This window comes from Nocardia beijingensis NBRC 16342 (genome assembly GCF_001612785.1).
Classification (GTDB): domain Bacteria; phylum Actinomycetota; class Actinomycetes; order Mycobacteriales; family Mycobacteriaceae; genus Nocardia; species Nocardia beijingensis.
The window spans coordinates 172,636-284,724 of record NZ_BDBC01000017.1; the positions used below are offsets into that span (position 1 = coordinate 172,636).

At 67.5% G+C, this 112,089-nt stretch carries 113 protein-coding genes, 2 tRNA genes and 1 pseudogene (1 of these 116 only partly in view); 45 read left to right on the top strand and 71 right to left on the bottom strand.

Translation table 11 applies throughout. From position 1 onward, the window contains the following. From NB3_RS11910 to NB3_RS11925, 4 genes are all read left to right on the top strand, one after another. Window positions 1–340 carry the final stretch of a hypothetical protein gene (locus NB3_RS11910; protein WP_157111734.1) on the top strand. 485 nt of this gene lie to the left of the window's left edge, so the window shows 340 of its 825 coding nt (coding positions 486–825); the start codon falls outside the window, past its left edge; its stop codon occupies window positions 338–340. A 197-nt stretch (window positions 341–537) separates the two neighbouring features. Then, window positions 538–711 (top strand): CsbD family protein, encoded by a 174-nt coding sequence (locus NB3_RS11915; RefSeq protein WP_067801030.1) that lies wholly within the window; start codon window positions 538–540, stop codon window positions 709–711. Between the two features lie 156 nt (window positions 712–867). Further along, on the top strand, window positions 868–1,581 hold the full coding sequence (locus NB3_RS11920) for a FadR/GntR family transcriptional regulator (protein WP_067801031.1): 714 nt from the start codon (window positions 868–870) through the stop codon (window positions 1,579–1,581). Window positions 1,582–1,585: 4 nt separating this feature from the next. Next, the gene (locus NB3_RS11925; RefSeq protein ID WP_067801035.1) at window positions 1,586–2,413 is read left to right on the top strand and encodes a sterol desaturase family protein; all 828 of its coding nucleotides are present in this window, start codon (window positions 1,586–1,588) and stop codon (window positions 2,411–2,413) included. On the opposite strand, the gene NB3_RS11930 is transcribed toward NB3_RS11925, so the two are convergent. Beyond that, complete coding sequence (locus tag NB3_RS11930) at window positions 2,374–4,491, bottom strand: MMPL family transporter (protein WP_244891868.1); 2,118 nt, start codon at window positions 4,489–4,491, stop codon at window positions 2,374–2,376. The two genes, NB3_RS11925 and NB3_RS11930, sit on opposite strands and share 40 nt — an antisense overlap. 87 nt (window positions 4,492–4,578) lie before the next feature. Here NB3_RS11930 and NB3_RS11935 point away from each other — a divergent pair, with 87 nt between their 5' ends. Beyond that, complete coding sequence (locus tag NB3_RS11935) at window positions 4,579–5,073, top strand: MarR family winged helix-turn-helix transcriptional regulator (protein ID WP_067801361.1); 495 nt, start codon at window positions 4,579–4,581, stop codon at window positions 5,071–5,073. An 18-nt stretch (window positions 5,074–5,091) separates the two neighbouring features. On the opposite strand, the gene NB3_RS11940 is transcribed toward NB3_RS11935, so the two are convergent. The 4 genes from NB3_RS11940 to NB3_RS11955 form a co-directional block, all read right to left on the bottom strand. Beyond that, a complete protein-coding gene (locus NB3_RS11940; protein WP_067801038.1) occupies window positions 5,092–5,901 on the bottom strand; it encodes an RNA polymerase sigma factor SigF in 810 nt (269 codons plus the stop codon). Further along, window positions 5,894–6,331 carry an ATP-binding protein gene (locus NB3_RS11945; protein ID WP_067801041.1) on the bottom strand — a complete coding sequence of 146 codons (438 nt, stop codon included), beginning with the start codon at window positions 6,329–6,331 and terminating at the stop codon, window positions 5,894–5,896. Before NB3_RS11945 ends, NB3_RS11940 begins: the two co-directional genes overlap by 8 nt. A gap of 170 nt (window positions 6,332–6,501) precedes the next feature. Further along, window positions 6,502–7,035 carry a DUF4254 domain-containing protein gene (locus tag NB3_RS11950; RefSeq protein WP_067801044.1) on the bottom strand — a complete coding sequence of 178 codons (534 nt, stop codon included), beginning with the start codon at window positions 7,033–7,035 and terminating at the stop codon, window positions 6,502–6,504. A 109-nt stretch (window positions 7,036–7,144) separates the two neighbouring features. Continuing rightward, on the bottom strand, window positions 7,145–7,570 hold the full coding sequence (locus tag NB3_RS11955; protein ID WP_067801363.1) for a VOC family protein: 426 nt from the start codon (window positions 7,568–7,570) through the stop codon (window positions 7,145–7,147). A 140-nt stretch (window positions 7,571–7,710) separates the two neighbouring features. On the opposite strand from NB3_RS11955, the gene NB3_RS11960 reads away from it, so the two are divergent. Both NB3_RS11960 and NB3_RS11965 read left to right on the top strand, forming a co-directional pair. After that, window positions 7,711–8,685 (top strand): GlxA family transcriptional regulator, encoded by a 975-nt coding sequence (locus NB3_RS11960; RefSeq protein ID WP_067801047.1) that lies wholly within the window; start codon window positions 7,711–7,713, stop codon window positions 8,683–8,685. Between the two features lie 292 nt (window positions 8,686–8,977). Continuing rightward, complete coding sequence (locus NB3_RS11965) at window positions 8,978–10,831, top strand: DNA/RNA non-specific endonuclease (protein ID WP_067801049.1); 1,854 nt, start codon at window positions 8,978–8,980, stop codon at window positions 10,829–10,831. Between the two features lie 11 nt (window positions 10,832–10,842). Here NB3_RS11965 and NB3_RS11970 read toward each other — a convergent pair whose 3' ends face one another. Together NB3_RS11970 and NB3_RS11975 are read right to left on the bottom strand one after the other, a co-directional pair. After that, window positions 10,843–11,301: an SRPBCC family protein gene (locus NB3_RS11970; RefSeq protein ID WP_067801051.1), complete on the bottom strand. Its 459-nt coding sequence runs from the start codon at window positions 11,299–11,301 to the stop codon at window positions 10,843–10,845. A 384-nt stretch (window positions 11,302–11,685) separates the two neighbouring features. Beyond that, window positions 11,686–12,123, bottom strand: coding sequence for a GlcG/HbpS family heme-binding protein (locus NB3_RS11975; RefSeq protein WP_174553192.1), 438 nt, complete (start codon window positions 12,121–12,123; stop codon window positions 11,686–11,688). 267 nt (window positions 12,124–12,390) lie between these two features. Here NB3_RS11975 and NB3_RS11980 point away from each other — a divergent pair, with 267 nt between their 5' ends. Beyond that, window positions 12,391–15,546, top strand: coding sequence for an AfsR/SARP family transcriptional regulator (locus NB3_RS11980; RefSeq protein ID WP_067801053.1), 3,156 nt, complete (start codon window positions 12,391–12,393; stop codon window positions 15,544–15,546). A 5-nt stretch (window positions 15,547–15,551) separates the two neighbouring features. On the opposite strand, the gene NB3_RS11985 is transcribed toward NB3_RS11980, so the two are convergent. From NB3_RS11985 to NB3_RS12000, 4 genes are all read right to left on the bottom strand, one after another. Beyond that, complete coding sequence (locus tag NB3_RS11985; RefSeq protein ID WP_067801056.1) at window positions 15,552–16,196, bottom strand: DUF4097 family beta strand repeat-containing protein; 645 nt, start codon at window positions 16,194–16,196, stop codon at window positions 15,552–15,554. A gap of 50 nt (window positions 16,197–16,246) precedes the next feature. After that, window positions 16,247–17,008, bottom strand: a complete 762-nt coding sequence (locus NB3_RS11990; RefSeq protein WP_067801060.1) for an ABC transporter permease — start codon at window positions 17,006–17,008, stop codon at window positions 16,247–16,249. Then, window positions 17,005–17,949 carry an ATP-binding cassette domain-containing protein gene (locus NB3_RS11995; protein ID WP_067801063.1) on the bottom strand — a complete coding sequence of 315 codons (945 nt, stop codon included), beginning with the start codon at window positions 17,947–17,949 and terminating at the stop codon, window positions 17,005–17,007. The genes NB3_RS11990 and NB3_RS11995 overlap by 4 nt, the downstream gene beginning before the upstream one ends. Window positions 17,950–18,152: 203 nt before the next feature. Then, complete coding sequence (locus tag NB3_RS12000; protein WP_067801067.1) at window positions 18,153–18,650, bottom strand: pyridoxamine 5'-phosphate oxidase family protein; 498 nt, start codon at window positions 18,648–18,650, stop codon at window positions 18,153–18,155. Between the two features lie 235 nt (window positions 18,651–18,885). Between NB3_RS12000 and NB3_RS12005 the strand changes: the two genes are divergently transcribed. Continuing rightward, window positions 18,886–19,122, top strand: coding sequence for a DUF6374 family protein (locus NB3_RS12005; RefSeq protein WP_067801070.1), 237 nt, complete (start codon window positions 18,886–18,888; stop codon window positions 19,120–19,122). Between the two features lie 64 nt (window positions 19,123–19,186). Here the strand turns inward: NB3_RS12005 and NB3_RS12010 are convergent, their stop codons facing one another. From NB3_RS12010 to NB3_RS34980, 3 genes are all read right to left on the bottom strand, one after another. Next, window positions 19,187–19,849, bottom strand: coding sequence for a chymotrypsin family serine protease (locus NB3_RS12010; protein ID WP_067801074.1), 663 nt, complete (start codon window positions 19,847–19,849; stop codon window positions 19,187–19,189). A gap of 222 nt (window positions 19,850–20,071) precedes the next feature. Then, a complete protein-coding gene (locus NB3_RS12015; RefSeq protein ID WP_157111736.1) occupies window positions 20,072–20,317 on the bottom strand; it encodes a hypothetical protein in 246 nt (81 codons plus the stop codon). A 774-nt stretch (window positions 20,318–21,091) separates the two neighbouring features. Then, window positions 21,092–21,256 carry a hypothetical protein gene (locus NB3_RS34980; RefSeq protein ID WP_157111738.1) on the bottom strand — a complete coding sequence of 55 codons (165 nt, stop codon included), beginning with the start codon at window positions 21,254–21,256 and terminating at the stop codon, window positions 21,092–21,094. A gap of 126 nt (window positions 21,257–21,382) precedes the next feature. On the opposite strand from NB3_RS34980, the gene NB3_RS36560 reads away from it, so the two are divergent. Next, window positions 21,383–21,694: a hypothetical protein gene (locus NB3_RS36560; protein WP_067801080.1), complete on the top strand. Its 312-nt coding sequence runs from the start codon at window positions 21,383–21,385 to the stop codon at window positions 21,692–21,694. 54 nt (window positions 21,695–21,748) lie between these two features. Here the strand turns inward: NB3_RS36560 and NB3_RS12025 are convergent, their stop codons facing one another. The 3 genes from NB3_RS12025 to NB3_RS12040 form a co-directional block, all read right to left on the bottom strand. Then, window positions 21,749–22,021 (bottom strand): hypothetical protein, encoded by a 273-nt coding sequence (locus NB3_RS12025; RefSeq protein WP_218020567.1) that lies wholly within the window; start codon window positions 22,019–22,021, stop codon window positions 21,749–21,751. A 672-nt stretch (window positions 22,022–22,693) separates the two neighbouring features. Next, window positions 22,694–22,963: a hypothetical protein gene (locus NB3_RS12035; RefSeq protein WP_067801086.1), complete on the bottom strand. Its 270-nt coding sequence runs from the start codon at window positions 22,961–22,963 to the stop codon at window positions 22,694–22,696. Beyond that, window positions 22,956–23,354 carry a DNA-directed RNA polymerase subunit beta gene (locus tag NB3_RS12040; RefSeq protein ID WP_244891869.1) on the bottom strand — a complete coding sequence of 133 codons (399 nt, stop codon included), beginning with the start codon at window positions 23,352–23,354 and terminating at the stop codon, window positions 22,956–22,958. Before NB3_RS12040 ends, NB3_RS12035 begins: the two co-directional genes overlap by 8 nt. Window positions 23,355–23,659: 305 nt before the next feature. Between NB3_RS12040 and NB3_RS12045 the strand changes: the two genes are divergently transcribed. Beyond that, window positions 23,660–24,400 (top strand): helix-turn-helix domain-containing protein, encoded by a 741-nt coding sequence (locus NB3_RS12045; RefSeq protein WP_067801092.1) that lies wholly within the window; start codon window positions 23,660–23,662, stop codon window positions 24,398–24,400. A gap of 5 nt (window positions 24,401–24,405) precedes the next feature. Then, window positions 24,406–24,876, top strand: a complete 471-nt coding sequence (locus tag NB3_RS12050; protein ID WP_067801095.1) for an NUDIX hydrolase — start codon at window positions 24,406–24,408, stop codon at window positions 24,874–24,876. Here NB3_RS12050 and NB3_RS34065 read toward each other — a convergent pair. From NB3_RS34065 to NB3_RS12060, 3 genes are all read right to left on the bottom strand, one after another. Beyond that, window positions 24,869–25,405 (bottom strand): HD domain-containing protein, encoded by a 537-nt coding sequence (locus NB3_RS34065; RefSeq protein WP_157111742.1) that lies wholly within the window; start codon window positions 25,403–25,405, stop codon window positions 24,869–24,871. The two genes, NB3_RS12050 and NB3_RS34065, sit on opposite strands and share 8 nt — an antisense overlap. A gap of 350 nt (window positions 25,406–25,755) precedes the next feature. Further along, entirely contained in the window at window positions 25,756–26,208 is a 453-nt protein-coding gene (locus tag NB3_RS12055; RefSeq protein ID WP_218020568.1) for a hypothetical protein, read from the bottom strand. Between the two features lie 365 nt (window positions 26,209–26,573). Then, window positions 26,574–26,647: transfer RNA gene (locus NB3_RS12060), tRNA-Ile, on the bottom strand. A gap of 114 nt (window positions 26,648–26,761) precedes the next feature. Between NB3_RS12060 and NB3_RS12065 the strand changes: the two genes are divergently transcribed. After that, the gene (locus tag NB3_RS12065) at window positions 26,762–27,208 is read left to right on the top strand and encodes a nitroreductase/quinone reductase family protein (protein WP_067801101.1); all 447 of its coding nucleotides are present in this window, start codon (window positions 26,762–26,764) and stop codon (window positions 27,206–27,208) included. Here NB3_RS12065 and NB3_RS34985 read toward each other — a convergent pair. Together NB3_RS34985 and NB3_RS12070 are read right to left on the bottom strand one after the other, a co-directional pair. After that, complete coding sequence (locus NB3_RS34985) at window positions 27,193–27,357, bottom strand: hypothetical protein (RefSeq protein WP_157111743.1); 165 nt, start codon at window positions 27,355–27,357, stop codon at window positions 27,193–27,195. The genes NB3_RS12065 and NB3_RS34985 overlap by 16 nt on opposite strands. A gap of 64 nt (window positions 27,358–27,421) precedes the next feature. Next, on the bottom strand, window positions 27,422–28,417 hold the full coding sequence (locus NB3_RS12070) for a zinc-binding dehydrogenase (protein ID WP_067801104.1): 996 nt from the start codon (window positions 28,415–28,417) through the stop codon (window positions 27,422–27,424). 77 nt (window positions 28,418–28,494) lie between these two features. On the opposite strand from NB3_RS12070, the gene NB3_RS35810 reads away from it, so the two are divergent. After that, entirely contained in the window at window positions 28,495–28,647 is a 153-nt protein-coding gene (locus NB3_RS35810; protein WP_174553193.1) for a hypothetical protein, read from the top strand. 318 nt (window positions 28,648–28,965) lie between these two features. Further along, window positions 28,966–29,478, top strand: a complete 513-nt coding sequence (locus NB3_RS12080) for a UCP032817 domain-containing protein (RefSeq protein ID WP_371855896.1) — start codon at window positions 28,966–28,968, stop codon at window positions 29,476–29,478. Between the two features lie 90 nt (window positions 29,479–29,568). Here the strand turns inward: NB3_RS12080 and NB3_RS12085 are convergent, their stop codons facing one another. Together NB3_RS12085 and NB3_RS12090 are read right to left on the bottom strand one after the other, a co-directional pair. Further along, on the bottom strand, window positions 29,569–30,636 hold the full coding sequence (locus tag NB3_RS12085; protein ID WP_174553195.1) for a PDR/VanB family oxidoreductase: 1,068 nt from the start codon (window positions 30,634–30,636) through the stop codon (window positions 29,569–29,571). A 32-nt stretch (window positions 30,637–30,668) separates the two neighbouring features. Then, on the bottom strand, window positions 30,669–31,571 hold the full coding sequence (locus NB3_RS12090; RefSeq protein WP_067801111.1) for a metal-dependent hydrolase: 903 nt from the start codon (window positions 31,569–31,571) through the stop codon (window positions 30,669–30,671). Between the two features lie 185 nt (window positions 31,572–31,756). On the opposite strand from NB3_RS12090, the gene NB3_RS12095 reads away from it, so the two are divergent. Continuing rightward, complete coding sequence (locus NB3_RS12095) at window positions 31,757–33,148, top strand: WS/DGAT/MGAT family O-acyltransferase (RefSeq protein WP_067801113.1); 1,392 nt, start codon at window positions 31,757–31,759, stop codon at window positions 33,146–33,148. Window positions 33,149–33,194: 46 nt separating this feature from the next. Here the strand turns inward: NB3_RS12095 and NB3_RS12100 are convergent, their stop codons facing one another. After that, window positions 33,195–34,091: an alpha/beta fold hydrolase gene (locus NB3_RS12100; protein ID WP_067801115.1), complete on the bottom strand. Its 897-nt coding sequence runs from the start codon at window positions 34,089–34,091 to the stop codon at window positions 33,195–33,197. 457 nt (window positions 34,092–34,548) lie between these two features. Here NB3_RS12100 and NB3_RS12105 point away from each other — a divergent pair, with 457 nt between their 5' ends. After that, window positions 34,549–35,289 (top strand): glucose 1-dehydrogenase, encoded by a 741-nt coding sequence (locus NB3_RS12105; RefSeq protein WP_067801117.1) that lies wholly within the window; start codon window positions 34,549–34,551, stop codon window positions 35,287–35,289. A 1-nt stretch (window position 35,290) separates the two neighbouring features. On the opposite strand, the gene NB3_RS12110 is transcribed toward NB3_RS12105, so the two are convergent. Continuing rightward, entirely contained in the window at window positions 35,291–36,289 is a 999-nt protein-coding gene (locus tag NB3_RS12110; protein WP_067801119.1) for a YdcF family protein, read from the bottom strand. Window positions 36,290–36,489: 200 nt separating this feature from the next. On the opposite strand from NB3_RS12110, the gene NB3_RS12115 reads away from it, so the two are divergent. Next, on the top strand, window positions 36,490–37,680 hold the full coding sequence (locus NB3_RS12115) for a lipase family protein (RefSeq protein WP_067801121.1): 1,191 nt from the start codon (window positions 36,490–36,492) through the stop codon (window positions 37,678–37,680). 80 nt (window positions 37,681–37,760) lie between these two features. Here NB3_RS12115 and mbp1 read toward each other — a convergent pair whose 3' ends face one another. Then, complete coding sequence (gene mbp1 / locus NB3_RS12120) at window positions 37,761–38,012, bottom strand: microaggregate-binding protein 1 (protein ID WP_067801123.1); 252 nt, start codon at window positions 38,010–38,012, stop codon at window positions 37,761–37,763. Window positions 38,013–38,198: 186 nt separating this feature from the next. On the opposite strand from mbp1, the gene NB3_RS12125 reads away from it, so the two are divergent. Further along, on the top strand, window positions 38,199–38,618 hold the full coding sequence (locus NB3_RS12125) for a DUF6010 family protein (protein WP_067801125.1): 420 nt from the start codon (window positions 38,199–38,201) through the stop codon (window positions 38,616–38,618). On the opposite strand, the gene NB3_RS12130 is transcribed toward NB3_RS12125, so the two are convergent. Further along, window positions 38,583–38,867 (bottom strand): helix-turn-helix transcriptional regulator, encoded by a 285-nt coding sequence (locus tag NB3_RS12130; RefSeq protein WP_067801371.1) that lies wholly within the window; start codon window positions 38,865–38,867, stop codon window positions 38,583–38,585. The two genes, NB3_RS12125 and NB3_RS12130, sit on opposite strands and share 36 nt — an antisense overlap. 257 nt (window positions 38,868–39,124) lie before the next feature. Then, entirely contained in the window at window positions 39,125–40,588 is a 1,464-nt protein-coding gene (locus NB3_RS12135) for an MDR family MFS transporter (RefSeq protein ID WP_067801127.1), read from the bottom strand. A 382-nt stretch (window positions 40,589–40,970) separates the two neighbouring features. On the opposite strand from NB3_RS12135, the gene NB3_RS12140 reads away from it, so the two are divergent. Continuing rightward, window positions 40,971–41,531: a TetR/AcrR family transcriptional regulator gene (locus NB3_RS12140; RefSeq protein WP_067801129.1), complete on the top strand. Its 561-nt coding sequence runs from the start codon at window positions 40,971–40,973 to the stop codon at window positions 41,529–41,531. 47 nt (window positions 41,532–41,578) lie between these two features. Here NB3_RS12140 and NB3_RS12145 read toward each other — a convergent pair whose 3' ends face one another. After that, window positions 41,579–42,604, bottom strand: a complete 1,026-nt coding sequence (locus tag NB3_RS12145) for an alpha/beta hydrolase (RefSeq protein ID WP_371855898.1) — start codon at window positions 42,602–42,604, stop codon at window positions 41,579–41,581. Between the two features lie 295 nt (window positions 42,605–42,899). Between NB3_RS12145 and NB3_RS12150 the strand changes: the two genes are divergently transcribed. Continuing rightward, window positions 42,900–43,514: an IclR family transcriptional regulator gene (locus NB3_RS12150; protein WP_157111747.1), complete on the top strand. Its 615-nt coding sequence runs from the start codon at window positions 42,900–42,902 to the stop codon at window positions 43,512–43,514. 482 nt (window positions 43,515–43,996) lie between these two features. Here NB3_RS12150 and NB3_RS12155 read toward each other — a convergent pair whose 3' ends face one another. The 6 genes from NB3_RS12155 to NB3_RS12175 all read right to left on the bottom strand — a co-directional run bounded on the left by NB3_RS12155 (window position 43,997) and on the right by NB3_RS12175 (window position 54,612). After that, a complete protein-coding gene (locus tag NB3_RS12155) occupies window positions 43,997–44,635 on the bottom strand; it encodes a hypothetical protein (protein ID WP_157111749.1) in 639 nt (212 codons plus the stop codon). Window positions 44,636–44,896: 261 nt separating this feature from the next. After that, window positions 44,897–46,450: a serine/threonine-protein kinase gene (locus tag NB3_RS12160; protein WP_244891871.1), complete on the bottom strand. Its 1,554-nt coding sequence runs from the start codon at window positions 46,448–46,450 to the stop codon at window positions 44,897–44,899. 32 nt (window positions 46,451–46,482) lie between these two features. Next, complete coding sequence (locus tag NB3_RS12165; RefSeq protein ID WP_067801149.1) at window positions 46,483–49,623, bottom strand: type I restriction endonuclease subunit R; 3,141 nt, start codon at window positions 49,621–49,623, stop codon at window positions 46,483–46,485. A 15-nt stretch (window positions 49,624–49,638) separates the two neighbouring features. Continuing rightward, the gene (locus NB3_RS34070; protein ID WP_218020569.1) at window positions 49,639–50,934 is read right to left on the bottom strand and encodes a restriction endonuclease subunit S; all 1,296 of its coding nucleotides are present in this window, start codon (window positions 50,932–50,934) and stop codon (window positions 49,639–49,641) included. Continuing rightward, window positions 50,931–52,880 (bottom strand): type I restriction-modification system subunit M, encoded by a 1,950-nt coding sequence (locus tag NB3_RS12170; RefSeq protein ID WP_067801377.1) that lies wholly within the window; start codon window positions 52,878–52,880, stop codon window positions 50,931–50,933. The genes NB3_RS34070 and NB3_RS12170 overlap by 4 nt, the downstream gene beginning before the upstream one ends. A 4-nt stretch (window positions 52,881–52,884) precedes the next feature. After that, window positions 52,885–54,612 (bottom strand): N-6 DNA methylase, encoded by a 1,728-nt coding sequence (locus NB3_RS12175; RefSeq protein ID WP_067801152.1) that lies wholly within the window; start codon window positions 54,610–54,612, stop codon window positions 52,885–52,887. 268 nt (window positions 54,613–54,880) lie between these two features. Here NB3_RS12175 and NB3_RS12180 point away from each other — a divergent pair, with 268 nt between their 5' ends. Continuing rightward, window positions 54,881–56,506 carry a DUF6119 family protein gene (locus NB3_RS12180; protein ID WP_218020571.1) on the top strand — a complete coding sequence of 542 codons (1,626 nt, stop codon included), beginning with the start codon at window positions 54,881–54,883 and terminating at the stop codon, window positions 56,504–56,506. A gap of 1,090 nt (window positions 56,507–57,596) precedes the next feature. After that, window positions 57,597–58,596 (top strand): annotated as a pseudogene (locus tag NB3_RS12190) (IS481 family transposase). Window positions 58,597–58,872: 276 nt separating this feature from the next. Here NB3_RS12190 and NB3_RS12195 read toward each other — a convergent pair. Then, a tRNA-Asn gene (locus tag NB3_RS12195) sits at window positions 58,873–58,945 on the bottom strand. 203 nt (window positions 58,946–59,148) lie between these two features. On the opposite strand from NB3_RS12195, the gene NB3_RS12200 reads away from it, so the two are divergent. Continuing rightward, window positions 59,149–59,394: a hypothetical protein gene (locus NB3_RS12200; protein ID WP_039796811.1), complete on the top strand. Its 246-nt coding sequence runs from the start codon at window positions 59,149–59,151 to the stop codon at window positions 59,392–59,394. A gap of 10 nt (window positions 59,395–59,404) precedes the next feature. Here the strand turns inward: NB3_RS12200 and dnaG are convergent, their stop codons facing one another. From dnaG to NB3_RS34995, 4 genes are all read right to left on the bottom strand, one after another. Then, window positions 59,405–61,324: a DNA primase gene (gene dnaG / locus NB3_RS12205; RefSeq protein ID WP_067801159.1), complete on the bottom strand. Its 1,920-nt coding sequence runs from the start codon at window positions 61,322–61,324 to the stop codon at window positions 59,405–59,407. Window positions 61,325–61,406: 82 nt separating this feature from the next. Beyond that, a complete protein-coding gene (locus NB3_RS12210) occupies window positions 61,407–62,156 on the bottom strand; it encodes a Mut7-C RNAse domain-containing protein (protein ID WP_067801162.1) in 750 nt (249 codons plus the stop codon). Then, entirely contained in the window at window positions 62,153–63,307 is a 1,155-nt protein-coding gene (locus tag NB3_RS12215) for an FIST signal transduction protein (RefSeq protein ID WP_067801165.1), read from the bottom strand. The genes NB3_RS12210 and NB3_RS12215 overlap by 4 nt, the downstream gene beginning before the upstream one ends. Before the next feature lie 277 nt (window positions 63,308–63,584). Next, window positions 63,585–63,800 carry a hypothetical protein gene (locus NB3_RS34995; protein ID WP_157111753.1) on the bottom strand — a complete coding sequence of 72 codons (216 nt, stop codon included), beginning with the start codon at window positions 63,798–63,800 and terminating at the stop codon, window positions 63,585–63,587. A 2,025-nt stretch (window positions 63,801–65,825) separates the two neighbouring features. On the opposite strand from NB3_RS34995, the gene NB3_RS35000 reads away from it, so the two are divergent. Continuing rightward, on the top strand, window positions 65,826–66,398 hold the full coding sequence (locus tag NB3_RS35000; protein ID WP_157111755.1) for a hypothetical protein: 573 nt from the start codon (window positions 65,826–65,828) through the stop codon (window positions 66,396–66,398). 12 nt (window positions 66,399–66,410) lie between these two features. Here NB3_RS35000 and NB3_RS12225 read toward each other — a convergent pair whose 3' ends face one another. From NB3_RS12225 to NB3_RS12235, 3 genes are all read right to left on the bottom strand, one after another. Then, window positions 66,411–67,670 carry a deoxyguanosinetriphosphate triphosphohydrolase gene (locus NB3_RS12225; protein ID WP_067801169.1) on the bottom strand — a complete coding sequence of 420 codons (1,260 nt, stop codon included), beginning with the start codon at window positions 67,668–67,670 and terminating at the stop codon, window positions 66,411–66,413. Between the two features lie 7 nt (window positions 67,671–67,677). Further along, complete coding sequence (locus NB3_RS12230; protein ID WP_067801172.1) at window positions 67,678–68,358, bottom strand: YdcF family protein; 681 nt, start codon at window positions 68,356–68,358, stop codon at window positions 67,678–67,680. Window positions 68,359–68,428: 70 nt separating this feature from the next. Continuing rightward, window positions 68,429–69,106: an MBL fold metallo-hydrolase gene (locus NB3_RS12235; protein WP_067801175.1), complete on the bottom strand. Its 678-nt coding sequence runs from the start codon at window positions 69,104–69,106 to the stop codon at window positions 68,429–68,431. A gap of 30 nt (window positions 69,107–69,136) precedes the next feature. Here NB3_RS12235 and NB3_RS12240 point away from each other — a divergent pair, with 30 nt between their 5' ends. Beyond that, window positions 69,137–71,110, top strand: a complete 1,974-nt coding sequence (locus NB3_RS12240; protein ID WP_067801178.1) for a TPM domain-containing protein — start codon at window positions 69,137–69,139, stop codon at window positions 71,108–71,110. Between the two features lie 25 nt (window positions 71,111–71,135). On the opposite strand, the gene NB3_RS12245 is transcribed toward NB3_RS12240, so the two are convergent. Beyond that, window positions 71,136–72,395, bottom strand: coding sequence for a phthiocerol/phthiodiolone dimycocerosyl transferase family protein (locus NB3_RS12245; RefSeq protein WP_084486161.1), 1,260 nt, complete (start codon window positions 72,393–72,395; stop codon window positions 71,136–71,138). A gap of 67 nt (window positions 72,396–72,462) precedes the next feature. On the opposite strand from NB3_RS12245, the gene NB3_RS12250 reads away from it, so the two are divergent. Beyond that, on the top strand, window positions 72,463–73,074 hold the full coding sequence (locus NB3_RS12250; RefSeq protein WP_067801181.1) for a TenA family protein: 612 nt from the start codon (window positions 72,463–72,465) through the stop codon (window positions 73,072–73,074). A gap of 59 nt (window positions 73,075–73,133) precedes the next feature. Beyond that, the gene (locus NB3_RS12255) at window positions 73,134–73,520 is read left to right on the top strand and encodes a DUF1707 domain-containing protein (RefSeq protein ID WP_067801383.1); all 387 of its coding nucleotides are present in this window, start codon (window positions 73,134–73,136) and stop codon (window positions 73,518–73,520) included. Window positions 73,521–73,556: 36 nt separating this feature from the next. Here the strand turns inward: NB3_RS12255 and NB3_RS12260 are convergent, their stop codons facing one another. After that, a complete protein-coding gene (locus NB3_RS12260; protein WP_067801386.1) occupies window positions 73,557–74,948 on the bottom strand; it encodes a glycine--tRNA ligase in 1,392 nt (463 codons plus the stop codon). 205 nt (window positions 74,949–75,153) lie between these two features. Between NB3_RS12260 and NB3_RS12265 the strand changes: the two genes are divergently transcribed. The 3 genes from NB3_RS12265 (at window position 75,154) to NB3_RS12275 (ending at window position 77,034) form a co-directional block, all read left to right on the top strand. Next, complete coding sequence (locus NB3_RS12265) at window positions 75,154–75,504, top strand: ArsR/SmtB family transcription factor (RefSeq protein ID WP_067801183.1); 351 nt, start codon at window positions 75,154–75,156, stop codon at window positions 75,502–75,504. A gap of 3 nt (window positions 75,505–75,507) precedes the next feature. Beyond that, window positions 75,508–75,942 carry a Fur family transcriptional regulator gene (locus tag NB3_RS12270; RefSeq protein ID WP_067801186.1) on the top strand — a complete coding sequence of 145 codons (435 nt, stop codon included), beginning with the start codon at window positions 75,508–75,510 and terminating at the stop codon, window positions 75,940–75,942. Window positions 75,943–76,068: 126 nt separating this feature from the next. After that, window positions 76,069–77,034 carry a hypothetical protein gene (locus NB3_RS12275; protein WP_157111757.1) on the top strand — a complete coding sequence of 322 codons (966 nt, stop codon included), beginning with the start codon at window positions 76,069–76,071 and terminating at the stop codon, window positions 77,032–77,034. Between the two features lie 97 nt (window positions 77,035–77,131). Here NB3_RS12275 and NB3_RS12280 read toward each other — a convergent pair whose 3' ends face one another. Further along, window positions 77,132–78,103, bottom strand: coding sequence for a V-type ATP synthase subunit I domain-containing protein (locus tag NB3_RS12280; protein ID WP_067801191.1), 972 nt, complete (start codon window positions 78,101–78,103; stop codon window positions 77,132–77,134). A 103-nt stretch (window positions 78,104–78,206) separates the two neighbouring features. Between NB3_RS12280 and NB3_RS12285 the strand changes: the two genes are divergently transcribed. Continuing rightward, entirely contained in the window at window positions 78,207–78,824 is a 618-nt protein-coding gene (locus NB3_RS12285) for a TetR/AcrR family transcriptional regulator (RefSeq protein WP_067801194.1), read from the top strand. A gap of 33 nt (window positions 78,825–78,857) precedes the next feature. On the opposite strand, the gene NB3_RS12290 is transcribed toward NB3_RS12285, so the two are convergent. Further along, entirely contained in the window at window positions 78,858–79,268 is a 411-nt protein-coding gene (locus NB3_RS12290; RefSeq protein ID WP_067801394.1) for a YbjN domain-containing protein, read from the bottom strand. Between the two features lie 14 nt (window positions 79,269–79,282). Beyond that, entirely contained in the window at window positions 79,283–80,092 is an 810-nt protein-coding gene (locus NB3_RS12295) for an isoprenyl transferase (RefSeq protein WP_084486162.1), read from the bottom strand. A gap of 131 nt (window positions 80,093–80,223) precedes the next feature. Here NB3_RS12295 and NB3_RS12300 point away from each other — a divergent pair, with 131 nt between their 5' ends. Then, entirely contained in the window at window positions 80,224–80,604 is a 381-nt protein-coding gene (locus NB3_RS12300) for an Aca2/YdiL-like domain-containing protein (protein WP_169810674.1), read from the top strand. A gap of 176 nt (window positions 80,605–80,780) precedes the next feature. Here the strand turns inward: NB3_RS12300 and recO are convergent, their stop codons facing one another. From recO to NB3_RS12325, 5 genes are all read right to left on the bottom strand, one after another. Continuing rightward, window positions 80,781–81,548, bottom strand: coding sequence for a DNA repair protein RecO (gene recO / locus NB3_RS12305; protein WP_067801199.1), 768 nt, complete (start codon window positions 81,546–81,548; stop codon window positions 80,781–80,783). 22 nt (window positions 81,549–81,570) lie between these two features. Beyond that, on the bottom strand, window positions 81,571–81,771 hold the full coding sequence (locus tag NB3_RS12310; protein WP_067801203.1) for a DUF6186 family protein: 201 nt from the start codon (window positions 81,769–81,771) through the stop codon (window positions 81,571–81,573). Continuing rightward, a complete protein-coding gene (locus NB3_RS12315) occupies window positions 81,768–82,181 on the bottom strand; it encodes a hypothetical protein (protein ID WP_157111759.1) in 414 nt (137 codons plus the stop codon). The genes NB3_RS12310 and NB3_RS12315 overlap by 4 nt, the downstream gene beginning before the upstream one ends. 109 nt (window positions 82,182–82,290) lie before the next feature. Then, window positions 82,291–82,896, bottom strand: a complete 606-nt coding sequence (locus NB3_RS12320; RefSeq protein ID WP_067801209.1) for a TetR/AcrR family transcriptional regulator — start codon at window positions 82,894–82,896, stop codon at window positions 82,291–82,293. Next, window positions 82,883–83,749, bottom strand: coding sequence for an alpha/beta fold hydrolase (locus NB3_RS12325; protein WP_067801212.1), 867 nt, complete (start codon window positions 83,747–83,749; stop codon window positions 82,883–82,885). The genes NB3_RS12320 and NB3_RS12325 overlap by 14 nt, the downstream gene beginning before the upstream one ends. 356 nt (window positions 83,750–84,105) lie before the next feature. Between NB3_RS12325 and NB3_RS12330 the strand changes: the two genes are divergently transcribed. After that, on the top strand, window positions 84,106–85,533 hold the full coding sequence (locus NB3_RS12330; protein WP_067801215.1) for an amidase: 1,428 nt from the start codon (window positions 84,106–84,108) through the stop codon (window positions 85,531–85,533). Between the two features lie 160 nt (window positions 85,534–85,693). Continuing rightward, on the top strand, window positions 85,694–86,152 hold the full coding sequence (locus NB3_RS12335; protein WP_067801400.1) for an NUDIX hydrolase: 459 nt from the start codon (window positions 85,694–85,696) through the stop codon (window positions 86,150–86,152). 31 nt (window positions 86,153–86,183) lie between these two features. Here the strand turns inward: NB3_RS12335 and NB3_RS12340 are convergent, their stop codons facing one another. Both NB3_RS12340 and NB3_RS12345 read right to left on the bottom strand, forming a co-directional pair. After that, on the bottom strand, window positions 86,184–86,438 hold the full coding sequence (locus NB3_RS12340) for a hypothetical protein (protein WP_067801218.1): 255 nt from the start codon (window positions 86,436–86,438) through the stop codon (window positions 86,184–86,186). Window positions 86,439–86,441: 3 nt separating this feature from the next. Then, window positions 86,442–86,921: a DNA-directed RNA polymerase subunit beta gene (locus tag NB3_RS12345; protein ID WP_067801221.1), complete on the bottom strand. Its 480-nt coding sequence runs from the start codon at window positions 86,919–86,921 to the stop codon at window positions 86,442–86,444. Between the two features lie 229 nt (window positions 86,922–87,150). Between NB3_RS12345 and NB3_RS35005 the strand changes: the two genes are divergently transcribed. Both NB3_RS35005 and NB3_RS12355 read left to right on the top strand, forming a co-directional pair. Then, a complete protein-coding gene (locus NB3_RS35005; protein ID WP_157111761.1) occupies window positions 87,151–88,500 on the top strand; it encodes a helix-turn-helix domain-containing protein in 1,350 nt (449 codons plus the stop codon). 149 nt (window positions 88,501–88,649) lie between these two features. Next, window positions 88,650–89,084, top strand: a complete 435-nt coding sequence (locus tag NB3_RS12355) for a GNAT family N-acetyltransferase (RefSeq protein WP_244891872.1) — start codon at window positions 88,650–88,652, stop codon at window positions 89,082–89,084. Between the two features lie 182 nt (window positions 89,085–89,266). Here the strand turns inward: NB3_RS12355 and NB3_RS12360 are convergent, their stop codons facing one another. The 7 genes from NB3_RS12360 to NB3_RS12390 all read right to left on the bottom strand — a co-directional run bounded on the left by NB3_RS12360 (window position 89,267) and on the right by NB3_RS12390 (window position 96,311). Further along, window positions 89,267–90,823: a serine hydrolase domain-containing protein gene (locus NB3_RS12360; protein ID WP_244891873.1), complete on the bottom strand. Its 1,557-nt coding sequence runs from the start codon at window positions 90,821–90,823 to the stop codon at window positions 89,267–89,269. Between the two features lie 104 nt (window positions 90,824–90,927). Continuing rightward, the gene (era, locus tag NB3_RS12365; RefSeq protein ID WP_067801405.1) at window positions 90,928–91,845 is read right to left on the bottom strand and encodes a GTPase Era; all 918 of its coding nucleotides are present in this window, start codon (window positions 91,843–91,845) and stop codon (window positions 90,928–90,930) included. Next, window positions 91,838–92,224, bottom strand: coding sequence for a cytidine deaminase-like protein (locus tag NB3_RS12370; RefSeq protein WP_067801229.1), 387 nt, complete (start codon window positions 92,222–92,224; stop codon window positions 91,838–91,840). The genes era and NB3_RS12370 overlap by 8 nt, the downstream gene beginning before the upstream one ends. Beyond that, window positions 92,221–93,585, bottom strand: a complete 1,365-nt coding sequence (locus NB3_RS12375) for a hemolysin family protein (RefSeq protein ID WP_067801233.1) — start codon at window positions 93,583–93,585, stop codon at window positions 92,221–92,223. Before NB3_RS12375 ends, NB3_RS12370 begins: the two co-directional genes overlap by 4 nt. After that, on the bottom strand, window positions 93,582–94,136 hold the full coding sequence (ybeY, locus tag NB3_RS12380; RefSeq protein WP_039796783.1) for an rRNA maturation RNase YbeY: 555 nt from the start codon (window positions 94,134–94,136) through the stop codon (window positions 93,582–93,584). Before ybeY ends, NB3_RS12375 begins: the two co-directional genes overlap by 4 nt. Before the next feature lie 62 nt (window positions 94,137–94,198). Next, the gene (locus NB3_RS12385) at window positions 94,199–95,260 is read right to left on the bottom strand and encodes a PhoH family protein (RefSeq protein WP_067801408.1); all 1,062 of its coding nucleotides are present in this window, start codon (window positions 95,258–95,260) and stop codon (window positions 94,199–94,201) included. A 148-nt stretch (window positions 95,261–95,408) separates the two neighbouring features. Continuing rightward, entirely contained in the window at window positions 95,409–96,311 is a 903-nt protein-coding gene (locus NB3_RS12390) for a LysR family transcriptional regulator (RefSeq protein WP_067801234.1), read from the bottom strand. Window positions 96,312–96,410: 99 nt separating this feature from the next. Between NB3_RS12390 and NB3_RS12395 the strand changes: the two genes are divergently transcribed. After that, entirely contained in the window at window positions 96,411–97,652 is a 1,242-nt protein-coding gene (locus NB3_RS12395; protein ID WP_084486164.1) for an MFS transporter, read from the top strand. A gap of 239 nt (window positions 97,653–97,891) precedes the next feature. On the opposite strand, the gene NB3_RS12400 is transcribed toward NB3_RS12395, so the two are convergent. The 5 genes from NB3_RS12400 to NB3_RS12420 all read right to left on the bottom strand — a co-directional run bounded on the left by NB3_RS12400 (window position 97,892) and on the right by NB3_RS12420 (window position 102,764). Then, window positions 97,892–98,632, bottom strand: coding sequence for a 16S rRNA (uracil(1498)-N(3))-methyltransferase (locus NB3_RS12400; protein ID WP_067801237.1), 741 nt, complete (start codon window positions 98,630–98,632; stop codon window positions 97,892–97,894). Further along, entirely contained in the window at window positions 98,633–99,784 is a 1,152-nt protein-coding gene (gene dnaJ, locus NB3_RS12405) for a molecular chaperone DnaJ (RefSeq protein WP_067801411.1), read from the bottom strand. Window positions 99,785–99,923: 139 nt separating this feature from the next. Continuing rightward, complete coding sequence (gene hrcA / locus NB3_RS12410) at window positions 99,924–100,955, bottom strand: heat-inducible transcriptional repressor HrcA (protein WP_067801239.1); 1,032 nt, start codon at window positions 100,953–100,955, stop codon at window positions 99,924–99,926. A gap of 169 nt (window positions 100,956–101,124) precedes the next feature. Continuing rightward, window positions 101,125–101,928: an alpha/beta fold hydrolase gene (locus NB3_RS12415; RefSeq protein ID WP_067801242.1), complete on the bottom strand. Its 804-nt coding sequence runs from the start codon at window positions 101,926–101,928 to the stop codon at window positions 101,125–101,127. Window positions 101,929–101,942: 14 nt separating this feature from the next. Beyond that, the gene (locus tag NB3_RS12420; RefSeq protein ID WP_067801244.1) at window positions 101,943–102,764 is read right to left on the bottom strand and encodes an alpha/beta fold hydrolase; all 822 of its coding nucleotides are present in this window, start codon (window positions 102,762–102,764) and stop codon (window positions 101,943–101,945) included. Between the two features lie 195 nt (window positions 102,765–102,959). Between NB3_RS12420 and NB3_RS12425 the strand changes: the two genes are divergently transcribed. Continuing rightward, window positions 102,960–103,925 carry an AraC-like ligand-binding domain-containing protein gene (locus NB3_RS12425; protein WP_067801247.1) on the top strand — a complete coding sequence of 322 codons (966 nt, stop codon included), beginning with the start codon at window positions 102,960–102,962 and terminating at the stop codon, window positions 103,923–103,925. 3 nt (window positions 103,926–103,928) lie between these two features. Here the strand turns inward: NB3_RS12425 and NB3_RS12430 are convergent, their stop codons facing one another. The 3 genes from NB3_RS12430 to NB3_RS12440 all read right to left on the bottom strand — a co-directional run bounded on the left by NB3_RS12430 (window position 103,929) and on the right by NB3_RS12440 (window position 106,027). After that, entirely contained in the window at window positions 103,929–104,138 is a 210-nt protein-coding gene (locus NB3_RS12430) for a hypothetical protein (protein WP_067801249.1), read from the bottom strand. A gap of 170 nt (window positions 104,139–104,308) precedes the next feature. Further along, complete coding sequence (gene hemW / locus NB3_RS12435; protein ID WP_067801415.1) at window positions 104,309–105,517, bottom strand: radical SAM family heme chaperone HemW; 1,209 nt, start codon at window positions 105,515–105,517, stop codon at window positions 104,309–104,311. Between the two features lie 102 nt (window positions 105,518–105,619). Beyond that, a complete protein-coding gene (locus NB3_RS12440) occupies window positions 105,620–106,027 on the bottom strand; it encodes an SgcJ/EcaC family oxidoreductase (protein ID WP_067801252.1) in 408 nt (135 codons plus the stop codon). A gap of 213 nt (window positions 106,028–106,240) precedes the next feature. Here NB3_RS12440 and NB3_RS36795 point away from each other — a divergent pair, with 213 nt between their 5' ends. The 6 genes from NB3_RS36795 (at window position 106,241) to NB3_RS12465 (ending at window position 112,089) form a co-directional block, all read left to right on the top strand. Next, window positions 106,241–106,333, top strand: a complete 93-nt coding sequence (locus tag NB3_RS36795) for an Ms4527A family Cys-rich leader peptide (RefSeq protein WP_350909175.1) — start codon at window positions 106,241–106,243, stop codon at window positions 106,331–106,333. A 125-nt stretch (window positions 106,334–106,458) separates the two neighbouring features. Beyond that, window positions 106,459–108,273, top strand: coding sequence for a nitrite/sulfite reductase (locus NB3_RS12445; protein WP_244891874.1), 1,815 nt, complete (start codon window positions 106,459–106,461; stop codon window positions 108,271–108,273). Then, window positions 108,270–109,010 (top strand): phosphoadenylyl-sulfate reductase, encoded by a 741-nt coding sequence (locus tag NB3_RS12450; protein ID WP_169810675.1) that lies wholly within the window; start codon window positions 108,270–108,272, stop codon window positions 109,008–109,010. The genes NB3_RS12445 and NB3_RS12450 overlap by 4 nt, the downstream gene beginning before the upstream one ends. Further along, window positions 109,007–109,939 carry a sulfate adenylyltransferase subunit CysD gene (gene cysD, locus NB3_RS12455; RefSeq protein ID WP_067801258.1) on the top strand — a complete coding sequence of 311 codons (933 nt, stop codon included), beginning with the start codon at window positions 109,007–109,009 and terminating at the stop codon, window positions 109,937–109,939. The genes NB3_RS12450 and cysD overlap by 4 nt, the downstream gene beginning before the upstream one ends. A gap of 1 nt (window position 109,940) precedes the next feature. Next, window positions 109,941–111,236: a sulfate adenylyltransferase subunit 1 gene (locus NB3_RS12460; protein ID WP_067801261.1), complete on the top strand. Its 1,296-nt coding sequence runs from the start codon at window positions 109,941–109,943 to the stop codon at window positions 111,234–111,236. Between the two features lies 1 nt (window position 111,237). Further along, on the top strand, window positions 111,238–112,089 hold the full coding sequence (locus NB3_RS12465; RefSeq protein WP_084486165.1) for a sirohydrochlorin chelatase: 852 nt from the start codon (window positions 111,238–111,240) through the stop codon (window positions 112,087–112,089).

The window sequence follows — 112,089 nt, forward strand, 5'->3', positions numbered from 1 at the left end:
GGAAGCGGGCATCGCGCAGACCCTGGATTCGGCGGGCTTCGATCCGTCGCGTTCGGACCGCATCGCCGCCGACCTCATCGGCTCCACCGCCATCGGCGCCTCGGTGGGCAGCATGGTGGCCGCGCCGGTCGCCTCGATCGGGGCGGTCATCGGCGCGATCTGCGGCGCCATCGCCGGCCTGCCGATGATTCCGACCGGGACGATCGCCGTCATGGCCTTCGGCGCCGCGATCGGTTACGGCTTCGTCGCCTCTCCCGCCATCGCCGTCGGCGCGGCCGTCGGCGCGGGTGTAGGTGTGCTGCAAGGTCTTTTGACGCCGCCCACGGTTCCCGCGGCGTAAGCCCCCGCGCCGGAAACCGCGCATCACGCGGAGTCGGCCCCGATTTCGAATAGGCAAGATTTCCGCGAAGACCCGGTTTCCGCCGGGTCTTCTGCTTTTCCGCGGAAATGGCCGATGTTTGGCCGCCCGATAACGGGCTACTGCGAAGAAGACCGGCTGAAGATGGCCGGCCGGTCGCTTCAGAAGGAGGTTGTGACATGAGCGCAGTCGACAAAGCGAAGAACAAGACCGACAAAGTCGCTGGTCAGGCCAAGGAAAAGTTCGGCGAGGCGGCGGGCGACCGGGGGAAGCGCGACGAAGGCCGCACCGACCAAATCAAGTCGGACCTGAAGGACGCGGGCGAGAAGGTCAAGGACGCCTTCAAGCACTGACCGTAGCGCCGCGCACGGAGCGCACGCGAGCTGAGCGACGCGCCCGGCCGAAGCGCAGAGGGCGGATGGCCGCATCGAGCGGTCATCCGCCTTTTTCTTCGCAGCAACTGGTCCAACCAGTTGACGTGTTGACCCCCGTGCGCGACACTCGGCGGCATGGAATTCGCCGCGGTCGCCCGCACCGCCGTCTCCGATGTGGTGTTCGGCCAGATCATCGACGCGATCCTGAGCGGCAAGCTCGCCCCCGAGGCGACGCTGCCCTCCGAGCGCGAGCTGGCCGAGATGTTCCAGGTGAACCGCCACGCCGTCCGCGAAGCGCTCAAGCGCGTCCAGCAGAGCGGGCTGGTGCGCGTCACGCCGGGCGGCAAGACCCGGGTGCTGGACTGGCGCTCGCACGCGGGCCTGGACATCCTCACCGCGCTCACCCGCTCCGGCGCGGTGCCCGCGCGGCGGATCCTGCACGACATCGCGGTGATGCGGCGATCCGTGGCCGCCGACGCGGCCCGCTTGTGCGCCGCGCACGCCGACGCCGACCAGCTGGCGGCGGTGCGACACGCCGCCGAGGCCTATCCCGACGCCACCGCGCCGTTCGACGCCGTGGTGCAGGCCGATCTGGCGTTCTGGGTGGCGATCCTGGACGGCTCCGGCAACCTCGCCTACCGGCTGGCGTTGAACACCCTGGTCGCGGGCTATTTCGGCATCGGCATGGAACTCGTCGCCGAACTCGGCCTGAACAAGGAATACATCGATCCCGGCGCGCATCGCGCACTCGCGGAGCACATCGCCCGCCGCGACTCGGCCGCGGCCTACGACACCGCGTACACCCTCCTCACCCGCTTGGTGGACGCCCAAGCGACACCGGAAGATTGACCCCTTGTTCGACCTGATCGCCCACGCCATACCAATTTTCGTGCTCTGCCTCGCCCTCGAGGCGGCCTCCTTCCATCTGCTGCCCGACGACGACCAGCTCGGCTACCAGTTCCGCGACGCGCGCACCAGCGTGCTCATGGGCTTGGGGAACGTGGTGGTGAATCTCGGCTGGAAACTCGTGGTCGTCGCGGTATACGCCGCGGCGTACCTGGCCGCCCCGTTTCATCTTCCGGCGGATCATCCGCTGACCTGGGTCGCGCTGTTCTTCGCCGACGAGATCGCCTACTACTGGTACCACCGCACCCACCACACGGTGCGTGTGTTCTGGGCCAGCCACGTGGTCCACCACTCCAGCGAGTTCTACAACCTCTCCACCGCACTGCGCCAGCCGTGGACCCCGTTCAGCTCGCTGCCCTACTGGCTGCCGCTGGCGCTGGCCGGTTTCCCGCCGTGGACGATCCTGCTGCAGCAGTCCGTCAGCCTGGTCTACCAGTTCTTCATCCACACCGAGCGAGTGACGACGCTGTGGCGTCCGTTGGAATTCGTGTTCAACACACCGTCCCATCATCGGGTGCACCACGGCTCCAACGAGCGCTACCTGGACAAGAACTACGGCGGCATCCTGATCATCTGGGATCGGCTGTTCGGCACCTTCGAGCCGGAGGGTGAACGCGTGCGCTACGGACTGACCAAGAACATCGGGACCTTCAATCCGGCGCGCGTCGCCACCCACGAGTGGGCCTCGATCTGGCGCGACCTGCGCGGTGCGCCGTCGTGGCGCGCCCGCGGCGGCTACTTGTTCCGCGGTCCCGGCTGGGCGCCCGCCGACTGATCCGCGCCGGCGCGCTCGTCGCCCTCCTCCTCGACGAGCCGCAGCGCGCTCGGCCACCAGATCCTGCGCCCGATCAGGCTGAACAGCGCGGGGATCACCACCGTGCGCACGACGAACGTATCGAGCAGGATGCCGAGGCCGACCACGATGCCGACCTGGGTCAGGGTGATCAGCGGGAGCACGCCGAGCACGCAGAACACCGCCGCGAGCACGATGCCGGCACTGGTGATCACCGCGCCGGTCACCGACACCGCCCGCACCATGCCGTGCGTGGTGCCGTGCCGAGGGGTCTCCTCGCGGGCCCTGGTCACCAGGAAGATCGTGTAGTCAACGCCGAGCGCGACCAGGAACAGGAACGCGAACAGCGGCACGCTGATGTCCAGCGCCGGGAATCCGAACACGTGCGCACTCATCCAGCTGCCGAGGCCGAGCGCGGCCAGCGCGCTCAACACCGTCACCGCGACCAGCAGCACCGCGGCGGGCACCGCGCGCAGCAGCGCCAGCAACACCACCAGCACCACGACGAGGATGAGCGGGATGATCAGCTTGCGGTCGCGGCTCGCGGCCGTCTGGACGTCCAGCGCCTGGGCATCGGTGCCGCCGACGATCGCGTCGGCCCCTGGCACGGCGGCCACCGACGCCCGCAGCGCCTCGATCGTGTCGAAGGCGCGCGCGGAAGACGGCGGAGCGTCGATGACCACCGACCACCGGGTGAGCCCGGTCGGCGAGGTGCCGGTCTGCCAGGTCATCACCACGCCCTCCGTGCGGTGGAACGCCGCGTCGATGCCCACCACCGCGTCGCTGCGCGCGAGGACGATCGCGGGATCGGACGCGCCGGAGGGGAAATGCCGTGCCAGGGCGTCGAAGCCATCGACCGACTCCGCGCGAACCCGGAACTGCTCGGTCTGGGACAGCCCCACCTGCGTCGACAGCAACCCGGTCGCGCAGACGGCCAGCACCACGATGGCGCTCGCGGCGACCACCGCCGGCCTGCGCACCACGCGCGCGGCGATCGCGTGCCAGATTCCCTCGTCGGCCGTATCGCGGTCGTCGGCCTGCGGCACGAAAGGCCAGAACACGTTGCGCCCGCACAACGCCAGCGCGGCGGGCAGCGCGAGCAGCACGAACACCACCGCCACCAGCAATCCGAGCGCGGCCATCACGCCGAGACTGCGCGTGCTCGGCACCGAGGCGAGCACCAGCACGAGCAGCGCGGCGACCACCGTCACGTTGCTGGCCAGGATCGCGGGCCCGGCGCGCCGCACCGCATGTCGCAAGGCCGTGCGGTGGTCGGCTTCCCGATGCAGTTCGTCGCGATAGCGCGACACCAGCAACAGCGCGTAGTTGGTGCCCGCACCGAACACCAGCACGCTGGTGACGCCGGAGGTCGAGCCGTCGAAGGTCAGGTCGGTCACGCGCGCCAGCGCGGTACCGGCGCCGGTGGCCACCCGGTCCGCGGCGCCGACCACCGCGAGCGGCACCAACCACAGCACCGGCGAACGGTAGGTCGCGATCAGCAGCACGGCGACGACCACCGCCGTAACCGCCAACAGGGTGACGTTCGCGCCGGAGAACGAGTCGGCGATGTCGGCTCCGAACGCCGGACCGCCGGTGACCTGCAGCAGCAGTCCGTCGGGCAGGCCGTCCCGCGCGACGGTGCGGATGTCGCCGACGCGGTCGGTCAGCGCGAATCCGCTCAGGTCGGCGGTCACGGGCACCTGGCCGATCGCCGCTTTCCGGTCCGGGGAAGCGAGCAGGTCGCTCGGGCCAGGGGTGCGTCCCGACGCGCGGGCCACCGACGCCGCGGTGGCGTTGCGGTCGGCGTCGGTCAGTTCGCCGCCGTCGGCGCGGGTGACCACGATGATCGCCGCGGCCGACCCCGCGTCCGGGAACTCCTCCAGCGCCTGCTCCACCCGCGCGGATTCCGCCGAGGACGGTAGCGCGGTGGGGGCCTGCCCCGCGGACTCGTTCTCGCCCACCGCGGCGATCAGGCCGATCGAGGCCGCGGCGAGCACCACCAGCAGCACCCACGAAGTCCGGGCGGTCACCACCGACGCATAGCGATCCCAAGCGCTCACACCGCAACTCTCTCAGAAACTGAAATATTAAGCAATTGAGACACCGCCTTGAACTACGCTGACGCCCATGTGCGAAAGGATGCCTCGTTGACCGCCGATCCGACCGCCGACAGACCGGACCGCGCCGGACTGGAAGCCGACATCGCCTCCGACATCCGGGCGCTCACCGCGATCTCGGAGCAGATCGGTCAGGTCTTCGCGCGGGCGAACGAGCTGCGCGCGGGCGACTTCCGCGCACTGATGCACGTCGCCACCGCCGAGATCGAGGGCGCGCCACTGACCGCAGGCGCGCTCGGCAAGCTGATGGGAATCTCTTCGTCGGCGGTGACCTACCTGGTCGAGCGCATGATCGATTCCGGCCACCTGCGCCGCGCCGCCGATCCGGCCGACCGCAGGCGGGTGATCCTGCACTACGACGAGCACGGCATGGACGTGGCCCGCGGCTTCTTCACCCCGCTCGGGCAGCGGACCCGCGCCGCGATGGCCGAACTGCCCGACGCGGACTTGCGCGCCGCGCACCGCGTGCTGGTCGCCGTCGTGCGGGCGATGCGCGGGTACCACGGCGAGCTGACCGGCGACTGAACGCCGCCGGGGCGCGCGTCAGTCCCGCAGGGCCTGATCGCGCAGCGACTTCAACGTCTTCGACAGAATCCGCGAGACCTGCATCTGCGAGCACCCGATCCGCTGCGCGATCTGCTCCTGCGACATCGAGTCGAAGAAGCGCATCACCAGCACCTGCTTCTCGCGTTCCGGCAGAGCCGCCAGCAGCGGCTTCACCGCCAGGTAGTTCTCCACGGTGCCGAAGTCGGGGTCCTCGGCGCCGAGCGTGTCCAGCAGCGAGGGACCGCCGGATTCCGAGTCGTCGGTGTCGGAGGCGGCGTCGATCGAGGAGGTCTGGTAGGCGTTGCGGGCGATGAGCGCCTGGGTCACCTCGTTCAGATCCGCCCCCAGTTCCTCGGCGATCTCCCGCGCCCGCGGCATCCGGCCGAGGCGCTGCGACAGGATCTCCACCGTCGGACCGATGGTGGACTGTATCTCCTTGAGCCGGCGCGGCACTCGCACCGACCACGCGTAGTCGCGGAAATGCCTGCGCACTTCGCCCATGATCGTCGGCACCGCGAACGACAGGAAGGTCGCGCCGTGGCCGGGATCGAAGCGGTCGACGGCGGCGAGCATGCCGACCCGCGCGATCTGCAACAAGTCCTCGAAACTCTCGCCGCGGCCGCTGAACTTGCGGGCGATGTGTTCGGCCAGCGGCAGGCACCGCTCGATCACCTCGGTGCGCAGGGCTTCGCGGCGCGGATCGTCCGGAGCCAATGCGGCCAGTTCGGCGAAGAGCGGCTCGATATTGTCGTAGGTATCTCCCCGCGATTTCCGCTTGGAAGCGACCTGATTCGACTCGCTACTCATTATTCGAGCCGCCGCGCACCCACCGGAAGTCGACGACAGTCGGGTAGCCGCCCGCCGCGGCGTCGTGCGCGCCTCGGGTGGCCGACACCGAGTGCGTGAGCGTCGCCACGATGTGCCAGCCGAAACCGGACTCGTCGGGACTGATGTCCGACACCGTGACGGTGGAGACGCGCACGTCCACCGCGTCGTCCTCGAAGCCGAACGCGCACTCCAGCTCCGCGCCGTCCACCGCGTCCAGCACCAGCGCGCTGGCCACCTCGTCGAGGGCGAGCCGGATGTCGGTCACCTCATCGATGCCGAAATCGGCCATGAGCGTGACGGTCTCGGCCAAGGCACGCAACATAGCCAGCTGTTCGGACACCGCGGGCACCCGCACGCTGATCGTGCCGGTCCGCGTCGTCGCGGGAGGAGTCCCCTCACCCTTGCTCATGCACCGCTCCCAGAAGTCGCGCCGTCCGTCGGAGCGCCAAGCCTACGCCCTCTCCTCCGGGCGGTTCGACCGGCCACGGCACAGCGCGCGCGTCTTCGCCGGGGACGGCACGTCGCGCGACGCCGCGACGCGCTCCCAGCGACGGCGTCCGACGCCGATGAACAGCGCGTTCATCGGCGCTCGCCGACAGGCCCGCGCTCGGCATCCCGGCGCTCACCCGGACTCGGCGCGGCCGGCAACCCGGTCCGCTCGGACGGAAGACGGCGCCGGCCGTCCCCGATCGCGCGCACCAGATCGGTGTAGGCGATCTCCAGCTCGGCCAGCCGGGTCCATGCCGCGTGCATGCGCTCGCCACCGGGATCGTCGTGCATGAGCAGATGGAACGCCTCCTCCGCGACGGCGGCCATCCGGTCGATCATCTCGCCCAGGCTCTCGTGGTGCACCCGCACCGCGGGGTCGGCGCTCGGCAGGTGCAGCGCCGCCCAGGTGTCGATCCGACCGACCAGCTCGGCGCGCCGGCGTCGCGTCTCGGCCGTCTCGCGCGCGTCCTCCCGGCACTGCCGGTGTAGTTCGGTCAGCTCGCGCGCCCACCGGCTCACCGGGCCATCCACGTGCTGGCCGCCCAGCGCGCACAGCAGGGCGCTCGGACTCGGCAAGACCGAACCCTCGGACAGCTTTCGCGGTCGCGCACGCTGGACCAGCATCGGCCTACCTCCCCGGCCGACCGCACCGCTCGCGCGGCCGGTCGTCCAAGCCTTCATCAGAACAGCGTTCATTCCCGGTCGGGCATGCCCGCTGCGGGCAGAGGCAAACTCACAGGGGCGCAGTGAGTTCGAGATGGATGCCGTCGGGATCGGAGAACGACAGGATCGCGATGCCGAAATCGGCCATCTCGGTGATCTCCCCGTGCTCGATGCCCGCCGCGGACAGGCGAGCGGCCGCGGCCACCAGATCGTCGCGCGCGGGAACCGTGAAACTGAGATGGTCCAAACCCACCCGCTCGGAATCGAATCGGTCCGCCGGGTCGGCGACCGGGCGCAGGCCGAGCAACATGCCGTTGGCCTGGAAAACCACCCCGCCGAACAGCCGCATCGGGTCGGCGCGCACCGCGGGATCGTCCGGGCTGCCAGGCGATTCGGCGGCGATGGGGAAACCGAGCACATCTCGGTAGAAGGCACGCGACCGGGCGATATCGGTCACGGTCAACCGGATGTGGTGCGTCCCGGTCGTTTCGATCATGGTCACGCTCCCAAGCGGTGTACGGCGGGTCGATCGGCTTCCCCACGCTGTCGGCGGGGCGAACCGTCTCGCGATGACGGTAGGACAGAATCCCGCAGGAACCGAGTGTCGGGAACGACATCTTCGGTACCGTTTCCGACATGGATGTCGTCGTCTTCGTGGTGGACGGCGTAGCCGATTTCGGCTACGCCGCCTTGCTGGAGACCTTCAACACCGCCAACGCCGTGCGCACCGAACTGCCCGACCCGCCGCAGCCGTGGCGGGTGCGCAGCGTGTCGTTCGGCGCCACGGTGCGGTCGGGCCACGGCAACACCGTGCCGACGGTCCCGCTCGACGAGGTCGGCGACGGATTCGACCTGATGATCGTGCCCGCCGTGAACGTCTTGGCGGCCGCGGCGCTGATCGACCTGGTCTCCGCACCCGCCAGCCGTCCGGTGCTCGATCGGCTGGTCGCGGCCCGCGATCGGGGCGCCCACCTCGCCGGGGCCTGCACCGGAACGTTCTTCCTGGCCGAGGCGGGCGTGCTGGACGGCTCCCCGGCGACCACGAGCTGGTGGCTCGGCCCCAGCTTCCGGCGCCGCTATCCCGGCGTCGACCTCGACGAGGGGCGCACGCTGTGCCGCGGCCCGCGCGTCACCACCGCGGGCGCAGCGCTGTCGCACATGGACCTCGCGCTGTCGCTGATCGCGGGCAAGAGCCCGGCGCTGGCCGAACGCGCCATGCGCTATCTGGCAGTGGGCGCGGGACGGCCGCAACGCGAGTTCATCGTGCCCGAGATCATCGCCCGCGGCGATTCCGTCACCGCCGCCTTCGAACGCTGGGTGCGCACCCATTTGGGCGAGAACTTCCGGATCTCCCAGGCCGCTCGCGCCATCGGCGTCACCGAACGCAGCCTGCAGCGGGCCACCCACGCCGAGCTGGGCATGTCCCCCACCGAATTCGTGCACGACATCCGCCTGGAACGTGCCGTGCAGCTGCTGCGCACCACCTCGCTGACGGTGGACGCGGTGGCCGCCAAGGTGGGCTACCTCAATGCCGGAACCCTGCGTGGATTGTTCCGCCGCCGCCGGGGCATGTCGATCTCCGAGATTCGCATGACGCGCGTGTCGTATTGAGCCGACCCACCGGCACGAAGGCTTATCGACCGGTCGCGATCGCTGCCTCGTGACCGCGACGGCGACAGCCCCGGCCCAATACCGGTGAAAATCCAACGTCGCCGCAACCGACAGATCGGGCCGGGACCGGTGTACCGGCTCGGTTATCCGAACGAACTTCCGCACCAGCACCACGACCCCTTGGTTCGAGTAGTTCGCTACTCGTGTGCGGGCACGCCTGTGACCAGAGAATGGCGATAGCTGGTGCGACGATGCCGTCGCCACCAGGCTCACCTCGATCACGGAGTCACCCATGCCTGCGAAAAAGAATCCACCCTCCCGGTCGCATATCGAAAAAGATGATCTTCTCGCCGCACTGCGCAAATTCATTCGCAGCAAGGGAGAGAACTTCCTCGAAGACCCCAATATCTCCTCGGTCGGCATCGGCTACAAGCAAGTCGACGGGGAATCGACGGGCGAGATCGCGGTGCAATTCACCGTGCACGAGAAGGTGTCCGCGCCGGAAGCGTTGGAAGCGCTCGGCACCACGGCGATTCCGGAGACCGTCACCGTCGACGGGATCGAGGTACCGACCGACGTGCTGCAACGCAGCTTCCAGCCCGCTTTCCGGCTGGTGGCCGAAGCCGTTGCGCCCGAGCGGAAAACGCGCCTCGACCCGATCGTCCCCGGGGTCAGCGTCGCCCACCCGAGCACCACGGCGGGCACGATCGGCTGCGTCGTCTACGACCGCGACGACGGGACACCGTATGTACTGAGCAATTGGCACGTCCTGCACACCGCGGCGGGCAGGCTCGGCGACGACGTCGTGCAGCCGGGCCCGCGCGACGACAACCGGGTCGACCGCAACCGGCTCGGCAAGCTCATCCGATCCCATCTCGGCACGGCGGGCGACTGCGCCGTCGCCGACATCGAGAACCGGCAGTTCAGCGCCGCCATCATCGGACTCGACGTCGTTCCGGACCGGCTCGGCGAACCCGAACTCGGCGACAAGATGATCAAGAGCGGTCGGACCACCCAGATCACCCACGGCATCGTGCGGCGCGTCGACGTGGTCGCCGAGATCGACTACCGAGACGTGGGCACGAAGAGCATCGGCGGTTTCGAGATCGGGCCCGATCCGGACCGCCCCGCGGTCGACGGCGAGATCAGCAGCGGCGGAGACTCCGGGTCGGCGTGGATGTTCAAGCTTCCCGGCGGGGAGACCAGCACCGTGCTGGCCGGATTGCATTTCGCCGGTGAGATGGGCGCGAACACCGACGAGCACGCGCTGGCCTGCCTGCCGCAGTCGGTGTTCGAGAAGCTCGGCATCACCTTGACTCCCCCGCTGGCGGACGAAGTCGCTGCCGCCGCCGGATACGACCCGCTTTTCCTCGGGTCACCGATCCCCCTGCCCGAGGTGGACGCCGAGGTCCGCCCCGACGTGGCGACCGCCCTGGATGGCGCCGATGTCCTGCACTACACGCATTTCTCCCTCACGATGCGCCGCTCGCGCCGCTTCGCCATCTGGGTGGCCTGGAACATCGACGGCGGCTCGATGAAGAAGCTGTCGCGGAAGAAGATCGACTTCGTCAAGGACGCGCGGCTCGACGCGGACGCCCAGGTCGGCAACGAGCTCTACCGCGACAACCGGCTCGATCGCGGCCACCTCGCCCGACGTGCGGACCTGCTGTGGGGCAGCCTGCCCGAAGCGCGGAAGGCCAACGAGGATTCGTTCTTCTACACCAACATCACCCCGCAGATGGACGACTTCAACCAGAGCATGCGCGACGGAATCTGGGGGCGGCTCGAGGACGCCGTCTTCGCCGACGTCACCGTCGACGACCTCAGGGTCAGCGCGTTCGGCGGCCCGGTCTTCACCGACGACGACCAGGAATTCCGGCAGGTCAAGCTTCCGCGCCAGTTCTGGAAGGTGATCGCGTTCCGGGAGAACGGCCAACTGAAGGCACGCGGTTTCCTGCTGAGCCAGAACCTGGATCAGCTCGAGGTGCTCGATCTCGACGAGTTCCGCGTCTTCCAGGTGCCGTTGACCGAGATCGAGCAGCGAGCCCGCTTCCACTTCCCGCAGGCGCTGCGGGACGCGGATCTGCGGCTGGCGCCGGAGGAGGTGGCCGCCCCCTTGGACTCGGTGGCGGACATCCGATGGTGAAGCGATGGTCGCTATACGGCGCGGGATTGCGGAGGAGCGGTGAATCCTTCGGCGAAATCGATGAAGTTCCGCACGACGGTCTCGGCCTCCCGCCGCACACCGCGCTTGAGCAGTAGGCCGGGCAACAGGAGCGATGATTGCAGCTCGGTGTGATACCAGACCTGCGATCCCGAGCCGTCCGCGGAGACTTCGAACCAGCCACCGCCGCCGACCCCGACACAGCTGTCCACGACCTGCCAGGACACTCGATCCTCGGTCCACTCGTACTCCAGCACCTGGAGATCGGACCGGCCCAGCGGAGTCTCCGCGGTGACGTAAACCCGTTGCGGGCGACCGGATTCGTCGCGGGTGGCCACGCGCGCGTCCGAATGCGTCGACCATTCGGGAAGCATTTCGATCGCGGCGACCGCATCGAAGACCTGTGCGGGATGGACGCCGACGGCAAAATGGATATCGGTTTTTACGCGCATAACTCCTCCACCCCCAGTGGACCAACCCGGCCGATTCTGCCCGTGCCGCTTCCCATCCGTCAACACGGGTGGTACTTGCAAACAACAGCGCCGCACAAAGTTCGATGTCAGGCACTTCCCAAAGCGGGAAATAAGTAGTCAGCTACTTACTAGCTATTGACGGTTCCGCAGTTACCGGTGAGTAATAAAGTGAACCATCCGGAAAATCGTCCCTTGAATTCGCGGTACAACTCCGACACCGGCGGCGTGGTTCATTTTCCTGGCCGCGGCGCGGCATCAGGCGCCGCGCCAGTTTGCCCGGCAGCGGTTCTCACGGGTCGGCAGCGGCGGCGCGCTCGGTCTGCACCGGGTCCGGCACCCCTGGGCGGACTCAGATCGCGTGAGTCATGCTGAAGTCGCGCGGAATTCGTGCCACCGATCCACCGCGGTCCGCACGGCCTCTTCGTCCTCTTTCGCATGAGCACCGGAGGCTCCGGCCGCGCCGAGAACCACCCCGCCGTCGGTGACGAGCACGCCGCCCGCGAAGGGAATGAAGTCACCGCCATAGAGATGCTGGATACTGCCGACGATCGCGTCCGGCAGCTGAATCCCGCCCGATGGCCGCAACGCCAGTAAGGCGCTGCGCGCTTTGGCCACAGCGATCCGACTGGTCATCGGCATGCCGCCGTCAGCGCGTCGTAGCACGATCACCGAGCCGGTGACATCGGTGACGGCCACCGCCAGCGGCGGAAATCCACGCTCGGCGCCGGTCGCCAGCGCCGCCGCCACCAGCCAATCGGCATCGGCCAGAGCCAGCCCGGGAAGGCGCGGAATCTCGGTCATGATCCGAATCCAGCGCCACGCGACCGACACCCACGGTCGTCCGGTTCCACCGGCACCCCTCCGTCCAGTAGTTCGGCGAAGGCCCGACGGCACTTGCCGGACAGTCGGCTCAGGGTGTCGCTTGCGCCCGGTCGCGGTATCGCGCCGCATGAGTCGTGGCAGCCGCCGCGTTGGGCAGCCGAATCGCCCCGGGCCCGTCGCGGCGGTCGTCATCCCGGGGAACGGGCGGCCCGGCCGACCACCTGGAGCCCACGGCAGAATGGGCCGGTGCAGATCGGGATGCTTGGACCGCTCGAGATCCGACTAGACGACGACGGATCGATCGAGGTACCGGGTACCCGCTTGCGGGCGCTGTTGATCGCCCTCGCGCTCGAAGCCGGCCGCACGGTCCCGCGAACGACGCTGGTCGACTGGATCTGGGGCGAGCAGCCGCCCGCCGACGCGGCGAATGCCCTGCAGGCGCTGGTCTCCCGGCTGCGCAAGGTGCTGCCGGAAGGCTCACTCGACGGCCAGGCGGGCGGTTACCGGCTGACGGTGGAACCCGACGCCGTCGACGCCTTGCGTTTCCAGCGGCTTCTCGACCGTGCCCGCGACGGTGACGACGCGCACCGGGCCCAGGTGCTGCGCGACGCTCTCGACCTGTGGCGCGGTGCGCCGATGCAGGACGTCGGGATGCCGGACAGCGCGGCTTTCGACACGGTGGTCACCCGGCTGGAGGGGCTGCGCCTGGCCGCCATGGAGGATCGGTACGAAGCGGAGATCCGCCTCGGCCGTGGCACGGAGCTGATCACCGAACTCACCGAGCTGGTGGCCCTGCACCCGGTGCGGGAACGGCTCGTCGCCGCGCTGATGCGCGCGCTCGGCGCCGCCGGGCGTGGCGCCGAGGCACTCGTCGTGTACCAGCGCACACGAGAGGCGCTCGCCGACACGCTGGGCGTCGATCCATCGCCGGAACTGTCCGCACTGCACGTCGCGCTGCTACGCGGCGAGGCGCGATCCGAAGCAGGCGACCGCAAGACGAATCTGCGGGCCGAATTGACCAGGTTCATCGGCAAATACGCCGATATCGCCGCCGTGCGCGAACTCATCGCGAACCATCGGCTCACCACATTGACCGGTCCCGGGGGTTCGGGCAAGACCAGGCTGGCCCTGGAAACCGCGCGGACCATGCTCGACGACCTGCCGGACGGGGCCTGGCTGGTGGAACTGGCGTCCATCGGCGCGAGTGGCGATCTGGCGCAATCGGCGCTCGCCGCGCTGGGGCTGCGGGACGCGCTGCTCGGCGGCGCGCCGAACGCGGAGCCGATGGACCGGCTCGTCGCGGCGATCCGCGAGCGCGAGACGCTGTTGATCCTGGACAACTGCGAACACGTGATCGAGGCCGCCGCGGCGTTCGCCCACCGATTACTCGGAGAGTGCGGGCGGCTGCGGATCCTCGCGACGAGCCGGGAACCGCTCGGCATCATGGGCGAGGCGTTGTGGCTGGTCGAGCCGTTGGCTTTACCGGCGCAGGACGCGGATCCCGGCCAGATCGAGTCCTCCCCGGCTGTTCAGCTGTTGCGGGACCGGGCCGGCGCGGTGCGCAAGGATCTCGCCGCCGATGCCCCCACGCTGGCGACCATGGCGCGCGTCTGCCGGGCGCTCGACGGTATCCCGCTGGCGATCGAACTGGCCGCGGCCAGACTGCGCACCATGTCCCTCGACCAGCTCGCCCACCGTCTCGACGATCGGTTCCGCCTGCTCACCGGCGGCAGCCGGACCGCGATCCCGCAGCACCGGACCTTGCGCGCGGTGGTCGACTGGAGCTGGGAGCTGCTCACCGACGCCGAACGGATGGTGCTGCGCAGGCTCGCGGTGTTCTCCGGCGGCGCGAGCCTGGAGGCCGCCGAGCAGGTCTGCGCGCACACCGAAGGCGACGAGAACGTGACGGTCCAGGGGTGGGAGGTGCTCGAGCTGCTGACCGCGCTGACCGAGAAATCGCTGCTGCTCACCGTGGCGGACAGCGGACCGCGCTTCCGCATGCTGGACACGATCAAGCAGTACGCCCGCGACCGGCTCGCGGAGTCGGGGGAAGCGGAATCGGCGCGCCGGGCGCATCTCGCCTACTTCACCGAACTCGCCGACACCGCGGAGCCGCACCTGCGCCGAGCCGAGCAGTTGCAGTGGCTGGCCACTCTCGACGTCGAGCACGACAACATCACTGTCGCGATGCGTGGCGCGCTCGCCGCCTCGGACGCGACCGGGGCGATGCGGCTCGCGGCGGCCACGGGCTGGTACTGGTGGCTCGGTGGGCACAAGGCCGAGGGCATGGAGCTGATCACCGCGGCCGCGGGCCTACCCGGCGAGGTGGACGACGAGACCAGGGCCAGGGTGTACGGACTGATCGCGCACTTCATGAGTTCCGGCCCGGGTGACGAGCGCCAGGTGGCGGAGTGGATCCGCAAGGCGTACCTGTTCAGCCGACGCGGTCCGAGCCGCTACCCGCTGCTCGCGTTCGTCACCGCGCTGGAACACATGTTGCAGGGGCCGGACGCGTTGCTGCCCGCGTTCGAACCACTCCTCACCGACGACGACCCCTGGGTGCGGGCGCTGGCCCGGCTCCAGCTGGGCAAGGCGCGGATCGCGCTCGGCCGGGCGGGGCGCGAAGCGGACGAGTATCTCGAAACGGCGCTCGCCGAGTTCACGGCCATCGGCGAACGCTGGGGTATTTCGTTCGCTCTGACGGAACTGGCGAATCGGATCGCCATGCGGGGTGAGTTCGCCGGTGCGTCCGAGCACCTCGAGCAGGCGATCGCGGTGGTGGGCGAGGTCGGCGCGATCGAAGACGTCTTCCTCATGCGGGCGCGGCAGGCCCAGCTGTACTGGCTGCTCGGCGACGCGCGGGCGAGCGCGGCCGCCATGGCCGACGCACAGCGGCACGCGGATCGGTCCGCCTGGCCGAACGCGCTGGCCGAACTCGCCATGACCAAGGCGGAGCTGGCCCGGTGGAGCGGTGACGCCGAGCAGGCGCACCGGCAGATCGAGATCGCGACGACCATGCTCGGCAGCGATGCGGAGCAGCCCTACGTCACGGCGCTGACCCACAGCCTGCTCGGCTACCTCGCGGACGGTCTCGACGAAGCCCGTGAACAACACGCCGCCGCCTTCCGCGCGGCAGCCGACACGGAGTACGCGCCGCTGATCGCCCAGATACTCGTGGGGATCGCCGACCTGTCGCTGCGCGCGGGTCACGACGAGCAAGCCGTGCGGCTGCTCGTGGCGAGTGCCGAGGTGCGCGGCCTGTCCGACCGGTCCCAACCGGACGTGACCCGAATCGAGGAGACAGCACGACGTCGCCTCGGTGAACAACGGTTCACCGAGGCGACGAGCGAAGGAGCGCGGGCGAATTGGCGTGAACTGGTCGCCGCCGCGCTCGCTTGCTGAGCGGGTCAGGCGGCGGTGGCGTGCCGGATGACGATGTTGCCGTAGGAGTTGCGCGCGTACACCCGCACGACGTCCTCGTCGCCGTCCGACCGGTCCACCGGTCGCAGCTGGTTGCGCACCGTGCCGTGCAGGGCATTGGTTTCCAGCTCCACCGCGCTGCGCGGGCTGATTCCGACCTGCAACTCGCCCATGGATGTTTCCAGCCGGAGCACCCCGCGTGACGCTTCGCCGATGCGGATGTCGCCTTTGGTGGTTTTCGCGGTCACCGAGCCGCGCGGGCGCTCGACGGTGATGTCGCCCGCGGAGATCTCCAGGTCGCACTCGCCCAGTTCACCCGCGCCCAGCAATCGGCCCACCGCGGCGGCGCCCTTCAGCCGCGAGCCGGTGGGCACCTCGATGGTCAGCTCGATCGACGGGTTGCCGCCGAACGGGGTGTAGGTCCGCCAGTCTTTCGGCGTTTTCACGGTCAGGGCGCCCGCGGTGAAGTCGACTCGGGTCTGCTCGGCGGCGCGCACGTCACCTTTCTTGGACGCATCGGCAGGCCGGACCGCGACGACGGTGTCGGTACGGTCCGAGGCGATCACCGTGACCTGGCCGGAGAGCACCTCGATGGTGACCGCGATCGGTTCCGGGGTCTCGAACGTGGGCATGGCTGTCTCCTCTACGGGTGAGATATCGGGGTCGGCGGAGCGGTTCGCGACTACACGCGCTTGTCGAATGTGGCGCGCGACCACAGGTATCCGACCAGGGCGAACCCGGCGCACCAAGCGAGCGCGGCGGCCGTGTAACCGCCGGAGGGGTGGCCGAACAGAAACCCGCGCAACGCTTCGATGATCGGTGTGAAGGGTTGGTACTGCGCGAACTGCCTGATGCCGGGTCCCATCTGCTCGGCGGGCACGATCGCGCTGCTCACGAACGGCAGCATGATCAGCGGCACCACGGTCATGCCCGCGGATTCCGGCGTCTTCGCCGCCATTCCCAGCGCGACCGTGAGCCAGGCGGCCGCGAACGATGTCGCCGCCATGATGCCGATCGCGCCGAGCCAGTCGAGTGCGCTCGCCGGCGACCGGAACCCCAGCGCGAAGGCCACGCCGAGGACGGCGGCGATGGCCACCGCGTTGGTCAGTACGGTGGCCGCCACATGGCCGGTCAGCACGGCGCCACGGGAGACGCTCATGACCTTGAACCGGTTGATGACGCCCTTGGCCATGTCGGAACTCACCGACACCGCGGTGCCCGACAACCCGTAGCTGATGGCCAGCAGGATCATGCCCGGCGTCGCGTAGTCGATGTACTGTTCGCCGACATCGAACGCGTTGCCGAACACGTACACGAAGATCAGCATCATCACGACCGGCATCAGAGCCGCGTTGAACATCGTGACCGGTGTTCGGGCGATGTGCTTGAAATTGCGGCGCAGCATGATCGACGAATCGGCCAGCGGTGCGGAAATGGTGCTCATTGTGCGACAGCCTCCGTGGTGGCGTGACCGGTCAGGGCGAAGAAGACATCGTCGAGATCAGGGGTGTGGACGGAGACCTCGTTGGCGTCCACCGAGTGTTCGGCGAGCCGATTCAGCAGCTCCCGAAGCGACTTCGTCCCGCCGTCACCCGGGACCCGCAACATCAGCGCCTCGTCGTCGCGGGTGGCGGTGGGCAGCATCCGCGCCGCCGCGTCCAGTTCGTCGACGTGGGTGAACCGCAGCCGGATGTGGCTGCCGGGCACGCGGCGCTTGAGATCGTCGGGCGTGCCTTCGCCGACGATGCGGCCCTGGTCGAGCACCGCGATCCGGTCGGCCAGCTGATCGGCTTCCTCGAGATATTGGGTGGTGAGGAAGATAGTCACACCCTCGCTCGTCAATTCCCGGACGATCTCCCACATGGTGCGACGGCTGCGCGGATCGAGGCCGGTGGTCGGCTCGTCCAGGAAGACGATTCGCGGCTTGGTGACCAGCGTCATCGCCAGGTCCAATTTCCGGCGCATGCCCCCGGAATAAGTCGACGCCTGCTTGCGCGCCGATTCGGTCAGATCGAATCGTTCCAGCAATTCGGCGACCACACGCTTGCCTTCCTCGGGCCGCAGATGGTGCAGATCCGCCATCAGCCGCAGGTTCTCCTCCCCCGTCAGCAGATCGTCCACCGCCGCGAATTGGCCGGTGACTCCGATCGCCGCGCGCACCGCGTCGGGCTCGGTGGCGATGTCGTGCCCGGCGACGCGCGCCGTGCCGCCGTCGATCTTCAGCAGGGTGGTCAACACGTTCACCGCCGTGGTCTTGCCCGCCCCGTTCGGGCCGAGCAGAGAGAAGATCGTGCCCGCGCCGATATCCAAATCGATGCCATCGAGGATCGTTCTGTCCCCGTATGCTTTTCGCAGCCCTGAAGCTGCAATCGCTGAACTGTTCACGGGGATACTGTCGCCAACCCGGCTGATACCGGACTGACACCGGGCTGACACGTCCGCTGACATGGTGTCCGGCCTGGTCACACCGGATGCGAAGCCCTGGATGTCCAGACGGGGACGACTCCTGAAGCCCGCGGATGCGAGCAGCCCGCTTCGACGCACCCCGGCTTCGCGGTTCCGGCGAACGATACGTCAGGCGCGTCCGTTCAGGCGCGCTGACGCTCGGCCCGCTGCTGGATCAGCTCCTCGACCGCGGTGGGCAAGGTGGTTTCGAAGTCGATGAGTTCGACCCACGTCGGGGTGATGACGATCCGGACCATGCCGTCGTAGAGCGAGCGCACCTCGGCCTCCCACTCGACTCGCTGCTCGGGGGTCATTTCGTAGCTGCCGTTCATCGTCAGGTACTCCTCCGGAATGCCGTCGACCACATCCAGCTCCGCTCGACCGCGGATGAGGAGGATCTTCGGCGGGTGCGCCTCGGTATCGATCGTCAGCGCGACCTCCGGGTTGCGCCGCAGCGCGGGCAGCTTCGGGGCGTTCTTCGTGGTGCAGACGACGATCTGAGAGCCGTTCCAGGTGAACGCGATCGGGATATTGCGGGGGGTGCCGTCCTTGGCGACGTAGGCCATGCGGAGCAGGTCGCGAGCCAGAAGCTCCTGGCTGATCGGGAGGTCCAGAATCGCGGTGATCTCGTTCGGTCGCATGATGCTCGCTCCTTGGTCGGTGTCGTCGAGGCTCGTTCGGCTGCTCGTACCCCTGGGACGGAGCTGCCGGAGCGTTCTCGACATCCACGGCGCGAGAAAATCCAGAATCTTTCGGACCGATCATCGCTGCGCGCCGGTGGTCGAGTCGGGAGCCAGGAGTCCGCGACGCACATGGGCGCCGCATCATCCATCGAATAATCGAAAATACGTTCGACTCGAGGTAAGGTGCCGGAGCATGCCGGACCAGGAGCCCATCCTCTTCGCTCGAACGCGGATCAACGACGTGCGCAGGCAGCTGCTGGATGCGGCCGCGTTCGGCAAGCATCTGGGACCGGAACAGTTGGAGAACATGGCGGGCAGGCTGGCCGAGGGTTTGCGCGCCTACACCGAAGCCTTCGCAGCCGAAGCAACTCCGGCGAACCCGCCCGCGGACGGCCGCGCCTGTCTCGACTATCGCGGCCGCATGCGCTGAAGGTCGCTGCGCCGATCGGACCGCTCGAGGGGGCGTTGTCCGGATGCGCCTGTCCGCGATCCCGTTAGATCGGGCGGAACCCCGCTCCGGGGCCGCCGCGCGCGTCGACGTCTTCGATGACGGTGGTCATCTTCGTACCGAGCTGCGGCCCGAGACACGGCACCGTCACGTACGCGTTCACCATGCTGACGAGTGTCGTCCCGACCACGACCGGTCCACCGGAGTCACCGGGGACGACGCAGATCTGCGTCCAGGTCCAGGTGCCGGGCTCCAGCACGTCTCCGTAGGTCAGTCCGCAGGTCTGACCGGTGCTGTAACCCTCCTTGCACGCGATGTCGGGGAACTTCGCCGGGCCGCCCACCTGGGTGATCGTCGTGTTGCCGACGCGGTTCACCGGCGTCACTCTGTCCGGTTCGAACACGACGACGGCGTAATCCAGGTCGACGTTGGTCAGGGCGACGGTGCCGACGGGACCCGCCTCACGATCGGCCGCCGCGGTGACGCTGCTGCCCTCGCCACCGCAATGAGCCGCGGTGAATCCCACCAGCCGGCCCGCGCCATCGCGCCCGATCGTGGTGAGGGAACAGATGCCCTGCTCGTTGACGACGATGCCGGAGCCGCCGCCGAGCACGACCGGAACGGCGGCGCGCGCCGTAGCCGCGTGCGCCCCGATCAGTGTCGCGCATGCTGCGAGCGCAGCAGCTGTTCCCGCAAGTTTCTCGAACATGCCGCATCCAATCGGTCGAAGGGAAATCGTCCCCCCATGCCGCGCGAACAACTGCTGTGCACTTGAAAGGCTCGTCGACCAGGCGCCCATCACCAATAGTGCGGGACAGGGCCGGGTCGGGTGTGCCTGTTGGATGACGAAACGCCGACGGTCACGCCACGATCTGGTGAGCGGGCGCGCCGTGCGGCGTTCGTCGTATTGCCTGCGATGCTGCCCAGTGAATCAGGCGAGGCAGACCGGGAAGAAGAAGATGAACGGCGGGAAGAAACAGACCGGCCAGAACCATGGCGCCCACCACAAGAAGGCGTCATTGGTCTGCAATTGCCCATACTGCGAGACGTCCACGGCCGCCGGAGGGGCAGGCACAGGGGCGCCGTCCGGGGAGGCGCTAGCCGCGCCCGAACCGAAAGCGATCAGCGGCACACAGGCTGCCGCTGATACCGCTGCGATAACCTTGGTTTTGGTCATGATGCTTCCTTCAACTGACTGGAGGGATGCCTTCGCCCGTTTGTTGAAGACCTCCCGCATATGACCTCTCTCAGTCTTCTCTCAGGAAGCGCGCGACATCATCGTCCCCGGGGTCGGAAACACTCATCCCCTGGGCTGGAACCGGAGGTGAGCACGGGCTCTCGCGCCGGTGGCGTGCTAATGACCGGAATCTCGTCGGCGGGGCGGCTACGTCATTTCCAAAAGGACGGGGCTTGCCAGGCCCGACCGCATTCAGAACCTCAGCGCCGAGCCGAGGCGTTTCGCTGTCGGAGCGCGTACACCTGGCCTTCCACCGCTGACCGGTCGGCCAGCCGGGTCCGCCGGGGATCCCCGTCGCCATCTCCCGTCTCGTCCGGCAAGGCTCCGAGGAGACCATCCGCCCAGCGGCCGGACAGGGGTCGAAGTCATGCGCGCGCACGCGATTTCGCCGTCTACAGGGTGTCTACAGAATCGTCGGACTTGGCCGGACGTTGCTCGCCGCCGGAGGGCAGCGGCAATTTCCCCGCACGGCGATTACGGCACAACGATTTTCGGCGCGGACGCCCGGTCGGTCGCTTCCTATCCGACCTACTGTTACCTGATCAACGAGGGGATGTCCGGTGCAGTCAGGCAGAAAGGCTCGACCGGTGAGCGCCGCACGATCGCGATCGTCGGAGGCATACGCCCGTGCGGAGTGACGGACCGTCCATCGTGGACCGAGGACGACGGCGCACCGGCGGCCCACGAGATCGGCGCCGAACTGGCAAGGGCCGATTACGACTCTTCGTCTATTCCAGCGCGCAGCGATTCGTCGAACGCGACGTCGTCGCCGGAATCCAGTACCGCAGGCTGCCCGGCAACACCGAGGCCTAGGTCGAAGCGGCGGTACGGGAACTCGTCGAACTGCTCGGCGACGCCGAGACCGGCGAGCAATAGCATCCCACCCACGCTCCGGCTGGGATACGTCAGCTCGGCATGCCCACCGCCGTCTCGTACCTACCCAGCCAATAGAAATGGGGGCTCTCCCACCGGACTACGATCAGCCCGACCTTCTGAGAGGAAATCATGACCAAGCCCTTCGCCGCTGCCCTCGCCGCGGCCGCCGCCGCTCTGCTCTTCCTGCCCGCGGCCCCCGCCCAAGCCGCATCCCCCTTCTGCGCCAGGGCCATCGAGCTGATCAACATCGCGATCGACACGAACGGCGGCACCCTCGACGGCGCGACGGCGGCAGAGCTGTCCGACCGACTGAGCGCCCTGGCCTATCTCACCCAAGGCGCGGAGCAGGCCGCCATCGCCGCCTACGCCGACGCCCTGGTAGACGATAACGTCACCGACCTCAACCCCTACACCGACGAACTCAACCGCGCCTGCGCCTGAGCACCCAGGCATCCCAGTGCCCGACCTCGCGCCGCTGCCCGGTGCGGGGTCGGTTCAGGCCCAGTAGTCGAAGAGAGCTTCGCCGAGAGTCTTCGGCTTCCAGTAATCGATATCGGCTCGGTCGATGCCGGGCCAGGCAGCGGCGTCGAACGGGCCATCGAGGTCGGCTGCGGTGAGTGCCACGAACCCTGGCTGCTCGGCCAGGACCGCCACCAGTTCGGGAATGTCGAGGAATCCCAGCGAACCGGATCCGTTCGCGCCGTCGCCGAATTCGATCGTCCGTGGTTCCGCGACCGCGAGCACCGCCGAATCGCGGAGCATCGCCACCGCGACCCGATGGTCACCGTATGCGATGACGCTTGATGAAAGTTCGGCACCACGCCCTCGACCAGCCGGAACTCGATCACACTGCCGCCTGTACGGCGGGCGGCGTCGTAGCACACGCGGCAGAATGCGCGTAGGTCGGTCACAGGAGGGAAGTTATCTCCCTTCGCTCGAGCGACCTGGCCGATTCCGCCCAAGCGCGGAGAAGCAGGCCATCACCGCCTGCGAGAAGGTGGGTCACGGTCTACCCGAGCGCGTTGCCACGGGGTGTGACGGCGCACGGCGATGCAACGATCGTGACCGAACAGCACAACTGTTGTGACCCCCGTGATGTCATCACCCCCAGCCGCGCAACGGCCCTAGCTCGCGCCGCGGTCCTCCCCCGCTAGCGCCGCCGTCCCCGCCAGGCCAACGCAGCCACCATGGTTCCGCTCCCTCTGCGCACGGCGCAATCGATTTTGAACCGTCATCGCTCGAGGTACAGCCGCTCATTCGGCAGCCTCGGCAACCGAACGGGTGCGCCGTCCGCTACGGACACGCCGTCCGTGTGATGCCGTATCGCTTCGTCTTGGACGAAGATCAACGCGGCAGTCAGGCACGCCGTGTAGTGCAGGTGTAAACCGCTCAGCCGCACGACCAGATGCACGTCCGGTTCGTCGGGTAGTGGCGACGTCATCACCTGCCCCGTTCCCGGAACCACCGATAATCCTCGCGGCTCACGATGGCCGCCGATACCCGCGTCGAACACGTCAACGGGTCGCATCCCGCGTGCATGTCCAGCGCCTTGTCGGCAGCTTCCCGGCTCCGCAACGGCAGCGACGGGTTGCTGTGCGATGACAACCGGTCATGCAGCTTCGCCAACGCCGCTTCGACGTCGAGCCCGCCGGACTTGCCGCCCTGTATCAGCTCCAGCGCGGGTCGTTCGGGACGTTCACTGTCAGACATATGTGCTCGCCCACCCCCGCCGGCGCGCCTCCTTCTCCGCTCGTATCGCGCGGATGGCTTCGACAATCAGATGACCGGATGGGCGAACATGACTGTCGGGGCGCACGATCCATGCGCGAAACGTTGTCCCCCGGTCGGCGGGACTGGGCAGCCCGATGGTTCCCCCGGTGCGCATAATCGACACGTCCAACCGAAACATCTCAGCGAACAGCGGAATCTCATCCGGCAGGTCAGGGCGAATCAGAAACGTCCACCGTTTCGACCGTGGATGCGACAGGATCGGACCCAGTTTGTACCCGTGTTGCTGCATCCAAGTTTTCACGTTCTGCCCCAGCACGGCAGGCATGGTCATGGCCCACACCGAGCCGCAAAGAGCGACGATCCGGCCCACATGGGGAGGGTCAACTCGCGCGGGTATATCGCACACCTTGCGGTAATAGTGGCATCGGGACAAGGGCGTGTCCCCGAAAGCTACATGGTTCATCGAACCCTCCTGTCCCGATAAATGAGTTATGCCCTGACGTGCCATCAGCGAGTAGTAGTCTCGCGAAAGAGCGGGAAGGCGTCCCGCCGGAATTGCCTGCACTCCCATAGTTTTCGATAAATCAGCTATCACAAGCACCACATAGATGGACATGTGCAGACGTCTTCGGTACCGTCCAAGACGTCCCTAGACGTCCCCTTGATTGGAGCAGCATGGCGAACGAGCGACTGCGCAATGCGATGCAGCAAGCCGGACTCGATATCGCGGATGCCGCCGAGAAAGTAGGCGTCGAACCGAAAACTGTAGAACGGTGGATCACCAAGGGGCGCACGCCATACCCGAAGCACAGGCATGCACTGGCCTCACTCGTCGGGGAGACCGAGAATTACCTATGGCCCGATGCGCTCTCGCCGGAGCGAAAGATCGAGGTCGCCGAGTCAGAGGTGCTGAAGATCTATCCGCATCGCAGCGCAATCCCCAGCGACTTATGGCGACGACTACTGTCCAGCACCAGCGAACGGCTCGACATCCTCGTGCTGGCGGGACTCTTCCTCGCCGAGGAACCCGAATTCACTCGTGTCGTTCGCAAGAAGACGCGCGACGGCCTGAAGGTGCGGCTCCTGTTCGGTCGGCCGTCAGCTCCCGAAGCCGACAAGCGCAGCGCCGAGGAGCGCCTTGCCGCTGGTACGGTCCCCTCTCGCATCAGCAACGCGCTTGCGCTGATAGAGCCACTCGCTGACATCGAAGGAGTCGACCTGCGTTACCACGATACGACGTTGTACAACTCCGTGTTCCGATTCGATGACGAGATGATCGTCAACATGCACGCATACGGCGTGCCTGGCGCACACGCTCCCGCTCTGCATCTGCGACAACTGCCTGCGGGCAACCTATTCGAGACGTACATGTCCAGTTTCGAGCACGTATGGTCGACCGCGACTGCCGAAAGGTGACTGCAATGAGTCGTACCGACTACTTCCACGACCCGAACGCACCATCACCGAACAGCATCAAGGTCGCTGTGAGCGCATTCATCCAGGATGCCGACGGCCGCATCCTGCTGATCCACCGAACCGACAATGACCTGTACTCGATTCCCGGGGGTGGCCTCGAGGCTGGGGAGACAGTCACCGAGGCAGTCGTGCGTGAAGTGCACGAAGAGACCGGCATCGACGTCCATGTGACCGGCCTGATCGGGATTTTCTCGAACCCAGATCACGTCATCGCCTACGACGACGGTGAGGTTAGACAAGAATTCTCCATCTGCTTCCGCGCCGACCCGGTCGCCGGGCAGCCCCGGGCTAGCTCGGAATCCAAGGAAGTCATCTGGGTCGCGCCGACAGACCTCGCCAAGCTGGACATCCACCCCTCGATCGCCCTGCGGATCGAGCGCGGCCTCGAGGAAACGAATACGCCCTACTTCACTTAGATCTGCGACAGGCCGCCTCGATCCGGTCGACAGCTTCGAACAGTTCGGGCGCCGCTTCCGTCAACGATCGCGAGACGACGTGATCTCCGCCGTACCGCTGCGTCACCTCCGCAAGGCGGGCGCGGACATCGGTAGCACCGCCCGTCGGCGTTGTGCACATGTCAGCCCACCAGAGCGCATCGCGAAGCGGACTACGCTCATCCGGCCAAGGCAGAGCGACCTCACGGTTCCGCGCCTCGACTCTGGCGCACGAGTGATTCGCGACGAGTGCGCAGAGCCGGGACGACACCCCGCGACCCTGAAGGAACTTCGCACCATCGACGGGGTGGAATCCGGTACGCACCAATTGCGGTGAGTAACCGACATCGTGCAGCCAAGCCGCGGCAACGAGTAAGTCACCATCATCGACCAGGTCAGCCACGAGCTCGACATGACGTACGACGCCTGCGACATGCGCGAGCCGTGTCGGCAGTTCCCGTAGCAGTTCGTGCGCAGTCCGCTCTGCCCACTCCAGAAGCTCTCCACCCATGTCGTCACCGTAGCTGCTCGTCGAGCAGACACCCGGTCAAGTCCAAATGCGTGGTATAGCAGATTGTGCTTGCGCGCGGGCCAGGAAGCCAAGGCGGCGGCCCTTCGATCCATTCGTATTGTTCGGCCAGGACTGCGCCGAGTCGGACGATGGAGTTGCGGTCGGCGGGAAGGTCTGACGCGGTGCGTGAGTGTCACAGGGACTGGCCCTGACTTCTCAGCACCGCTGGACAGAGTGGCTGGCGTCTGCGGGTCGACCCGAACCTGACCGGCGACGCCTGAGCCACCGATGACGGGGGGCACGGATCTGTCCGCCTCACCCGGACAAGCCAGGACGAGGCGCTGGGTCCGTCATGCGCTGCGCAGCCGAATTCTTCGGGTCGCGTCGAGATGTCGGTCGACGGTGAACTGTGCGGTGGTGCCGACGACGGGGGGCGTGCCGGACCAGGACAGGCCGGGCCGGAGGCTGTCGAAAGCGACGAAGTATTCGCGTGTGCTGGGAAAGACGTCGGTGATCTCGGCGGTGACTGCGGAGCCGACGGGGTGGCGGTTCTTGGCGGCGCACCATTCGGACTCGCTCATGACGGGAAACCTTGTTGTGCTCGATCGGAAGGCGGGATCGAGAGGCCATAGGCGAACCTGGCCGCGTGTGTGCTGGAGGACCTCGAACTCGGTCACTGTGCCGACAGCCGGCCATTGGTCGACGGAAAACGGCAGACTCAGGATGTCGACGAATCCGGTGGGTGGATGGCCCAAATCGACGAACAGTCCGACGACGCCGGGTCGCGGAATCAGCGTGACCACTCCGGTCACATGGTCGCCGATCGGATAAAGGCTGTGCGCGGCGTTGAGTTCCTCTTCGAGCTGGGGGTCAGGTTCGATCATCGTTGGGCTATTTCAACGATCACTTCTACCGGTTGTCAATGCTCAGCACTTGGTGGGACCGAACAGTCCCGACCATTGAATCCGGATGTCGATGACTGCTCCAGCCAAGCATCCAGCTCGTCAGCGTCGATCTCCTCGTGACGACGGCCGGAACCGACGTGTGGTCGGCACTGCTCGTGCGAGGGCAACCCCTCGCACCGCCGCAATAATCCATTCCTGAACGAGCGCTGTTCTAGATCGAAACCTCTCCAGAAAACAGAAACCCCCTGCTCAGAGGGCGTTTGTGGGGCGGGCGGGGCTCGAACCCGCGACCAATGGATTATGAGTCCACGGCTCTAACCGACTGAGCTACCGCCCCATCCCGCGAGAGAACCGCGAGCGTTGGGGATGCTACCGGGTCGGATGGGTTGCGGACCAGTCGGAGGGGGATGACCTAGGGTAGGTAGGTCGGAAACTTACTGGAGGGTCAGGTATGGCCGGTCTGTTCACGAAGGTGCTGAAGGCGCATCAGTGGGTGTACGAGAACAGTGGTGGGCTGGTGGGGCATCGGCTGCTGCTGGGGAATCCGACGCTGCTGCTGCGGACGGTGGGGCGCAAGTCCGGCAAGGAGCGCACCTCGGCGCTGACGTACGCGCGCGACGGCGCGGACTATCTGGTAACGGCGTCCAACGGCGGGTCGCCGCGGCCGCCGGGGTGGCTGGCGAATGTGAAAGCGCGACCGGAATGCGAAATCCAGGTCGGGCGGCGGAAACTCATGGTGCGGGCGCGGGCGACGCTGCCGGATGATCCCGAGTACGCCCGGCGGTGGGCGCTCGTCGACGAGGTGAACAAGGGTCGCTACAGCGCCTATCAGAAGCTGACCAAGCGGCCCATCGCGGTCGTGGTGCTGACCCCGGCGCAGGGTCAGCGTTCGCGATAGTCGTCGTCCCAGTCGTCCTCGTAGTCCTCGGCCTCTTCATGGTCGTCCCATGGCTCGACTTCCTTCGGCGGCCTGCTGGCGAACTGCACGACGGCGACCACGAAGCCGAGTACCACGATGACGATGATTACGACGAGCAGAGTTTCCACCCCGGCACCCTAGCGCCGTCGCCGGGGTGGCGCACTACATCAATTGTCCAGTTCGTCGCTTTGTTCACACTGTTAACAAAGTGCGCCCCAGCGCCGCCCTCGACTCGATCGCGGCGTGCGCCCGATCGGCTTCACCGAGCGGGAAGGTCTGGCCGATGACGACCTCCAAGCGCCCCGCGGCGACCTCCTCCTGGGCGCGCCGGGCCAGTGCCTGCCAATCGATGTCCGCGCCGGTGATGTCGAACAGCCCGTAGACCGCGACCCCGCGCGCCGCGGCGGCGTCCCGGTCCAGTGCAGCGAATTCGCCTGCCGCAGCGCCGTATCCGAGGAAACGACCGCCATCCGCGGCCACCGTGAGCGCGGCCTCGCCGAGCGCGCCACCCGCTCCGTCGAACACCACGTGTGCACCCGCTCCCCCGGTCGCGGCGCGCGCCTTGGCCGCCCAGTCGGGTTCGGAGTAGTCGACCACCGCGGTCGCGCCGAGCCGCTGGGCGAGCTCCAGCTTGGCGGCGCCACGAGCGGCGGCGACGACGTTCGCGCCCGCCGCACGGGCCAGCTGGATCAACAGGACGCCGAGCCCACCGGCCGCGGCGGTGATCAGGACCCATTCGCCCGGCCGGACGGCGGCGTGGTCGAACACCGCGAGCGCGGTCCTGCCGTCGTGCGCGAGCGCGACGGCCTGCGGCGGGGTCAACCCGTCCGGCAAGGCGACCAGCGTGTCCGCCTTCGCCAGCGCTTTCTCGGCGTATCCGCCGATCGGCAGGCCACCGCCGATTCCGCTGGCCGCGGTGGGCGTGGACACGCGCTTGCCCACCCAGGACGGATCGACGCCCGGTCCGACCGACGCCACCACCCCGGCGACCGCGCCGCCGGGCACGTAGGGCAGCTCGATCGCGAAGAAGTCGGTCCCCCAGCCCGACCGCAGCCGGGTGTCCAGGAACATCACGTCGGCGGCGGCCACGTCGACCACCACCTCCCCCGGCCCGGCCACCGGATCGGGCAGCTCACGCACCACGAGCACTTCCGGTCCACCGAACTCACTGACTTGCACAGCCCGCATGACACAACCCTCCATCGTTCCTTGCCGTCTTCGGACGAAGATCAGCATGAAACCTGAAGTCATGTTGAGGTCAAATCGTGCGTCAGGAACCGCCGCCGCAACTGGAACTGCTGCCGCCACCACAGCTGGAGCTACTGCCCCCGCCGCAGCTCGAACTGCTCCCGCCGCCACAGCTGGAGCTACTTCCGCCGCCACAACCGCTTCCGCCACCGCAACTGCTGCCGTGGTGATGGTGGTCGTGGTGGTGGTGATGGTGCCCGCCGCTCGAGCCGCTCGAGTGGTCGGATCCGCCGAACAAACCGGCTCCGCCGGCCTCCCAGAACGGATCTGTGGAACCCCCCTCGTTGTATCCGCCGCGGCGGTAGCCGCCCCACCCGCCGTATGGGGGCGGCGGCAGGAACCGGTTCCGCTGCGAGCGAATGATGACGACTACGACGATGATCGGAACCGCCACGAGGAGCAGCACCATCAGCAGGACGAACAGAAGGATGAGTGCGCTCATGTCAGAACGGTAGCGGCAGATCGACGCGCACGTACAGTGAACTGTGGTGAACTTCAGGCTCCGTCGATCCCCTGCGCGCGGAATCGATCCGGCGACCGTACGCGCCGCCGTCGACGCGCTGGAACTGCCCGACGCGGTCTACAAGACCTGCCCTTGGCAACCAAGGGAATTGGTGGACAGAGGATTGCGGCAGTGGCTGCTGTGCTGCGGCGCGGCGATGCGCGACGATCAGGTGATCGGCATGCCGTCACACGCGGTGGACGAGGCCTGGCACGGATTCATCCTCTGCACCATGCGCTACGCCGATTTCTGCGCGAAAGCCTACGGCCGCTTCCTGCACCACTTCCCGGAAGGCGCCGGGCCGCCGAATCCCGCGCACGGCTCCATGGCCGAACAGCTCGGCCGCACCGTGGTCGCGTGGTCGTTGATGGCGGCTCCTGGGGAGGAATGCGTGCTGTGGGATCTGGACCGACGGGTCGGTGTCGAGCAGCCGTGGGGCATCGACAGCGAACGAGTCGCGGCCGTCGAGACCGAGCTGGCGCGTACCCGCGCTTCCTGATCTCACCGCCGGAAAACGGACGACGCCGAGCGCAACCGGCCGAAATCCGGAGCCACAGGCGCGACGGCGCACCATGGCCCGCAGGTCGGCTCACAGATCGAGCACGAGGCGGCCACCCTCGGCGCGCGAGACGCAGATGAGCATCGCGCCCGCCTCGCGTTCGGCGTCGGTGAGCACGCTGTCGCGGTGGTCGGGTTCGCCGCCGAGCACGCGAACCTTGCAGGTGCGGCAGAATCCCTGCCTGCACGAGTACGGACGGTCGGGCCGGGAAGCGAGAACGGCGTCGAGCGCGGTGCGATCCGCGCCGACCTCCACGACCTCCCCGGTGGAGGCGAATTGGATCTCGAACGGCTTGCCGTTCACGATCGGCGGTGGCGAGAACCGCTCGAAATGCAGTTCTACGCACGGTATTTCCCGCACCGCGTCGGCGATGACGGTGATCATCGGCACCGGGCCGCAGCAATAGACGGCGGTGCCGGGCCGCACGCCGGGCAGCAGGGCGCTCGCATCCGGGAGTCCGTGCTCGTCGTCGGTGCGGACCACCACGCGGTCGCCGAATCGCGCCAGCTCGGCGAGGAACGGCAAGGTGTCCCGGTTGCGCCCGGTGTACACCATCGACCACTCGATACCCAGCCGGTGCGCCAACTCCACCATGGGCAGGATGGGCGTGACGCCGATGCCGCCCGCCACGAAATGCAAACGCGTGGCGGGTGATCCGTGGCCGGGCACGGCGAACGGGAAGGCGTTGCGCGGACCGCGCACCACGAGCGGCGAACCCACCGGAAGGTCGTCGTGCACTTCGACGGATCCACCGCCGCCTTCGGGAATCCGGCGCACCGCCACACGGTAGGCGTGCACGTCCGCGGGGTCGCCGCACAGCGAGTACTGCCGCAGCCGTCCGGAAGGCAGCTCGAGGTCGAGGTGCGCGCCCGGACGCCATGGCGGCAACGCGCGTCCGTCGGGGGCGGCCAGTCGCAGGCTCACCACGTCCTGATCGCGAGCCTCGATCCGTCGTTCGACGACCACCAGCGCCAGTCGTCGATCGTCCACCTTCGGACGCGGATCGCGCCGGTTGACCAGGGCGGTCCAGCGCAGTCGCGCGGAGGCCACCGCGTGCAGCACCCGCACGGTGCGGTCGCGGTCGCGCCTGCCGAACAGGTCGGCGGGCAGCTGGTCGGGAACGGGCGGCCTCACGAGGCGATGGCCCGCGCCGCCGGGGACTTTGCCAGATAGGCCACCGCCTGCGCGGTGGAGCCGACCGTCTCCGGGTCGTAGCCGGGTTTGAACGTGCTCAACGCGCTCCACAACAGCGAGGGGACGCCGGGCAATGCGCCGCGCCACATCGCACCGAAGACCCGCCCCAGCAGCCGAGGGTACCCGAGGTCGGGCAGGTCGCGGTCCTGATGGACCAGGAACTTGGTGCCGCGCACCACCAATGTCAGGAAGATCGGGAAAACCAGCAGCATGAGGGCCGCGCGCCGCACGTATCCCGCGCCGAAGTAGACGGCCACGTCGTGTGCGACGTGCCGGTGCTCGACCTCCTCCGCCCCGTGCCAGCGGAACAGGTCCGCCATGCGCGGGTCGGCGCCGAAACGCTCCAGATCCGCGTTGAGCACCCAGTCGCCCAGGTAGGCGAAGAAGTGCTCCAGGCACGCGATGAAGGCCAGCCGCTCCACCATCACCTGCCGTTGGGCCACGCCTTCCACATCTCTCGGGCCGAGCGTCCGGCGGAACAGGTATTCGGCGTGCCGCAGATAGGGTTCCGGATCGATGCCGTGCGCGGCGAGCACTTCGTGCAGCACCTTGTCGTGCGTCTCGGCGTGCATCGATTCCTGGCCGATGAACCCGAGCATCGCCTCCCGCAGCCGCTCGTCCCGCACGTACGGCAGCGCCTCGGCGTACGCGGCGCAGAACATGCGCTCCCCTTCGGGCAGCAGGAGATTCAGCGAGTTGATCAGATGCGAGGCGATGGGCTCGGCGGGCATCCAGCGCAGCGGTGTGTCCGACCAGTCGAAGCGCACGTTGCGGGCGTGCAGCGCCACGGCGCCCGGGTCGGTGTCGGGCCGCCGCCCGGCCCTGCGAAGTAGCTTCATCGGTACTCCTCGATCCTCACGCCGCGCCATTCCTGCATGTCCGTAGCAAGGATCATACACATACATGAAACCTCGGGTAACACACAAAGAGCGCCACCTCGGCTGTACGGTGACACAACTCGCGAGAGTCGTCACACCTGCCGCGTCCGGCCCAAAATTAGAACAGGTTCTAGTAGGCTTTTGCTATGGAACGATTGACCGGATTGGATGCCAGCTTTCTCTACCTGGAAACCGGAACTCAGCACCTGCACGTCTGCGCGCTGCTGATCCTCGACCCGTCATCGGGCGACTACTCGTTCGACGGGTTCAAAGCCGAACTGGCCCGGCGGCTTCCCCTGATTCCGCAGATGCGCCGCCGCGTGTACGAGGTGCCGTTGAACCTCGACCACCCCGTGTGGGTGGAGGACGAGAATTTCGACCTCGACTACCACCTCCGCCGGATCGCGATCGCCGCGCCGGCCGGACGCCGCGAACTGGCCGAACTCGTCGGCGACATCGCCAGCCGCCCGATGGATCGCGACCGCCCGCTGTGGGAGATGTCGGTGGTGGAGGGTCTCGACGACGGGAAGGTCGCGGTGATCTGCAAATACCACCACGCCGCCGTGGACGGGATCACCGGCGCCGACCTGATGATGCATCTGTGCGATCTGGAGCCGGGCGTCCCCAAGGCGGTGCCCGACCGGCAGTGGCGACCCGAGCCGAAACCGAACGACTGGCAATTGCTGGCCGAAGCGGTGGTGAAGTTCCCGACCCGGGCGGGCATCGTCGGCATGCTGCCCAAAACCCTCGGCGTGGTCGCCGGGTTCGCGCAGCGCCGTCGCCAGAACAAGGCGGGCATGGCCGTACCGTTCTCCGCTCCCCGCACGCCCTTCAATCTCGCCATCACCCCGCATCGCGCCGTCGCGTTCACCGAGGCCGAACTCGACGCCATCAAGGAGATCCGCTCCGCGTTCGGCGTCAAGGTGAACGACGTCGTGCTGACCGTCGTCGCGGGCGCGCTGCGCACCTACCTGGCCGGGCGCGACGAGTTGCCCGACCGCTCGCTCATCGCGTCGGTTCCGGTGTCGGTACACGAGTCGACCCGGCACAAGGCGGGCATCAACAAGGTGTCCACGCTGTTCGCGCGGCTCGGCACCGACATCGCCGATCCGGTGGAACGCCTGCGCGAGGTGGCCGAGGGCAATCAGGGAGCCAAGGAAGAGCACGAAGTGATCGGTGCGGACTTCCTGCAGGACTGGTCGAAATACGCTCCGCCGAACACCTTCCGGCTCGCGGCGCGGATGTACTCCTCGCTGAAACTGGCGGAGAAGCATCCGGTGGTGCACAACTTGGTGGTGTCCAACGTGCCGGGTCCGCCGATGCCGCTGTACTTCCTCGGCATCCGGGTGGACGGGATGTACCCGTTCGGACCGGTGTTCCACGGCGCGGGCCTGACGGTGACCGTGCTGTCGAACAACGACAAATTGAACTTCGGCTTCATCGCCTGCAAGGAACTGGTGCCCGACATCGCGGCGCTGGCCGACGCCGTTCCCGGCGTGGTCGCCGAATTGCTCGCCGCCGCGCGCACCTCGGGCTGAGCGCCGGGCCCCTGTCCGCCACCGCCGCCGGACAGGATCGGCCGAGTCACATCCTCGCGGCGACGGACGCGCAGGCTTCGAGCAACACCGGCACGAAACGGTCGGCCTCCAGCACACAGGACGCATGCCCGGCCGCGACCAGATGCTTGCTCGCCCCAGGAATCAAGGTCGCCAGCTCCAACTGCCGAGAGACGGGAATCGCGCGATCCCGGGTGGTGATCACCACAGCCGTCGGCATCGCCAGGTCCGGCAGCCACGCGGTCGCGTCGAAGCGCCCCACCGCCGCGAGCACCTGGGTGAGCGCCCATCCGCTGGTGCTGCGGAACTCACCGAGCGCCCACCGATCCAATCGGCCCGGCGCCCAGGTGATCTCGGGAAGTTCGGGCAGACGCCCCGCGAGCCGCTCGGCACGACGGTAGGAGTATTGCTCCACAGCGGCGGCGAAAGCGCCGAACGTCCGGTGAAAAGCGTGCTCGCTCCATTTCTCGCGAAACCGATACGGCGTCGCGCAGAGCACCAGCCCGCTCACCCGGTCCGGATGCCGATGCCCCGCCAGCAAGCTCACGATTCCGCCCAGCGAGAACCCGACGCAGATGGCTCGGTCGATCTCCAGCGCGTCGAGCACGGCAGGCACGTCGTCGGCGCAGTCCTCCAGGGTGAACCTTTCGGAGCGGATGCCGCGCCCGTGCCACCGCTGGTCGAACAGGATCACCCGGTACCGCCGCGCCAGCTCCGCCAACGACGGGAACCAGGTGAGGTACGCGGTGCAGGCCGTCGCGTGCAGGAGCACCAGCGCCGGCGCGTGCTCGGGTCCGGGAATGTCGACCACGTAGGTCCGTCCCCGGCCGGCCAGATCGATCAGGCGGCCACCGGGCACCTCGGCGATGTCGGGCACCCGCAGGCGTCCGCCGAATCGCGTCACGCTGCGGCCGGAGTTCGTCATAGCGCACCTCCCGAGTGCTCACATGAGAGCCATTTTAGAACACGTTCTACAGAGGAGCCCACCGCTGGTCCTGCGTGAGGCAGCTCGAGTTTCGACCTCGGGCGAGTTGCCCATTCCGGCGCGACGGATGACCGCCGACGCCGACGCGCCGCGACTTCGCACACCACGCACACTCCGTCAGCAGCCGGGCGAAGGAAATCCAGCCCAGACGTCGACGAGGCGGCGTCGCAGCTCCCGCGAGCCCCCCTTTTCCGTCGACGTACCGGAACGGTCAGATCCTTCGCGACCACGTCGACTCCGAGGACCGGCCCGTTTCGGGGATACGGCCCACTCATCGGGACACAGGGGCGATCGCGCCGTCACCGGCGACCGTCTGGGTTACTGTCGCGAGACATGCCGCCACGCGGCGTGTTTCTGTAACGTGTTACAGACGATTCGAGAGACGGAGGTACCCCGGATGGGGCGGTTGACCGGCAAGGTGGCGTTGATCAGCGGCGGAGCGCGCGGAATGGGCGCGGCGCACGCCAAGGCCCTGGTCGCCGAGGACGCGCGCGTGGTGCTCGGCGACGTGCTCGACGACGAGGGCGCCGCGGTCGCCGCTGAACTCGGCGACAACGCCGCCTACGTCCATCTCGACGTGCGCGAGCCCGACGACTGGCGCAAGGCCGTCGGCACGGCGGTGGAGCGATTCGGGTCGCTGAGCGTCCTGGTGAACAACGCGGGCATCGTGAACGGCAACCTGCTGGTCGCTTTCGAATTGGCCGAATGGCAGCGGATCATCGACATCAACCTCACCGGCACATTCCTCGGGATGCAGGCCGCGACGCCCGCGATGATCGAGGCGGGCGGCGGCTCGATCATCAACATCTCCTCCGTCGAGGGCATGCGCGGCAGCCCCGGGCTGCACGGCTACACGGCCACCAAGTTCGCCGTGCGCGGGCTCACCAAATCCACCGCGCTGGAGCTGGCGCAGTACAAGATCCGGGTGAATTCCGTGCACCCCGGCCTGATCCGGACGCCGATGACGGAGAACATCCCGGATGATTTCCTGCAGATCCCGCTCGGCCGCGGCGCCGACCCGTCCGAGGTCTCCGCACTGGTCACGTTCCTGGCCAGCGACGAATCGTCGTACTCGACCGGCGCCGAGTTCGTCATCGACGGCGGTCTGACCGTGGGCGTCCCGCACAAGAGCTTCTGACTCATCCGCGGGTGGCCAGCAGCGCGAGCGGCGGCAGCGACACCAATGCCACGGCCATGACCGCGTTGCTCCACTTGTAGGCCACCAGCAGGGCGGCGAATTCGCGCAGGAAGGCGCTCGGCAAGTAGTAGAAGGCGGTCCTGGCGCCCGTCACCTCGGCGTCGAGGTCGAGGCGGCGGGCCAGGATCGCGGTGCGCAGCATGTGGAAATTGCTCGTCACCAGCACCATTCGCGTGCTCGGCCCGCGCTCGCCGAGCAGCCGCTTGGTGAAGAGCAGATTCTCCTCGGTCGTCCCCGATCGGTCCTCCAGCACCACACGGTCTCCCGGCACGCCCCGATCCATCAGGTATTCGGCCATGGCCGATGCCTCGGAGACCTTCTCGTCGTCCCCCTTACCGCCACTGGCGATCAGCAACGGAGCCCGGCCCGCATCGGCTTCGGCACGGTAGACCTCGATCGCCCGGTCGAGGCGTGCGGCCAGCAGTGGCGGCACCTCGCCGCCGGCCAACCCGGCGCCGTGCACGACGATCGCGTCCATTCCGGGACGGTAGGGCAACAGTCCGTAGCAGAGCGAATACAAAAGGAACGCCGCGAACAGGAACCCGGCATAGCTGATCGCCATCGTCAGCGAGGCCAAGAGCACCATCAGCCAGACGTTCTCGGTCAGCAGGGCGAACACGAGCACCACGTAGGGCGCCAGCAGGGCGAACCCGAGACCGAGCGGCAACAGATTCGGAAGACGCCACCCCTCGCGCCGCACCAGCTGTGCGCCATTGGCGATGGACAACCCGGCCAGCACCAGCACCAGCAACGGCGACAGCAGCACCGTCATAGGCGCGAGCACCACGGTGCTATCGCCCTCGGTGATCCGGCCGACCACCCACGCACCCACGAACCCCAGCCCGAGAAGCAGGAACACCCCGTGCCCCAACCGCCTGCGGTCCCTGCCGAATCGCACCGCGAACACACCGAGCAGGACCACGCCGACCAGCAGAAGCACCGGGCCACGGTAACCGAGAGGCGCACGGCGCGCCGCCCCCTTCTACGAGCGGCGCGGCGACCTCGGCTTTTCCCGATCTTTCCCCTACAGTGTGCGAGTCCGGGCATCGGTCGTAGACGACCGGTGTCCGGCTGCATTCGGCTTCAGCACACCAGCGTTACGGAACAGCACGTTGTGATGAAGGGGAGTCGACGAAAACCATGCTTCGATTATTCATCGCCGCCGCGGCGGCCACCCTCTGCGTGATCGCACCGCAAGCCGCGGCGCAACCGATCTACCCGGCACCGGATCCCGATCCGTTCTACGCCGCTCCGGCCGGACTGGACCGCCTCGCACCGGGCGAGGTTCTCGCCGTCCGGCCGATGCCCGCCCTGCCGACGTTTCCGGGCTCGACGGTCACGATGATCAAGTTCCGTTCCACCAACTCCGCGGGCGAGCCGATCGCGGCCACCACCACCGTCCTGACCCCGCAGAATCCCACACCCGGTAGGCCGCTGCTGTCCTATCAGCACATCATCAACGCGCTCGGCACCCAGTGCACGGTGTCCCGCGTGCTCTACACCAGCGACCCCAACCTGGAGATCCGCGAAGCGCCCGCCCTCAACGCTCTGCTGCTGCGGGGGTGGTCGGTCGCTCTCCCCGACCACCTGGGGCCGACCAGCGCGTACGGCGCCGCGAAACTCGGCGGGATGATCACGCTGGACGGCCTTCGCGCCGCACGGCGGGTGAAGGAACTCGGCCTGGCGGACAGCCCGATCGGTCTGCTCGGATATTCCGGCGGCGGCATGGCGAGCGCATGGGCAGCCGCGCTGGCACCCACCTATGCGCCGGAACTGCCGCTCGTCGGAGTCGCGTCGGGCGGGGTGCCGATGAATCTGGTCAAGATGATCGAGGGCCTGGGCTATGCACCGCACGCGGTATTCGGTCTCGCGTTCGCGGCCGCCCTGGGACTGGAACGCGAGTACCCGACGCGGCTGCCGGTGAGTGATCAGCTCAACTCGCTCGGGTTGTCGGTTCGCGGCCGCATCGCCAACAGCTGCACCAACGAGATCCTGCTGGTCGGGGCCGGCCGCGGCATCGTCGACGTGGCGGCCTCCAATTCACTGGCCGATGACGAACGCGCGCGCGAAGTGCTCGAGGAGAACAGCCTGGAACTCTACCGAGACATTCCGGCCACGCCGGTCTACCAATGGCGTGCGGAGCAGGACTCTCTCATCCCGGTGGACTCGGTCGACAACACGGTGCGGCGGTATTGCGCCGCGGGCACACGAGTGCAGTACGAGAAATTCCTCAGCCCGGATCATCTGTCCGCGGCGGTACTCGGTATACCGTCCGCCCTCGGCTGGCTGGAAGCGCGCTTCAAGGGTGTTCCGGCGCCGAGCAATTGCTGAGACCGGCCCGGCGGTGAGTGCACCGCCGGGCCGGTGACGGGCCGTTCCGCCAAACGGCTCCATCAATTCTCGCGAGCGCGCTAGGCGTCCTTGCCGCTCTCGTACGCGCTCTGGCGAGCCTCGTCGAGATCGGCTTCGGCACGGGCCTTTTCGGCCTCGGCTTCCTTCTGCGCCGCATCGCGCTGGGATTCGGCCTTGTCCTGCTGGGCGCGACCCTCTTTCTTCAGGTCCGCGTCACCGGTGACGATGCCAGCGGCTTCCTTGGCCTTCCCCTTGACATCCTCGACGACCCCTTCGACAGCTTCCAGGGGTCCGCTCCGATGCTCCGGCATCACTACCTCCCAATTCCTCGTCGGCTGACATCCGTCGCATACCCGCGTCCGGCAGAGGCAATCACGCTGTGACCGTCGCCACCCAGCGTCGCGGCGGGGAGCACCTGCGCGGGTGGCGAATTCCCGGTGGAATGTGGCATCAATGCCACTGGGACGCGGGCGGTCGCCCGGATAGGTTCACCGATCATGAGTTATGTCGCGCCGGTGGTGATCGGTGTTCTGTACGCACTGGTGATGTCGCTTATCCGGGAACCGCATCGGCGCCGTTTCAACGCCATCATGGTCGCCGGAGCCGGAGCCGCCTATCTCAGCGGCGGCGGTTTCGGCGGCTGGGAATTCGTCTTCACGGCCATCGTCACCTACTGCGCCTATCGCGGACTGGAGTCCTGGACTTTCATCGGCATCGCCTGGCTCCTGCACACCGCGTGGGACCTGTTGCACCACTGGAAAGGCAGCCCCATCATCCCCTTCGCCCACGACTCCTCGTTGGGGTGCGCGATTTGTGACCCGGTCATCGCCGTGTGGTGCCTGTTCGGCGGGCGATCCCTTCTGCGCACGAGGCGGGGCAGGTCAGAGGTCGTCGATATCGATGAGCGCATCCTGTAAGGCGCGGGCCACGAGGGCGGCCTTCGTCGGGGCGGGGCGGCCCACCGCGGCGTACTTGTCCCTGATCCGAGTCAGGTGAGTGTTGACCGTGCCCAGCGAGATGAACAGGCGCTGACCGACTTCCACTTTGGAGTCCGACGCGATCCACGCCAGCAGCACCTCGATCTCGCGGCTGCTCAGCACCGGGCGCGGGCGCCGCCCCAGCGGTGCGGGCAGCGGCTCATTTCTGTGATCGAACGCGACACTCATGAACATTCCTTTGCAGAGCTTTGAATTTCAGCCGCGGCGTTTCAGTCTGCACCCCAATCCAGTTGCGAACGGCAGGAACCGCCAACGTTCGGTCGTATATCCGACCCCACGCCCCCGAACCCCGCGCAACGAAGAATTCCGGTTGGTTTATTGCCCCATTGCGGGGTCTATTCCACCGCTCGACGTTTCCGCGGCCGCATACCGGCGAAGGCCCTGGCCATCGATGCGACCAGGGCCTTCGCGGTGTGGAAATCCGTTCAGTGCTTGGCGAGTACCGGAGCCGCGGCTTCTGCCTCCTCCGCGCCCTCCGGGGCGGCGGACCGACCCGGCAGCAGCACCGCCATGACGATCACGATCAGCGCCAGCGCCGCCGAGACGAGGAAGGCCAAGCGCATGCCGTCGAGGTGCGCGGCGACGAGGTCGGCGCCATCGGCGGCCAGCGAGGTGGCGCGCGCCGACATCACCGTCACCACCAGAGCGGTGCCGAACGCCGCGGCGACCTGCTGCAACGTGCCGAGCATGGAACTGCCGTGCGAGTACAGATGCTGCGGCAGCGCACCGAGACCGAGGGTGAACACCGGGGTGAAGGCCGCCGCCAGCGACACCATCAGCAGGATGTGCAGAGCCAGCAGCTGCCAGTACGGCATGGTCATCGAGATCTGGGTGAACCCGGCCAGGGAGGCGGCGATGCCGATCGACCCGGGAATCACCAGCCAGCGACCGCCGAACCGGTCGAACAGGCGGCCGACCGTCGGTCCGAGCAGACCCATCGCCAACCCGCCCGGCATCACCAGCAAGCCGGTGGCCAACGGGCTCAGCCCACGCAGATTCTGCAGGTACAACGGCAGCAGGATCATCGACCCGAGCATGGCCATGAACGCCACCGACATCAGGATCAGCGCCTTGGCGTAGGTGCCCGACAGCAGGACGCGCAGATCGAGCAGCGGAGTGCCGGTGCGCTGCAAGCGCAACTGACGCCACACGAACAGGGCGATCAGCGCCGAGCCCACGGCGATGATGCCGACCGGACCGGCGAAGTCGTCACTTTCGAACCGGCTGAGCCCGAACACCAGGCCACCGAACCCGAGCGCAGCCAGCGCCACGCTCGCCACATCGATCTGCCCGGCCTGCGGTTCACCGACGTTCTCCAGCTGGCGCAGCCCCAGCCAGGTGATCACACCGGCGATCGGCAGCACCAACACGAAAAGCCAACGCCACGAGCCGATTTGCAGCACACCGCCGGAGATCACCGGCCCCATCGCGGGCGCCACCGAGATGGCCAGGGTGACATTGCCCATCACCCGGCCGCGGTCGTGCTCGGCCACCACCGTCATCAGTGTGGTCATCAACAGCGGCATCATCACCGCGGTGCCGAAGGCTTGCACGATCCGGCCGAGCAGCAGCACCGCGAACGACGGCGCGATCGCCGACAACGCGGTGCCCGCCAGGAAGACGCCCATCGCCGCCGCGTACGCCTGCCGGGTGGACACGCGTTGCAGGAACCAGCCGGTGGTCGGGATGACCGCCGCCATCGTCAGCATGAACGCCGTCGACACCCACTGGGCCGCCCGGTCGGTGATCGCCAGATCCGACATCAAGCGCGGAATCGCGTTGATCATGATGGTCTCGTTCAGGATCACCACGAAGGTGGCGAGAACCAGCACCCGGATGACGGTCGGAGTCCGCCCTCCCGAGGCTGGAACGGTTGGTGCGGCGGACATCGGATACCTCCGGAGGCATGGGTCGTTGACAGAACGTGTGGCCCGTTGCCGAGTCACCGGATCGCGTCCCGGCGCCACAGCGGTAGAGACGTCGTCACTCGGTCGAACTCATCGGGCGCGGGTCAGTATTCCGCCCGGCACCGACAGAAATCACCTGGTTTTCCCGCCGACCGACTGCGCAATCTACCCTTGAACCGCTGGTCAACAGCCCGCGACCGCTTCCGCCGAAACCAAATCGTGAGCCTGGTCACTACCTCCGCCGCCGAGGAAAACGGCTACCGCGCCTTCGTTCAGCCCCACAATCGACCGCCGTGTCTGCCAAACGTTTTCTTGAGGGCTGTCCAAGATAGGCTGGTTCGCAGGACGCGAGTCAGGACTGGTGATGCCGAGAAACAGACGCCCCCGCGATCGGGAGGAGAAGCGCGCCGAGATCGTCGCTGCCGCGCGGCGGTTGTTCACCGAACAGGGATACGACGCAGTTGCGGTGAGCAGAATCGCCCAGGAGGCCGGGGTGGTTTCGAACACGCTGTACTGGTATTTCCAGGACAAGGACGCGGTCTTGACAGCGGTGCTGGAGGAGGTCCTGGCCGACTCGATGGCCCGGTACGGTGAGATCCTCGACACCGACATTGTCGATCGACTGGTATGGGTCGTCGCCGAGTTGGAGCACGTGAGCCGCTTGGTGACCACTGTTCACGCTCGCGCGAAGGAGTCCGAGGCTGTTCGGGACTGGCATGAGGCGTTTCACGCGTTGACCGAAGGCTTGTTTCGGGCAGATCTGACCGAGATCGGGGTTCCCGAGAACGAGTTGGACGCGATGACCTCGATCGGGGTGTTCGTGGTCGAGGGACTTCTGATGCATCCGGTCGACGATGAGCGCAAGCGCGCGGTGATGGAAACGCTGATCCAGAGCGCCCGCGGAATGGCGGTAGCCGCCCGCTGATGTAGTCAGCGGGCGGCTGCGCAAGCTGCGCGCCGTGTCGTGCGGGTCTAGGTCGCGGCGTGGGCGGTGTTGGCGAATTGCTTCGCCAGGAAGTCGAGCTGGTCGCGGACAGCGTCTTCGAAATAGGTGCCGAGGTAGATGTCGAAGTGGTCGCAGGGGTAGGTCTTCACGTGGACATGAGCCAGACCCTGCGCGCGGAGCTTGGTGTTTTTGGCGGGGGCGGCAGCGTCGTTGTCACATACGCACAGCAGGGTTGGAACACTGGAGTGGGCCATGGCACGGCCGGGACGGTAGAGCGGTAGCCGCAACACCAAGCGGGCGGCCAGCGCATTGGCGGCGTCGAAGTCGTTGTCCGGGCCTCGTAGCACGCCCCACATCGAGTCGCGGCCCACCGTGGTGACGGGCTCGCGTTCGTCGTCGGCGATGGTCAGTTCGATGTTCTCCGACACCCGCGCGCGAACCGTGGGCAACCACCTCAGGAGTGCGCTGGAGCGCCGGGAAATCCGGGTACCGGCCGGCAGTAGCGCCGACGCGCCCGCCATGGCGCCGGGCGAGGCCACGAATGCGGGCATCCACGAGGTTCCGGCCATCGGCATGAGAATGGGCCTGATACCGAGCCAGGAGCATGCGGTGTCGAGGATGCCCGCAGCCATCAGCGCGACAGCGCTCAACGACCCGGTCCGCAGTCGTGAGATCAGCGAGGCTGGTCCGTCGGTAAAGGGGCATTGAGCGACGATGGCTGCGATTTGTGGGTCGCGGCTCCCGACCTGCAGGACGTGTCCACCACCGAATGAGGTGCCCCACAACGCGATCCGTTCGACATCGACCTCGGGCATGGTGCGCGCGAAGGCCACAGCGGCATGCCAGTCCGCGAGTTGGCGACCGATGTCGAGGAGCTGGCGCGGCTGTCCGCCGCTGGCCCCGAGGTGGCGGTAGTCGAAGACCAGCACCGACCAGCCGTTCGCGGCGAACCGTTCGGCGAACGCCGCCAGGCGCATCTCGCGCACCGCTCCCAACCCGTGCCCCATGATCACCATCGGTCGAGGCTCGGACGCGCCGGGTGTGGTGTACAACCACGCCGCGCACGGCACGCCGCCGGAGATGAACTCCACATCGCGCCGCTGAATCGCTGCGGTGGTATCACCTCGATCGATCGACTCGTCGGTAGCCATAGGTGATCCTTCCGCTCAGTGAACCCAGCGCTCTTGAACGTCGCCCAAGAACTGTGCCGCGACCACGGTAGGTATTTCTTGAACGCCAGTCAAGAAGGTGGGACGCAGTCGAGGACCCTCGGTAGGCCAGGACGAGCTTTCGTCACGCAGCTGCTGCCGCCGGGCGGGGACCGCAACACGGCCGATGGCTCGACAGATGCCTGGCTTCGGCTCGCGGCCTGCATCGATGTTGGCGAGCCGGCCGCAAGTCAGGGCACCGCTAGGGTGCGAGCGGATACGAGGTCGCGTGGTCGAGGACCAGTACTTCGGTGGTCTCGGGCGCGAGGTTGTTCAGCAGCTGGCAATGCATGTTCTGGTGTGCGGTCGCCAGACCGGCCTGGTCTGCCTCGATCTGGTCGAAGCCCAGCACACGGTTCGACTCTCCTATGAGCGCGGCCAGGTCCTGCCGATCAACGCGGGCGCGGCGGCCGAAGTCCTGCTGGCCTGGGCCGACCCCGACGAGGTCACCTCGGTACTGGAACAGGCGCCGCTCGAACGTTTTACCGCCAAGACTCTGACCGATCCCGCAGCGCTGCGCGCGCGACTGTCTCGCATCCGCAAAGCCGGAATCGCGGTATCACAGGGCGAACTGGACCCCCACATCCTCGGTGTGGCCGCACCAGTACGAAATGCCGCGGGTTCGGTCTGCGCCGCGGTCAGCGTCGCCGCCCTCGCCGCCCGCGTGCCCCGCACCCAGCTGCGCGAGGTCGAGTCCGCAGTGAAAGACGCGGCCGCGGCGATCCCACGCCAGCTCGAACTTCGCGACGCCTGATCATCAGATGTGCATACCGACGAAATTCAGGAAGGAATTTTCTCGGTCGCAGCCCGCATACGAAAACAGGTCAGGCACGGTTACCGTGCCTGACCTGCTGTTTCTGCTCCCCCTCTGGACTCGAACCAGAAACCTGCCGATTACGAGTTCCCGTCAAGACACAGGTGATACCCAAGTATTGGTGTAGGCATGCGGTTATGGGGTCAAGTGGGAACGCACGACATCTCGATGCACCCTGCAGGTTCACGTGCAGACATCCCTGTAGCTGCCCCGAATGTTTGGCGAAAATTTGGGGAGGGGTCGAATCCGAACACCACGCTGCCGACCATCGGCGTGCTGGCCGCGGCAGATGACCGGACAGCAGAGCTCGTGCATCCCCGAACGCTCGCAGCGGACGAGATGGGCGGTCGACATCGGATGCCCGTCGCCAAAGCTTCTGCGCCACGTTGTCGAAGGTTCTCCGCTCGGGTGCTTGCTCCGATTCAGTCGATCAACATTCCGCGGCTGACCCAGCCGTAGGCATCGACCATGGACCACTTGGAGTCATCGAAGACCATTTCAACCGCCGATTGCGGAAGTGGAAACTTCGAGTCCGAGGATCTGGCCGCCCACAGCGACGCGAACAAGGTTGCTTCGCCGAGCGCCGACAATTGGGCGCTGATCTTTTCAGCTACGTCGATGATCAGCTTATGAAGCAGCTCCTGACCGCCCTCGTCTTCGAGATCTATTTCATTGTCCAGCTCGCCGACGTCCCCTCCATACTCCACGGATTCAAAGTAACCGGGGCTCTCATATGTCTCCGCCAGCTTGCCGACCAGCCAGGAAGCGTCGATCAAAGGGTGGTCGCCGACGGCGGTGCTCACGCCGTATCGCCAGTCGTCCTCATACCCCTCGTCGAATGCCCTGGCGAAGAACGTGCGCGTGATCGCCCAGAGCGCTACAGCATGGACCGCCGCCTCGTTATGGGCCGCGGCGTCGTCGGCCGCCGTGAGGCCAGCGGATTCCAGCATGCTCCATGCGTATCGATACCATCCGCGTTCGCCATCGTCCTCATACCAAGTCCAGCCGAGCTCGTCCAAAACCGGCTCAACCTGATCAAAGGTAATGTTCGTGGTAGCCAATTGCCCCTCCTTGTTGCCATGGACCCGTGCGCGACAGCCGCGTCGGTTCGTGCCGGACTCATGCGTTGAAAGTTGGTGCCGGCGTGTGGTCGAGGACCTACACGTGGTGTGGGGATTATGACCCTTGTATCCGAATCCAGTATCGGCTCCGGCCGAGAGTCTCCATCGGGTCTGGCTCTTAAAAGAGCGTCGATCGGCCAAGCGGCACACAGATCGCGATAGGTGGCCGATTTCTGCGGAGGCTTCGGCGTCGAAAAGTTGTCAGGCCCTGTCACCCTCCGCTCTACCGTTCAGGTGAGCGATCCGCTTGTCGATGCTGGCGACTCGCACAGACTCGGGTCCGTGTTCGGCAGCGACGCCAGCTCGGAGTTGCTGGTACTCGACGAGGGCTTCCTCGGTTCGCCCTTCAGCTTCGTGCATCGCCGCGATCAGGTATCGGACTTCGTAGCGACGGTCGTGTGCTTGATCGTCGTGCTGCCGGGTTGCGTTATGCAGGTAGAAGATTAGATGAGGAAGTGCCTTGTTGGGTTCGCCGAGAGCTGCATGCGCCGAGCCGGTGAGAAACGCACAGTCGAGGCTGAAGTAGCCGTCGGGCTCGTATTGACGGACTTGCTGGGCGACGAACTCCAGGTGCGATATCGCTGTTCGGAACCGGTTCGCGAAATACAGTGCAGTGCCAAGGTAATGACGAAGGACCAAAAGGTTCAAGGAGCCGGCACGCCGCTCGGCCAAAGTGTTTTCGAGCAGGTCAATCGCCTGCTGAAATTGTTCTTGTCGAAAGAGTTCCTGGACCGCAGCCTCCAGTAAATCGAACTCGGCACGGCTGAGAGATCGACCCGGTTGTGGGGTCGGACGGGACGCAGCGAGAGTCAGCAGCGGGCTGCGGAACTGGCGAGTGGGGTCCCGATGACCGCCGGTTGTGCCCTCAGCCGCCGCCCAGGGCCGTAGCGCGTCGTACACGCCGTTGGCGCTTGGGCGCTTCCGAGGGTCGACAGACATCATGGCAGTTATGAGCTCGTCGATTTCGGCGGGAACATTGGCCCGGCGGGAAGCTGCGGAAGGGCGGGGCGAATTGTGGTGCTGCGTACGGAGTGACCGACCGTCGGAGTGGTGGGGGAATGGAGGATCTCCGGTGATCGCTTCGTAAAGGACGCATCCCAGCGAGTAGATATCGGCGGCTGGGGTGACTGGTTCCCAGTTGAACTGCTCGGGCGACATGTACAGCGGGGTGCCTACCGTTCGATCGACCTGTGTCAGGCGGGGCAGTGTGCCGGCTCCTCGAAGCAGGGCGATCCCGAAGTCGAGCGTCTTCACGGTACCGTCGTCGAGCACCATGATGTTGGTGGGCTTGATGTCGCGGTGAACGATGTCGGCGTTGTGGACGCAATCGAGGGCGGCGGCCACTTGGGCGCCGACGGCGGCGACCCATTCCACGCTCGGTAATGTCTCGGCGAAGTCAGTCTCGAGGAGGTGTGCCAAGGTGGCCCCGCGCAGCAGCTGCATCACCAGCCACTGTCGACGGAGCCCGTCCTCTTCCTGACCGGTGTCGAACACGGCTGGAATGCCTGGATGCTCAAGGGCTGCCATGGTCCGTACTTCGCGGACGAACCTGGTTCGGTCGGCTTGCTGCTGATCGAAGATCGCCGCATTCTCTGGGCTATCTGCGGCAATGTCGCCTATCTTCAGAAACTTGATCGCGACCGGCCGGTCGAGGCGCTCATCGTGCCCGTAGAGGACTTCGCTCATGCCGCCCCGCCCGACGACGCCTCGCACCCGGTAGCGCTGTGCGAGGAGCCATCCCTCGTCGTCTGTCACCCTGATTCCCTGCTCTGTCTCTTTGGTTTAGATCAGCTTTCTGCAGTGCCTTCAAGGGTGTCGCGTCGCATCGCTTCTCGCAACCGGTTCAGCGCTTGCTCCCGTACCGGAGAGGTGAAGATTCGGTACGCCTGCTTCGTCGCCTCTTCCTTATAGACCTTGCGGAACTCGTCGTTGTCGAAGTAAAGCTTGGCAAACTGCAAATTCCGCTCGGCGTTCTCAGCGACTACGTCATCCAGCGCGCCGTCGACTACCTGGGCGAACCGCTCCTCGTCGTTCATCAGGGCGATCTGTTCCATCGTGGGGTTCTTCACGATGCCCGCGACCTGCTGGAAGAAGAGGATCTGGTCCGAGGTGCCGAGGTCGAGCCCGAATCGATCGTTGAGCTCTTCGATCACCTCCGCCAGGGGGCGCATTTCCGGCTCGCGGTATCCACCTCCGTCCGCAGCGTGACCGCGAATGTCGCGGTCACCAGTTGGCTTCAGGGAAAGGTTGTGCCGACCTGTCTCGAAAAGTCGGTAATGCGTCAGCCCTGGGTTGCCGATGTCCACGGCCACCGACGGACGCCCAGGCAGCCGTCTCAGCAGTACCTGGCCGTATTGGTAGAGCCGTTCGAGGTCCTCGTCACCCCAGTCGACGACTTGGGCGATGAGGCTATAGGCGGACAGGTATCCCGCCAGTTCGCCGCGGAAGCCTTCACGTTCGTCGTCGGTCTCAAGAGCTACGAAGCGGTCCACCGCGGGGGTGAGGAAATTGTGCAGCTGTGCGTGGAGCCGGGCTTCGGCCGCTGGTGTCAGATTGCCTTGGACCGCCTCGGTCAGGGCGCGCATGAACGCGTCCATCTCGGACGTCACCAGAACTTGGTAGGCCATCACCAGCCGCTGCTTCTGGTACAGCACATCCGCATCGGCAGGTTCGCTGATGGTGGTCTCATACCAGTCCGAAAACGCTGCCTTGATGGCATCTACCTTGTTGACGAAGTCGAGGATCCGCACATCTTCTTGCTTCTTGAGCGGGTGGATGCGGTTCAGGCGGGAAAGCGTCTGGACCGCTGCAATTCCCGTTAGTGCCTTGTTGACGTACATGGCGCACAACAGCGGTTGATCGAAGCCGGTCTGATACTTATCGGCCGCCACCAGCAGCCGATACTCCTCCTGGTTGCGTGCCGCGGCCTGCTGGTCATCTGCCTTCGTGTACGCGAACTTTGCCGGCAGTTGGAGTTCGGAAAACCCATTTAGCGACGACTCCGAATGCTCGAGCTGAGCTTCTTCATCCTTCAGCTTGCCGGAGAATGCCACTAGGGTTCCGCAGTCGGTGTATCCAGCCTTGGCGATGAGGGTTTTCATCGCCTGATACAACTTCAAGGCTTCTTCCCGGCCGCCGGTAACCACCATCGCCTTGGCGCGGCCATCCATCCGCCACGCGATGTTTTCCCGAAAGTCTTCGATAATAAGCGCAGCCCGTTGACCCAGCGAGTACGGGTGCAGTTCGGCATACCGAATGAGTTCCCGCCGCGCCTTCGGCGCGGCGACGTCAGGGTTGGTCAGCTGGGACTGTCTGTTGTCAATAGCAGCGTTGCGCAGCCGCCACTTGCTCCGGTACGTCAGATAGTTCGCGAGCACATCGAGGATGTAGCCCTCGTCGATGGCCTGGCGCATCGAGTACACGTGGAAGGGTACGTGCATACCTTGCTTGCCGGTGTGCGGGTTGCGCCGCTGGCGATCGAATGTCCCGAATAGCTTGAGCGTCGCTGATTTCGGTGTCGCCGTGAAGGCGAAGTACGACAAGTTTGGCTGCTTGCCCCGCACACGCGTCTGGTAGGTCGTCTCGTCTTCGTCTTCCTGCCGTTCGGCATTGGAGCCGACCACTCTTTTCAGGTTCATCGCGAACTTACCGCCCTGCGACGAATGCGCCTCATCGATCACGATTGCGTACCGCAGATGCGACAGCTTCGCGCTGATCTTGTCCAAGACGTAGCCGTACATCTGCGACGTGGAGATGACGATTTTCGACGCCGAGTCAGACAAGGCTTCCCCCAACGCCTTTGAATCGGTCTCGATCTTGCGTACCACGCCAGGCGTGTGGTCGAACTGGTAGACCGCCTTCTGTAACTGCCGATCCAGCACCACGCGGTCGGTGATCACGATGATCTTGTGGAACACCTGCCGATTGTCGGCATCGAACAGGTTCGACAACCGATGAGACAACCACGCCAGTGTGTTCGACTTCCCGGAACCGGCCGAATGCTGGATCAAGTAGCTGTGGCCGACCCCATGGTCGCGGGCGTGGGCGACCATCTCGCGCACAGCATGCCACTGATGGAACCGAGGGAAGATCCGGGGCAGGGTGTGTGGGTCGACCTTCACTCCCTTTTTGTCGGGCAATTCGACATGCATGAACCGTTGCAGAATCTCCAGCCAGTTGTCCCGCTGCCAGATCTGGTCCCACAGATAGGCCACGGCGTGCTCATCACCCACTGCCGGTGGGTTTCCGGCTCCGCCAGAAACGCCTGGGCCTTCGGTACCCATGTTGAACGGCAAGAACTGTGTCGCCGCACCACGAAGGGCGGTCGTCACGAACGCCCGATCTGGGTCCACCGCGAAATGCACCAACGTTCGCTTCGCGAAGAACAGCTCATTCGAGTCGCGCTCGCGGTACTGCCTGATCGCGTCATCCGCATTCGTGCCGGTACCCGGGTTTTTGAGCTCGGCCGTCGCCGTTGGCAACCCGTTCACGAACAGCGCCATATCCACCGACTGCTGTGGCTTCCGCTTGCTGAAGTACACCTGCCGTGCCACCGTCAGCACGTTCGCCTGGTATCCGTCGAGCGCGTCCGCCGCCAACGTGTGACCCGGCCGGAAGTAGGCCAAAGTGAATGCGATGCCGCGCTCTTTTACTCCTTGCCGCAACACATCCAAGATACCGCGTTCGTTGATCTCCACCGCCACCCGACGCATGAGCCGCTTGCGGGCCTCTGCTTCGTCACCGCCCTCGCCCTCGACGAGACGTTTCCACTGTTTTGGCTGCGTCGTCGAGATGAAGCGGAACAGCTCGCGGGTGTGTAGTCCGAGTTCGGCGTCGAAAGCCCCTTCAGGTCGGGACCATCCGTTAGCGAGCAAGACCGCCTCACCTGCGTTCTCGAACGCTACTTCCTTTGCTGCTCTTGGGATCATGCGGCACTTTCCAACTTAGGAGAAGGACGGACGAGCGGTGGTGACATCGAGCTGGCCGGAAACGGCGGCGGTAATCAGCGCTTGGCGGCGCTCGGCGAGGAGGGAGAGTTGGCGGTCAATGGCGTCTACCGCACGATCTACGGTTGCGTTTGATTTCCTAATCTCGTCAACAATTCGTCGTTGATTATCCAATGGCGGCAAAGTAATACGCAATGCCTGGAGATCCGGCATGTAAATAGTCTTGTGGGTCGACCCTATGGCCAGTCGTCCTAGTAAATCATCACGCATCGCGCGCAGACACCAGAGCAAGTAGTACGGATCGAGATTGGGACCGCAAGTCCAAGTTACGAAGTCTTGGCTGGTTGCCATTTCCGTTCCCATTACTGCGGAGTATCCTGCGGAGGCGGTGCGGCAGAGGACAACCGTTCCTCGGGGATGCAACTCTGCGGCGCTATTTTCTAGTCCAATTTTGCTGATGCACTCGCGCGTTTCCGTCAGCACTTCCCGGCGATCATCGCGGACTTGACTGACCTCCCCGGTTGTGATCCATGGAATATCACAGTTTTGCCACCACTCCGGCTTCGACCTACTGGGGGTATGACCGCTCCCAATACGTGCAACGTAACCGACCTTCACACTCCGCCAACTAATCGGAATTGTCGCCACCCATGCTAGACCGGACGGCTTCCTCTCGGAACTGTCTACACCCGTGACAGCTTCAAACACCCTGGTCGCGCGTCGCTCCAGCAGGGCCGACCGAGCCAATACCTGAGCTTCGGCCAGGGAAGATATTCGCGAAATTTCATCCTCCAAGAAATCGGCGATTCGACGCTGCTCTTCACGCGATGGCAAAGCTATGCGCAAACCGCGCAGTTCGTCGTTGTCGATCTCGATCTGCGATGGCCGGACACCTCGGGACATTCGCCCGTATTCGGTGGCGTAGACTTGCGACCGAAGGAGCCAATTAAGATACCGGGGATCTTCAGAATGATTTGGCCTGAAACACAGGTAATGTCCCGAAACAATGCCTCGCAGCGTCGATATTCCGACTGACCCCTGCCATGCCTTCATTCGGTTCACGACGAGCCATCCATCATCGACTAACTGGTAAATGTTCCTATTTTCAGCCGTCTTGTTGAAGTTGTCGTCGCGTCCATCTTTCTTAACCACGCCGTGTGCCCGATAGACGCTAAGCATGTCTTCGTCGGGGTGCCCGACATCTTTAACGCGGTCAAACAAAGACCACAGCGGAACATCTCGCCAATGCGCTGGCCACTGAATTTCGATCGGCAGATTATTGAGCCTGCTCATCCGGTCACCTCACCCAGCAGCTTCTGGATCTTGCCCTCCAATTCTCGCAACTCCGCGTCGATCTCCGCCAGCGGCCGAGGTGGCGTGTAGACGTAGAAGTGTCGAGTGAAAGGGATCTCGTACCCGACTTTTGTTTTACTGTGGTCGATCCAGGCGTCAGCTACATGTGGAATTATCTCGCGGACGAAATATTCGTCGATATTCTCGTCGAGCGGAATGTTCTCGTAGTCGCGCAAGTCGGGGTCGGGAAGTACAGTACCGTCCTGCTTCGTCTGAACTTCTCCGTCGGGATCGGAGACTGATACAGCCGCCCAGATAGCCTTCAAAATCCCCGCAGGCTTGGGCCATGGGGTTGCATGTTCAGCTGCGGCCTTGTGGAGAGCATTGGTCGCTTCCTTCTTCGTCCACCAGACGGCCCCGACATGGGGACGCAGGGCCTCGATGAAATGGTCGCGGTCGGCCCACTTTTCGAGAGGTTTCGAGTAAGCGAGGGCGTCAAGTGTGTCCTCGGTTATTTCGAAGCGCAGCTTTAGCGGGCGTTCGACCGTGATGCGGTGGTAGCCGAAGTCACGGGTGCGGAAGATCTTGACCTTTGCGTGGCTGGGATGTTTGGGATCGGCGGCGATGTCTAGGGCGTGGCCATAGAGCTGTGAGATGTGTTCGATTTGAGCCTTGCTGATGCGCTTCCGCTTGTCGCCCATGGATTTACGCATCTTCTCCCACTGGTCACGGGCGTCGAGGAGGATCACCTTGTCTCGGAGCCGGGAGGGCTTGCGGTTGGACAGGATCCAAAAGTAGGTGGAGATGCCGGTGTTGTAGAAGAGCTGATCCGGCAAGGCGACGATGCCTTCGAGCAGGTCGTTTTCGAGGATCCACTGGCGAATTCGGGATTCACCGGACTCGGCGGCACCGGTGAACAGTGGAGAGCCGTTGAAGACGATGGCGAGCCGGGTCCCACCGTTCTCGGCGGGTTCCATCTTGGAGATCATGTGCTGAAGGAACAGGAAGGAACCGTCGTTGATTCGAGGCAGGCCGGCGCCGAAACGGCCAGCATGGCCGATTTCCTCCTCGCCCCTGATGAAGTCTTCTACCGTCTTCCACTCAACGCCAAATGGGGGGTTGGCGAGCATGTATTGGAAGGCCCTGTCAGGGAAAGCGTCCTGGCTGAATGAGTTTCCGTAATGGATGGTGCCGCGCTGGTTGCGAATAAGCATCTCGGATTCGCAGATCGCCCAGGCTTCCGCATTGATCTCCTGGCCATGGAGGTACAGGGTGGTCTTGGCGTTGTAGCTGCGAATGTGGTCGGCGGCGGCGTGAAGCATACCGCCGGTGCCGCACGCGGGGTCGAGGATGTTGATGACCTGTCCCAGTCCTGAGACGGTGTCGGCGTCGGGCGCGATGAGCAGGTTCACCATGAGTTCGATGACCTCGCGGGGCGTAAAGTGTTCACCCGCGGTTTCGTTGGAGTCTTCGGCGAACCGCCGGATGATGTGCTCGAAGACGTAACCCATGTCCTCGTTGCTGAGCTTGCCGAGGTCCGTCATGTCCTTGAATTGGGAGTGGACTTGGTACAGCAGTCCTGAGCTGGCGAGTCGGGTGATCCGATTGTCGAAGTCGAATCGGTCCATGATCAACCGCACATTCGGCGAGAAGCCCTTGATGTAGTCGCGGAGATTCAACGCGACGTTCTTGTCGTCACCACGGATAGTTTCGAAGTCCTGTTCCGAGGTGTTGTAGTACGGCAAGCCGGACGCCTGCTCGAGCATCTTCTGGTTGTTATCAATACCACTTGTCGCCTTCGCTTTGGCGCGGACGGCGTCGCGCGTGGGCGCCATGATCGCGTCGAGGCGGCGCAGCACGGTGTAGGGCAGGATCACCGACCCGTACTCGTGGCGCTTGTAGTGGCCGCGAAGTCGGTCGGCGATGGACCAGACGCGGTTGGCCATCTGCTCATGGGTGGGTCCGGATGTCACGGTGTTCCGTCTCGCCTTCGGTTCGGTTGGTTCGATCAGTGCTGCTGCTGCCCAGGGGAGGTGGATTCGGGGACAACGCGCCCACGGTAAGACCGTGTACGGCCTGGTCGATCACTGCGTTGCCGACCTTGGCCAGCGATGTCAAAACCTGCTTGAGGTCCTGCAACTGTCTGAATGTGTTGCCGTAGCGGCGTTGCTCAGCGATCGGCAGGCGCGGAATGCGGCATCTTCGTAGGTCGTCTCGGCTGATGGCGCCGAGGGTGTTGGCAATAGGTACGGCGTTGGAGTCGGTGCGGATGAACATCGCCAGGAAATGGGCGTCGAGCCTGGTCGGGTCCGTTGTGACGACGTAGGCGATGCCAGGATCGTCGACGTCGGTCTCGGTGGCGACGATCGGGGGACGGTTCAAAGTGCGGATGAGTAGGTCCCCGGCTTGCGGGTCGGTTGCCTTAGGGCGGATGCGCAGTGTCCCGGACCGTTCGAGTTCGGCGAGACTGACATAGGCGTGTTTGAAGGGGGCCGATGACGCGGCGAAACAGGGCAACTGATGACCGAGAGTGTGGTGGAGGGCTTGGAGTCGGTTCATCGCCTCGGTGAGATCGGCCGCGTTCGCTTCACCTCGGGGAGGTAGATGCCGAGACGGCAGCACGTTAGTGTCGCCATAAAGCAGCTCCACCGCCGAAACTGTCGTGGAGACTGCTGGGTCGTTGCTATCGAATAAGCCCTGCCAGGCCGCATGATCTTGTGGGACCTCAGCGGGGTCGGCCAGGTGGGTGAGGTCGATCAGACGAATGTCGTGGCGCTCGGTGGGGTCGTACGGCCGCTGCAGCAGCCACAGACACGGCGGCATCTCCGGATTGCCACCCAATCCGACGGGTAGCGTGATGACTGCGCGCAGGATTCCTGCTCGGATAATGGCGGCGCGTATGGCTTGCCCGGACGGTTGGACACACGTGCGCGGTGACACGGCCACAATACCGACCCCCTGGTGTCGCAGGTGGGCGTAGCAGCGTTGGACCCAAGCCAATTCGGTGTCCCTGGCACTGGGTACACCGAATTCCCAGTGGGGGTCGTCGGGTGTCTCGAGCGGGGACCACGGCGGCGGATCCGGCGGTACCACGCAGACGACAGCTGCAGCGCGTCCCAGGTAGTTGCGGAACATTGTGCCGCTCAATGCGTCCCCGATCCGTATGTCGTACGGCGGTCGGATATGGGCCCGCAGCGAGTCGGCAGCATCACGTGCATCGGATTCAGTTGTAGCTTGTCCGAGAACAGTGATTCGGTTGCCGAATCGTTCGGCGACCGCCGTGAGAGGTGTCTTGCTACGGCACGCTGGGTCGAGCACCGCGGCCATCGCCGCGCCTTCGGCATCCTGGGCAGCAGTGGCGCGCGGCAGCAGCGCTGCCATTACTCGGCCCAGCAACTCCATAGAATCGAGATCGGTCACCGTACGATCTGCCGGGAGCTCCTCGATGCGTTGAGTGCCGGTGTCCGTTCGGCCTGCAGTCGCCAGCTGGTCAGCCTTTCCCGTCTGGATCAGCCAGTCCAGCACCTGCCTTCGCGAAAACAACGGGCTCGCGGCATTACCGCCGACAGGGCTCGGGAAGTCTGGGTATCGCTTGCGCCAGTTCGACACCGCCGCGCGCCCGACCCCCGCCAGGCGCGCGATAGCGGCGGCGGTGATCTGTTCCAGCTCGGCGTCCACGTTGCGTGACCATACCCCTCCGCCGTTCACAGGGCAAAGAAGTTGACTTGGTTCACGACCAGAGATTGACGAGATCTGTGAACTTTGTTGACTCAGTTCACAATTTTAGCGTACTGTCTCGGCGATGTCTCCGCGGTTCTGTCCGAATCGCGCGGAGCCTCTACTCGCTTGATCTCGTCAATGTTGCCGATCAGGAGGACATTCGCGCATGGTTATCGATGACAGTCGGACGCGGACTCGTCGCAGGTCTGGGCCGAGGACCCACACGATGACGCTGCACCGGCTGCGCGGCGACCGTTTCGACAGTCACGAAGACCTACGGGCCTATGTCCGTCCGGAAAGTTTCGATCGAGAGGGCGTCAGCTGGCGCTGGGTCTACATCGAGGGTCTTACTGCCCTGCTGATTTCCGGAAGCACTCCACCGACGGATGCAAGCTGGTGTGGCGCGATGGGCTCGGTGACCAGTTCGCCAGTCGACGAGCAGACCCAGTCGGCGTTTCTGGTGCTGCTCATACGGACGGACAAGGCCGTCTACGCGGTCACCTGCGGCACGGGGCACTGGATGATTCCACACGATCGTTTCGATCCGGGTTTCGGCCTCGAATTCGCTATCCGATGCCTCGATGAAGGCCGAATCACCAAGGTGCGCCGGCATTTGATGGATGCTCGGGGCCGCGTCGATGAGAACTCCATCCTCGGCGGCGGGTCCATTAACGGGTTCGGGATGGAGCGATTCGGCGAGATCGTCAGCCGAATCGCAGGTCGAATCAAGGATGTGCCGCTCACATTCAGCACCGGACGTAAGCGGGCCACGTTGGTGTCGGCCGGCCCGTCGTCCCTGACGTTGCGGATGGGCACCGCACCAGCGGACTTTCTTCAGGATCTCCTGCAGATCGAGCGGGTGTGTGAGCGGGATAGTCGGCTGCCTGAGTTCGACTTCATCGCCCAGATCCGTCCGGTTGACCGCAGATCCGACCAGGCTCGGCGTCTCGACGAGAAACTCGACGCCATGCTCGGTGCCGGCGAGCTGGGCTCGATCGGTCTAGTGGTGCCCAGCAGCTGCTATGAACACTACGAACATGCGGAATCGTTCTGCGTGACAACAGGTCCCGCGACGTTCCATAAGTCGGAAATTGCTGTCGGCGATCTCGTCGCATCGGTGCGTCGACGGCCACCCGGTACTCACTTGTCGGCGCTGCGCCAGGCATCGGTCACGATGTTCGAAGACGGGCATGCGAGCCACCCTCTGGGTGGTCCAACCCGCGCCGACTACTGGCTCACGGCCGAACTCGTCGACGCTATCGTTCACCACTTCTACTGGCAAGGCGACTGGTACGAGATCGGCGCCACCTACCTCGACGTCATCGAGCGCCGGATTGCCGAACTCCTCGGACGGCCCACCACTGTCAGCATGCCGCTGTGGCCGAGAGGGGCGACCGAGTGGACATATAACCACGAATGTGTTGCCGCCCAAGCCGGTTACGTGGCACTCGACAAAGACACCATCCACACCAAACGACTCCGAGGCGGGGGACTGGAGATCTGCGACGTCATCGGCCCGGAGGGCCAGCTGATCTGCGTGAAGAAGGTGGCGCGGACCGAAGCGGTGAATCACCTTCTCGCGCAGGGCCGCGTCTCGGTGGAAACCCTCCGATATGACGCTGCCGCCCGTGAGAAAGCCATCGCGAAAATCCGTGAGCTGGCGCCCGAACTGGAGCTGGACACCTCTTTCACCTCCCCGAGGTTGGTCTATGCGATCTTGCTGGACAACAACAAGCCGGTGACTACGGATTCGTTGTTCGCGTTCGCGAAGGTGTCCTTGGTGCACACCGCGACGGTGCTGCAGGCGATGGGCATACGGCTGGAAATCGTCTCCCTGTCTCGAGGACGGTAGGCGAGTGTCCCTCGACCGTGCTGACCTTGACGACGCAGGCAGCCGCGCTCGCCATGGTTCTCCGGTGTCCAGCTGGTACTTCGACTGCGAACGTGCGCTCTCGGTACATACCCTGCAGCCGACTCTCGCCTTCGCTAATACCCTTACCATGTGCAGCCCATTCGCCGTCAGCGAAGCGTACGTGCCCGGTGGAGTGCGCTTCGTTCCGAGGCCAGTGGCGAGTGCGATGAGTTTGCGGTCATCGTAACTAAATTCGGAATTATGGTGCCGCCATCCTGCGAGGGGTGGTATGTGTTGGCGACCCGCTGGTGGAGGAATCCGGATTTTTGGGTCGACGACGGCGTGGGCGTGGCCGGACGGGACCGAGGTACAGCGACCGCGCAGGCCTCGCCCGCCGCCCAACGCGCCGTCGCGTACTGGCGGGGCCGCAGGCTGACCGACTTAGGCTGCGAGAACCGCGGCCCTGGCTGAGCCCAGCACCCAATGATCTGGTGTGAAGCCGCGAGCGCGTAGCGGCTGGAAGGATTCCAGCACATGAAAGCGGGATCGGTTTGTGCTCGACGTTGCCGAGCTGATTCTCGGTTCCGGATTGCGGCCGGGCCAAGCGTTGGCCGCATCCTGGGGCCAGTTCGACCTCAAGGCAGAATCGGCGACGTTCACCATCTCGGCGACTTGTGTCCGGCTCGAGAGCAAGCGGATGATCGGCCAGGAGTTGGCGGAATCCGATGCCGGGCCCGGGTTGTCGCGCTCCCCGAGTTCACGATCCAGATATTGCAGCGACTGCAATCTGAGCCGATGCACGGGCGATTGTGTGCAGTGAAGGAGCTTCGCGAGGTGGGTGGCATCGTGGCGGAGGTAGAAGACAAGATTTCGCTCGTCTTTTCGGGACAGGACGGTGTGCTACGCGATCCGCACAAGTTCAACCGGACGTGGCGCGATGCCCGGAGAACCTTGTACCGGGACGTCTCCTAGTTGTTGTGGGTCGTGACGTTGGTGACAGCTGGCCAGGGGTGAGCTGAAGGGGACGGATCTTCCGGCGGCAGGATGGAAAACGCCAATCCTCCGTCCGTTCGACCGGAAAGACCCGTCCGTGACCCACCGTAACGCCCCGCTGACCATCGAAGGCCGCCGCCGGCTGGTGCAGCGTTGCCAGTCCCGTCCGATCGCGCACGCCGCCGCCGAGATGGGCATCTCCCGGCAGTGCGCGAGCAAGTGGGTGAACAGATTCCGCCGCTATGGCGAACTCGGCCTGCTCGATCGCTCCAGCGCCCCGCACCGGTCACCGACAGCTACATCGGTGCAGGTGGTGGCACGGATCGAACAGATGCGCCGCACCCGCAAATGGTCGGCTCGCCGGATAGCACTGGAACTTGCTGTTGAGGGCATTCCCGTATCGGTGCGCACGGTTGGCCGGCATCTGCTGCGTCTGGGGCTCAACCGGCGCCGATTCCTGGATCCGGCGGGTCAGAACAACCGGCTCCCACGCCGCATCATTGCGCGTCGGCCCGGGCACATGGTGCACGTCGACATCAAGAAGGTCGGCCGGATCCCCGACGGCGGCGGTTGGCGCGTCCACGGCCCAGGATCGGCCCAGGACAAAGCCGCCCGCACAGCCAACCGGCGCACCCGGCCCGGCTATGTCTTCCTGCACACTGCGGTCGACGGCTACTCGCGGCTGGCCTACACCGAAGCATTGCCGGACGAGAAAGCTGTCACCGCGATAGGTTTCGTGTTCCGGGCCAGGGCGTTCTTCGCCGCGCACGGCATCACCAGGATCGAGCGGATCGTGACCGACAACGGCTCCTGCTACAAAGCTCGAGATTTCGGGAAGGTGCTGCTGGGTGCCCGGCATCAGCGGATCACGCCTTACACGCCACGGCACAACGGGAAGGTCGAGCGCTACAACCGGATCCTGGCCGAGGAATTCCTCTACGCACGCGAGTGGACCAGCGAAAACCCAACGCACCCACGCGCTCAGCGTCTGGAACATCCACTACAACTACTATCGACCACACTCCGCCGCCGGAAACCAGCCACCAGCCAGCCGCCTCCACACCGGCGTCACCAACGTCCAGGCCTCATACACCTAGTACACGTTCTGGAAGACCGTCCACGTTGATCGCCGAGGCGTCGGACTCGAAGACAGCCGCCAAGCGACTACGACACTCTCACGCGGGGATCACCGAGCGGCACTACACTGCCTCGCTTGAGCAGCACCGGACTCGCTGGAACGGGGGGTTTCGGCGTCGCTAGTTGACGGACGATCATTTGACGCCGAATTCTTGGCGTAGTCTTGGTGACGGTCCGCTAGAACGGCTGCAATGAAGAAGCCCCTGACCAGAATTTCCTGGTCAGGAGCTCTTTTGCTCCCCCATCTGGACTCGAACCAGAAACCTGCCGATTAACAGTCGGCTGCTCTGCCAATTGAGCTATAGGGGATTGCCCTCGGCTCGTCCGGTTGGTATCGGGCGGGCCGAGGAGAAACTCTAGCGTATCGCTGGGCGGGAGCCCAAATCGCGTCGCTACCTGCTGTCTTGTCCGCTGGAGGTAGGGTGTCGTCACCCGGTGTCCGGATCGACAGGCGTGTGGGGCGTCGGGCAGGATGGGGGCGGCGAACTGGCAACTGGGAGGAGCACATCGAGATGCTGCGGTTGATCATCGGCGTGGCGGCCGGCTACGTACTCGGCAGCAAGGCCGGGCGGGCTCGCTACGAACAGATCAGCGCCGCGACCCGCGCGCTGACCGAGAGCCCGGTGACCCGCAAGCTCGTGCTCGTGGGCAGGCAGAAACTGGCGGACAAACTCAGCACCCGACCCCGCCTGGAGCCGATGGAACCGATCGATGAGCGCACCACCGTCCTGGTGCCGCACGACCAGCTGCGCCGCTGATCACACCCGCTCAGGCCCCGGTCGCGAAGTCCCCGTGGCTGCCCATCGCCTGGGTGAGCAGGCTCTTGCGGTACTGCTCGAGGGCGACGAGGTCGCCGAAGAGGGCTAGGTAGGCCTCCGGCTGTTCGGTCGAGGAGATCCGCTGCAGCCTGGACTTGAGCTCGGCGATCTGCCTGCCCACCCAGGCTTCCTGGGTGCGGGCGAGAACGCCGGAGACGAAGCGCGGGATGTCGGACTCCGACTTCACCGGCAGCGGCTCGGCGGCGAGTTCCGAGAGCAGTGCGCGCATGGTCAGGTCCTCGGTGCGGTCGGCGACGGCGTTGACCCATTCGGCGCCGCCGAGCCCGGCCGCCGTGCCGCCCGCCTCGGCGATCAGGCCGCGAAGCACCGCGTAGGCGGGGTGGGTGAAGGCTTCGGCCTCGAGCGCGTCGAAACCCGCTCCGGCCATCGCCGGATATTGGAGGGCGGCCGCGAGCACCTGGCGCTGCGGCAGCAGGGTGGGATCGTTCGGATTAGGCCGCGCGGCGGGATGTTCGGCGACCACCTCGCGGGGCGCGGGCGTGCGCACCGTACCGGTCCGCCCGCCGCCGTTGCGATGCCGCTTGGCTTCCTCGCCGACGCGGCGCACGACGGTTTGGATGTCGTCCCAGCCGACCCATCCGGCCAGTTTGGTGGCGTAGGCCTTGCGCAGGGCGTTGTCCTTGATCTGCGCGACCACCGGTACCGCCCGGCGCAGCGCCTCCACCTGCCCCTCCGCGGTGTCGAGGTTGTGGTCGGCCAGCAGGCCGCGAATCACGAACTCGTACAACGGGGTCCGGCGGGCGACCAGATCGCGCACAGCGGCGTCACCGGAGTGCTGACGCAGTTCGCACGGGTCCTGCCCGTCCGGCGCGATCGCGATGTAGGTCTGACCGGCCAGCTTCTGATCCCCCGAGAAGGCCTTCAGAGCCGCCGCCTGGCCCGCGGCGTCGCCGTCGAAGGTGTAGATGATCTCGCCGCGCCAGAAATTGTCGTCCATCATCAGGCGGCGCAACAGGGCGAGATGCTCGTCACCGAACGCCGTGCCGCAGGAGGCGACGGCCGTCTTGACCCCGGCCAGGTGCATCGCCATGACGTCGGTGTAGCCCTCGACCACGACCGCCTGATGCCCCTTGGCGATCTCGCGCTTGGCGTGATCCAGGCCGAAGAGCACCTGAGATTTCTTGTACAGCAGAGTTTCCGGCGTGTTGATGTACTTGCCGGGCATGGTGTCGTCGTCGAAGAGTTTGCGGGCGCCGAACCCGATGACGTCGCCGGACAGGTTGCGGATCGGCCACAGCAGCCGCCGGTGGAAGCGATCGATCGGGCCGCGCTGACCTTGCCGGGACAGTCCGGCCGCCTCCAGCTCCTTGAAGTCGAACCCCTTGCGGAGCAGGTGCTTGGTAAGGGTGTCCCACCCGGCCGGGGCGTAACCGCAGCCGAATTGATGCGCGGCGGCGGCGTCGAAGTTGCGATCAGTGAGATATTTGCGCGCGGTTTCGGCTTCCGGCTCGCGCAGCTGGGCGACGTAGAACTCGTGCGCGGCCGCGTTCGCCGCGACCAGCCGGGACCGGGTGCCGCGGTCGCGCTGCACCGAGGTGCCGCCGCCCTCGTAGTTGATGCGGTAACCGATCCGGTCGGCCAACTGCTCGACCGACTCGACGAAACCGACGTGCTCGATCTTCTGCAGGAAGGCGAACACGTCGCCGCCCTCGCCGCAGCCGAAGCAGTGGAACAGGCCGTGATTGGGTCGCACGTGGAACGACGGCGACTTCTCGTCGTGGAACGGGCACAGGCCCTTCATGGAGTCGGCTCCGGCGCGTTTGAGCGCCACGTACTCCCCCACCACGTCTTCGATCCGGACGCGCTCGCGTATTGCCGCGATATCGCGATCAGGAAGTCGTCCGGCCACGGCAGAGAGTCTAGGCGAAGGCGGGGCCGACGCGCCCGGTCGGCTCCACACCGCGATTTCCGGCGGCCCCGCCCGCCGGCGCTCACGGGCGGTCCAGTTCCGCGCGGATCGCAGCGACCGTTTCGGCCAGACGCGCCTGGTGAGAGCCCTGCCAGTAGATCCGGCCGCAAGCGCGGCACTGCCGGAAGGTGTCGTAGTAGCGGCGGGTGAGCGGTTCCAGGCGGTCCTCGACCTCGGCCTTGCCGACCTCGGCGACGACACCGCCGCAACGCAGGCAGCGGGTGAACGGATCCAGGCACGCGACGAGGTCGAGCCGCCGGATCAGCTCCACGACCTGGTCGACCGGCCGGTCCGATCGGATGTAGACGCCGTGGGTGACGGCGCGGCGCTTCAACAGCCCCCGGTCACGGGTGAGCAGAATCCGATGCTCGGCCGCGGACGCTTCGGCGAGTTCGGCGTCGCCCGCCTCCCAGTGGCAGTGCACGTCGAGACCCAGCAACCGCATCAGCTTGGCGAGACCACCGAGATTCACGTCGGCGAGGAAGCGGGGCTCACGCAGCGGATGCGGGCGGACCAACGTCACCCGGCCGATGTCGAGTGTTTCGAAGACGGGATACGCGGTGATCCGCGCGCCGGGACGCGGGCGATGGTCGAAGTCGACCGGTTCTCCGTCGGCCAGGATCAGATCGATCTCGGTGTGCGGAATGCCCGCGGCCTCGATGACGTCCTTGACCGTCTGGTGCGGACGGCACGGCCGTCGCAGCACGGTGTAGCGCTCGCCGGGCCGCAGGAAGTCGTTCAACTCGGCGTAGACCCGGAGATCGACGCTCATTCGACGAACAGCGCCATCGACGCCGTGAAGCCGTGCAGCGCGTTGCGGCCCGCGATGGGCCCGATCTCCCCGGCGGCGAAGAAGCCCGCGAGCGGGATGCCGTCGAGCAGGTCCTCGATGGTGGTGGCATCGTGGTCGGCCACGCCGAACATCCTGCGGCCGCGTCCGTTGCAGGTGAACAGCAGGGCGCCGGCCGGAGGTCCTGGCAGGTCGGTGCGCGCCCGCGCCAGCGCCGCCCGCAAGTCGTGGTCGGCTCCGATCGCGTCGCGGACCTGGAATTGGACGGTGGTGCCGACTTCCACGACCTCGCCCACCTCGATCGCGCCGCTGGCGGGATCGGCGCCGAGCAGGCCGCGGATCAGGAAATCGCCCTGCCCCGGCTCGACCAGATGCTCGTCGACGACGAAGCCGATCTGCAGGCCGCGCGCCATTTGTTCTTGCTGGTCGGGGGGCAGCACGGCGACGATCTGGCGCAGCCGCTCGATCGGAGGCAGGCCGCCGAGCCCGGTGATCACCGTGCCGTCCGCGCCGGTGACGGTGTAGGGGTAGCCGATCGGACGACAGCCCTGGGACACGATCGGCACGTTGTGCAAGCCGGGCAGACGCACGCCGACCGCGCCCGATGTCACCACGGCATGATCGCGGAACAGGCGGCTGCCTTCCGGGCCGTGGCCGCCGCTGACCAGCCCGCCCATCACGATGGTGCCGGGCAGGTCGGTGTTCACGTACTCCAGCAGCAGATCGGCCGGGAAGGAGTATGGGTCGGGTAGCAGCAGGTGGAAATCGCGCGCGGCCTTGTCGAAGCGATAGCCGGCGAGCAGCCCTCCGCTGGCCGTGCGCAGGAAGTCCAACTGGAAAGTCTCGGCGGCGGGCAGTCCGGAGGCCAGCCACACCGCCACCGCGGGCTCGTCCTCGATCTCGCGGCGGCCGGCCACCACCGCTTGGGCCACGCATCCGATCAAGGCGGGCACCCGGACCGTCCGGTGGACGCCGGAGAGCACCTCCACGGCGTCGTCGGTGTGCGCGCGGGACGCGAGCAGCACAGCGAGGGACGGCGCCGCGCCCGCGAGTTCGTCGCGGGCGCGTGCTGCGGCTTCCATGCCCGCTCGCCGCGCTTCCGGCGCGGTGGAGAGCCCTACTCCGATCCGCACCCCTCCATGGTAGCCAACCTGGGGAAATAGCGAATTGCTCTGTCGCACAATCGGTTTCAACGGTACCGCGCCGCCGTTGCGTCAGACGGCCCGAAGCGCAGGGCTCAGACCAGCGGTTTCCCCGCTCCACGATGGGAGCGCCGAAGTGGCGGGAAGGTTGCGAATGGATAGCTGTTCGGCCGCAGTGGGCGCATCATCCATGCTTCCCAGCCCGGAGAGGTCCAGAGGATCTGAGCGACAATGGCCGCAACCACACTCTGTTCTCGGTCGACCGAGATCAGGATGTCGGCGCAGGCCGGCGCACCGCGGCAAGACCTGATGAGGACAGGCGGGAGACATCGTGAGTCAGCCGTCGCGGATCGACACAGGTGAGCTGCGCGCGATGGTATCCACCTTGGAGCGGCTCATTGCCGACGCTTCCCGGACGGTCGGCGAACTGAAAGCGGCGATCGCTTCCGCCGAAGGGCTCGTCGGCGGCGACCCGGTCGATCATGCCGCGGCACCGCCCGTCCTGGCGCACGGACTGCTCGCACCGGAAGCACCGGCCGAGCCCGAGCCGAAGGCGAGGCCGACTCCATGGTCCCGGAAGAACCAGGAGACGCCCTGGTCCAGGCGTGTGGTCCGACCGTGCCCCACGGTGCCGAGCACACCGGTTCACGTGGCCGCGCCCCGCGGGATCGGCGTCCCGGCAGCGGAGTTGTCCGCACCCGCACGTGGACCAGCCGCGGGTCGCCATTCGGACTTCCAGCCCGCGGGTCATCGAGCCGATGCCATCGATGAGCCGGTCTCGGTCCGGCGCGCCGTTGCCGCTGATGGTCCTCCACCCACCGTCACCGCCGCTTCGGCGCCGATCCGGGGGACAGACCGGGGCGAACACTCCGCGCTTCGCCGTCGAACCGATGCCGTAACCGCCGGACGGACGGATACTCCGGCCGGCACTGCACACGACGTCGGAAGAGCGCGACCCACCGAGGACCTCACACAGATCGAGACTCCGCGCCACCAGGTGTCTGCTCCGCGTGCCGCCGTCGGCAGTCGCCCACCTCGCCCGCACCTCGACCCAGCCGACTCGCCACCGCTCGTGCGGCCGGCGACCCGCGCACCAGGTCCACGCAGCGGGTCGGCGCCGGACGAGCCAACTGATTTCACCGACGCCTCCGCAGCGGCCGATTCGGTAAGCGCCGCCGCGGAGGGACACCAGCCCTCGTCGCGGTGGACCGATGCCCGAGACGCGCATCAACCCATCCAGCAGGCGGGTGCCACACACCACCCGACACCGACCCGTCAGGACACGCCATTCGGCGAGGACGACTCGGTACCCCACCCACCGACGGCCCTTGCCGAGCAGACGCCGAACCCGCCGACAGCCACCACACTCCGTCCAGAGTCCATCCCCGAGATCGACTCCGAGAGCCATCCCGCAGCTGAGCGGCAGACAACCTCAGACCAGTCGATCGGCGACGCGAACCTTCCCGGCCGCCGACCGATGATCAGTGCCGACGACTCGGTACCGCACTCTCAGACCACCGCTGCCGAACAGGAGGCACCCGCCGAGGCATCCACCACGCACCTCCCCGAACCCTCCCGCCAGATCGACGCCACAGACCACCCCGCAGCCGAGCAGACGACCTCGGCACCCGATCACCCGAGCGGCGACGCGAATCTCTCCCAGACGACGATCAGCACCGGCGACTCGGCAGACGACCCGACGACGGACGCCGCCGAGCAAGCGCCATCCGCCCCGACAGCTACCGCGCCACGCTCCCAGCCCGTTCCCCGGATCGATGCCACGGACGATTCCGCGGCCGAGCAGCGGGCGGGCTCCACGCCCAGCGATGACGAACCCGTATCGCGGCAGCAAGCCGGTACCGTGCCCGTCTCAGCCCCTCTTCCGTGGCTCGATGCTCTGCGCTTTTCCTGGCTCGACGCCCCGAACGGCCCACAGACCAGCGCGGGAGCGACGGACACCGCGTCGGGCCACGAGACGGGACCGCGCCCGCATGCGATAGAGGCAGACAGCGTCGCCCAACAGTGGAGCAGCACAGACAACTTCGAAGCCAGCAGGGGAACCGGCCACCCGGCAAGCGGCGGACCTGCCAATTCCGTGCCCTTCGCTTCGCACGACCGCCCCGGGACCGCCGCACCGGACCGGAAACCCGACGCGGCCAGCCAGACGATCGAAGTCAGCGATACCGCACACCGACCGGGACATACTCGGCACGCCGCTGACGACGCCGATCCCGTCGGCACGGCCCACAGCTCGACACGACCAGACGGCGCGCACCCTCCCCAAGCCGGTTCGCGCACGAGTAGCGCTGCGAACTCCAGCTCGCAGCGGAGCGATCCGGCGACTCCGAAGCGGACCGGCAGCACAGGCGCCACACCAGTCCAACGGACCGACCCCACCCGGAAAAACGGTCGCGCACTCATCGAACGCGGCGACGCCGCACGCCGCCCCGCGGTCGCCCAGCAGGCCGACGCCCCCGACCCGGCCGAGGCGCTTCGCATCGCGCGGGAGATGTCGGCGCGGCACGGGTTGGAAGTCGTCGGGTTCGAGACCGGGAATGTCGGTCTCCAGGTGATCCGTGAGATCGCCTCCGCCATCGATGAGCTGCTCACGAAATACCCGATGCCGCTGCGTGGCGTCGAACTCACCGATGACGCTCAGCCTCGCCCGCGACCGGACCGCGACCCGACGGCCGCGCAGTCCGCCGACGCCCCGATCTGGTTGCTCCTCGACCGCGCGGCCTTGTCTCCGCCGCGGTCGGCGCAGGTGGAGACACGCAGGATCTTTCGGCGCCGCGGGCCTGCCGAGCGGCCCGTGTACACGGCGGTGGTGCGCGAATTCGCGGGGGCGCTCGATGTCGCGGGGGCGTTCCGGGCTCGGCAAGAAGCTCTGCGAACGTTGATCAACGAGTCACTTCGGGGCGGCGGCGGTGGGCTCGGACTGCTCGATCCCGGTCGCGCTTTGATCGACGGTTTCACCGAAGTGGCGCTGCGCGGCGAGCGAGCCGGTGCGACGGCCAAGGAATTGCACGGCGCGCTGGTCAAAATGGCCCGAGTGGAGTCCTCCGACGATCTGTCGGCATGAGACCGATCGGCCTTATACGTTCAACTCCCCCGCAACCCGCTCCAAGCGGCTTTCGGTGTAGGACGCGATCTGATCGACCACCACGCGCACGCGGGCGGTGTCGTCGGCCGCGGCGTTCCAGAACGGCAGCAACAGCGGGTCGAGACTGCCGGGAGCGGTGGCGAGCAGCCGCTCGGCCACGGCGAGGATGCGTTCGCGCTGGGCGGCCTGCCGCAGCCGGTGCGCGGGGTCGGACATCACATAGCGCAACGCGACGGTCTTCAGCAGCGCCACCTCGGCGGCGACGATGCGCGGCACCTCCAGATCCGCGTGGTACCTGGACAGCGGCTGCGGTCCGGCCGCCGCTCGCGTCGCCATGATCGCGGCGGTGGCGAAGCGGCCGACGAGTTCGCTGGTGAGACGCTTGAGCGCGACCGATGCGGTGAACGTGCCGTCGTATCCGGACGCCGCCGCGACCACCGGGAGTTCCGACAGCCGTTGCGCGGCGGCGATCAACTCGTCGGCGGCCAGCGAGTGCTGGAACTGGCCGAGCGCGGCCAGCGCGTCCTGTTCGGCCGGGTCGGCCAGCGCGCGCAGATCGATCCGGCCCGCGATGACGCCGTCCTCGACGTCGTGCACCGAGTAGGCGACGTCGTCGGACCAGTCCATGATCTGGCATTCGAGGCTGCGGCGCCCCTCCGGCGCTCCCTTGCGGATCCACTCCAGGCGCTCGGTGTCGACCTCGTAGGCGCCGAACTTGGTGCCGGGACCGGTCCGGCCCCAGGGGTATTTGAGCGCGGCGTCGAGGGCGGCGCGGGTCAGGTTGAGACCCGCGCTCGCGCCGTCCGGCTCCAGCACCTTCGGTTCGAGGCGGGTGAGGATGCGCAGGTTCTGCGCGTTGCCTTCGAATCCGCCGAAGGCGTCGGCGAAGGTGTCGAGGGCTTTCTCGCCGTTGTGGCCGTAGGGCGGATGGCCGATGTCGTGGGCGAGGCCGGCCAGGTCGACCAGGTCCGGGTCGCAGCCGAGGCCGTCGGCGATGCTGCGGCCGATCTGGGCCACCTCGAGCGAATGGGTGAGCCGGGTGCGCGGGGTGTCCGCCTCGCGCGGGCCCATGACCTGTGTCTTGTCGGCCAGTCTGCGCAGCGCGGCGGAGTGCAGCACGCGGGCGCGGTCGCGGGCGAATTCGGTGCGGTGGCCGGCCTCGAACTCGCTGCGCGGCGGGCCGAGTCCCGCGGTCTTGGCGCTCTCGACGACGAGGCGTTCGGTGTCGTGATCGGTGTACCGGTCGCTCATCGAGAGTTCACTGTCCCGCCGTGTAGGTGAAGTCGGCCGAGAAGTGGGTGAGCTGGTACCACAGCAGGGCGCCGGTCTCCCTGGCGATGCCATGGGCCTGGGATTCTCTGGTGTAGACGGCGGGGCCGGTTCTGGTGGGGGCGGTCCAGGCCGCCAGCCCCTCGTCGCGGGCCATGGTGCGGGTGCGCAGCGAGTGCCACGGATCGCTGACCAGCACCGCCGACGACATGTCTCGCGCGCGCATCGCCGTGACCACGGCTTCGATGCTGCGCAGCGTGTCCGATCCGGTTTCCACGGCGAGGATCTTGTCGGCGGGCACGCCGCGCGCCTGCAGATAGTTCTTGCCGGAGGCGGCCTCGGTGAATATATCGCCCTCCTGTTTGCCGCCCACGGTGACGATACGCGGCGCGACACCGGCCCGGAACAGCTTGTACGCCTGGTCGAGTCGCGCCTCGAACACCGAGGACGGCGTTCCGGAGTACTGCGCCGCGCCGAGCACGACGATCGCGTCGGCTTTCGTGTAGTCGTCGATGCGCGCGACCTGCCACACGCGGAAGGCGGTCCCGCCGACCAGCACCGCGCCCATCACGACGGAACCGACGACCAGCCGCCGCGTCCAGCGCAGCAACCCGGCGCCGAAGCCCTGTGGCCGGGCGGATTCTGGCGCGGGGAGGGCTCGGGTGCGCATCGTTGGCAAATCCACTCCCCAAGTCTGCCAAAAGCGGCGCAGGCCACGGACCGCTTGCCGCCAGGGGCGGCTACCAGCCGCGGTCTCGCCAGGCCGGAAGGCTCGGACGCTCGGCGCCGAGCGTGGTGTCGTCGCCGTGACCGGGGTAGACGAGGGTGTCGTCGGGGTAGCGATCGAAGAGCTTGGCCGAGACGTCGGTGAACAGCGAGGTGAAGTCCGCCGGGGAGGTGGTGCGCCCGACGCCGCCGGGGAACAGCGAGTCCCCGGTGAACAGATGCGTGCGTCCCGCTCCGTCGGTGAGCGCGAGGGTGATCGAACCAGGCGTGTGGCCGCGCAGGTGGATGACCTCGAAGGCCAGATCGCCGATGGTGACGGTGTCGCCATCGGCGAGCAGCCGATCGGGGCGGACCGGCAGCGGGTCGGCGTCGAGCGGGTGCGCGGCGGTGGGCGCGCCGGTGGCCTCGGCGGTCTCGCGCAGCGCCAGCCAGTGGTCGCGGTGCTGATGGGTGGTGACGATCAGCTGGATCCGGCCGGGCGCCTCCTGTTCGACCAGGGCCGCGATGCGGTCGGGCTCGTTGGCGGCGTCGATGAGCAGGGCCGCGCCGGTGCTCGCGCACTGCACCAGGTAACAGTTGTTGTCCATGCCGCCGACCGACATCTTGACGATGCGGGCGCCGGGGACGTCACGCTGCTGCGGGTTCGAATCCGGTGACACGTGGCCGCTGTACGGGCGATCGATGGTGATCACGAAACGATGCTATCGAGCTAGATTCGTGCCATGTCACTGCCGTCGCCGATCCGCCTCGCTCGCTTGCTCGCGATCAGCGTCCTGCTGGCCGCGTTCGCCCTGCTGGGCGCTCCGACGAGCACGGCGGAACCGCCGCTGCGCATGAACACCTATGTGGAGAATCCTGCGGGCGTGCTCGATCAGAGTCAGCGCGATCGGGTGCGCGGCGCGGTGGACCGGCTCTACGCCGACCAGCAGCTCCGGCTGTGGGTGGTGTACGTGCGCGGCTTCGACGGGCTCGATCCGCGCGACTGGGCCAGGCGCACCGCCTCGATATCCGGATTCGGCCCCCGAGACCTGCTGCTCGCGGTCGCCACCGAGGACCGCGCGTACTGGCTGGAAGGCGAAGTGCCCGGCGAGGTCAGCGATTCCGAGCTCGACGACATCCTGATCGGCGAGGTCGAGCCGGCGCTGCGCGACGGACGCTGGGCCGACGCGGGTGTCGCGACGGCCGACGGGCTGGACGCGGCCATGCGCGGCGGCGGGGTGAACGTTCGCGCCTTGCTCGTCATCGGCCTGCTGGTGGTGCTGGTGGCGGGCGGCCTCGTCTGGTACGCGCGCAGGCGGCGGCGCGAACGGTCCGCGGCCGAGCTGGCGGTGGCGCGGCAGCTGGACCCGGAGAACACGACGGCGCTGGCGGCACTGTCGCTGGAAGCGTTGCAAGCCCGCTCACGCGAGACGCTGGTGGAGATCGACAACGCGATCCGCACCAGCGGCGAGGAGCTCGAACTCGCCACCGGAGAGTTCGGCGCCACCGCGACCACTCCGTTCCGCAATGCTCTCGAGAATGCGAAAACCGCTGCCGCTCAGGCGTTCTCGATCCGGCAGCGCTTGGACGACGCGATTCGGGAGACACCCGACCAACAGCGCGCGCTGCTGGTCGAGCTGATCGGCAAGGTGGGGCACGCCGATCGGGAACTGGACGCGCAGGTCGCGGAATTCGACGCCATGCGCGATCTGCTGCTCGACGCCCCGGCTCGGCTGGACGCCCTCACCAGGGACATCGTCGAGGTGACCGCCCGGATTCCCGCTTCGGAAGCCGAACTCGGCCGGCTCGCCGCCGCCCATCCGGCGAGTGTGCTCGCGCCGATCGAGGACAACGTGCGGATGGCACGCGAGCGCCTCGGGTTCGCGGAGCAGAACGTGGACGCGGGACGGGCCGCACTCGCCGAGCCGGTCGGCGAGCAAGGCGGCGCGGTCGCCGCCATTCGTTCCGCCGAGGCCGCGATCGGTCAGGCCCGCTCGCTGCTCGACGCCGTCGACAACGCCTCCAGCGCCATTCAGCAGGCCCGCGACGGCCTCCCCGGCGCGCTGGACGAACTGCGCCGCGACCTCGCCTCCGCCGCCGAACTCGCCGACTACGGCGGGCCGGAGCTGGCCGCCGCCCGCACCGCCGCGCAGTCGGCACTGGAGCGGGCCGCGGCCACGGGTGACACCGATCCGCTGAGCGCCTTCCACGACGCGGTCACCGCCGACGCCGATCTGGACCGTGCCGTCGCGAGCGCCACCGATCGCAAACTCGCGGCCGAGGACCTGCGACGCAGGCTTGATCGAGCGCTCACCGACGCGGGCGCCCGGATCGGTTCGGCCGCCGACTACATCGGCACCCGCCGCGGCGGCATCGACGCCGAAGCACGCACCCGTCTGTCGGAAGCACAGCGCAACCTCGACGAAGCGCGGCGTTCGAGCACGAGCGATCCCGCCGCAGCGCTGCGGCACGCACAGTCGGCGGCGGACCTGGCCGGGCGCGCGCTACAAGCGGCGCAGGCCAGCGTGCGGGCATGGGAGGCCCGACAGCTGCCCTCCGGAAGCGCCAACACCGGCGCGGTGCTCGGCGGCATCCTGCTCGAAGGACTGCTGCGCGGGGCGGCCGGCGGCGCCCCGCGCCCCGGCGGCGGCTGGAGCCCCGGCTCGTACGGTGGTTCGTCCGGCTCCCGGCGTATCGGCCGCGGCGGCAGATTCTGACCTCGACCCGCGGCCATGGTTCCGGTCAGTGGGCCCCGGCCGCCGACAAGGCGGTCAGTTCGGCTTGCACTGCTTCGGGCAGGCCGTCGGCGTGTGGGCCGCCGAGTATGCCGACGGTCAGCTCCTGCGCGAAGGTGTAGACCAGATAGGTGACCACGGCTGACGCGCCCGCGGACGGGCGGGGATGGGACGAGACGTAGACGATCTCGTAATCGGTGAGTTCGAGTGCGGCGGGCGTGCGGAACACGGGGACGACGCCGGTGTTGGTGACCGCGATGTGCCCGGCCAGGGAATGAATCCTGGTCGTGCCGTAGTAATCCGGGAAGTGCAGCACGGATTGCTGCACGACGCCTTCGGACAGGTCACGGGCCAGTCGAGCCGAAATACGCTGGGCCAGTTCGACTGGACTGGCGGCCGGGTCCACCTCGTCCGCGAAGGAAGCCAGTCCGGCCATGTTGGTGCCCGACGACGCGGCGACCGGCGGGTCGAGCCGGTTGCGCAGGTCCACCGGATACAGGCAGCCCAAAGTGGTGGCGCCGCCGACTGTCTCGCGGGCGTAGGCGCGCAGCAGTGCGGCGGTCAGCAGGCCGTTCATCGTCGTACCGGATTTGCGCCCCAGCTCAGCGATTCGGGCGGTGGCCGCCCGGTTCAGCCGCACGCGCACCGGACGGGCGAGCGTGCTCGGCGCTGGTGTCGCGTGATCGGACGGAACATCGCGCGCCTCCGGTGGAAGCGGCACGGTCACGTCCTCGAATCCGGACCTCTCGGTCGCGGTGATGCCGCGCGCCGCCACATACCACTCCAATGATTGCGGAATCCCTTGCGGCACAGCATCAGTCGTCCCGCCTTCGACCTGGCCGGTGTAGAAATCCCACAGCCGGGACAGCAGTTCCACGCAGTGGCCCGCATCGGCGACGCTGTGATGAGCGAACAGCGTGACACGCCACTCGTCCCCGCCCGAACCGATGACATCCAGATAGGCCAGCTGGACCGCCGGATCCAGCGCGGGAATGCCGATCACCGCCGGATCGCCCGCACGCACGGAGACCGGGACCCACCCCGTCTCGTCCGCGGCGAACAGATACCCCTGTCCCGCATCGTCTTCCACGATTCTGCAACCGATCACCGGATACGCGCGCCGCAACGTCGCGAACGCCGCCGACAACGCCGCCACGTCGAGCGCTCCCCGCACCGACACCGAGCGACCCGTATAGGTTCCGTGCCGCACGAACCGCTGCTCCGACGGCGCCAGCACCCGGATCGGAGCGTCCTCATCCCACACCACACGGCAAGGGTGCTGCACTACCGGCACGGTTGCAAACCGACCGGGCGGATACGGAAGACTGCGGGGTATGAGTCTCGCGGCGCATCTGGAACGGATCGGCCTTCCCGCGGTGGAGGAACAACTCGCCCATCCCACCGTGCTCGGTATCGCCGAGGGCACCCTGCCCGAACCGGTCTTCCGGTCCTGGCTGGAGCAGGACTACCTGTTCCTGCTCGATTACGTCCGGGTGTTCGCCCGCCTCGCATGGCAGGCTCCGGCAGCCCATCTCGGCGACCTGGTCGACCTCGCGCACGCCACCTACCACGAGGAGCTGTCGCTGCACCGGTCGCTGGCCGCCGAATTCGGCGCCGACCTCGACGGCGCGGTCAAAGGCCCCGCGTGCGCGGCGTACACCGCGTTCCTGCTCGACTCCGCCGCCTCCTACGGCGAAGGTCTCGCCGCCTTGTACCCGTGCATGTGGGGATACTCCACGCTCGGCGCGCGGCTGGCCGAGTACCCGCCCGCCGAACCGCGCTATCGCCGCTGGGTGGACACCTACGCCGATCCCGGATTCGCCGCCCTCACCCGCCGCTGCGCGCAGATGATCGACGAGTCCGGGGCCGACCCGGCGCGGGCGGAAGAGTTGTTCCGCGCGGGGCTGCGGCACGAGCTGGCGTTCTGGGACGTCCCGCTGACCTGAATCCTGTTGCCCGGGACGATCGCAGCGCGTCGTCGGCCGTGTGGACCTACGCTGACATCGTGAGTCAAGACCACGTGCGAGCCTCCGACGCGGATCGGGAGAAGATCATCGACCGGCTGCGCCTCGCGATGAACGAGGGCAGGCTGTCGCTCGCCGAATTCGACGACCGGCTGCAACAGGTGTACGCCGCCAAGACCTACGGCGAGCTGACGCCGTTGCTGTCGGATCTCCCCGCGCAACGGAAAGCACATCCCGCGCCCGCCAAGGGCATCCCGCAGTGGATCACGATCATGTGGACGCCGTGGGTGTTCGTCAACGTGCTGTGCGTGGCGATCTACCTGGCCACCGGCGCGGGCTACTTCTGGCCGTTCTGGGTGGCGGTGCCGTGGGGCCTGGCGCTGCTCATCCCGACCACCATCGGCATCGTCACCCGCAAGAAGGACTGACCGACGGCGCCCCGCAACGGGGCGCCGTGCCGCGACTCAGGCGCCGATCAGGTGCTGCGCCAGATAGCCCTCGACCTTGTCCAGCGCGATGCGCTCCTGGGTCATCGTGTCGCGTTCGCGGATGGTCACCGCCTGGTCGTCGAGCGTCTCGAAGTCGACGGTGATGCAGAACGGCGTGCCGATCTCGTCCTGGCGGCGGTAGCGGCGGCCGATGGCGCCCGCGTCGTCGAACTCGACGTTCCAGTTCTTGCGCAACTGCGCGGCCAGGTCTTTCGCCTTCGGCGTGAGATCGGCGTTGCGCGACAGCGGCAGCACCGCCGCCTTCACCGGCGCGAGGCGACGGTCAAGGCGCAGCACCGTGCGGGTGTCGACGCCGCCCTTGGCGTTGGGCGCCTCGTCCTCGGCGTAGGCGTCGACCAGGAAGGCCATCAGCGAGCGGGTGAGGCCCGCCGCGGGCTCGATCACATACGGGATGTAGCGCTCGTTGGTGGTCTGGTCGAAGAAGCTCAGCTCGGTGCCGGAGTGCTCGGAGTGCGTCTTCAGGTCGAAGTCGGTGCGGTTGGCGATGCCTTCCAGCTCACCCCACTCGTTGCCCTGGAAGCCGAAGCGGTACTCGATGTCGGTGGTGCCCGCCGAGTAGTGCGAGAGCTTGTCCTTCGGGTGCACGAACAACCGCAGGTTGTCCGCGGAGATGCCGAGATCGGTGTACCAGGAGAACCGCGTCTCGATCCAGTACTTGTACCACTCCTCGTCCTCGCCCGGCTTGACGAAGTACTCCATCTCCATCTGCTCGAACTCGCGGGTGCGGAAGATGAAGTTGCCCGGGGTGATCTCGTTGCGGAAGCTCTTTCCGATCTGCGCGATGCCGAACGGCGGCTTCTTGCGCGCGGTCGTCATCACGTTGGCGAAGTTCACGAAGATGCCCTGGGCGGTCTCCGGGCGCAGGTAGTGCAGGCCCTCCTCGGACTCGATCGGGCCGAGGTAGGTCTTGAGCATCATGTTGAAGTCACGCGGCTCGGTCCAGCGGCCGACGGTGCCGCAATTCGGGCACGCGACGAGTTCCATCGACACCGTGTCGGGATCGTCGATCTTGTTCTTCAGCGCGTACGCCTCCTGCAGGTGGTCCTGCCGGAAGCGGTGGTGGCAGTGCAGGCACTCCACCAGCGGGTCGTTGAACACCCCGACGTGGCCGGAGGCGACCCACACCTGGCGGGGCAGGATCACCGAGGAGTCGAGGCCGACGACGTCCTCGCGGCTGGTGACCATGGCGCGCCACCACTGCTTCTTGATGTTCTCCTTGAGCTCGACGCCCAGCGGCCCGTAATCCCACGCCGACTTGGTGCCTCCGTAGATCTCACCGCACGGGTACACCAGACCCCGGCGCTTGGCGAGGTTGGCAACGGTGTCCACCTTCGACTTGGGTGCCACGCGAGAATTCTCCATCCACTGCGAGTCGGATCGTGTGAGTTGCGTCTATTCACGTGAATAGATCATCAACAGGTCGGCTATAGCCTATAGACCCTGACCAACCTGGTTTCCACCGCACAGCCAACCCGATGAACGGCGTGCCCGTTTGACATGCGCACCTGTGCATACGCAAACTGGTAATGCTTTCCATTAAGGAGTTGGTGACATGACCGCCGAGACCGCCGCGGCACCGCCGCACAACCCGTATCGGGCGCCGGGGCCGGCGCCGGTACCCCCGCGAACCGTGCTGGAGGACGCGGGCGAGCTGCTGCGGGCGCTGGCCGCGCCGGTACGGATTGCTATCGTGCTGCAGTTGCGCGAATCACCGCGGTGTGTGCACGAACTGGTCGACGCCCTCGGTGTCACGCAACCACTGGTCAGTCAGCATCTGCGTATCCTCAAGGCCGCCGGTGTCGTGCACGGTGAGCGTTCGGGTCGCGAGGTGCTCTACGAACTCGTCGACGACCATCTGGCGCACATCGTCGTCGACGCCGTCGCGCACGCCGAGGAAGGGTGATTCGTGCCAGACAACACGGCCGTTCCGCAGAAGCCGGTCGGCATCCGCAGCACCAGGCAGCGCAGCGCCATCGCCGCGCTGCTCGGTGACATCGATGAGTTCCGCTCCGCCCAGGACCTCCACGACGAGCTGCGCAGACGCGGCGAGGGCATCGGGCTGACCACGGTGTACCGGACGCTGCAGTCGCTGGCCGACGCGGGCATGGTGGACGTGCTGCGCACCGACTCCGGCGAGTCGGTCTACCGCCAGTGCTCCACCGGCCATCACCACCACCTGGTGTGCAGGCATTGCGGCCGCACCGTGGAAGTGGAGGGCCCGACGGTCGAGGCGTGGGCCGAGTCGATCGCGAGCGAGCACGGCTTCACCGAGATCAGCCACACCCTCGAGGTGTTCGGCACCTGCACGACATGCGGGACGGCGCGCCGCCGCGACCGGTGAGCTGCCCGATTCCCGGCGTGTCGGGTTAACGCGGCTGCCACCAGCGCAGATTCACCGGCGAGATCCTCGAAGCCCCCGGCAGATCCGGGCTCGGTACGAAGGATTCGCCATCAGCTGGGAGGCAGCGTGTCAACGATCTTCGACTCATCCGTACGCCCGGTGCGCCGCCGGGCCGTGACCGTCGCCGGGGCCGCGCTCGTCGTGGCCTCGGCGCTGCTGCTCTCGGCGTGCCTGGACGAGGACGGCACGCCGGTGGCCGTACCGTCGACCACCACCACCGGAGTCGCCGCCGGCCCGAGCGGGACGAACGGGCAGTCGACGGTCCGCACCGTCGGCAAGACCGGCTGGTACGACGGATTCGACATCACCGTGCAGAAGGCGACCGTGGTGCCGGACGAATACGGCGGCGCGAAGGTGCGCATCGACATCACCTACAAGAACACCACGCTCGACGACCACACGCTGAGCATCACGCCGTCGCTGCTGGTCGGCAAAGAGGTGGACGGCGGCGCGATCTTCGACAGCCCCACGGTGCCCGGCAACGGCGCGGCCACCGGGACCGCGACCACGTCGCTCCAGTCGGTCAAGGACGCCGAGCACCTCATCGACACGATGACCATCGTGTACGGCCAGGCCGCCGACAACCAGACCAAGATTCCGCTCGCGGCGGCGGGCAAGGTGGACAGTGTGCAGCCGAAGGCGCTGACCGTCACCGGCACCCTCGTACAGGACCAGACGACCGTTCAGGTCACCGGCGGACGGATCAGCCCCAGCTACACGAAGAACGAGAACGGCAAATCCGATCTGGCGCTGCGCATCAAGCTCGTCGGCGGGCCCGGCATCGCCGCGGGCGGGACGAACATCTACTACGACTACTTCACCGTCCGAACACCCGACGGCCAGACCGTGGCCGCCGACGTCCGCGGACCGATCAACGAGTTGCTGAACGCGAACGAGACCATCGACAACCCGAAGAACTACGTGGTCTTCGTGGTGCCGTCGCCCGGCGCCGGCCCCTACACGGTGACCTACAACGCCCAGAAGGAAGCGGGCGCCGCCACCGCGCCCACCCTGTCGTTCACGGTGGGCTGAGCGCTCGCAGCCGTCGCTCCGCACGGACTGCGATGAATCGCCGGAAACGCCGACGGCGGGCCGACCTCCTACGAGGGCGACCCGCCGCGGTGACAGCTCAGCCGACCGGCACCGCGTCCCGGGCCGGGGCCTGCGCCTCGGCCGGACGACCGCGCAGTGCGGCCACACCGAGCAGCGCGAGCGCGACCGCACTCCAGACCAGCAGCACCGCCAGCGGTCCGGTCGCGGCGGCGCCGTCGAAGAACGCGACCGAGCGCAGCAGCGACGCGGCGGCGCCGGGCGGCAGCAACTGGCCGATGGCGCCCCACGGCTGCGGCAACAGCTCCGGCGCAGACATGGCCGCGGAGAACGGATTGCCGATCAGCAGCATGGTGAGCGCGGCGATGCCGATGCCCGCTCGGCCGATGACGGCGGCGAGCCCGACCACCGCGCCGGCGACCGCGAACGACACCAGCCCGCCGACCGCGGCGAGCACCAGGTAGGACCCGGGCACCACCGACAGCCAGCCCTGGATGATCGCCATGCCCAGCAGTCCGCCCGCGACGCCGAAGGTGACCAGCCCGAGCACCTTGCCGCCGATCGACGGGATCAGCAGGGCCAGAAGCACACCCGCCGCGATGCCGGACATCACCAGCGGCAGCACCATCGCGCCGAACGCCGCGCCTCGTGGATCGTCGGAGTCGGCCGCGACCACGTCCTCGACCCGGGCGGCGGGCGCGCCGGAGAGTTGCTGCCCGATTTGGGTGAGCTGCTGCGCGACCGCGGGACTCGCGCCGGAGGCGATCAGTACGCGCGGCGGACCGTCGCCGGTGACGATCGCCCCGTAGACCTCACGGTCCTCGATGACGGCACGGGCGGCGGCCTCGTCCGCGGGCGTGCTGATCTCGAAGGCGCCAGGACTGTGCTCGGCGAGCTTGCCCGCGACCATCGCGGCCTGCGGCCCGGTGACGGCAAGCGGCAGATCGCGAGGCGCGATGTTCGCGGCGGGCCAGGCGAACGCGATCAGCATCAGCGCTTGGAGCAGGGTGGCGCCGAGGCCGAGAGCGAACGCCCGCTGCGTGGTGTTCATGGCCTTCTCCCTAAAAATCGAATGTCCGTTCTCTTTAGTTGCGCTTACCGTCGCACGCGGCCAGGGAGTTGTCAAGAACGGATATTCGTTTTATTTTTGACCCGTGCCCCGAGTCACCGAAGAACACCTCGAACGCCGCAGGCAGCAGATCATGGACGCGGCACGGCGCTGCTTCGCCCGCAAAGGGTTCTACGAGACCTCCATGCAGGACGTGTTCACGGAATCGGGCCTCTCGGCCGGCGCGGTCTACCGTTACTTCAAGAGCAAGGACGAACTGATCACCGCGCTCGCCACCGAGACGACGGTGGCGCTGCGCATCGCCATCGATCAGGCGATCCACCGCGATCCGCTGCCGACACCCGCCGAACTGATCACCGTGATCGCAGAGGAAGTGGTGCGGCGCAGCGGGCCCGATGGTCCGGTGCGGCTGGCACCGCAAGCCTGGGCCTTGGCCCTGGTGCACCCCGGCGCGGCGGTCATGGTCCGCGAGACGATGCTCGCCATGCGCGCGCTGTGGGTGACCTACGCCGAACGCATGCGCGACAAAGGCTGGCTACCCGAGGACGCCGATGTCGACGCCGTAGCCAAAGCGATCATCGGACTGCTGCCTGGATTCATCCTCCAGCACCTGATCCTCGGCGATCTCGATCCGCAGACGCTGGCGCGCGGCGTGCGGACCCTGCTGCCCTACGGCGAACCTGCCCGTCCGGTTGCAGGCTGAGCGGCCCTCGACTTCGACATGACGATCATGCCCTCAGGGCAGCAGACCCTGCCTGGCCCGGCTCGCGTTGGACAGCACGAGCAGCAGCATGGTGGTGAGCGCCTGGTCGTCCAGTCCCGCGCCGGGGAAGGTGTAGCGCAGGATGACGTCGGCCTGTCCGCCACGGGCAATCACGGTGAGCGAACCGAACTGCAACGCGTTGTTGCGTTCGGCGACCCGCTTGTGCAGCTGCGCTTTCAGCGGCCGGTCCCAGGCCAGCACGCAGGTGAGGCTCAGCACGTCCAGACCCGGCGCCAGATTCACCGCGCGCAGCGACGAGAGAGCGCCCTCGTATTCGAAGCCCAGCGAACCGTCGGCGTCGACGCGCACGTCGATGCCGTAACTCGACAGGCAGGCCCCGGCCCGCGCCTGCAACTCCCGGTCCGGCGTCACCGCCGCGCCCATGTCCGCGCCGCCGTTCACTTGGTGCCACCGAAACGGCGGTCCCGCGCGGCGTACTGCAGGCATGCCTCCCACAGGTTGCGGCGATCGAAGTCGGGGAAAAGTGTGTCCTGGTACACGAATTCGGCGTAGGCCGACTGCCAGATGAGGAAGTTCGAGCTGCGGAACTCGCCCGAGGGGCGCAGGAACAGGTCCACATCCGGCATGTCGGGCTCATCCAGGTATTTGGCCACCGTGGCCTCGGTGACCTTCTCCGGGTCGATCTCGCCCGCCGCGACCCGGCGCGCGATCTCCCTTGCCGCGTCGGCGATCTCGGCGCGGCCGCCGTAGTTGACGCACATGGTCAGCGTCATCACCGTGTTGTTCCTCGTGAGTTCCTCGGCGACTTCCAATTCCTTGATCACGCTGCGCCACAGGCGCGGTCGCCGCCCCGCCCAGCGCACCCGGACGCCCATCTCGTGCATCTCGTCGCGGCGCCTGCGGATCACGTCGCGGTTGAAGCCCATGAGGAAGCGCACCTCCTCGGGGCTGCGCCGCCAGTTCTCGGTGGAGAAGGCGTAGGCCGACAACCATTTGACGCCGATCTCGATGCAGCCCTCCACGGTGTCCATCAGCACCGCCTCGCCGCGCTCGTGCCCGGCGGTGCGCGGCAACCCGCGCTCCTGTGCCCAGCGTCCGTTGCCGTCCATGACGAGCGCGACATGATTGGGCACCAGTTCCGGCGGCAGCTGCGGCGGCCGGGCTCCCGACGGATGCGGGGCGGGCGGACGCACGGCGCTCGCAGGCGAGGGGTCGGTCGCGGTGGCGGAGTCACGACGGAGGATCACGGCCTCTATCCTGCCTGATCGCCCTCGCCGACCCCACCGCCGCGTTGCTTCCTGACGAATTCCACGGTTCCGACCGGCGCCGGTGACTTATTCTTTTCCCTATCGTGATACTGGGGAGGGGTTTCTCGAACGTGACCGATTTACCAGGCACCGGCACCGCGGCGGGTTTCCGGGCCACCCGTGAGTTGCTCGGCCTCCCGGTCCCGTGGTGCGCGCGGTTCTTCGCGGTCGCCGAGCGCACCGTCGAGCGGTGGGAGAAAGGGGCCTTCCAGATCCCCGACAGCGTGGCCCGCGAGCTCGCCGCCATCGCGGACGAGACCGAGCAGGTGGTCGAGGCCATGGTCGATGCCATCGACGCCGGGGAGATCTCCCCCCGCCTGCACACCTATCGGACCAACGACGACTACTCCAAGCACGAGCCGGACACCCGCTACCCGGCCACCTGGCATCGCGCCGTGTGCGCCCGCGTCATGAACGAGCTTCCCCAGGTAGAGCTCCAATTCGTGGAGTAAGCGGCTGCCTCGCCTTCGCTCGGCCCGGCGCGGGCTGAGGACGGGCTCCGCCCGACAGCTCCCTCCCTGCGGCTGCCTCGCCTTCGCTCGGCCCGGCGCGGGCTGAGGACGGGCTCCGCCCGACAGCTCCCTCCCTGCGGCTGCCTCGCCTTCGCTCGGCCCGGCGCGGGCTGCACTCAACCCTGCGCGGCTACAGGCGGCGTTCGTGCGTCTTTGGATCGCTCGATCAACGGCAGGGTGCGCAGCTGACGTTCCAGATGCCACTGCAAGTGCGCCGCGACCAGCCCGCTGGCCTGCTTGCGCACCGCCTCGGGCGTCGCCTCGACCCGCTCCCACTCCCCCCGCAACAACGCGACCAGCAAGTCGAGCACCCCGGGCGCGGGCGTGGCCGCACCAGGCGGACGGCAGTGCACGCACACCGCGCCCCCGGCCGCGACATGGAAGGCCCGATGCGGGCCCGGCGTCGCGCATTTGGCGCATTCGTCCAAGGCGGGCGCCCAGCCGGCGAAACCCATGGCCCGCAACAGGAACGCGTCCAGAATCAGTTCGTGCGGCCGCTGTTTGGCCGCGATGGCGCGCAGGGCGCTCGCGGTGAGCGCGTGCAGCCGCGGCGCGGGCGCGCGCTCCTCACCCGCCAGACGCTCGGCGGTCTCCAGTACCGCGCACGCGGTGGTGTAGCGCCCGTAGTCATCGATGATGTCGGCCGCGAACGCCTCCATCGTGTGCACCTGAGTGACGGTGTCCAACGTGCGCCCGGGATGCAGCTGCACGTCGATGTAGGAGAACGGCTCCAATCGCGCCCCGAACCTCGACTTGGTCCGCCGCACCCCCTTGGCGACCGCGCGAACCAATCCGTGCTGTCGCGTGAGCAGCGTGACGATGCGGTCCGCCTCGCCCAGCTTGTGCTGGCGCACCACTACCGCCTCGTCCCGATACAACCGCACAGGTGGAGTCTACGGACCTCCGTCACCGGGCGAGGAAGTGCCAGCCGAACCAGGCCCATACGACGACGGCGGTGATTCTGGTCGGTCGTGTGCTGGTCAGGTAGGTGATCGTGTCCCCGAGGGTCGCGACCAGGTCTCGGCGCAGGTGCGTGAGCACGATCATGGCGAGCGCTGCCGCGGAGAGCAGGGCGAAGCCGAGGAGGGCGATGGATCGGTCGCTCATCTGGACACCAGCCACCATCCGGCCGCGAGCCACACCGCCCATCCGGCGAATCGCAGCGGCCAGTGTTCCAGCGCCGGGTCCAGCAGTGTGGACAACGTCGGGTGTTCCTGGCTCGGCTGGTTCATGGCGGGCTGCCGCAGCAGTGTGTAGACCTCCCACCCCGACGCCGCGACCAGCAGCGCGGACCATACGGCGACGCCGCGCGTGAGCCGGGTGGTGCGCGGAGGTCGCTCGATTCGGCGGCGCAATGTCAGCGCCACTCCGGTGAATGCCGCGATCGCCACCATCGCGGTCGCCTGCCAGCTGAACGGCCGGGTCGCGGCGCCGCACGCGGCCAGCACGAGCCCCACGGCCAGCAGCGCCACACGCCGCCGGGATCGATGTGCCGAGCGCGCTGGTTGCTCTGTCACACGCGCAGGATAAGGCGCCGGTGGGCCGAATCGGGGCAGGTGACAGTGTCGCCCGCGCGGCTTTCGGTAAGCCGACGCCTATGGTCGCCGGACAACGTGGCTGCCCGGTTCAGCCGTCGGCGCGCAGAAGTCCGGAGATCAGCAGTAGCACCGATTGCTGGGTCTGGGCGCGGGCGAGATCGGGGTCTTCGGCGTGCGCGACGATCAGGGCGGCCTCGCTGACCACGCTGACCACGAGCTGGGCCAGGACGGGAACGGGGGCGTCGGCGATCAGCCCGGCGTCGCGGGCGCGCTCGAGTTGCGCGGTGATCAGACCCAGGCCGTGGGCGGATTCGAATTCGCGCCAGGCCTGCCAGCCCAGCACGGCGGGCGCGTCGGTGAGGGCGATCCGCAGCATCGCGGGGCGCTGGCAGATCTCGAGGAACAGCCCGAGCCCCACCGCCATCCCGGCCATCACATCGCCGGAATCGACCGCGGCGATGGCGTTTTCGATCTCCTCGGTGGTCTCGGTCTCGATCTGCTCCAGCACCGCGAGGAACAGTCCGCGTTTGTCGCCGTAGTGGTGGTGCAGCGCGCCCCTGGTGACGCCTGCCTCGGTGACCAGTTCCTCGGCGGAGGTCCCCGCGAAGCCGCGCTCGGTGAAAAGGCGGCGTCCCGCCTGTTCGAGCGCGGCCTTGGTCGCTCGGGAGCGGTCTTCCTGGCTACGGCGTGGCATGCAGCCGAGTGAACTCCAGGATCGATTCGGCGAGCAACTCGGGCTGGTCCTCCGGCACGAAGGTGTAGGAATCGTCGATCAGCCTCAGCTCCGCGTTCGGCAGATCACGAGCCAGGCGTTCGGCGAACGACACCGGGAACAGCCGGTCCTCCCGTGCCCAGGCGAGCAGGACCGGGATGTCGACTTCGGCGAAGTGGCGCGCGGCTTCGAGGGTGTACCGGCGATGCGCCGATTTCAGGAAGCGGCGCAGGTCTTTGCGGATGGCCGCGGATTTACGACTCGGCAGGAGATAGGAGTCGACGATCTCCGGCGGGACGGGCCGCTTGGTGACCCAACCGAAAGCCAGCGGCAGCCGGTGCAGCGCGCGGATGCGCAGCAACTCCGTCAGGGGCCGCAGCGAGCCGGGAATCCTTGCCAGCAACGGCAGCGCGGTGAACGGCTGTGGCAGGAAGCCCTCGTAGCTGTCCACCGAGGCGAGCACCACCCGGCCGACGCGGGAGCGGTCGCGGGTCAGCAACACCTGCGTGATCGCCCCGCCGGTGTCGTTGGCGACCAGGGTGACGTCTGTGAGGTCGAGGCGTTCGAGGAACGCGGCGATCAGATCGGCGACACCGGTCGGCGTCAGCTCCGCGTCCGGGACCGGGATCTCGTGCGAGCCGAGCGGCCAGTCCGGCGTCAGGCAGCGGTATCCGGCCGCCGCGATAGCGGGCACCACCTTGCGCCAGAGGTCGGCGTTGACGAGCAGGCCGTGCACGAAAACGACCGGGGCGCCCTCCCCCGTCTCGTGGTAGCGAATGCGGCCGCCGGGCAGGTCCACTTCGTGGATGCGGCCGAGTGCTGCGCTGGTTGCCATGGGTCCTCCAGGTGATCGCTGTTGCAGACCACTGTTACATACATACGGTATGTATGTCTACGGTCTCACGGCGGCCAGCGTTAGAGCGCCCGCACCGACGTGGGCACCAAGAACGATTTCCTATGCACGACATGGACCGAGTCTCGATGGCCGCGTTCAACGCGTTGGTCGGCCGCATGTTCGACAGGCCCGATCTCACCCAGGGGGTGCCCATACGGCGAGTGCAAGCACATTCGCTGACGCGCGCCTTCCGCTTCGCGGGCACTGCCAGCGGCTTTCGTTACTGCCCGGCGCGACCTGGACGGTTGACCAATTTGGCGCTACCGTCTGGTTGACCACGACGAGACGGAGCTCACATGACGGTGTCCGATCCTGCCCGCGTACCCGACACGCGAGAGCTGGGCCTGGCCGAACTGGCGGCCGCGCTCGCGGACGGCACGATCACCTCGACCGCGGCCGTCGGCAGCGCGCTGGACCGGATCGACGCGGCACAGGGCACGCTCAACGCCTTCCGCGTCGTGCGCCGCGAACGGGCGCTGGCCGAGGCCGCCGAAGCCGACCGGCGGCTGGCAGCGGGGGAACGATTGCCGCTGCTGGGCGTGCCCGTCGCGGTGAAGGACGACACCGACGTCGCGGGCGAGCCGACCGCCTTCGGCTGCGGCGGCGATTTCGCGCCGAAGACGGAGGACGCGGAATCGGTGCGACGCCTGCGTGCCGCGGGCGCGGTGATCGTCGGCAAGACCAATACCTGCGAACTCGGGCAGTGGCCGTTCACCAGCGCCGCGTGGTTCGGGCACACACGCAACCCCTGGGACCGCACCAGGACGCCGGGCGGATCCTCTGGCGGGGCCGCTGCGGCGGTCGCGGCCGGATTGGTCCCCGCCGCCCTCGGCTCCGACGGCGCGGGCTCGGTGCGCATCCCCGCCGCGTGGACGAACCTGGTCGGCATCAAACCGCAGCGCGGACGCATCTCCACCTGGCCGGAGGCTGAGGCGTTCTACGGGCTCACCGTGAACGGGCCGCTGGCGCGCACCGTCGCGGACGCGGCGCTGCTGCTGGACGCGGCGGCCGGTCCGCACCAAGGGGACCTGCACACCCCGGAACCGATCACGGCATCGGACGCCGTCGGCCGGGAACCAGGGAGGCTGCGGATCGCCCTGTCGCTGCGAATCCCCTTCACCGCGACCAAGACCGCGCTGGATCCCCAGATCGCGCAGGCGGTGCGCCGCACCGCCGACACCCTGCGCGCCCTCGGGCACACCGTGACCGTGGCCGACCTGCACTACGGCATCCTGATCGGCGCGTCGTTCCTGCCTCGTTCGCTCGCCGGAATCCGGCGGGTCTACCAGCGCATGCCCGGCCTCGAAGCCGATCCGCGCACCACCGCGAACGCCCGAATCGGCCGGATGCTCGACGGCCCGGCCCTCTACGCGGCCCGCCGAATGGAACCCTTGCTGCACAAGCGGATCGGCAACTTCTTCCGCGACTACGACGTAGTCCTGGCTCCGACCACCGCCACGCCACCACCCCGCGTCGAGGAGATCGACGGCATCGGCGTCAACGCCACCAACAACCTCATCACCGCCGCCTGCCCCTACACCTGGCCGTGGAACGTCCTCGGCTGGCCCAGCATCGACATCCCCGCAGGCTTCACCGACACCGGCCTCCCCATCGGCGCCCAACTGATGGGCACCGCGAACTCCGAACCCCGCCTGATCTCCTTGGCCGCCCAACTCGAATCCGAACTGAACTGGCAGAACCACCGCCCCACACCTTGGTGGTGAGCCGCAGACCATCGGCACCTCGGCCATCCACTGTCGCAATGTGCCTATGGCGAAGCACCGCCCGCGCCCGTAGAGGCGCATCGAAGTCCACGAATTCCCTGGTCACGGAATCACCGATGCCGTACTGTCTCGGCCGACCTTGGAACGCGAGGAGACGCCGATGGCCGATCGCCACCTGGTAGATGTCCATATTCTGCTCGTGCATGACGGGAAGCTGCTGCTGACCCAGCGCCGCGGGGACATGTTCGCAGGCCAGTGGCATCTACCATCGGGCAAGCTGGACGCGGGCGAGCCGATTACCGCTGCCGCCGTTCGGGAAGCCCATGAAGAAGTCGGAGTGCTGATCGACCCGGCCGACCTCCGATTCGTCCACGCTGTGCACGCCGCCGGTTCAGGACCGGAGCCACGCCTCGGGCTGTTCCTGCAAGCAGGACGCTGGGTCGGCGAGCCGGTGAACCGGGAGCCGGAGAAGTGCGCAGCCGTGCGATGGTTCCCGTTCCACCAACTGCCGGACAACTTGATCGAGTACCCCGCCGTCGGAATTCGCGCGTTTCTGAACGGCGACGCACCGTTCAGCGAGCACGGTTGGAAAGTGCCCACCGTGGGCACCGGCATCTGATCGGTGGGCGGCCGTCCTGATGTTTCGCGTGTCATCCAGGCCGTTGGTCGCCTCGAGCATCACGGTTGTCCGGCTCCGAATAGAGGCGTTCGCACGGCAATCGCGGTAGCCCGGCTGGGTCGCCGGGGACCACGGTGACCGCGTCCGGGTAGTGGTAGGCACGCCAGTCCTGTACGAAGCGCATCGCGGCGGTGGTGCAGGCGGCGAATTCCAGGCGGAGATCGTGGAATTGGATCGACAGCCGGACATCGTCTTCTTCAGGCCGTGGCGAGAGTTGGGGATCCATGCATCACCACCCGCGCTGCGGTTGGCATGCTCGGATGGACTCGATGACGGTCATGCCGGAGGGGCGGAAGGCGTCGCGGGGTGGTACCACCCAGACACGGAATCCCGCCTGGCGAGCGCCTGGTGACGGCAAAGCGATTTGTGCGCCACAGCGTGACACCGAGGCGTTGAGCCGGAACAACTCGGCGAACAGCGTGATCTCGTCCGGTACATCCGGGACGATCAGGTACGTCCATCGTTTCGAACGCGGATGCGAGACGATCGGGCCGAGTCGCAGGCCGAGCCCGTGCATACGGCGCTTCACCGCAGCGCCGAGCTGATGCGGCATGGTGATCGCGCCGACGCTGCCCGCAGCCACGACGATGCTTCCTATGTCGGGTTGGACCCTGGCGGGTAGTCCGCAGGTCTCACGGTAGAAGCGGCACCGCGTCACCGGCGTGTCCGCTTGCACCGGCGACAGCACCTGAGTGTCCTCCAACCCCATCCCTGCGACTCCCCTGCTCGTGATGTGATGAGCACCCGGCGCCGAGGAGCAAGTGCCACCGATCGACCGCTCACAGCCGATCGATGTGCCGTTGGGCGAAACGGCATCTACCCGGCGCCGGATGCACTTTCGAGGGTCGCCGCCCAGGTGGCTCGATCCCAGGTCCAGAACAGCAGAGAAGTAATACGCTTCCGATGCAGGGCATTGCGGGGCACAGACAGGGGCGGTGATGATTGTCAGCAAGTGGACAGGCGTGGAGGTCAAAGCCCTCCGTACAGCTGCGTATCGGATGACCCAGGAGAAGTTCGCTGAAGTGTTGGGTTTTCAGCCTCCTACCATCCGAAAGTGGGAGCATGCCCCTGCATCGCGTCCGCTCAGAGGCGAGTCCGCGGCAGCCCTCGATACTCAACTGGCACGCCTCGACGAGGCGCAATTGGCGCGTTTCGAGGCGGCCGTCATCGAGGCACGGCTGAGTATCGGATCGGCCGAGAGCACCGCTGTTGGAGTGCCCGTCGCGATATCGGATCTGCCGTGCGTCAGTGAATCCGAGATCGCATCGGAACGCGTAGCAGGGAAGGACGACGATATGAAACGGCGACAACTGCTCCTCGGTGGTACCGCAACCGGTCTCTCCGCTCTCACCCTTCAACACCGTCCAGACCGCATCGGCAGGTCAGATGCCGAACGCCTGGCGCGGAGAGTGGACAGCTACGTCACCACGGAACAGACAGTCGGGGGTGGCGCGCTGGCCCGATCCGCCAGTTCTGACCTCGAACACGCGAAGATCATGCTTTCGACATGCGAAATCGAAGGCTCCGCGGCATCGGCGTTCACTTCGGCGGCAGGGAATATGGCTGTCACGGCCGGATGGCTGTTCTATGACGCCGACGACCAACTCGCGGCCACTCGCTGCTACAGCGATGCGATGGCATTGGCAAATCACGCGGGAGACGACGAGTTGGCAGCTCACACGTGCCTGAACGTTGCCTTTCAGACGATCACCCAAGCCGAGCGCGATGAAGCGCACCCGCAATACGCCTTGCGGTGCACGCTACGGGCTGCTGACCTCACACGACGACAGCCTGCAAGCCGAATCCATGCATTGACCGCATGTAGGCAGGCAACTGCTTACGCGTGCTTGGGTGATCGGTCGGCGTTCACCCGAGCCATCACGACCGCGTGGCGGGAGATGGACCTGGCATACGACCACGAGCCGCTCGATAGGTGCCCGGATTGGCTGCAGTTCATGTGCCACAACGAAGTTCGATATCACGAGGCATGCGGCTACTGCTATCTCGGTGAGTCTTCCCGGGCAGTGGATCTGTTCGAGCAAGTTGTCAACGAGCGCGCCGGGCAACGCAACTCCGCCAACTACCGCGCCTGGTTCGCGTCTTCACTGGCACGAGTCGGCAACATCGATGACGCAGTCTCGGTGGCCGCCGATGTCCTCGCCGATCTCGCTGACGGGGTTTCCTCCAGTCGTACACTCCGCGTGCTGGAACCGGTCCGCGCAGCCGCAACCAAACCTCGCCACCAAGGCTTCCACAAACGATACGATCAATTCCGGGTCCAAGTGTAAGGCAGGTATCAGTGGCGGAACATGTTGTCCTACAGCACCTTTCCGGCGATGCAGCACGAACGATCCGCGACACGATCGCGGACGTCCAAGCCCGTGGGTACGCCGATGCCATCGCCACCGGGAATCCGTTCGAGTCCACCGAAGCATTCATGGATCGGTTCGAGACCTACTCGGTGATACCGGGCTTCTCGATGGTCCTCGCGACCGTTGACGGCGAACCTGTCGGCCAAGCGTTCGGCTGGCCGCTGGATGCGGATACCACTTGGTGGACCGGACTCGTGTTGGACCCAGGACAGCCGCCCTTGGACGAGTTCACCACCGAGGACGGAACGAAGACGTTCGCGCTCAGCGAACTCATGGTCGACAAGAAACGCGCCGGGCAAGGCATCGCAGGCGTCCTGTATCGCGGCCTACTCGCTGACCGACCCGAACGGCGGGTGACTTGGCTGGTCAACCCCGCCAACGAGCACGCCTACGCGATCTATCGGCACTGGGGAGCACGCCGCGTCGGTACCCTCCTCCCTTCCTGGGAAGGCGCGCCCAATTTCGATGTCTTGACTATCGACCTGAACCAACCGGGCTAGGGGTTAACGGGCTTCCCTGGGGTCGCCCGCTGCCCGAATACCGTTATTACGCGTGCCAGACCGATGCTGACGGGATATTGTGCGAATCGGGCTATCTCCAACTCACTGAGTTCGAGTTAGCCCGATTCGCGTTCTGCCCGATGCACACCGGAGCGACGTTCGAGTTGTGCGCTGACGAGTGTTCAGTTTGTCGGCTGAGCCGGATCGGACTGCCCGCTGCGGAACACCTCGTCGACGAGCATCTGGGTCGCCTGCTGGAACGGCACGGCCAAGGACAGGGCGGCGTCGTCCACGTAGTTCAGTGTGGCGGTCATGGTCTTGCTGCCGTCGGGTGTGCTGTACATCAGCGCCGCGTGGCCCGCCGCGCCGCCGTTGTGGGTGACGACGGTGCGGCCCATGCCGATGTCTTGCACGAAGACACCGAGGCCGTAGCCCATGTTCGGGATGGGGGTCGAGTGCGGTGCGCACATCTCGGCCAGCAACTCCGCGGGCAGCAGCTTGCCGCTCGTCAGCGCGGAGATGAAGGTGTGCAGGTCCTGGGTGGTCGAGATCATGTCACCGCCGCTGGAGATCCAGGACGGATTCTGGCTGGTGACATCGACGGTCTTCTCCTGCCCGTCGGCCTCGTACCGGTAGTAGGCGTGGGCGTGCGGCTCGGGCACCTCGGTCTGGGTGGTCGGCGCCACGGTGCCCGACAGCCCCAGCGGCCCCAGGATCAGCCGCTGCATCAGTTGGGCGACCGAGCGGCCGGTGACCTTCTCGATCAGCAGCCTGGCCAGCACGTAATTGGTGTTGGAGTAGCTCCAGTCCGTGCCGGGTTCGAATCGCGGCGGCTTGGACAACGCGAGTCGTACCAGCTCCTCTGGCTGGTAGGTCTTGAACCGGTTGTCCACCCACTCTTTGCCCGCTGTGGTGGCGGCGATTCCCGGCACAACGGTTCCGTCCGCGTAATACTCACCGGTGAAGTTGAAGATTCCGCTGGTGTGCTGCAACAGCATCCGCACCGTGATCCGTGGGTCGAGTTCGAACTCCGGCAGATAGTCGGCCACCGCGTCGTCCAGCGCGATCCGGCCCTCGGCCACCAGTTGCAGGACCAGGGTCGCGGTGAAGGTCTTGGTGTTACTCCCGATCCGGACGTGCCCGTCGGTCGGCGGCTTCGCGGTCTTGCCCAGCTCGCGCACGCCGGCGCTGCCGACCCACTCACCGCGCTCATCGTGCACACGCAGCGTGATTCCGGCGATCCCGGACGCGACGATCGCTTCAAGGGCCTTCCGCAGTTCCGGCCGATCCGGCCCGGCAGCAGCCGTCGGCGCCGTGGCGGCGTCGAGCGCCGCGGTGATCTTGCGGGCCATCTCGGCCGTGGCGGGGCCGGGCTCGCCGCCGCGTGGCCTGGCGGCTGCGTCGACGGCGACGAGGACGGTGCCGCGCAAGTTGTCGGCCTCGGCCGGATCGTGCTTTCCGAGCAGGTTCATGGCCGCGGTGAGGGCGGGCAGCACTCGGTCGGCGAGTTCGGCGACGGTCCTGCCCTTCAGTTCGATGTCCTTGGACCTCGCGGCGAGCACGTGCCCGACCAGGCCGGTCGCCGACGTCAAGGCGACGGAGCCGTTCGTGGCGGCCGCGTGCGGCGTGCCGGTTGCGGCCAGCAGCGCGAGAGCGCCGTACGCGGCGGTCCGCAGTGTGCTCTTGTCCTGGTCGGAAAGGGTGACGGTGGTGGAAGTCGAGATTGCTGTGCTGTTCACATGACTACTGTCGCCACCTCGGCTGACACCGACCTGACGCCAACCTGACACGACCGCTGACACGGGGTATGCGCCCCGATCACAGCGAACCCCGACGAGACCGGTCAGAAACCGAGTTTGCCCAACTGTTTCGGATCCCGCTGCCAGTCCTTCGCCACCTTCACGTGCAGATTCAGGTAGATGCGGGTGCCGAGAATGTGTTCGATCTGCTTGCGGGCGTTGGTGCCGACCTCTTTCAGCCGGGAGCCGCCCTTGCCGATGACGATGGCTTTCTGGCTCGGCCGCTCGACATAGAGCAAGGCGTGGACGTCGAGCATGTCCTCGCGATCCTCGTAGGGCAGGATCTCCTCGATGACGACGGCCAGCGAGTGGGGCAGCTCGTCGCGCACGCCCTCGAGCGCGGCCTCGCGGATGAGCTCGGCCATCAGCGTTTCCTCTGGCTCGTCGGTGAGCTCGCCGTCGGGGTAGAACGCCGGGCCCTCCGGCATTTTCGACGCGATGACATCGACTAGCACCTCGACCTGCTCGCCCCGCACCGCCGACACCGGCACCACATCGGCCTCCGGGCCGAGCAACTGGGAGACGGCGAGCAGTTGCTCGGCGACCTGTTCCCGGCTCACCTTGTCGATCTTGGTGACCACGCCGAGCAGCGTCGTCTTCGGCGCCATCTGCTTGACCTGCTGCACGATCCAGCGGTCACCGGGGCCGATCTTCTCGTCGGCCGGGATGCACAGCGCGATCACGTCGACTTCCGAATACGTATCGCGCACAAGGTCGTTGAGGCGCTGGCCGAGCAAGGTGCGTGGGCGGTGCAAGCCGGGGGTGTCGACGAGGATCAACTGGGCGTGCTCGCGATGCACGATGCCGCGAATCGTGTGCCTGGTGGTCTGCGGGCGCGAGGAGGTGATCGCGATCTTCGCGCCCACCAGCGCGTTGGTCAACGTCGACTTGCCGGTGTTCGGACGACCGACGAAACAGACGAAACCGGAACGGAATTCGCTCTTCTCCCACGCGTCAGCCACCGCGGACCTCACCGGAGTCGGCGCTCACCGCGTCGGCCGCGTCGGCGGAGTCGTCGACGATCTCGAACACCGCGCCGTCGCGATCGGTGAAGATGATCCGCGCCTCCGCCGAAACCTCACGCACCGCGGTCACACCGAAGTCGGACAACCGCCCGCCGACCACGACGGCCGCCTCGAATCCCTCGGCGCCGCTGGACAACGCCGCGGCCACGGCGGCTTGCAGCGCCGTCAACCGCAGCGCGCTCAAGCTGACCTCGCCCGCGGCGTAGGTGCGGCCGTCGGTGTCGCGGATCGCGGCTCCGCTCGCCCCGCCGGTGCGGCCGAGCGCGCCACGGGCCAGGACGACCAGCTTGGTGTCCTCGGCGTCCAATTCGGTCATTCGGTGTCTCCGTCCTCGTCGCGATCGGCCGCGGTCTCCCGCTCCGATCCGTTCGCCTTGCGCTTGCCATTGGGATTGTCCCCGTTGGCTTTCGCCGCGGGGACCTTCTCGCGCGCTTTGCGCACCACCACGGTGTTCACCCGCATCCGGCCCCGCGCGTCCGGGCCACCTTCGCCGCGCAGCACCAACCCGTGCACCTCGATCTTCGAACCGGGCAGCGGCACCCGGCCCAGTTCGTGCGCCAGCAGGCCGCCGACGGTGTCGACGTCCTCCTCCTCGATCTCCAACCCGAACAGCTCGCCGAGATCCTCCACCGGCAGCCGGGTCGACACGCGGTAGCGGCCGTCCCCGAGATCTTCGACGGGCGGGGTCTCGTCGACGTCGTACTCGTCGGCGATCTCCCCGACGATCTCCTCCAGCACATCCTCGATGGTCACCAGACCCGCGATGCCGCCGTACTCGTCCACCAGCAACGCCATATGGTTGCGCCTGCGCTGCATCTCGTCGAGCAAGCTGTCGAGCGGCTTGGAGTCGGGCATGAACACCGCGGGACGCATCACCTCGCGTACCCGCACCTTACGGCTGCGCTCGGCAAACGGCACGAGGTCTTTCAGATACACCACGCCGCGGATGTCGTCGACGTTCTCGCCGATCACCGGAATCCGCGAATGCCCGGAACGCACCGCCAGCGACATCGCCTGCGCGGCGGTCTTGTCCGCTTCGATCCAGACCATCTCCGTGCGCGGCACCATCACCGCGCGCGCCGCCGTGTCGCCGAGTTCGAAGACGGACTGGATCATTCGTCGTTCGTCGTCGGCCACCACCCCGCGCTCACCGGCCATCTCGACCACCTCGCGCAGCTCGATCTCGGAAGCGAAAGGCCCGTTGCGAAAGCCCTTACCGGGGGTGATCGCGTTACCGATCAGGATCAGCAGTCGGCTGACCGGCCCGAGCAGCGCGCCGATGAACTGCAAGGGCAAGGCCGCGCCCAGCGCGATGGAGTAGGCGTGCTGCCTGCCCAGCGTGCGCGGGCCGACACCGATCACCACGTACGACACCAGCACCATCACCAGCGCGGTGATCAGCAGCGCCCAATTCTCGCCCCAGAGCGTCATCAGGCCCGCCGCCAGTAGCACCGTCGCGCCGATCTCGCACAGGATGCGCAGCAGCACCATGAGATTCACGTAACGGGCCCGGTCGTCGACGACGCGGCCCAGCCGCACCGCACCCGGCCGGTCGGCGCGCACCAGGTCCTCGACCCGGGCCGGCGAGATCGTGTTCAGGGCGGAATCGACCCCGGCGAAGACCCCACCCACGAAGATGAGCAGGACCGCGAACAGAACGAGGGTCAGGGCATTCACGCGGGACCCAGCGACTCACCCGGTGTGGTGAAGCCCGCCTTGCCCAGCAACCGCGCGTCGCGTTCGGCCAGTTCGGCGCGCCGCTGAGCCTCCCGCAGGCTCTCGTACCACTCCTCGAGCAGCCGCGCTTGCAGCGCGAACATCTCCTTCTCCTCCTCCGGCTCGGCGTGGTCGTAGCCGAGCAGGTGCAGGACGCCGTGCACGGTGAGCAAGGCGAGTTCGTGATCGAGGGAGTGCCCCGCCTTGCGCGCCTGTCCGGCGGCGAACTCCGGGCACAGCACGATGTCGCCGAGCATGGACGGGCCGGGTTCGGGGCTGTCGGGCCGCCCGCCCGGCTCGAGTTCGTCCATCGGGAAGGACATGACGTCGGTCGGGCCGGGCAGGTCCATCCAGCGCATGTGCAAGTCGGCCATGGTGTCGAGATCGACGAGCACCATCGACAGCTCCGCGGCCGGGTGCACGTCCATCCGGGCGATCACGAACCGTGCGACGCTGACCAGCTCTTCTTCGGGTACGTCGATACCCGATTCGTTGGCGATCTCGATGCTCACCCGAACAGCCTACGGTCCCGTCGATCGCGTCGGCGGAGCGGAGCCCCGCCCGGCGGGACGAGTCAGCGCCGGTCGGACCGGCTCGCCGCGCGCCGCTGCGCGCGGTTGCCGCCGTAATGCGGGGCGACCTGCGGGCGCGACTGGGCCTCGAAGCGGTCGTAGGCGTCGACGATGTCGGAGACCAGCCGGTGGCGGACCACGTCGCTGCTGGTCAGCTCCGCGAAGTGGATGTCGTCGATCTCGGTGAGGATCTCGCTGGCGGCCCGCAGACCGGACCGGGCGCCGTTCGGCAGATCGACCTGGGTCACGTCGCCGGTCACCACGATCTTCGAGCCGAACCCGAGACGGGTGAGGAACATCTTCATCTGCTCGGCCGTGGTGTTCTGCGCCTCGTCGAGGATGATGAACGAGTCGTTCAGAGTGCGTCCGCGCATGTAGGCCAGCGGCGCGACCTCGATGACACCGGCCGCCATCAGCTTGGGAATGGCCTCGGGGTCCATCATGTCGTGCAGGGCGTCGTAGAGCGGGCGCAGGTACGGATCGATCTTCTCGTTCAGCGTGCCGGGCAGGAAGCCGAGCCGCTCGCCGGCCTCGACCGCGGGCCGGGTGAGGATGATCCGGTTGACCTGCTTGGTCTGCAGCGCCTGGACCGCCTTGGCCATCGCCAGATAGGTCTTGCCGGTACCGGCGGGGCCGATGCCGAACACGATGGTGTTGGCGTCGATCGCGTCGACGTAGCGCTTCTGGTTCAGCGTCTTGGGCCGGATGGTCTTGCCGCGCCGGGACAGGATGTCCAGGCTGAGCACCTCCGCGGGGGACTCGCTGGAACCCTCGGTGAGCATCGACACGGTGTGCCGCACCGCCTCGGGCGTCACCACGCGGTTGCGGCCGGTGAGCGCGACCAACTGTTCGATCACCCGCTCGGCGAGCGCGACGTCGGCCGCCTTGCCGGTGAGGGTGACGGAGTTTCCGCGGACGTGGATGTCCGCGTCGAGCAGCGTTTCCAGTTCACGAAGGTTCTGGTCGGCCGAACCGAGGAAGGGGAACACGGATTCAGGAGCGAGTTCGATACTCGAGCGCACGGTGCGCGCTGCGGGACCCGAACCGTTGTCGCCGGCGCCGATGCCTGCCGCTGGGGTGGGGTCGCCGATCTCGCCTTGTGTTCTCAAAAGTGGCTATAGCCTGCTTTCCGGTCTCGACTGCGGTATGGAGCAAGTTTAACCCGCCCCACCGACACCGCCCAGTGAATAAGCCGCGAGCGGAATCGGCCCCTCACGGGATTCCCCCACGTCGGCGCGCCCAATCCTCGGTGAAATCACGAAAGCGTCGCACCGCGTCCGGTGGCGCGGTCGCCGCGGGCCAGATCAGCCCGACCGCCCGAGCGGCGCCCGCGTCCGCCAGCGGCACCGTCACCGGACCCGACAGCGGCCCGGCCGACAGCGGGTCCTCGCGTGGCAGGATCGCCAGCCCCAGCCCCGCCGACACCAGTCCCGCCACCGTGACCAGATCGCTGGATTCGAACGCGATCCTGGGCCGGATGTCCGCGGCGGCGCACAGTTCGTCGAAGATGCGCCGCATCCCGAAGCCGTGGTGCATGGTGACGAACTCCGCGTCGGCCGCCTCGGCGAGGCGGACCTGCCGTCGTCCGGCCAATCGGTGTTCCTGCGGGACCGCTAGGACCAGCGGCTGACGCAGCACGGCGCGCCAGCCGACGCCCGCGACGGCGGGGCGTGGCGAGACGATGCCCAGATCGGCGTCACCGGCGAGCACCCGCTCGGTCACCGCCTCGGCCGCTCCCTGCCACAGCGTGATCGTGATCCGGCCCGAGACGCGCCGGAAGCCGCTGATCAGCTGCGGCACCAGCGAGCCGCCGAACGAATGCTGGAACGCCAGCCGCACGACGCCACCGGCCGGGTTGACCCGATCGGCGAGGGCCTGTTTCGCCGCGTCCAGTTCCGATTGCGCGCGGCGGGCGTGCTCGTAGTAGATGCGGCCGTACTCGTTGAGGACGATCCGCTTTCCGTGCCGGTCGAACAGTTCGGCGCCCACCCTGCGCTCCAAACGGGCCAGCATGCGCGACAGCGTCGGCTGCGCCAGGTGCAATCGCTCCGCGGCGGCGCCGACCCGCTCGAGTTCGGCGAGTGTCGTGAACCACTCCAGATCCTCACCCAGCACCGCCCGACCTCACTTTATGCACTCAAGGAATGAACTTCCTCTTCATTATTCATTTACTTCTGGAAAACGGGCTGGTGATGCTGGACGAAAGGAGGAGCCATGACCACCACACGGATCGACATCGCCCACGAACGCAGGATCACGATCGCGCTGTTCGCGGCCGGGCTGACCACCTTCGCCTCCATGTACAGCGCCCAGGCGCTATTGCCGAGCCTGTCGGCCGCGTTCGGCGCGACGCCCGCACGCGCGGCGCTCGCGGTGTCGCTCACGACCGGGTTCCTCGCGCTGGCGATCATTCCGGTGAGCGCGCTGTCGTCGCGGATCGGCCGGACCAGGGTGATGGTCGGCTCCGCCGTCACGGCGGCGGTGATCGGACTGCTGCTGCCGCTGAGCCCCTCGCTCGAGGTGCTGCTGGCCGGGCGCGCCCTGCAAGGCATCGCGCTGGCCGGTGTGCCCGCGGTGGCGATGGCCTATCTGGCGGAGGAGATCGGCGGGGAAGGGCTGGGCGCCGCGATGGGCATCTACGTGGCAGGCACCACCATCGGCGGGCTGGCCGGGCGGTTGATCCCGGCGTTCACGCTGGATCTGGCGTCCTGGCGATGGGCGCAGGCGGTGGCCTCGCTCGCCGCCGCGGCGTGCACCGTGTGGTTCGTCCGGTGGCTGCCGCCATCGCGGGGCTTCGTCGCGCGTCCCGCCGGAATGCGGACGGTGATCGCCGACCTGGGCAGCCAGTTGCGCCACCGCGGTCTGCTCGCGCTGTTCGGGCTGGCGTTCGTGCTGATGGGCGGGTTCGTCTCGATGTACAACTATCTCGGCTACCGGCTGACCAGCGCGCCGTTCCGGCTGCCCGAAGCACTGGCGGGGCTGGTGTTCGTGCTCTATCTGGCCGGAACGGCGGCCTCGGCGGCGTCAGGACGGCTGACCGATCGGATCGGCCGTTCGTGGGTGCTCGGGATCTCGCTGGCCGTCATGGCGGTCGGGCTCGTGGTGACGATTCCCGACCACCTCGGCACCGTGATCCTCGGGGTATTGCTCTTCACCGCGGGTTTCTTCGGTGCGCACACCGCCGCCAGCGCGTGGGTGGGGGCGATGGCCGAAGGCAATCGGGGCGCGGCGTCGTCGCTGTATCTGTTCGCCTACTACCTCGGCAGCGCGCTCGTCGGCGGGACGGCGGGCATCGTCTACGCCTCCTCCGGGTGGCTCGGATTGGTCGGCGGCATCGGGCTGTTGATAGTCATCGCGGCACTACTGCTGGCGGTATCGCACCGGGCGCATCGCGGTGCGATGTCGGCGCGCACCGCCGCCGATGACTCCCGGGAAGCGGCGCCTGTCGAGGTCTGATCCGCCCCTCGATCGGACGCACACTCCCCCCGCGCCGTGGCCGCCGCGCTGGAGGCGAGCGCCGCCAGATCAGAGCACGTCGACCTCGCGAGCGCGACGCCGATTCGGGACGCAGTGCTCGGCGCGGGCGGCGGGGGCGAGGGCGTCGCCCATCGCATCGGCAGTCGGCGGCGGGTTCCCTCGAGCGGCGGAAGGCGCTAGGCACCCGATCGCGCTATACCGTGGTCGACGCGAGGCCCTCACCAGCGCGGCGTCAACGCACCGAGCGCGCCGAGCGCGACCGCTGCCGCCGTGGAGGTACGCAGCACGGTCGGGCCGAGCAAGGTGATGTCCGCGCCCGCCTCGGCGAAGGCTGTGAGTTCCGCGTCGTCCAGCCCGCCTTCCGGACCCACCACGAGGACGATCTCGGTGGCGTCGGCGAACGGCAATGCGGTGAAGCGCGCCGTGCCGGATTCGTGCAGCGCCGCGACGATCGCGCCGCGGCGCTTGGCCGCGCGGACCAGCTCCAGCACATCCGCCGTCCGGTGCAGGTCGGCGACTTCCGGAATGTAGGCACGGCGGGACTGACGGGCGGCCGAGCGCGCGGCGGACCGCCACTTCTCGACCCCCTTCGCCGCCTTCCCCTCCCAATTCGCGACGCAGCGCGCGGCCTGCCAGGGAACGACCACGTCCGCGCCCGCCTCGGTCATCAGCTCGACCGCCAGTTCCGACCGATCGGACTTCGGCAGCGCCTGCACCACGGTCACCGGCGGCGCCTGCGGGGGCGCGAGCACCCGATCGCGCACCGCGAGCTCGAGCCGGTCTCGTTGCGCCGCAACGACTTCCGAGGCGGCGAGCACCCCCCGCCCGTCGGAGAGGGTGATCGGCTCGCCGACCCGGATGCGGCGCACCGTGGCGGCGTGCCTGCCCTCGGGTCCGTCGAGCACCGCGACCGCGCCCGGCTCGGGCACCTCGTCGAGGTAGAAGACCGTCGCCGCCACCTAGCGCCCGCTGAAGGACGCGCGCAGCCGCGCGAACAGACCGCTGTTGTGTTCGGACTGCGCCGACATCACCTCGGCGCGCTCGCGCTCGCGCAATCCCTTGTACTTGCGCAACAGTTCGGTCTGCTTGCTGTCCAGCTTGGACGGGATCACGATGTCCAGATGCGCCAGCAGGTCGCCGCGCGCGCTGGAGCGCAGTCGCGGCATGCCGTGGCCGCGCAGCACCGAGATCTCGCCGGGCTGGGTGCCCGCCGGAATGGTCAGTTCGGTGGGGCCGTCCAGAATGGTGTCGATCACGACGGTGGTGCCGAGCGCGGCGTCGACCATCGGCACGCGAATGGTGCAGTGCAGATCGTCGCCGTCCCGCACGAACACGTCGTGCGGCTGCTCCACGATCTCGACGTACAGATCGCCCGCGTGACCGCCGCCGGGACCGACCTCGCCCTGCGCGGCCAGCCGCACGCGCATGCCGTTCGCGACACCGGCCGGAATCGGGGCCGCGATCTCGCGGCGCGCCCGCACCCGGCCGTCGCCGCCGCACTTGTGGCACGGGTCCGGGATGGTCTCGCCCGCGCCACGGCAGGTGGGGCACGGACGCGAGGTCAGCACCTGGCCGAGGAACGACCGCTGCACCGACTGGACCTCGCCCGCGCCGCCACAGGTTTCGCAGCGCACCGGCTTGGACTTGCCGTTGGTGCCGGAACCCTGGCAGATGTCGCACAGGATCGCGGTGTCCACGGTCAGGTGCTTGGTCACGCCCACCGCGCATTCGGCGAGGCTGAGCCGGGTGCGGATCAGCGAGTCGGCGCCGGGCTGGACGCGACCGCGCGGCTTGCGCGCGCCCGCCGATCCGCTCATGCCGCCGAAGAACGCCTCGAACACGTCGCCGAGCCCGCCGAAGCCAGCGCCGTTGAATCCGGCGCCGCCACCACCGGATTCCAGCGGGTCGCCGCCCATGTCGACGATGCGCCGCTTCTCCGGGTCCGACAGCACCTCGTAGGCGGTCGACACTTCCTTGAACTTGGCCTGCGCCGCCTCGTCGGGGTTCACGTCGGGGTGGAGCTCACGCGCCAGCTTGCGGTATGCCCGCTTGATCTCCTGGTCGGTCGCGTTCTTCGCGACGCCGAGCAGTCCGTAGTAGTCCCGTGCCACTTGAGTCTCTAGTCCTTGGTCGTTCTCGACAGTGCCGCCGGTGCCCGCGCCGCGTGCGAAGCGCGCCGACAACAGCATTAGTCTTGTGCACTCAACTTTATCCGGCCGAAGGATCGAGCGTAGCAGTGGCGTCGGCGGGTCAGCGCTCGGCGAGCACCTCGCCGATGTATCGGGCGACCGCCGCCACCGACGCGATCGTGCCCGGGTAGTCCATCCGGGTGGGTCCGAGCACACCCATACCGCCGAGTACCGCGCCCGCCGAGCCGTAGCCGGTCGACACCACCGAGGTACCGCGCATCTGCTCGACCTGCGTCTCCTCGCCGATCCGCACCGTGACCGTCCCCGGTTGCTGGGCCGCGGCGAGCAGTTTGAGCACGATCACCTGCTCCTCGAGCGCCTCCAGCACCGCGCGTAGCGAGCCGGGGAAACCGAAGTCGGCGGCGTTGCGGGTGAGGTTGGCGGTTCCGCCGAGCACCAATCGCTCCTCCGGGTGCTCCACCAAGGTCTCCACCAGCACCGTCGACACCCGCACCAGCACGTCGCGCAGCCGCAACGGAGCGTGCTCGGGCAGCTCGGCGACCGCGGCGGAGGCCGCGGCCAGGCGTTTGCCGTCCATCGCGCCGCCGAGCATGCCGCGCAGCGCGGCCAGATCCTCGTCGTCGATCACCGCGCCGAGCTCGACCAAGCGCTGATCGACCCGGCCGGTGTCGGTGATCACCACCAGCAGCAGGCGCGCCGGGTTGAGCGCGACCACCTCGATGTGCCGCACCGTCGAGGCCGACACCGTCGGGTACTGCACGACGGCGACCTGCCTGGTCAGCTGGGCCAGCAAGCGGACGCCGCGGCGCAGCACGTCGTCGAGGTCGACGCCGGACTCCAGGAACTCGAGGATCGCCCTGCGCTCCGCCGACGACAGCGGCTTCACCTCGGAGATCCGGTCCACGAATTGCCGGTAGCCCTTGTCGGTGGGAATGCGGCCGGAACTCGTGTGCGGCTGGGTGATGTAACCCTCCGCCTCGAGCACCGCCATGTCGTTGCGCACCGTCGCGCTGGAAACCCCCAGGTTGTGCCGCTCGACCAGCGTCTTCGACCCGATCGGCTCCTTGGTCGCGACATAGTCCGCGACGATGGCGCGCAGGACCTCGAAGCGCCGATCCTCGGTGCTCGACATCGGCCGCCACCTCCTCGCTTTCGTTCCCGTCCCGCCGTATCCGGCGCCGACGTCCCGCGGCCGCGACGCATCGCAGGCGAAACGCGGTTCGTCCGTTGATCCAGTCTAATTGTCGGCAACCGGATCGCTCGCCTGCAATGTAACCGCGGGAGGGCGGGGCGAAACGCGATCAGCGAGGTACTGCGGCGTCGATCACCGCGGCCACGGCGTCGGGCCGGGAGACCAGCGAGGCGTGCGAGGCGTCGATCTCGCTGGTGCGAGCCGCCATCCGCTGAGCCATGAAGCGCTGGGAGGACGGCGGGATGACCCGGTCGGCCCCCGATATCAGATACCAGCTCGGCGTGCCCGGCCAGGACGGCGAGCCGGAGGGTTCGAGGTTGGCCTTCAGGGCGATGGAGTGCTGGTGGGCGATCATGTCCGCCGCGGTCGCCGGGTCCACATCCTGGGCGAAGACGGCGTTGAAGCTGTCGGGCGCGACATAGCCGTCCAGGTTCTTCCCGGCGACACCCGTCGCGTCGTCGACGACTTTCACCTGCAGCGCGGGCGGCAGCAACTGGCTGCCGGGGAACCGGATCGGATCGAGGGCTGCCTGCGCCACCTCGCCTTCCACCGGCGCGAACGCCGCGATGTACACCAGCGATTCGACCTTCGGATCGTGGATGTTGCTGATCACGAAGCCGCCGTAGGAGTGCCCGGCCAGCACGACGGGACCGCTGATCGTGTCCAGCGTGCGCTGCACGGCGGCCGCGTCGTAGGCGGGCCCGCGCAGGGGGTTCTCCGGCGTCAGCACGCGGTAGCCGCGCTCGCGCAGCACGGTGGCGACGCCGTCCCAGCTGGTGGTGTCGGCGAAGGCGCCGTGCACGAGCACGACGGTGGGCAGCGTTTGCGCCTGCGCGGGTCCGTCCGACACGGTGGCGGCGAGTGCGAGGGCGAGCGCGGCCACTGCGCGGCGCACGCGGCGAGTGTTCGTCATCGGGTCTGCGCTCCTCAGTTGTTCAGGAAGTCGAGCAGATCTGTGTTGAACGCCTTCTCGTAGTCGCCGCACAAGCCGTGCGGGGCCCCTGGGTACACCTTCAACCGGGCCCGCGGCAGCAGCTTCGCGGTCTTGGCGCCCGCGGCGGCGAACGGCACGATCTGGTCGTCGTCGCCATGCGCTACCAGCACCGGGATCTCGATGCTCGGCAGCTCGGCGGTGAAATCCGTTTCGGAGAACGCCTTGACGCAGTCGAACGCGCCCGCGAGCCCCACCTGCATGCCCATCAGCCAGAAGTGGTCGCGCAGCCCTTGCGATACCGTCGCGCCCGCGCGGTTGGCGCCGTAGAACGGGATCGACAGGTCCTTCCAGAACTGCGAACGATCGGCGGCCACGCCCGCGCGGATGTCGTCGAACGCCTCGATGGGCGTCCCTTCCGGGTTGCTCCCGGTCTTCAGCATCACCGGTGGGACCGCGCCGAGCAGCACCGCCTTGGCGACCCGCGACGTGCCGTGCCGGGACAGGTACCTGGTCACCTCGCCGCCGCCGGTCGAATGCCCGACCAGCGTGGCGTCCTTGATGTCCAGCTCGTTGAGCACCGCGGCTAGGTCGTCGGCGTAGTGGTCCATGTCGTGCCCGTCCCACACGTCGCTGGAGCGGCCGTGCGCGCGCCGATCGTGGGCGATGGCGCGATAGCCGTTGCCTGCCACCAGCTTCATCTGGTTGTCCCATGCGTCGCCGTTGAGCGGCCAGCCGTGGCTGAACACCACCGGACGCCCGGCGCCCCAGTCCTTGTAGTAGATCTCGACGCCATCGGTGGTGGTGATCGTCGGCATGACAGTTCCCTTCGATCTGGACGGATGATCGGCCGAACCGGGAATCGATCGAACGAGCGCCGTTCGACAGCGTATGCCGGGCGGCCGCCGGAAAAACGGCTGTGCGTGCACGAACTTCGGCTCTGAATGCACGGCCCGGCCGGCCGCTGCCGTGCGAGGATTGCCGAATCTGTCTCATTTGCGACGGAGGCTGTGATGACGGTCGTGTTCGATTCGGACACCGTCGCGCCGCACGAGCGGGCGGCCGCGGTGGCCGCGGCGGTACAGGAGACGTCGGTCCCGTCCCATGTCGTCCTGGACGGGCCGGACGAGCGTGTGCACGCCACGTTCGACGTGTGGCGGTTCGGCGAGGCCAGCGTCGTGCGCGCCAGCACCTCGGGCATCCAGCTGATCCGGACGCCGAAGCAGGTGCGGGCCTCCCCCGCGCCCGTGCTGGCGGTCGCGGTGCAGCAGGCGGGCGACGGACGGTACGAGCAGGGCGGCGTCCAGCGCGTCCTGCGACCCGGTGACCTGCACGTCATGGACCTGAACGCGCCCTACGACTTCGGTTGGCGCGGCGACGGCGCGTCGACCTGCCTCCAGGTGCCGCTCGATCAGCTCGGCCTGCCCGCCGATCTGATCGGTCAGGCCGCGGCCAGGGTGCGGGACAGCCCGCACTACCGGCTGGTGGCCGGCCACATCGCCCAGCTGACCGCCGACGCCGACGCGCTCAGCGCCGACCCGGCCGCGGCGCTGTCGGGCTGCGCCAGCATCGAGCTGATCCGGGGACTGCTGTTGTCGGCGGGCGCGGACGACGGCAACGGATCCGTCGTGCCGTCCGACGTCCTGCTGTCCCGGATCCGCGCCTACGTCCGGCGCAACCTGGCCGATCCCGAACTCGGGGCGGAGCAGATCGCCAAGGCGCACAACATGTCGGTCCGGCAGCTCTACAAGATCTGCGCGAACACCGAGTACCGCCTAGAACAGTGGATCATCGGGCAGCGGCTGGAGCAGGTACGTGGGGAACTGGCCCGGCCGGACCAGAAGCACCGGACGATCGCGATGATCGCGCGCCGTTGGGGCTTCCGCGATCCGTCGCATTTCGCCCGGCGCTTTCGCGCCGCCTATGGGCTCTCACCCCGGGAATGGCGCAGGACTGCCTCGGGCCGGGACGAGCCGTAACGGTCAGTCGGAGGGTTTCGCCTGCTTGCCCGCGAGAGCGTCCAGACCGAGCATCGCCAGCAGTGATTCGCAGTCGGCGGCGTTCTCCGCGTAGCTGGCGACGGTGCGGGCGGCGACGGCGCACTGGCGCGCGTTCTCCGCTTTCTCCGCTGCTCGCGCCTCCGCGAACTCGCCCGGTTCATGGATGAGGGTGAAGTGTGGTGCCGAGGCCATGAGTCTCCTTGGGGGTTGGTCGCAGACTACGCGGCCGGTGCTCGCCGTGTTACCCGAACGAGACATAAAGTGCACCGCCTTGCCCGGACCGTGATCCGGTGCATGAATGGCACATGGCGGAGAGGTCACGCGCGATCGGCCTCCGTCCTGTGCCACGCGCGAGTCGCGGATCAGCCGAGCAGGTCGCGGACGACGCCGTCGGCGAGCAGACGGCCGCGGTCGGTGAGCACGAGCCGGTCGTCCGGGGTGCGAAGGGCGAGGCCGTCGGCGACCACGCGGTCGACGGCGGCGAGCGCGGAGGCAGCCAGCTCGGCCATGGGCAGGCCGGTGCGCAGCCGGACGGCCAGCATGACCCGCTCGGTGTAGCGCTCGTCCGCGCTCAGCGCCTCCCAGCCCGCGGCGGGCAGCCCGCCCCCGCCGACGCGATCGGCGTACCGAGCGGGGTGTTTCACGTTCCACCACCGCACCCCGCCGACGTGACTGTGCGCGCCGGGCCCGGCGCCGAGCCAGTCTCCGCCGTCCCAGTAGCCGAGGTTGTGCCTACAGACCGCCGCGTCGTCGACGGCCCAGTTGGACACCTCGTACCAGCCGAATCCCGCCGAGCGCAGTCGCGCGTCGATGCGCTCGTAGCGGGCGGCGAGCACGTCCTCGTCGGGCGCGGGCAACTCGCCACGGCGCACCCGCCGGGCCAGCGCGGTGCCGTCCTCCACGATCAGCGAGTAGGCCGAGACGTGATCGACGCCCGCGCCGAGCACCGCGTCCAGGCTGGCGTCCAGATCGGCGTCGCGCTCACCCGGCGTCCCGTAGATCAGATCGAGGTTGACGTGCTCGAATCCCGCGGCCCGCGCCTCCAGCGCTGCGGCGACCGCACGGCCGGGGGTGTGCGTGCGGTCGAGCACCTTGAGCACGTGGGCCGCGGCGGACTGCATGCCGAGCGACACCCTGGTGAACCCGGCGGCGCGGATGCGCTCGAAGAATTCCGGCGAGGTCGATTCGGGATTGGACTCCGTGGTGACCTCCGCCCCGGCGGCGAGGGTGAACTCGGCGCGCACGGCGTCCAGCACCGCGGCGAGCCCGTCGCCGCCCAGCAGCGAGGGCGTCCCACCGCCGACGAAGACGGTGGACACTTCCGGCGTCGCGGTGGGCAGCGCCGCGAACTCCGTGGCCGCGGTCGCCAGCTCGCCCCGCAACGCCGTCAGCCACGACTGCGGCGAGGCCGAGGTGCCGAGTTCGCCCGCGGTGTAGGTGTTGAAATCGCAGTAACCGCACCGCGTGGCGCAGAACGGCACGTGCACATAGATCCCGAACGGCCCGGCGCCGAAGTCGCGTAGCACCGGAGCGGAGGTGTCGGTGCTCGCGGTGGCGGCGGAAGAACTCACCTGTCCAGTGTGAACGTCGCCGCGACCGCGCCGGCGGCCGGGACTCCGGTACTCACCGGACACCCCGGCTCACCCGGAGGCGACCACCATTCGAAGCCCGGTTCAGTCGGCCACGACCGGGGTGTTCTGGTTCGCGGTGAGCAACCACCGGCCGTCCTCCTTGCACATGACGTACATCGGGCTGCCTTCGCTGTCCAGCACGCCGTCGGCGGTGAAATAGCGCTGGCGCACCTTCACCGCCGCCACGTCCGGGCGGATGAACAGCACGTGCTCCACTTCGTAGGTCGCCGTGCCGTGCGCGGTGGCTCCCGGCAGCACCCGGTCGGTGAACTCGGCGATCGCCGCCCGCCCATAGAGCCGTTTGCCGTGCCCGGTGGTCCAGATCGCGTCCGCGCGGAACAGCGCGATGAATTCGTCGACCAGCTCGTTGCGCTGGGCGTGCTCGACGCTCGCGACCACCGCGCGGATGGCTTCGAGTTCGGCGGTGGTGTCGACAGCTGCGGTACTCATGGCGTCGAGCGTCCAACCTCCACTCCACTCGAGGTCAAGCGAGGTGCGCGACATCACAGATGGGGCGGTGGCCTTATCACGCGCCCGATCGGGGCCGTGAACTATGACTGCCGTCACAAACCGGGTCGAGCGTCCAGGGGATTTCCCGCTGAATCGCGGGAAATACTGGACATGGGGTCGGAAGGCCATCGCTGACGTGGCACAATAGGCCGCATGCGCGCTTTGGAGATTCGACTGGTGGCCCGTCGCCACGTCGATTACAAGCGCGTCTGTAGCGCCTGCTGTCTGCCCGGTTCCCCCCGGTAGCTCAGCGCGCCAGATCCCCGGGTCCCCGGCGATCCCGACTTCATCGGCCCGCTGACACCGCAGGCGTGAGTCAGCCCCTCGCGCCCCTCAGCAGGATGTACCACCCACCCCGCAGGAGCGACCCCATGACGTCGAGCGCCGACGCCGGTCCGACCGATCAGCCCACGCCCGAATCCCAGCCGGAGCGCCGCGTGCGCCCCGAGCGCCCGGCCTCCGAACGCCGGGTGCGCCCGGATCGGCCGCGTCCGGAGGCGACCACCACCGGACCCCGCGCGCGCACCGGCAAGCCCGTGCGCCGCAAGGCCGAGGGTCAGTGGGCGCTGGGTTACCGCGAGCCGCTGAACCCGAACGAGCAGTCCAAGAAGGACGACAACCCGCTCAACGTCCGGGCCAGGATCGAGAACATCTACGCCAAGACCGGCTTCGACGGCATCGACAAGGGCGACCTGCGCGGCCGGTTCCGCTGGTGGGGCCTGTACACCCAGCGCGAGCAGGGCTACGACGGCAGCTGGACCGGTGACGAGAACATCGACCTGCTCGAGGCCAAGTACTTCATGATGCGCGTCCGCTGCGACGGCGGCGCGCTGAACCTCGCGCAGCTGCGCACGCTCGGCCAGATCTCCACCGAGTTCGCCAGGGACACCGCGGACCTGTCCGACCGGGAGAACGTGCAGTACCACTGGATCGAGGTGGAGAACGTCCCCGAGATCTGGAAGCGGATCGAGGCGGTCGGCCTGAAGACCACCGAGGCGTGCGGCGACTGCCCGCGCGTGGTGCTCGGCTCGCCGCTGGCGGGCGAGTCGCTGAACGAGGTCATCGACCCGACGCCGGCGATCGAGGAGATCGTGCGCCGCTACATCGGCAAGAAGGAGTACTCCAACCTGCCGCGCAAGTTCAAGACCGCGATCTCCGGCCAGCAGGACGTGGTGCACGAGATCAACGACGTGGCGTTCATCGGCGTCGTGCATCCCGAGCACGGCCCCGGCCTCGACCTGTGGGTCGGCGGCGGCCTGTCCACGAACCCGATGCTCGCCAAGCGGGTGGGCGTGTGGGTGCCGCTGGATGAGGTGCCGGACGTGTGGGAAGCCGTCGTGTCGATCTTCCGCGACTACGGCTACCGCCGCCTGCGCACCAAGGCGCGCCTGAAGTTCCTGATCAAGGACTGGGGCATCGAGAAGTTCCGCCAGGTGCTGGAGGACGAGTACCTGAAGCGCAAGCTCATCGACGGTCCCGCGCCCGAGCAGCCGACCAAGCCGATCGACCACGTCGGCGTGCAGCGGCTGCGCAACGGACTCAACGCCGTCGGCTTCTCCCCCATCGCGGGGCGGGTGTCGGGCACCGTCCTGACCAAGGTCGCCGACGCGGTCGAGCGGATCGGCTCCGATCGCATCCGCTTCACCCCGTACCAGAAACTGATCGTGCTCGACGTGCCCGACGACCGGGTCGACGCGCTGATCGACGAGCTGGAGCCGCTCGGCCTGCAAGCGCGGCCATCGCTGTGGCGGCGCAACCTGATGGCCTGCACCGGTATCGAGTTCTGCAAGCTCTCCTTCGCCGAGACGCGCAAGCGCTCCCAGGCGCTGGTGCCGGAGCTGGAGGAACGGCTGGCGGATATCAACGCGCAGCTCGATGTCCCGATCACGATCAACATCAACGGCTGCCCGAACTCCTGCGCGCGCTCGCAGATCGCCGACATCGGGTTCAAGGGCCAGCTGGTCGACGACGGCGCCGGGAATCAAGTGGAGGGCTTCCAGGTTCACCTCGGCGGCAGCCTCGGCTTCGACAGCGCGTTCGGGCGCAAGCTGCGCCAGCACAAGGTCACCACCGGCGAACTCGGCGACTACATCGACCGGGTGGTGCGCAACTTCGTCAAGCAGCGTACGGACGGCGAACGGTTCGCCCAGTGGGCGGTCCGCGCCGACGAGGCCGACCTGAGATGAGTGTCGACGGGAGATCAATTGTGACAACCGAACTCGCGGAAAAGCTGTCCGAGGACGAGCTCCGCGCCATCGCCGCGCGCGGCGCCGCCGAACTCGACGGCGCCTCGGCGACCGAACTCCTGCAGTGGACCGAGGACACCTTCGGCGGGAACTACATCGTGGCCTCCAACATGCAGGACGGCGTGCTGGTGCACCTCGCCGCGGGCGTGCGCCCCGGCGTCGACGTGCTGTTCCTCGACACCGGCTACCACTTCGCCGAGACCATCGGCACCAGGGACGCGGTGGAGGCCGTGTACGGGGTGAACGTGGTCAACGTCCGGCCGGAACACTCGGTAGCCGAACAGGACCGGCTGCTGGGCAAGGATCTGTTCGCCCGCGAGCCGAACGAATGCTGCCGGTTGCGCAAGGTCGTCCCGCTGAAGAAGTCGCTGGCGGGCTACAACGCCTGGGTCACCGGCATCCGCCGGGTGGAGGCGCCGACCCGCGCGAACGCGCCGCTGATCTCGTTCGACGAGGCATTCGGACTGGTGAAGATCAATCCGATCGCGCCGTGGTCCGACGACGAGATGCAGGACTACATCGAAAAGCACGGCATCCTCGTCAATCCCCTGGTGGAGGAAGGGTATCCGTCCATCGGCTGCGCTCCGTGCACACGGAAGCCGGAGCCGGGATCCGATCCGCGAAGCGGCCGTTGGGCCGGCCTCGCCAAGACCGAATGCGGGTTGCACCAATCATGACCGAAACGATTCGTAGCGAACGTTCGCTCGGCATCACCGATTTCGACACCCTCGCCGCGCTGGAATCCGAGGCGATCCACATCTTCCGTGAGGTGGCGGGCGAGTTCGAGCGGCCGGTGATCCTGTTCTCCGGCGGCAAGGACTCCACCGTGCTGCTGCATCTGGCGCTCAAGGCGTTCTGGCCCGCGCCGCTGCCGTTCGCGCTGCTGCACGTCGACACCGGGCACAACCTGCCCGAGGTGCTCGAGTTCCGGGACAAGGTGGTCGAGCGCTACGGCCTGCGCCTGCATGTGGCGAAGGTGGAGGACTACCTGGCCGACGGCAGGCTCACCGAGCGCCCCGACGGCATCCGCAACCCGCTGCAGACCGTTCCGCTGCTGGACGCGATCAGCGAGCACCGGTTCGACGCCGTGTTCGGCGGCGGCCGCCGCGACGAGGAGCGCTCGCGCGCCAAGGAGCGGATCTTCTCGCTGCGCAATGCCTTCGGCCAGTGGGACCCGAAGCGGCAGCGCCCCGAGCTGTGGAACCTGTACAACGGCCGCCACGCGCCGGGTGAGCACGTGCGGGTGTTCCCGCTGAGCAACTGGACCGAGCTGGACATCTGGCGCTACATCGCCCGCGAGGACATCGACCTGGCGAGCATCTACTACGCGCACGAGCGTCCGGTGTTCCTGCGCGACGGCATGTGGATGACGCCCGGCGTGTGGGGCGGCCCGCGCGAAGGCGAGGTGCTGGAGACCAGATCGGTGCGCTACCGCACCGTCGGCGACGGCTCCTCCACCGGCGCCGTCCTTTCCGACGCGGCCGACAACGAGGCGATCCTCGCCGAGGTGGCCGCGTCCCGACTGACCGAACGTGGTGCGACCCGCGGCGACGACCGCGTCTCCGAAGCCGCGATGGAAGACCGCAAGCGAGAGGGTTATTTCTGACATGTCCGACCTATTGAGGCTGGCCACCGCCGGTTCTGTCGACGACGGCAAGTCCACTCTGGTCGGACGCCTGCTCTACGACACGAAATCCGTTCTGGCCGACCAGATCGACGCCGTCACCCGCGCGTCGGTGGACAAAGGTCTCGCCACCCCGGATCTCTCGCTGCTCGTGGACGGGTTGCGCGCGGAACGCGAACAGGGCATCACCATCGATGTCGCCTACCGCTACTTCGCCACTCCGCGCCGCTCTTTCGTGCTCGCGGACACCCCTGGGCACGTGCAGTACACCCGCAACACCGTGTCGGGCGCGTCCACCGCGCAGCTGGTGATCCTGCTCGTCGACGCGCGCAAGGGCGTCATCGAGCAGACCCGAAGGCACGCCGCCGTGCTGGCGCTGCTCGGGGTGCCGAAGCTGGTGCTCGCGGTGAACAAGATCGACCTGGTCGACGACGCCGCGGGCGTGTTCGCCGCCATCTCGGCGGAGTTCAACGAGCTCACCAGCACGCTGGGCTGGTCGAGCGAGGATGTGCTGGAAATCCCCGTCTCGGCGCTGCACGGCGACAACATCGCCACCCGGTCGGACAACACCCCGTACTACGACGGTCCGTCGCTGATCGAGCACCTGGAAGCGGTGCCGGTGGACGCCGACACCACCGGCGACCACGACCTGGGCCTGCGGTTCCCGGTGCAGTACGTGATCCGGCCGCGCACCGCCGAATACCCGGACTACCGCGGCTACGCCGGACAGATCGCGGCGGGGGCCGTCGCCCCCGGCGACGAGGTCGTGGTGCTGCCATCGGGCATCCGCACGACCGTGGAGCGGATCGACACCCCCGACGGCGAACTCGCGGTGGCACAGGCCGGACGCAGCGTCACCCTGATCCTGGCCGACGACGTCGACATCTCCCGCGGCGACATCATCGCCTCGGCCGCCGACGCTCCCGAGCCGATCGACACCTTCGACGCCACCGTGTGCTGGCTGGGCGACAAGCCGCTGCGTCCCGGCGCACGGCTGCTGCTCAAGCACGGCACCCGGACCACCCAGGCGATCGTCGGCACGCTGCTGGAGCGCTTCGACGAACAGCGCCTGGCGGCCGATCCGAACCCGGAATCGTTGGAACTCAACGACATCGGGCGCATCTCGGTGCGGGTCGCGGAGCCGATCGCGGCCGACGACTACCGGCTCAACCGGCACACCGGCAGCTTCCTGCTGATCGATCCGGCGGGCGGCAACACGCTGGCGGCCGGTCTGGTCGGCGACGTGCTGACCGCCGTCGAGGTCGGCACCGGAGCCTGACATGGCGGTGTCGCGAGTGCTGTTCGGCACGCCGGTCCCGGGCGCGACCGCCCCGGCGGGCCGTGCGGGCTGCGCGACTTCCCGCGGCGGCCATCCGTCCGCGCTCGACGGGAGCCCGGCGCGACCGCCCGCGCTGATCGCGGTGGCCCACGGCAGCCGCGATCCGCGATCGGCGGCCACTGTCGCGGCGGTGGTCGGCGCCGTCGCCGCCGCTCGGCCGGACCTCGACGTCCGGACGGCGTTCCTCGATCTCACCGCCCCGTCGGTCGAACAGGTCGTCGATGCCGTCGCCGCCGACGGGCACACGCATGCGGTGGTGACGCCGCTGCTGCTCGGCAGCGCCTTCCACGCCAGAGTCGATCTGCCCGGTCTGCTCGCCGCGGCAGGCGCCCGCCATCTCGGGTTGCGCCTGACCCAGGCCGACGTGCTCGGCGTGGACGCCGCACTGGTCGGCGCGCTGCGCGACCGCGTCCTCGCCGCCGCGCACAGCCTTCCGGATCGGCGTCCTGGCGTCGCGGTCGCGGCGGTCGGATCGTCGTCGGCGGCGGCCAACGCCAGGACCGCCGAGGTGGCTGCCCGCTTGGCCGCGCGCACCGGGTGGCGCACCGAAATCTGCTTCGCGACCACCGAACCTTCGGTCTCGGAGGCGATTTCGCGCCTGCGCGACCGCGGCGCCGACCATGTGCTGGTCGCTCCCTGGTTCCTCGCGCCGGGATTGCTGACCGATCGCCTGGTCCAGGCGGCGCCGGAGGCCGTCCACGCCGACGTGCTCGGCGCGCATCCGGCTCTCACCGAGGTCATCCTGGATCGCTATCACGCGGCGATCGCGGATACGCGGGCGCTCTCGGCCTGA

Excerpts from the sequence above, each read along its gene's own strand:
- hrcA (WP_067801239.1), bottom strand. The coding sequence starts at position 100,955 with ATGTCGAGCACCGAGGATCGGCGCTTCGAGGTCCTGCGCGCCATCGTC.
- NB3_RS12225 (WP_067801169.1), bottom strand. The coding sequence starts at position 67,670 with ATGAGCGACCGGTACACCGATCACGACACCGAACGCCTCGTCGTCGAG.
- NB3_RS11955 (WP_067801363.1), bottom strand. The coding sequence starts at position 7,570 with ATGATCGAAACGACCGGGACGCACCACATCCGGTTGACCGTGACCGAT.
- NB3_RS36560 (WP_067801080.1), top strand. The coding sequence starts at position 21,383 with ATGACCAAGCCCTTCGCCGCTGCCCTCGCCGCGGCCGCCGCCGCTCTG.
- NB3_RS12450 (WP_169810675.1), top strand. The coding sequence starts at position 108,270 with ATGAGTGTCGACGGGAGATCAATTGTGACAACCGAACTCGCGGAAAAG.
- NB3_RS12065 (WP_067801101.1), top strand. The coding sequence starts at position 26,762 with ATGGCCGGTCTGTTCACGAAGGTGCTGAAGGCGCATCAGTGGGTGTAC.
- NB3_RS12415 (WP_067801242.1), bottom strand. The coding sequence starts at position 101,928 with ATGACGAACACTCGCCGCGTGCGCCGCGCAGTGGCCGCGCTCGCCCTC.
- NB3_RS11920 (WP_067801031.1), top strand. The coding sequence starts at position 868 with ATGGAATTCGCCGCGGTCGCCCGCACCGCCGTCTCCGATGTGGTGTTC.
- NB3_RS12370 (WP_067801229.1), bottom strand. The coding sequence starts at position 92,224 with ATGACCGAATTGGACGCCGAGGACACCAAGCTGGTCGTCCTGGCCCGT.
- NB3_RS11960 (WP_067801047.1), top strand. The coding sequence starts at position 7,711 with ATGGATGTCGTCGTCTTCGTGGTGGACGGCGTAGCCGATTTCGGCTAC.
- NB3_RS11940 (WP_067801038.1), bottom strand. The coding sequence starts at position 5,901 with ATGAGTAGCGAGTCGAATCAGGTCGCTTCCAAGCGGAAATCGCGGGGA.
- NB3_RS12335 (WP_067801400.1), top strand. The coding sequence starts at position 85,694 with ATGGCCGATCGCCACCTGGTAGATGTCCATATTCTGCTCGTGCATGAC.
- NB3_RS11975 (WP_174553192.1), bottom strand. The coding sequence starts at position 12,123 with ATGACCGAGATTCCGCGCCTTCCCGGGCTGGCTCTGGCCGATGCCGAT.
- NB3_RS12090 (WP_067801111.1), bottom strand. The coding sequence starts at position 31,571 with ATGAAGCTACTTCGCAGGGCCGGGCGGCGGCCCGACACCGACCCGGGC.
- NB3_RS12005 (WP_067801070.1), top strand. The coding sequence starts at position 18,886 with ATGCCGGACCAGGAGCCCATCCTCTTCGCTCGAACGCGGATCAACGAC.
- NB3_RS34070 (WP_218020569.1), bottom strand. The coding sequence starts at position 50,934 with ATGAGCAGGCTCAATAATCTGCCGATCGAAATTCAGTGGCCAGCGCAT.
- NB3_RS12440 (WP_067801252.1), bottom strand. The coding sequence starts at position 106,027 with ATGAGTACCGCAGCTGTCGACACCACCGCCGAACTCGAAGCCATCCGC.
- NB3_RS12420 (WP_067801244.1), bottom strand. The coding sequence starts at position 102,764 with ATGCCGACGATCACCACCACCGATGGCGTCGAGATCTACTACAAGGAC.
- NB3_RS11965 (WP_067801049.1), top strand. The coding sequence starts at position 8,978 with ATGCCTGCGAAAAAGAATCCACCCTCCCGGTCGCATATCGAAAAAGAT.
- NB3_RS34065 (WP_157111742.1), bottom strand. The coding sequence starts at position 25,405 with ATGGGTGGAGAGCTTCTGGAGTGGGCAGAGCGGACTGCGCACGAACTG.
- NB3_RS12015 (WP_157111736.1), bottom strand. The coding sequence starts at position 20,317 with ATGACCAAAACCAAGGTTATCGCAGCGGTATCAGCGGCAGCCTGTGTG.
- NB3_RS12035 (WP_067801086.1), bottom strand. The coding sequence starts at position 22,963 with ATGTCTGACAGTGAACGTCCCGAACGACCCGCGCTGGAGCTGATACAG.
- NB3_RS12130 (WP_067801371.1), bottom strand. The coding sequence starts at position 38,867 with ATGAGTGTCGCGTTCGATCACAGAAATGAGCCGCTGCCCGCACCGCTG.
- NB3_RS34980 (WP_157111738.1), bottom strand. The coding sequence starts at position 21,256 with ATGCTATTGCTCGCCGGTCTCGGCGTCGCCGAGCAGTTCGACGAGTTC.
- NB3_RS12280 (WP_067801191.1), bottom strand. The coding sequence starts at position 78,103 with ATGAACACCACGCAGCGGGCGTTCGCTCTCGGCCTCGGCGCCACCCTG.
- NB3_RS12100 (WP_067801115.1), bottom strand. The coding sequence starts at position 34,091 with ATGACGAACTCCGGCCGCAGCGTGACGCGATTCGGCGGACGCCTGCGG.
- NB3_RS12105 (WP_067801117.1), top strand. The coding sequence starts at position 34,549 with ATGGGGCGGTTGACCGGCAAGGTGGCGTTGATCAGCGGCGGAGCGCGC.
- NB3_RS11945 (WP_067801041.1), bottom strand. The coding sequence starts at position 6,331 with ATGAGCAAGGGTGAGGGGACTCCTCCCGCGACGACGCGGACCGGCACG.
- NB3_RS12000 (WP_067801067.1), bottom strand. The coding sequence starts at position 18,650 with ATGCGACCGAACGAGATCACCGCGATTCTGGACCTCCCGATCAGCCAG.
- NB3_RS12340 (WP_067801218.1), bottom strand. The coding sequence starts at position 86,438 with ATGGATCCCCAACTCTCGCCACGGCCTGAAGAAGACGATGTCCGGCTG.
- NB3_RS12045 (WP_067801092.1), top strand. The coding sequence starts at position 23,660 with ATGGCGAACGAGCGACTGCGCAATGCGATGCAGCAAGCCGGACTCGAT.
- NB3_RS12320 (WP_067801209.1), bottom strand. The coding sequence starts at position 82,896 with ATGCCACGCCGTAGCCAGGAAGACCGCTCCCGAGCGACCAAGGCCGCG.
- NB3_RS12265 (WP_067801183.1), top strand. The coding sequence starts at position 75,154 with ATGACCGCCGAGACCGCCGCGGCACCGCCGCACAACCCGTATCGGGCG.
- NB3_RS12010 (WP_067801074.1), bottom strand. The coding sequence starts at position 19,849 with ATGTTCGAGAAACTTGCGGGAACAGCTGCTGCGCTCGCAGCATGCGCG.
- mbp1 (WP_067801123.1), bottom strand. The coding sequence starts at position 38,012 with ATGCCGGAGCATCGGAGCGGACCCCTGGAAGCTGTCGAAGGGGTCGTC.
- NB3_RS12150 (WP_157111747.1), top strand. The coding sequence starts at position 42,900 with ATGCCTGGCTTCGGCTCGCGGCCTGCATCGATGTTGGCGAGCCGGCCG.
- NB3_RS12325 (WP_067801212.1), bottom strand. The coding sequence starts at position 83,749 with ATGGCAACCAGCGCAGCACTCGGCCGCATCCACGAAGTGGACCTGCCC.
- NB3_RS12165 (WP_067801149.1), bottom strand. The coding sequence starts at position 49,623 with ATGATCCCAAGAGCAGCAAAGGAAGTAGCGTTCGAGAACGCAGGTGAG.
- NB3_RS12140 (WP_067801129.1), top strand. The coding sequence starts at position 40,971 with ATGCCGAGAAACAGACGCCCCCGCGATCGGGAGGAGAAGCGCGCCGAG.
- NB3_RS12200 (WP_039796811.1), top strand. The coding sequence starts at position 59,149 with ATGCTGCGGTTGATCATCGGCGTGGCGGCCGGCTACGTACTCGGCAGC.
- NB3_RS12250 (WP_067801181.1), top strand. The coding sequence starts at position 72,463 with ATGAGTCTCGCGGCGCATCTGGAACGGATCGGCCTTCCCGCGGTGGAG.
- NB3_RS12430 (WP_067801249.1), bottom strand. The coding sequence starts at position 104,138 with ATGGCCTCGGCACCACACTTCACCCTCATCCATGAACCGGGCGAGTTC.
- NB3_RS12345 (WP_067801221.1), bottom strand. The coding sequence starts at position 86,921 with ATGGGGTTGGAGGACACTCAGGTGCTGTCGCCGGTGCAAGCGGACACG.
- NB3_RS12330 (WP_067801215.1), top strand. The coding sequence starts at position 84,106 with ATGACGGTGTCCGATCCTGCCCGCGTACCCGACACGCGAGAGCTGGGC.
- NB3_RS12050 (WP_067801095.1), top strand. The coding sequence starts at position 24,406 with ATGAGTCGTACCGACTACTTCCACGACCCGAACGCACCATCACCGAAC.
- NB3_RS12180 (WP_218020571.1), top strand. The coding sequence starts at position 54,881 with ATGACGCTGCACCGGCTGCGCGGCGACCGTTTCGACAGTCACGAAGAC.
- NB3_RS11915 (WP_067801030.1), top strand. The coding sequence starts at position 538 with ATGAGCGCAGTCGACAAAGCGAAGAACAAGACCGACAAAGTCGCTGGT.
- NB3_RS11985 (WP_067801056.1), bottom strand. The coding sequence starts at position 16,196 with ATGCCCACGTTCGAGACCCCGGAACCGATCGCGGTCACCATCGAGGTG.
- NB3_RS11970 (WP_067801051.1), bottom strand. The coding sequence starts at position 11,301 with ATGCGCGTAAAAACCGATATCCATTTTGCCGTCGGCGTCCATCCCGCA.
- NB3_RS12395 (WP_084486164.1), top strand. The coding sequence starts at position 96,411 with ATGACCACCACACGGATCGACATCGCCCACGAACGCAGGATCACGATC.
- NB3_RS12135 (WP_067801127.1), bottom strand. The coding sequence starts at position 40,588 with ATGTCCGCCGCACCAACCGTTCCAGCCTCGGGAGGGCGGACTCCGACC.
- NB3_RS12460 (WP_067801261.1), top strand. The coding sequence starts at position 109,941 with ATGTCCGACCTATTGAGGCTGGCCACCGCCGGTTCTGTCGACGACGGC.
- NB3_RS36795 (WP_350909175.1), top strand. The coding sequence starts at position 106,241 with ATGCGCGCTTTGGAGATTCGACTGGTGGCCCGTCGCCACGTCGATTAC.
- NB3_RS12240 (WP_067801178.1), top strand. The coding sequence starts at position 69,137 with ATGTCACTGCCGTCGCCGATCCGCCTCGCTCGCTTGCTCGCGATCAGC.
- NB3_RS12290 (WP_067801394.1), bottom strand. The coding sequence starts at position 79,268 with ATGGGCGCGGCGGTGACGCCGGACCGGGAGTTGCAGGCGCGGGCCGGG.
- NB3_RS12170 (WP_067801377.1), bottom strand. The coding sequence starts at position 52,880 with ATGGCCAACCGCGTCTGGTCCATCGCCGACCGACTTCGCGGCCACTAC.
- NB3_RS12310 (WP_067801203.1), bottom strand. The coding sequence starts at position 81,771 with ATGAGCGACCGATCCATCGCCCTCCTCGGCTTCGCCCTGCTCTCCGCG.
- NB3_RS12425 (WP_067801247.1), top strand. The coding sequence starts at position 102,960 with ATGACGGTCGTGTTCGATTCGGACACCGTCGCGCCGCACGAGCGGGCG.
- NB3_RS12230 (WP_067801172.1), bottom strand. The coding sequence starts at position 68,358 with ATGCGCACCCGAGCCCTCCCCGCGCCAGAATCCGCCCGGCCACAGGGC.
- NB3_RS34995 (WP_157111753.1), bottom strand. The coding sequence starts at position 63,800 with ATGATCGACCGGGTCGCCGCCGACGAGCCCTTCGGCGGAAGCGATCGC.
- NB3_RS12070 (WP_067801104.1), bottom strand. The coding sequence starts at position 28,417 with ATGCGGGCTGTGCAAGTCAGTGAGTTCGGTGGACCGGAAGTGCTCGTG.
- NB3_RS12210 (WP_067801162.1), bottom strand. The coding sequence starts at position 62,156 with ATGAGCGTCGATCTCCGGGTCTACGCCGAGTTGAACGACTTCCTGCGG.
- NB3_RS12465 (WP_084486165.1), top strand. The coding sequence starts at position 111,238 with ATGGCGGTGTCGCGAGTGCTGTTCGGCACGCCGGTCCCGGGCGCGACC.
- NB3_RS35000 (WP_157111755.1), top strand. The coding sequence starts at position 65,826 with ATGTCGGCGCGGCACGGGTTGGAAGTCGTCGGGTTCGAGACCGGGAAT.
- NB3_RS12445 (WP_244891874.1), top strand. The coding sequence starts at position 106,459 with ATGACGTCGAGCGCCGACGCCGGTCCGACCGATCAGCCCACGCCCGAA.
- NB3_RS11990 (WP_067801060.1), bottom strand. The coding sequence starts at position 17,008 with ATGAGCACCATTTCCGCACCGCTGGCCGATTCGTCGATCATGCTGCGC.
- NB3_RS12095 (WP_067801113.1), top strand. The coding sequence starts at position 31,757 with ATGGAACGATTGACCGGATTGGATGCCAGCTTTCTCTACCTGGAAACC.
- NB3_RS35005 (WP_157111761.1), top strand. The coding sequence starts at position 87,151 with ATGATTGTCAGCAAGTGGACAGGCGTGGAGGTCAAAGCCCTCCGTACA.
- cysD (WP_067801258.1), top strand. The coding sequence starts at position 109,007 with ATGACCGAAACGATTCGTAGCGAACGTTCGCTCGGCATCACCGATTTC.
- NB3_RS11950 (WP_067801044.1), bottom strand. The coding sequence starts at position 7,035 with ATGCTGGTCCAGCGTGCGCGACCGCGAAAGCTGTCCGAGGGTTCGGTC.
- NB3_RS12115 (WP_067801121.1), top strand. The coding sequence starts at position 36,490 with ATGCTTCGATTATTCATCGCCGCCGCGGCGGCCACCCTCTGCGTGATC.
- NB3_RS12125 (WP_067801125.1), top strand. The coding sequence starts at position 38,199 with ATGAGTTATGTCGCGCCGGTGGTGATCGGTGTTCTGTACGCACTGGTG.
- NB3_RS12355 (WP_244891872.1), top strand. The coding sequence starts at position 88,650 with ATGGATCGGTTCGAGACCTACTCGGTGATACCGGGCTTCTCGATGGTC.